Annotated in this window: 107 protein-coding genes (1 of these 107 running past the window's edge); 64 read left to right on the top strand and 43 right to left on the bottom strand. The window is 64.4% G+C overall.

Features of this window, described 5'->3' with window-relative positions:
• The first annotated feature begins 74 nt into the window (after positions 1-74).
• Positions 75-1,535, top strand: a complete 1,461-nt coding sequence (locus H535_RS0112760) for an amidase (protein WP_051299173.1) — start codon at positions 75-77, stop codon at positions 1,533-1,535.
• A 69-nt stretch (positions 1,536-1,604) separates the two neighbouring features.
• On the opposite strand, the gene tsaA is transcribed toward H535_RS0112760, so the two are convergent.
• The 9 genes from tsaA to H535_RS0112715 form a co-directional block, all read right to left on the bottom strand.
• Entirely contained in the window at positions 1,605-2,081 is a 477-nt protein-coding gene (tsaA, locus tag H535_RS0112755) for a tRNA (N6-threonylcarbamoyladenosine(37)-N6)-methyltransferase TrmO (RefSeq protein WP_026819857.1), read from the bottom strand.
• 67 nt (positions 2,082-2,148) lie between these two features.
• Positions 2,149-3,417 (bottom strand): alpha-hydroxy acid oxidase, encoded by a 1,269-nt coding sequence (locus tag H535_RS25250; RefSeq protein WP_051299170.1) that lies wholly within the window; start codon positions 3,415-3,417, stop codon positions 2,149-2,151.
• Positions 3,418-3,451: 34 nt separating this feature from the next.
• The gene (locus tag H535_RS0112745) at positions 3,452-4,861 is read right to left on the bottom strand and encodes an Nramp family divalent metal transporter (protein WP_026819856.1); all 1,410 of its coding nucleotides are present in this window, start codon (positions 4,859-4,861) and stop codon (positions 3,452-3,454) included.
• 105 nt (positions 4,862-4,966) lie between these two features.
• The gene (locus tag H535_RS25245; RefSeq protein ID WP_051299169.1) at positions 4,967-5,962 is read right to left on the bottom strand and encodes a 2-hydroxyacid dehydrogenase; all 996 of its coding nucleotides are present in this window, start codon (positions 5,960-5,962) and stop codon (positions 4,967-4,969) included.
• An 88-nt stretch (positions 5,963-6,050) separates the two neighbouring features.
• Entirely contained in the window at positions 6,051-6,830 is a 780-nt protein-coding gene (locus tag H535_RS0112735; protein ID WP_051299202.1) for an SDR family NAD(P)-dependent oxidoreductase, read from the bottom strand.
• Between the two features lie 21 nt (positions 6,831-6,851).
• Positions 6,852-7,319, bottom strand: a complete 468-nt coding sequence (locus tag H535_RS0112730) for a ribose-5-phosphate isomerase (RefSeq protein ID WP_026819854.1) — start codon at positions 7,317-7,319, stop codon at positions 6,852-6,854.
• A complete protein-coding gene (locus H535_RS25240; protein ID WP_051299167.1) occupies positions 7,316-9,049 on the bottom strand; it encodes a dihydroxyacetone kinase family protein in 1,734 nt (577 codons plus the stop codon). Before H535_RS25240 ends, H535_RS0112730 begins: the two co-directional genes overlap by 4 nt.
• 30 nt (positions 9,050-9,079) lie before the next feature.
• The gene (locus H535_RS0112720) at positions 9,080-10,075 is read right to left on the bottom strand and encodes a sugar phosphate isomerase/epimerase family protein (protein WP_026819853.1); all 996 of its coding nucleotides are present in this window, start codon (positions 10,073-10,075) and stop codon (positions 9,080-9,082) included.
• Positions 10,076-10,552: 477 nt separating this feature from the next.
• The gene (locus tag H535_RS0112715; RefSeq protein WP_026819852.1) at positions 10,553-11,239 is read right to left on the bottom strand and encodes a GntR family transcriptional regulator; all 687 of its coding nucleotides are present in this window, start codon (positions 11,237-11,239) and stop codon (positions 10,553-10,555) included.
• A 68-nt stretch (positions 11,240-11,307) separates the two neighbouring features.
• Between H535_RS0112715 and H535_RS0112710 the strand changes: the two genes are divergently transcribed.
• The 9 genes from H535_RS0112710 (at position 11,308) to H535_RS25220 (ending at position 22,466) form a co-directional block, all read left to right on the top strand.
• Positions 11,308-12,333: an LLM class flavin-dependent oxidoreductase gene (locus tag H535_RS0112710; protein ID WP_026819851.1), complete on the top strand. Its 1,026-nt coding sequence runs from the start codon at positions 11,308-11,310 to the stop codon at positions 12,331-12,333.
• 102 nt (positions 12,334-12,435) lie between these two features.
• Positions 12,436-13,038: a type IV toxin-antitoxin system AbiEi family antitoxin domain-containing protein gene (locus H535_RS0112705; RefSeq protein WP_081416653.1), complete on the top strand. Its 603-nt coding sequence runs from the start codon at positions 12,436-12,438 to the stop codon at positions 13,036-13,038.
• Positions 13,039-13,362: 324 nt separating this feature from the next.
• The gene (locus H535_RS25235) at positions 13,363-13,998 is read left to right on the top strand and encodes a DedA family protein (RefSeq protein ID WP_051299163.1); all 636 of its coding nucleotides are present in this window, start codon (positions 13,363-13,365) and stop codon (positions 13,996-13,998) included.
• Positions 13,999-14,245: 247 nt separating this feature from the next.
• A complete protein-coding gene (locus H535_RS25230) occupies positions 14,246-15,652 on the top strand; it encodes an Nramp family divalent metal transporter (protein ID WP_245580293.1) in 1,407 nt (468 codons plus the stop codon).
• A gap of 101 nt (positions 15,653-15,753) precedes the next feature.
• The gene (locus H535_RS0112690; protein ID WP_026819849.1) at positions 15,754-16,791 is read left to right on the top strand and encodes an L-idonate 5-dehydrogenase; all 1,038 of its coding nucleotides are present in this window, start codon (positions 15,754-15,756) and stop codon (positions 16,789-16,791) included.
• Positions 16,792-16,989: 198 nt separating this feature from the next.
• Positions 16,990-18,102 carry a multiple monosaccharide ABC transporter substrate-binding protein gene (chvE, locus tag H535_RS0112685; RefSeq protein WP_026819848.1) on the top strand — a complete coding sequence of 371 codons (1,113 nt, stop codon included), beginning with the start codon at positions 16,990-16,992 and terminating at the stop codon, positions 18,100-18,102.
• A gap of 133 nt (positions 18,103-18,235) precedes the next feature.
• Positions 18,236-19,765, top strand: coding sequence for a multiple monosaccharide ABC transporter ATP-binding protein (mmsA, locus tag H535_RS0112680; protein ID WP_026819847.1), 1,530 nt, complete (start codon positions 18,236-18,238; stop codon positions 19,763-19,765).
• A gap of 5 nt (positions 19,766-19,770) precedes the next feature.
• On the top strand, positions 19,771-21,090 hold the full coding sequence (mmsB, locus tag H535_RS25225; RefSeq protein ID WP_081416652.1) for a multiple monosaccharide ABC transporter permease: 1,320 nt from the start codon (positions 19,771-19,773) through the stop codon (positions 21,088-21,090).
• A gap of 107 nt (positions 21,091-21,197) precedes the next feature.
• Positions 21,198-22,466: a multidrug effflux MFS transporter gene (locus H535_RS25220; protein WP_051299157.1), complete on the top strand. Its 1,269-nt coding sequence runs from the start codon at positions 21,198-21,200 to the stop codon at positions 22,464-22,466.
• A 59-nt stretch (positions 22,467-22,525) separates the two neighbouring features.
• Here the strand turns inward: H535_RS25220 and H535_RS0112665 are convergent, their stop codons facing one another.
• From H535_RS0112665 to H535_RS0112640, 6 genes are all read right to left on the bottom strand, one after another.
• The gene (locus tag H535_RS0112665; RefSeq protein WP_026819846.1) at positions 22,526-23,713 is read right to left on the bottom strand and encodes a N(5)-(carboxyethyl)ornithine synthase; all 1,188 of its coding nucleotides are present in this window, start codon (positions 23,711-23,713) and stop codon (positions 22,526-22,528) included.
• Positions 23,714-23,843: 130 nt separating this feature from the next.
• On the bottom strand, positions 23,844-25,364 hold the full coding sequence (gene araA, locus H535_RS0112660; protein ID WP_026819845.1) for an L-arabinose isomerase: 1,521 nt from the start codon (positions 25,362-25,364) through the stop codon (positions 23,844-23,846).
• 95 nt (positions 25,365-25,459) lie between these two features.
• Complete coding sequence (locus tag H535_RS0112655; protein ID WP_026819844.1) at positions 25,460-26,140, bottom strand: L-ribulose-5-phosphate 4-epimerase; 681 nt, start codon at positions 26,138-26,140, stop codon at positions 25,460-25,462.
• Entirely contained in the window at positions 26,137-27,882 is a 1,746-nt protein-coding gene (araB, locus tag H535_RS25215; protein ID WP_081416651.1) for a ribulokinase, read from the bottom strand. Before araB ends, H535_RS0112655 begins: the two co-directional genes overlap by 4 nt.
• A 154-nt stretch (positions 27,883-28,036) precedes the next feature.
• Positions 28,037-29,035 (bottom strand): LacI family DNA-binding transcriptional regulator, encoded by a 999-nt coding sequence (locus tag H535_RS0112645; protein WP_035769427.1) that lies wholly within the window; start codon positions 29,033-29,035, stop codon positions 28,037-28,039.
• A 43-nt stretch (positions 29,036-29,078) separates the two neighbouring features.
• Positions 29,079-30,083 (bottom strand): aldo/keto reductase family protein, encoded by a 1,005-nt coding sequence (locus H535_RS0112640; RefSeq protein WP_026819842.1) that lies wholly within the window; start codon positions 30,081-30,083, stop codon positions 29,079-29,081.
• Between the two features lie 158 nt (positions 30,084-30,241).
• Between H535_RS0112640 and H535_RS0112635 the strand changes: the two genes are divergently transcribed.
• The gene (locus H535_RS0112635; RefSeq protein ID WP_026819841.1) at positions 30,242-31,483 is read left to right on the top strand and encodes a D-arabinono-1,4-lactone oxidase; all 1,242 of its coding nucleotides are present in this window, start codon (positions 30,242-30,244) and stop codon (positions 31,481-31,483) included.
• Between the two features lie 39 nt (positions 31,484-31,522).
• On the opposite strand, the gene H535_RS29030 is transcribed toward H535_RS0112635, so the two are convergent.
• Positions 31,523-32,548: a LacI family DNA-binding transcriptional regulator gene (locus H535_RS29030; protein ID WP_026819840.1), complete on the bottom strand. Its 1,026-nt coding sequence runs from the start codon at positions 32,546-32,548 to the stop codon at positions 31,523-31,525.
• A gap of 132 nt (positions 32,549-32,680) precedes the next feature.
• Between H535_RS29030 and arfA the strand changes: the two genes are divergently transcribed.
• The 4 genes from arfA (at position 32,681) to H535_RS0112610 (ending at position 37,092) form a co-directional block, all read left to right on the top strand.
• On the top strand, positions 32,681-34,219 hold the full coding sequence (arfA, locus tag H535_RS0112625) for an arabinosylfuranosidase ArfA (RefSeq protein WP_026819839.1): 1,539 nt from the start codon (positions 32,681-32,683) through the stop codon (positions 34,217-34,219).
• 93 nt (positions 34,220-34,312) lie between these two features.
• Positions 34,313-34,549 carry a type II toxin-antitoxin system BrnA family antitoxin gene (brnA, locus tag H535_RS0112620; protein WP_026819838.1) on the top strand — a complete coding sequence of 79 codons (237 nt, stop codon included), beginning with the start codon at positions 34,313-34,315 and terminating at the stop codon, positions 34,547-34,549.
• A gap of 141 nt (positions 34,550-34,690) precedes the next feature.
• Entirely contained in the window at positions 34,691-36,187 is a 1,497-nt protein-coding gene (locus tag H535_RS0112615; RefSeq protein ID WP_245580291.1) for a four-carbon acid sugar kinase family protein, read from the top strand.
• 53 nt (positions 36,188-36,240) lie between these two features.
• On the top strand, positions 36,241-37,092 hold the full coding sequence (locus H535_RS0112610; protein ID WP_051299198.1) for an NAD(P)-dependent oxidoreductase: 852 nt from the start codon (positions 36,241-36,243) through the stop codon (positions 37,090-37,092).
• A 24-nt stretch (positions 37,093-37,116) separates the two neighbouring features.
• Here H535_RS0112610 and H535_RS0112605 read toward each other — a convergent pair whose 3' ends face one another.
• Positions 37,117-38,130: an asparaginase gene (locus tag H535_RS0112605; RefSeq protein ID WP_035769425.1), complete on the bottom strand. Its 1,014-nt coding sequence runs from the start codon at positions 38,128-38,130 to the stop codon at positions 37,117-37,119.
• The gene (locus H535_RS0112600; protein ID WP_026819834.1) at positions 38,108-38,863 is read right to left on the bottom strand and encodes a GntR family transcriptional regulator; all 756 of its coding nucleotides are present in this window, start codon (positions 38,861-38,863) and stop codon (positions 38,108-38,110) included. The genes H535_RS0112605 and H535_RS0112600 overlap by 23 nt, the downstream gene beginning before the upstream one ends.
• A gap of 157 nt (positions 38,864-39,020) precedes the next feature.
• Between H535_RS0112600 and H535_RS0112595 the strand changes: the two genes are divergently transcribed.
• The 7 genes from H535_RS0112595 to H535_RS0112565 all read left to right on the top strand — a co-directional run bounded on the left by H535_RS0112595 (position 39,021) and on the right by H535_RS0112565 (position 46,516).
• A complete protein-coding gene (locus tag H535_RS0112595) occupies positions 39,021-40,238 on the top strand; it encodes a CaiB/BaiF CoA transferase family protein (protein WP_026819833.1) in 1,218 nt (405 codons plus the stop codon).
• On the top strand, positions 40,235-40,999 hold the full coding sequence (locus tag H535_RS0112590; RefSeq protein ID WP_026819832.1) for an enoyl-CoA hydratase/isomerase family protein: 765 nt from the start codon (positions 40,235-40,237) through the stop codon (positions 40,997-40,999). Before H535_RS0112595 ends, H535_RS0112590 begins: the two co-directional genes overlap by 4 nt.
• Positions 41,000-41,134: 135 nt before the next feature.
• The gene (locus H535_RS0112585; protein ID WP_026819831.1) at positions 41,135-42,142 is read left to right on the top strand and encodes a 4-hydroxythreonine-4-phosphate dehydrogenase PdxA; all 1,008 of its coding nucleotides are present in this window, start codon (positions 41,135-41,137) and stop codon (positions 42,140-42,142) included.
• Between the two features lie 72 nt (positions 42,143-42,214).
• Complete coding sequence (locus tag H535_RS0112580) at positions 42,215-43,198, top strand: tripartite tricarboxylate transporter substrate binding protein (RefSeq protein ID WP_026819830.1); 984 nt, start codon at positions 42,215-42,217, stop codon at positions 43,196-43,198.
• Complete coding sequence (locus H535_RS25210) at positions 43,188-43,796, top strand: tripartite tricarboxylate transporter TctB family protein (protein WP_035769422.1); 609 nt, start codon at positions 43,188-43,190, stop codon at positions 43,794-43,796. The genes H535_RS0112580 and H535_RS25210 overlap by 11 nt, the downstream gene beginning before the upstream one ends.
• 12 nt (positions 43,797-43,808) lie before the next feature.
• Positions 43,809-45,320 carry a tripartite tricarboxylate transporter permease gene (locus tag H535_RS0112570; protein ID WP_026819829.1) on the top strand — a complete coding sequence of 504 codons (1,512 nt, stop codon included), beginning with the start codon at positions 43,809-43,811 and terminating at the stop codon, positions 45,318-45,320.
• Positions 45,321-45,394: 74 nt separating this feature from the next.
• On the top strand, positions 45,395-46,516 hold the full coding sequence (locus tag H535_RS0112565) for an alcohol dehydrogenase catalytic domain-containing protein (protein ID WP_026819828.1): 1,122 nt from the start codon (positions 45,395-45,397) through the stop codon (positions 46,514-46,516).
• Between the two features lie 75 nt (positions 46,517-46,591).
• On the opposite strand, the gene H535_RS0112560 is transcribed toward H535_RS0112565, so the two are convergent.
• Complete coding sequence (locus H535_RS0112560) at positions 46,592-47,317, bottom strand: GntR family transcriptional regulator (protein WP_026819827.1); 726 nt, start codon at positions 47,315-47,317, stop codon at positions 46,592-46,594.
• A gap of 113 nt (positions 47,318-47,430) precedes the next feature.
• Entirely contained in the window at positions 47,431-48,663 is a 1,233-nt protein-coding gene (locus H535_RS0112555; protein ID WP_026819826.1) for an ROK family transcriptional regulator, read from the bottom strand.
• Between the two features lie 104 nt (positions 48,664-48,767).
• On the opposite strand from H535_RS0112555, the gene xylA reads away from it, so the two are divergent.
• The 5 genes from xylA (at position 48,768) to H535_RS0112530 (ending at position 51,460) form a co-directional block, all read left to right on the top strand.
• Entirely contained in the window at positions 48,768-49,955 is a 1,188-nt protein-coding gene (gene xylA / locus H535_RS0112550) for a xylose isomerase (protein WP_026819825.1), read from the top strand.
• A gap of 79 nt (positions 49,956-50,034) precedes the next feature.
• The gene (locus H535_RS0112545) at positions 50,035-50,280 is read left to right on the top strand and encodes a hypothetical protein (protein ID WP_026819824.1); all 246 of its coding nucleotides are present in this window, start codon (positions 50,035-50,037) and stop codon (positions 50,278-50,280) included.
• Positions 50,281-50,520: 240 nt separating this feature from the next.
• The gene (locus tag H535_RS0112540) at positions 50,521-50,769 is read left to right on the top strand and encodes a hypothetical protein (protein ID WP_155838677.1); all 249 of its coding nucleotides are present in this window, start codon (positions 50,521-50,523) and stop codon (positions 50,767-50,769) included.
• Entirely contained in the window at positions 50,748-51,119 is a 372-nt protein-coding gene (locus H535_RS25205; protein ID WP_081416647.1) for a type II toxin-antitoxin system PemK/MazF family toxin, read from the top strand. The genes H535_RS0112540 and H535_RS25205 overlap by 22 nt, the downstream gene beginning before the upstream one ends.
• Positions 51,120-51,178: 59 nt before the next feature.
• On the top strand, positions 51,179-51,460 hold the full coding sequence (locus H535_RS0112530) for a hypothetical protein (RefSeq protein ID WP_155838676.1): 282 nt from the start codon (positions 51,179-51,181) through the stop codon (positions 51,458-51,460).
• Between the two features lie 28 nt (positions 51,461-51,488).
• Here H535_RS0112530 and H535_RS25200 read toward each other — a convergent pair whose 3' ends face one another.
• The 5 genes from H535_RS25200 to H535_RS0112505 are packed head-to-tail and all read right to left on the bottom strand — an operon-like array spanning position 51,489 to position 58,184.
• Entirely contained in the window at positions 51,489-52,496 is a 1,008-nt protein-coding gene (locus H535_RS25200; RefSeq protein WP_051299156.1) for a prenyltransferase/squalene oxidase repeat-containing protein, read from the bottom strand.
• Between the two features lie 11 nt (positions 52,497-52,507).
• The gene (locus tag H535_RS0112520) at positions 52,508-55,006 is read right to left on the bottom strand and encodes a beta-xylosidase/alpha-l-arabinosidase (RefSeq protein ID WP_026819820.1); all 2,499 of its coding nucleotides are present in this window, start codon (positions 55,004-55,006) and stop codon (positions 52,508-52,510) included.
• Between the two features lie 31 nt (positions 55,007-55,037).
• Positions 55,038-55,886 (bottom strand): carbohydrate ABC transporter permease, encoded by an 849-nt coding sequence (locus H535_RS0112515; protein WP_051299194.1) that lies wholly within the window; start codon positions 55,884-55,886, stop codon positions 55,038-55,040.
• A 57-nt stretch (positions 55,887-55,943) separates the two neighbouring features.
• Positions 55,944-56,843, bottom strand: coding sequence for a carbohydrate ABC transporter permease (locus tag H535_RS0112510; RefSeq protein WP_026819818.1), 900 nt, complete (start codon positions 56,841-56,843; stop codon positions 55,944-55,946).
• A complete protein-coding gene (locus tag H535_RS0112505; RefSeq protein ID WP_026819817.1) occupies positions 56,844-58,184 on the bottom strand; it encodes an ABC transporter substrate-binding protein in 1,341 nt (446 codons plus the stop codon). It abuts the gene before it with no gap.
• A gap of 243 nt (positions 58,185-58,427) precedes the next feature.
• Here H535_RS0112505 and H535_RS0112500 point away from each other — a divergent pair, with 243 nt between their 5' ends.
• From H535_RS0112500 to H535_RS27795, 5 genes are all read left to right on the top strand, one after another.
• Positions 58,428-59,477: a LacI family DNA-binding transcriptional regulator gene (locus H535_RS0112500; protein ID WP_026819816.1), complete on the top strand. Its 1,050-nt coding sequence runs from the start codon at positions 58,428-58,430 to the stop codon at positions 59,475-59,477.
• Positions 59,478-59,600: 123 nt separating this feature from the next.
• A complete protein-coding gene (locus tag H535_RS0112495; protein ID WP_026819815.1) occupies positions 59,601-60,767 on the top strand; it encodes an endo-1,4-beta-xylanase in 1,167 nt (388 codons plus the stop codon).
• Between the two features lie 68 nt (positions 60,768-60,835).
• Positions 60,836-62,647: a glutaminase A gene (gene glsA, locus H535_RS0112490; RefSeq protein WP_026819814.1), complete on the top strand. Its 1,812-nt coding sequence runs from the start codon at positions 60,836-60,838 to the stop codon at positions 62,645-62,647.
• Between the two features lie 71 nt (positions 62,648-62,718).
• Positions 62,719-64,032, top strand: a complete 1,314-nt coding sequence (locus H535_RS0112485) for an MFS transporter (RefSeq protein ID WP_026819813.1) — start codon at positions 62,719-62,721, stop codon at positions 64,030-64,032.
• 4 nt (positions 64,033-64,036) lie between these two features.
• Positions 64,037-64,909, top strand: a complete 873-nt coding sequence (locus H535_RS27795; protein WP_051299154.1) for a hypothetical protein — start codon at positions 64,037-64,039, stop codon at positions 64,907-64,909.
• A gap of 94 nt (positions 64,910-65,003) precedes the next feature.
• On the opposite strand, the gene H535_RS0112475 is transcribed toward H535_RS27795, so the two are convergent.
• Positions 65,004-66,500 carry a GntP family permease gene (locus H535_RS0112475; RefSeq protein WP_051299152.1) on the bottom strand — a complete coding sequence of 499 codons (1,497 nt, stop codon included), beginning with the start codon at positions 66,498-66,500 and terminating at the stop codon, positions 65,004-65,006.
• Between the two features lie 334 nt (positions 66,501-66,834).
• Here H535_RS0112475 and H535_RS0112470 point away from each other — a divergent pair, with 334 nt between their 5' ends.
• Entirely contained in the window at positions 66,835-67,737 is a 903-nt protein-coding gene (locus tag H535_RS0112470; RefSeq protein ID WP_026819811.1) for a LysR family transcriptional regulator, read from the top strand.
• Between the two features lie 117 nt (positions 67,738-67,854).
• Positions 67,855-68,952 (top strand): tartrate dehydrogenase, encoded by a 1,098-nt coding sequence (locus tag H535_RS0112465; protein ID WP_026819810.1) that lies wholly within the window; start codon positions 67,855-67,857, stop codon positions 68,950-68,952.
• A gap of 85 nt (positions 68,953-69,037) precedes the next feature.
• On the opposite strand, the gene H535_RS0112460 is transcribed toward H535_RS0112465, so the two are convergent.
• Complete coding sequence (locus H535_RS0112460; RefSeq protein ID WP_342667732.1) at positions 69,038-69,427, bottom strand: hypothetical protein; 390 nt, start codon at positions 69,425-69,427, stop codon at positions 69,038-69,040.
• Positions 69,428-69,541: 114 nt separating this feature from the next.
• Here H535_RS0112460 and H535_RS0112455 point away from each other — a divergent pair, with 114 nt between their 5' ends.
• Positions 69,542-70,087 carry a hypothetical protein gene (locus tag H535_RS0112455; RefSeq protein WP_026819808.1) on the top strand — a complete coding sequence of 182 codons (546 nt, stop codon included), beginning with the start codon at positions 69,542-69,544 and terminating at the stop codon, positions 70,085-70,087.
• Positions 70,088-70,135: 48 nt separating this feature from the next.
• Here the strand turns inward: H535_RS0112455 and H535_RS25190 are convergent, their stop codons facing one another.
• On the bottom strand, positions 70,136-71,389 hold the full coding sequence (locus tag H535_RS25190) for an FAD-dependent oxidoreductase (RefSeq protein WP_051299150.1): 1,254 nt from the start codon (positions 71,387-71,389) through the stop codon (positions 70,136-70,138).
• Positions 71,390-71,520: 131 nt separating this feature from the next.
• On the opposite strand from H535_RS25190, the gene H535_RS0112445 reads away from it, so the two are divergent.
• The 4 genes from H535_RS0112445 (at position 71,521) to H535_RS0112425 (ending at position 74,430) form a co-directional block, all read left to right on the top strand.
• Complete coding sequence (locus H535_RS0112445) at positions 71,521-72,159, top strand: TetR/AcrR family transcriptional regulator (protein WP_035769415.1); 639 nt, start codon at positions 71,521-71,523, stop codon at positions 72,157-72,159.
• A gap of 174 nt (positions 72,160-72,333) precedes the next feature.
• Complete coding sequence (locus H535_RS25185; RefSeq protein WP_051299149.1) at positions 72,334-72,822, top strand: PGPGW domain-containing protein; 489 nt, start codon at positions 72,334-72,336, stop codon at positions 72,820-72,822.
• 58 nt (positions 72,823-72,880) lie between these two features.
• On the top strand, positions 72,881-74,056 hold the full coding sequence (locus H535_RS0112430; RefSeq protein ID WP_026819806.1) for an MFS transporter: 1,176 nt from the start codon (positions 72,881-72,883) through the stop codon (positions 74,054-74,056).
• Between the two features lie 89 nt (positions 74,057-74,145).
• Positions 74,146-74,430: a hypothetical protein gene (locus H535_RS0112425; protein WP_155838675.1), complete on the top strand. Its 285-nt coding sequence runs from the start codon at positions 74,146-74,148 to the stop codon at positions 74,428-74,430.
• A 102-nt stretch (positions 74,431-74,532) separates the two neighbouring features.
• Here H535_RS0112425 and H535_RS0112420 read toward each other — a convergent pair whose 3' ends face one another.
• The 4 genes from H535_RS0112420 to idi all read right to left on the bottom strand — a co-directional run bounded on the left by H535_RS0112420 (position 74,533) and on the right by idi (position 78,745).
• Positions 74,533-75,627, bottom strand: a complete 1,095-nt coding sequence (locus H535_RS0112420) for a hypothetical protein (protein WP_081416645.1) — start codon at positions 75,625-75,627, stop codon at positions 74,533-74,535.
• 143 nt (positions 75,628-75,770) lie between these two features.
• Positions 75,771-77,255, bottom strand: coding sequence for an SDR family oxidoreductase (locus tag H535_RS0112415; protein WP_026819803.1), 1,485 nt, complete (start codon positions 77,253-77,255; stop codon positions 75,771-75,773).
• 3 nt (positions 77,256-77,258) lie between these two features.
• Complete coding sequence (locus H535_RS0112410; RefSeq protein WP_051299147.1) at positions 77,259-78,119, bottom strand: TspO/MBR family protein; 861 nt, start codon at positions 78,117-78,119, stop codon at positions 77,259-77,261.
• A 47-nt stretch (positions 78,120-78,166) separates the two neighbouring features.
• On the bottom strand, positions 78,167-78,745 hold the full coding sequence (gene idi / locus H535_RS25180) for an isopentenyl-diphosphate Delta-isomerase (RefSeq protein ID WP_035769414.1): 579 nt from the start codon (positions 78,743-78,745) through the stop codon (positions 78,167-78,169).
• A gap of 53 nt (positions 78,746-78,798) precedes the next feature.
• On the opposite strand from idi, the gene H535_RS0112400 reads away from it, so the two are divergent.
• Genes H535_RS0112400 through H535_RS0112375 form a run of 6 tightly spaced genes read left to right on the top strand, consistent with a single transcriptional unit; the run spans position 78,799 to position 83,955 of the window.
• Entirely contained in the window at positions 78,799-79,866 is a 1,068-nt protein-coding gene (locus tag H535_RS0112400; protein WP_051299145.1) for a polyprenyl synthetase family protein, read from the top strand.
• The gene (locus tag H535_RS25175) at positions 79,866-80,771 is read left to right on the top strand and encodes a phytoene/squalene synthase family protein (protein ID WP_051299143.1); all 906 of its coding nucleotides are present in this window, start codon (positions 79,866-79,868) and stop codon (positions 80,769-80,771) included. Before H535_RS0112400 ends, H535_RS25175 begins: the two co-directional genes overlap by 1 nt.
• On the top strand, positions 80,768-82,411 hold the full coding sequence (gene crtI / locus H535_RS0112390) for a phytoene desaturase family protein (RefSeq protein ID WP_026819800.1): 1,644 nt from the start codon (positions 80,768-80,770) through the stop codon (positions 82,409-82,411). Before H535_RS25175 ends, crtI begins: the two co-directional genes overlap by 4 nt.
• Positions 82,408-82,767, top strand: coding sequence for a lycopene cyclase domain-containing protein (locus H535_RS0112385; RefSeq protein WP_026819799.1), 360 nt, complete (start codon positions 82,408-82,410; stop codon positions 82,765-82,767). Before crtI ends, H535_RS0112385 begins: the two co-directional genes overlap by 4 nt.
• On the top strand, positions 82,764-83,087 hold the full coding sequence (locus H535_RS0112380) for a lycopene cyclase domain-containing protein (protein ID WP_026819798.1): 324 nt from the start codon (positions 82,764-82,766) through the stop codon (positions 83,085-83,087). The genes H535_RS0112385 and H535_RS0112380 overlap by 4 nt, the downstream gene beginning before the upstream one ends.
• On the top strand, positions 83,080-83,955 hold the full coding sequence (locus H535_RS0112375; protein WP_026819797.1) for a prenyltransferase: 876 nt from the start codon (positions 83,080-83,082) through the stop codon (positions 83,953-83,955). Before H535_RS0112380 ends, H535_RS0112375 begins: the two co-directional genes overlap by 8 nt.
• A 22-nt stretch (positions 83,956-83,977) precedes the next feature.
• On the opposite strand, the gene H535_RS25170 is transcribed toward H535_RS0112375, so the two are convergent.
• Positions 83,978-84,706, bottom strand: coding sequence for a glycosyltransferase family 2 protein (locus H535_RS25170; protein ID WP_211236586.1), 729 nt, complete (start codon positions 84,704-84,706; stop codon positions 83,978-83,980).
• Positions 84,707-84,738: 32 nt separating this feature from the next.
• Between H535_RS25170 and H535_RS25165 the strand changes: the two genes are divergently transcribed.
• A complete protein-coding gene (locus H535_RS25165) occupies positions 84,739-85,347 on the top strand; it encodes a DUF2238 domain-containing protein (protein WP_051299141.1) in 609 nt (202 codons plus the stop codon).
• 405 nt (positions 85,348-85,752) lie between these two features.
• On the opposite strand, the gene H535_RS0112355 is transcribed toward H535_RS25165, so the two are convergent.
• Complete coding sequence (locus H535_RS0112355) at positions 85,753-86,430, bottom strand: nucleotidyl transferase AbiEii/AbiGii toxin family protein (RefSeq protein ID WP_026819795.1); 678 nt, start codon at positions 86,428-86,430, stop codon at positions 85,753-85,755.
• 55 nt (positions 86,431-86,485) lie between these two features.
• A complete protein-coding gene (locus tag H535_RS0112350) occupies positions 86,486-87,304 on the bottom strand; it encodes an endonuclease/exonuclease/phosphatase family protein (RefSeq protein ID WP_026819794.1) in 819 nt (272 codons plus the stop codon).
• A gap of 81 nt (positions 87,305-87,385) precedes the next feature.
• Here H535_RS0112350 and H535_RS0112345 point away from each other — a divergent pair, with 81 nt between their 5' ends.
• Positions 87,386-88,807 carry a cryptochrome/photolyase family protein gene (locus tag H535_RS0112345; protein ID WP_081416663.1) on the top strand — a complete coding sequence of 474 codons (1,422 nt, stop codon included), beginning with the start codon at positions 87,386-87,388 and terminating at the stop codon, positions 88,805-88,807.
• On the opposite strand, the gene H535_RS25160 is transcribed toward H535_RS0112345, so the two are convergent.
• Positions 88,804-91,038 carry an MMPL family transporter gene (locus H535_RS25160; protein WP_245580290.1) on the bottom strand — a complete coding sequence of 745 codons (2,235 nt, stop codon included), beginning with the start codon at positions 91,036-91,038 and terminating at the stop codon, positions 88,804-88,806. The two genes, H535_RS0112345 and H535_RS25160, sit on opposite strands and share 4 nt — an antisense overlap.
• 130 nt (positions 91,039-91,168) lie before the next feature.
• Between H535_RS25160 and H535_RS0112335 the strand changes: the two genes are divergently transcribed.
• Together H535_RS0112335 and H535_RS0112330 are read left to right on the top strand one after the other, a co-directional pair.
• Complete coding sequence (locus H535_RS0112335) at positions 91,169-91,654, top strand: MarR family winged helix-turn-helix transcriptional regulator (RefSeq protein ID WP_035769413.1); 486 nt, start codon at positions 91,169-91,171, stop codon at positions 91,652-91,654.
• 423 nt (positions 91,655-92,077) lie between these two features.
• The gene (locus tag H535_RS0112330) at positions 92,078-92,926 is read left to right on the top strand and encodes a Rossmann-fold NAD(P)-binding domain-containing protein (RefSeq protein WP_026819791.1); all 849 of its coding nucleotides are present in this window, start codon (positions 92,078-92,080) and stop codon (positions 92,924-92,926) included.
• A gap of 23 nt (positions 92,927-92,949) precedes the next feature.
• Here H535_RS0112330 and H535_RS0112325 read toward each other — a convergent pair whose 3' ends face one another.
• Positions 92,950-94,476 carry a TIGR01777 family oxidoreductase gene (locus tag H535_RS0112325; protein ID WP_026819790.1) on the bottom strand — a complete coding sequence of 509 codons (1,527 nt, stop codon included), beginning with the start codon at positions 94,474-94,476 and terminating at the stop codon, positions 92,950-92,952.
• 368 nt (positions 94,477-94,844) lie between these two features.
• Between H535_RS0112325 and H535_RS0112320 the strand changes: the two genes are divergently transcribed.
• The 3 genes from H535_RS0112320 (at position 94,845) to H535_RS0112310 (ending at position 96,811) form a co-directional block, all read left to right on the top strand.
• On the top strand, positions 94,845-95,621 hold the full coding sequence (locus H535_RS0112320) for a hypothetical protein (protein ID WP_245580289.1): 777 nt from the start codon (positions 94,845-94,847) through the stop codon (positions 95,619-95,621).
• A 196-nt stretch (positions 95,622-95,817) separates the two neighbouring features.
• The gene (locus H535_RS25155) at positions 95,818-96,279 is read left to right on the top strand and encodes a sortase domain-containing protein (RefSeq protein WP_035769412.1); all 462 of its coding nucleotides are present in this window, start codon (positions 95,818-95,820) and stop codon (positions 96,277-96,279) included.
• A gap of 127 nt (positions 96,280-96,406) precedes the next feature.
• Positions 96,407-96,811 carry a hypothetical protein gene (locus H535_RS0112310; protein ID WP_026819788.1) on the top strand — a complete coding sequence of 135 codons (405 nt, stop codon included), beginning with the start codon at positions 96,407-96,409 and terminating at the stop codon, positions 96,809-96,811.
• A 170-nt stretch (positions 96,812-96,981) separates the two neighbouring features.
• Here H535_RS0112310 and H535_RS0112305 read toward each other — a convergent pair whose 3' ends face one another.
• Positions 96,982-97,641 (bottom strand): response regulator, encoded by a 660-nt coding sequence (locus H535_RS0112305; protein WP_026819787.1) that lies wholly within the window; start codon positions 97,639-97,641, stop codon positions 96,982-96,984.
• Positions 97,641-99,533 (bottom strand): sensor histidine kinase, encoded by a 1,893-nt coding sequence (locus tag H535_RS25150; RefSeq protein WP_245580288.1) that lies wholly within the window; start codon positions 99,531-99,533, stop codon positions 97,641-97,643. The genes H535_RS0112305 and H535_RS25150 overlap by 1 nt, the downstream gene beginning before the upstream one ends.
• A gap of 222 nt (positions 99,534-99,755) precedes the next feature.
• Here H535_RS25150 and H535_RS0112295 point away from each other — a divergent pair, with 222 nt between their 5' ends.
• From H535_RS0112295 to H535_RS0112285, 3 genes are read left to right on the top strand one after another with little or no spacing between them, the layout of a single operon-like run.
• Positions 99,756-100,784, top strand: coding sequence for a Bug family tripartite tricarboxylate transporter substrate binding protein (locus H535_RS0112295; RefSeq protein ID WP_081416644.1), 1,029 nt, complete (start codon positions 99,756-99,758; stop codon positions 100,782-100,784).
• Entirely contained in the window at positions 100,781-101,290 is a 510-nt protein-coding gene (locus H535_RS25145) for a tripartite tricarboxylate transporter TctB family protein (protein ID WP_051299137.1), read from the top strand. Before H535_RS0112295 ends, H535_RS25145 begins: the two co-directional genes overlap by 4 nt.
• Before the next feature lie 3 nt (positions 101,291-101,293).
• Complete coding sequence (locus H535_RS0112285) at positions 101,294-102,808, top strand: tripartite tricarboxylate transporter permease (protein WP_026819785.1); 1,515 nt, start codon at positions 101,294-101,296, stop codon at positions 102,806-102,808.
• A gap of 111 nt (positions 102,809-102,919) precedes the next feature.
• Here H535_RS0112285 and H535_RS0112280 read toward each other — a convergent pair whose 3' ends face one another.
• Both H535_RS0112280 and H535_RS0112275 read right to left on the bottom strand, forming a co-directional pair.
• Positions 102,920-103,108 (bottom strand): dihydrofolate reductase family protein, encoded by a 189-nt coding sequence (locus H535_RS0112280; RefSeq protein WP_026819784.1) that lies wholly within the window; start codon positions 103,106-103,108, stop codon positions 102,920-102,922.
• Between the two features lie 62 nt (positions 103,109-103,170).
• Positions 103,171-103,389 carry a PLD nuclease N-terminal domain-containing protein gene (locus H535_RS0112275; protein WP_026819783.1) on the bottom strand — a complete coding sequence of 73 codons (219 nt, stop codon included), beginning with the start codon at positions 103,387-103,389 and terminating at the stop codon, positions 103,171-103,173.
• A 210-nt stretch (positions 103,390-103,599) separates the two neighbouring features.
• On the opposite strand from H535_RS0112275, the gene H535_RS0112270 reads away from it, so the two are divergent.
• From H535_RS0112270 to H535_RS25140, 4 genes are all read left to right on the top strand, one after another.
• The gene (locus tag H535_RS0112270; RefSeq protein ID WP_035769411.1) at positions 103,600-104,700 is read left to right on the top strand and encodes an NAD(P)/FAD-dependent oxidoreductase; all 1,101 of its coding nucleotides are present in this window, start codon (positions 103,600-103,602) and stop codon (positions 104,698-104,700) included.
• A gap of 257 nt (positions 104,701-104,957) precedes the next feature.
• Complete coding sequence (locus H535_RS0112265) at positions 104,958-105,539, top strand: sugar O-acetyltransferase (RefSeq protein ID WP_026819781.1); 582 nt, start codon at positions 104,958-104,960, stop codon at positions 105,537-105,539.
• Between the two features lie 222 nt (positions 105,540-105,761).
• The gene (locus H535_RS0112260; RefSeq protein ID WP_026819780.1) at positions 105,762-108,119 is read left to right on the top strand and encodes an FdhF/YdeP family oxidoreductase; all 2,358 of its coding nucleotides are present in this window, start codon (positions 105,762-105,764) and stop codon (positions 108,117-108,119) included.
• Between the two features lie 44 nt (positions 108,120-108,163).
• Positions 108,164-109,576 (top strand): MFS transporter, encoded by a 1,413-nt coding sequence (locus H535_RS25140; protein WP_081416643.1) that lies wholly within the window; start codon positions 108,164-108,166, stop codon positions 109,574-109,576.
• 363 nt (positions 109,577-109,939) lie between these two features.
• Here H535_RS25140 and H535_RS0112250 read toward each other — a convergent pair whose 3' ends face one another.
• Complete coding sequence (locus tag H535_RS0112250) at positions 109,940-110,257, bottom strand: DUF6457 domain-containing protein (protein ID WP_026819779.1); 318 nt, start codon at positions 110,255-110,257, stop codon at positions 109,940-109,942.
• 287 nt (positions 110,258-110,544) lie between these two features.
• Between H535_RS0112250 and H535_RS25135 the strand changes: the two genes are divergently transcribed.
• The gene (locus H535_RS25135) at positions 110,545-111,168 is read left to right on the top strand and encodes a class I SAM-dependent methyltransferase (protein WP_051299134.1); all 624 of its coding nucleotides are present in this window, start codon (positions 110,545-110,547) and stop codon (positions 111,166-111,168) included.
• Here the strand turns inward: H535_RS25135 and H535_RS0112240 are convergent.
• The gene (locus tag H535_RS0112240) at positions 111,165-111,926 is read right to left on the bottom strand and encodes a GntR family transcriptional regulator (protein ID WP_026819778.1); all 762 of its coding nucleotides are present in this window, start codon (positions 111,924-111,926) and stop codon (positions 111,165-111,167) included. The genes H535_RS25135 and H535_RS0112240 overlap by 4 nt on opposite strands.
• Positions 111,927-111,982: 56 nt before the next feature.
• Here H535_RS0112240 and H535_RS25130 point away from each other — a divergent pair, with 56 nt between their 5' ends.
• From H535_RS25130 to H535_RS0112220, 4 genes are all read left to right on the top strand, one after another.
• The gene (locus tag H535_RS25130; protein ID WP_035769408.1) at positions 111,983-112,765 is read left to right on the top strand and encodes a DsbA family protein; all 783 of its coding nucleotides are present in this window, start codon (positions 111,983-111,985) and stop codon (positions 112,763-112,765) included.
• The gene (locus H535_RS25125; protein WP_035769406.1) at positions 112,765-113,643 is read left to right on the top strand and encodes a cytochrome c biogenesis CcdA family protein; all 879 of its coding nucleotides are present in this window, start codon (positions 112,765-112,767) and stop codon (positions 113,641-113,643) included. Before H535_RS25130 ends, H535_RS25125 begins: the two co-directional genes overlap by 1 nt.
• The gene (locus H535_RS0112225) at positions 113,630-114,163 is read left to right on the top strand and encodes a hypothetical protein (protein ID WP_155838673.1); all 534 of its coding nucleotides are present in this window, start codon (positions 113,630-113,632) and stop codon (positions 114,161-114,163) included. The genes H535_RS25125 and H535_RS0112225 overlap by 14 nt, the downstream gene beginning before the upstream one ends.
• A gap of 162 nt (positions 114,164-114,325) precedes the next feature.
• Positions 114,326-114,652, top strand: the start of a protein-coding gene (locus tag H535_RS0112220; protein ID WP_245580286.1) for a hypothetical protein. Its footprint extends 669 nt past the window's final position; the window shows 327 of its 996 coding nt (coding positions 1-327); the start codon lies at positions 114,326-114,328; its stop codon lies off the right edge, out of view.

The following is a 114,652-nucleotide window of genomic DNA, read 5'->3' as shown; positions in this document are numbered from 1 at the left end:
TCCTATAGGGTTTAGATCAACATACTCCCTGCCGATAATCTATGTCACATCCGCCTGCCGAAAGGATGGCCAGTATGACGACGACGGATAGCACGAGTTCGGATGCCGGTGCGGGCGTCCTGGACCTGTCAGCCACTGCGCTGGCATCAGCGATCCGCTCCAAGGAGATCTCGGCCCGGGAGGCTTTAGACGCCCAGCTGCGGCGGATCGAGCAGGTAAACCCTGCGATTAATGCCATTGTCACCGTCGACGACGACGCCGCCGTGGCAGCCGCCACGGCCGCGGACGAACTCACTATGTCCGCACACGGCCCACTGCCGCGGCTGCACGGCGTGCCGATGACGCACAAGGACACCCACAACACCCGTGGCCTGCGCACCACGCACGGTTCAAAGGTCTTCGCCAATCACGTCCCGGATGCCGACGACCTGGTCATCGGGCGGTTGAAGACCGCCGGCGTCGTCACCACCGGAAAGTCCAATGTGCCCGAATTCGCGGCCGGCTCCCACACCTTCAATGAAGTGTTCGGCACGACGACGAATCCCTACGCCCCGCACTTGAGCGCCGGTGGCAGCAGCGGCGGAGTCGCCGCGGCCATCGCCTCGCGCATCCAGCCGGCAGGTGACGGATCCGATATGGGCGGGTCGCTGAGGCTGCCCGCCTCATTCTGCAACGTTGCCGGACTTCGGCCCTCAGCCGACGTCGTCCCCTCCCCCGGGTCGCCGGACCTGTTCAGCTGGATTGGACGGACCGGCGCGATGGCCCGCGACGTCGAAGACATCGCCTTGATGATGTCCGCCATCTCCGGCAGCCATCCGCGGCACCCCACGCCATCGCCGGTGGCGCCGCACAGGTTCGCTGAGCCGCTGGAACGGGACTTGACCGGCATGAGGATCGCGTGGTCGCCCGACCTTGGGCTGGGGATACCGGTTGAAGCCGAGGTGAAGCGCGTACTGGAAGAGCAGCTGGCGGTCTTCGAATCCCTCGGTGCCCGGATCGAGGAGGCCGCGCCGGACCTCCGCGAGGCGGACCTGGTGTTCCGCAATACCCGCGCCTTCAACTTCGCCCTGTCCCTGGGTGACCTGGTCGCTGAACACGGTGAGGTGATCAAGCCGGAAATCCGCTGGAACGTGGAGCAGGGGTGGGAGTTGTCGAGCGCTGACCTGATCGAGACCGCGCTGGCCAGGACACGGCTGGAGCACCGGATGCAGGAATTCTTCGACCGCTACGACGTCATCGCGTCGCCCTGCGCCCAGGTGCTCCCCTTTGATGCCGCCGAGCGCTATCCCGGATCCATTAACGGCGTGGAACTGGACAATTACCTGGGCTGGATGCGCTCGGCCTGCCTGATATCCGCCACCGGCGTTCCGGCGTTATCCGTGCCGGCCGGCTTCAGCGAATCCGGGCTGCCGGTTGGCCTGCAGCTGGCCATGAGTCACGGGCAGGATGTCGAGTTGTTGCAGGTGGGACACGGGTTCGAGCAGGCGACGGGCTTCGCACGGCAGGCTCCCGTGCTTTCGGCGGCGGGAGGCTGAGAGCCGGGGCCTGGGTACAGGGCCTGCCGGGCGACCGGAAACCAGCACGGGCTTGGTTCGGGTGAGTGCTCAGTCTGAACCGGTGTAGTAGTCGGCCATGAGCCGGCGGCTCCACTCGGGCTCCCTGGTCGGTTGCGGAAGCAGCACGGTCATGATGGGTTTAATATCCAGCACCGGCGTCCCGTCGACTGCGTCCAGGCCGCGAACGCGGAGCCAGGTATCACCGAGCTCGACGATCTCGCAGGCGCTGACGCCGACGGGATTGGGCCGATTCGGCCCGCGGGCCGCGAAAACGCCGATGAGCGGCATGTCATCCCGGCCCCGCGCCCGGGACCGCTGCGCGTAGGAGGACCGCCGGGTCACTTGGTCGAACCAGAACAAGATCTCGACGTGGGAGAATCCCTCGAGGCCCTCCAGGGACTGGCTGCCCATGTCGTCGTTGAGGTCGATGCGGGCTACGACGTCTCCCCAGCCGGTGGTGTTACTGGCGTCCGCCCGCGGTGAAGAAACGGAACCAATCGGTTCGAGATGCATGTGCGTATCCATCCGGAGTACCTCTGGCTAGCGTGTGGTCGCTGCGATAGAGCGCGGCGCGAACCGCTTTGATCGATTCCTATCGTACCTGCAGGTCCCGCGATCCCTCCGGCCGTGACCATTCGGGCGGGAAGTTCACAAAGCTGCGGTCGATATTCTCCACGTTGTCCAGCCCGAGCAGAATGAGGCTCTCCCGCAATTCACTGCGGTAAATGTCGATCACCCGTTGCACTCCGCGCCCCCCGGCCGCGGCGGCGCCCCAGACCCAGCTGCGCCCGAGCGCCACGGCGTCGGCCCCGAGGGCCTTGGCCTTGAGCACGTCGCCGCCGCTGCGCACGCCGCCGTCGAAAATGATGCTGAGCCGGTCCCCGAGCGCATCGACGATCCGGGGCAGCACGCTGATGGAACTGGGCAGGCCGTCCAGCTGCCGGCCGCCATGGTTGCTGACCACCACGCCGTCCGCGCCGGCGCCGGCCGCACTGTGGGCATCGGACAGGCTCATCACGCCCTTGACGAACAAGGGGCCGGTCCAAATACTGCGCAGCCATGCGATATCGTCCCAGGTGGCGGACAGATTCACCAGCTCAGTGTTGATGTACTCCTGGTGCGACATCGCGCTGGAGCCTTCGGCGATGCCTTCCAGGTTGCGGAAGCCGATCGCGGGACCGCGCATCAGGCTGGCGAACCATTTGGGATGCCGGGCGACACCCATCGCGTTACGCAGCGTCACCTTGGGCGGGATCGACATCCCGTTGCGGTGGTCGCGGGCGCGCTTGCCGTTGACGGGCACATCGACGGTGACCACCAGGGCCGTGCATCCGGCCGCGGCGGCCCGCTCCACCAGCGTCCGCACGGTGTCCCGGCTGCGCCACATGTACAGCTGGAACCACAACGGCCCGGTGGCTTCGGCCGCGATCTCCTCGATGGACCAGCTCGAGGCGGTGCTGATGGTGTAGGTCAGCCCGGCCTGGCCCGCCGCGCGGACGGCGGACAGCTCACCATCCCCGCCGAAAATCCGCACCGACCCGGCCGGCCCCAGCATAAGCGGCAGCGGCAGTTCCTCTCCCGCGACGGTGGTCTTCAGCTGTTGCTCGGAGACGTCGACGAGGGACTGCGGCACGAACGTCACCTTGGCCAGGTCCCCGGTGTTGGCCCGCAGCGTATTCTCCGCGTCCGCTCCCCCGTCGGCGAAGTCGAACGCCATCTTCGGGATCCGCCGCTTGGCCAGTTGCCGGATGTCGCCAATGGTCGGGGCGTTGGCGAGGGCGTCGGTGGAGATGCCGCCGGCGACGAGCATCTTCGCCAGTTCGGTCACGGCGTTGGCGCGGACCGGGAGTTTGGATGTCATACAACGCTTTCTTGTTGATTCATGGTGATCAGCCTCAGCCGATGGAAACTCCGAACACGTTCAGCAGCGTGTAGATGCCCAGCAGCCCGATGGCGATGCTGCTGATCAGCAGTGCGGTGTTGAACCACTTGCCGCCATACAGCCGCGGGTCGACTTCCGTCTTCCGCAAGTACCAAACGGTGATGACGACGGCGACCAGGAAGATACCTGTCACCACGCCACCGATTTGGACCATCAGCACCGGAACCTGCAGCAGCAGGAAGGCCGCGCCCCAGATAATCGGCATCGCGACGGTGAAGAAGCGGATCCACTTCAGCCGCTTGGCCGGCTCCGTGTGCCAGTCGAAGACGCCCATGGTGGCCAGGATGTTGGAGTACATCCGCGACCAGCTGGGAATGGCGGCCCACATGGTCGAGCCGAGCACTGCGACGGCGCCGATCAGGAAGCCGATGTTGGCCCACTCGCCGAGGGTGTCGGTGTACATTCTGGACAGCGTGGTGATCATCTCGTTGCCCTGGGGGTTCAGCCCCTGCGGATGCAGCACGGACGCCCCCATGATGAAGAAGGCCAGGGTGCCGAAGGTGTAGATGATCCAGGAGATGATGGCGTCCTTGTACATCACGCGGATCCAGCCCTTGGCGCGGCGTTCCCACGCTTCGCTGCCGTCGTTGGGGCCGACCCAGCGCGCGTACCCTTTTTCCACGCACCAGTAGGTGTAGTAGGTGATTTCGTCGGCGCCGACGCCGGTGATTCCGAACATCGCGACCGCCGCGCCGACAGCCCCGGCAGGAATCATAAACGTCAGGCCGCCCAGGACGTCGTCGGGGCCGTAGGCGAACGGCGTCAGCGGCAGCCCCAGCGCGATGACGATGGTGATGAAAACGAAGATGACGACGAGGGCGAAGGCTCCACGTTCGATCAGCCGGTAGCTGTTCTTATACAGCAGCACAATGCTCAACACGACCAAAAAGACCGTCCAGATCGTCATCGAGGTCATGCTCAGGGGTCCGCCGCCCAGGGGCAGCAGGATGCTGCACGCGACGGCGACACCGCCCACGATACCGCCGAACTGCAGGAACTTGGACAGCGCCAGCACAATCCAGAGGATGTTGACCCAGCTCATCCGCCCGACCTTCGGCGGGACCTTATTGAAGCCGGTCAGGGCCGGATTTCCGGTGACAATGGTCCAGCGCGCCAGTTCAACCTGAACGGCAACCTTCACCAGGGTCGAGACGATCACCATCCAGAGGATGACGAAACCCGCTTCGGCGCCCAGCGCGGTGGTGGCGATGAGTTCGCCCGAGCCAACGATGGAGGCGCTCAGGATCAGCCCGGGGCCCAGATACCGCAGGCTGGCCTTCCACCCAACCGGTGGCTCCTTAATGCCGTCGGCAGTGAGCGTATAAGGGTCCTGCGCTTCTACTGAATCAGCCGATGACGCCATTGTAGATCCTCGATCCAATACGATTACTGAGGTTGTCAGCTAGTATTGCGGCGATTCAGCAGTCCGTCAAGGGTTTTTGTGATGCCTCGCACGCTGTTTCAGCGGCTAGGCGAGCACCTCGGGATTCACCGGATGGACGGGACGCTGCCCGCGGCTCACGGCGATGATGTCATTGATGGCCGAGGTCGCCACGGCGTCGGTGAATGAATCGGTCCAGCACAGACCGTGCGGGGCCAGCACGACGTTGTCCATACCCATCAACGGGCTCGACGACGGCAGCGGCTCGGTCGCGAAAACATCCAGCGCCGCTCCGGCCAGGTGTCCGCTCTGCAGGTGGCCGGTCAGCGCTTGTTCGTCCACCACGCTCCCGCGGGCCACGTTGATGAAGAACGAACCCGGTTTCATCGCGGACAACTCCTCCGCACCGATGAGGTGGCGGGTCTGAGCATTGGCGGCAACGGTGACGATGACGAAGTCGCTCTCGGCGAGCACCTCCGCCAGTGGTTTCTGGTCCACCCCGAGTGCGGCGGCCAGCTCCGGTTTCGGGGACCGGTTGTAGGCAATGGTTTTCAGTCCCAGGCCCTTCAGGTCCCGGGCGATGGACTCGCCAATACCGCCGAGGCCGACCAGGCCAATCGTTGCACCATCGAGCCCGGCGCCGCGCCAATGCTGCTTTTCGGCCCACCGGCCGGTGCGGACCAGTTTGTCCTTGATCACCAGGTTGTGGGCGAGGGCGAAGAGCATGGCAATTGTCGCATGGGCCATCGGCTTGCGGACCGCTTCGGGAGCGTTGGTGACGACGACGCCGGCGTCGGTGCATGCCGGGACGTCGACAGCGTCGTAGCCGGCGCCGAAACGCGCGACGTGGCGGAAGTCCGTCAGCCCGGCGAGGGAATCGGCGCTGACCTTGTAGTGGCCCAGCGCGAACAGCGCATTGAACCCCTCAAGCTCGGCGGCCGAAACCGTATCCGATCCGCTCTTGGGCAGCACCTCCCAGCTCAGCCCTGCCTGCTCGAGCCGCTGGAGCCCGATGTCGCCGTAAATCGTCGAACCGTCCATGTGGGCGTTTTCACCGGTGATGGCGACTCGGTAGTCGGACATAACAACCTCTCACTCTTCGCTGGCGGTGTGCGTCGGCGGCGCGGTGCTGGTGCACGTCAACGCGCTTTTGGTTCGAGACAGCGCGCTCTTAGTGCATGTAGAGCCCGCCGTCGACATTGAGGGTTTGTCCGGTGATGAAACCGGCGTCTTCACCGATCAGGAAGTGGATGGCTGCGGCAATGTCGCGCGGCGTACCCACCCGGTTGAGCACCCCGTCGGCTGCCATGGCCTCTTTACGTTCGTCGGTGAGCCTGCCGCCCATGATGTCGGTGTCGATCGGCCCGGGAGAGATGGCGTTGACCGTCACGTCGTATCCGCCCAGCTCGCGGGCCACGGACCGGGTCAGCCCGATCACGCCGGCCTTCGCCACGGAGTACGGGGTCTTGCTGTATGTTCCGCCGCCGCGCTGGGCCGAGACCGAGGAGATGTTGACGATGCGGCCGATCCGGTGCTTCACCAGCGACTCCGAGACCCGCCGGGTCATGTAATGCACACCGTTGAGGTTGATATTCAGCACCCGGTCCCATTCATCCGGTTCCAGCTCCAGGTACGGAACCGGCGAGCTGACTCCGGCCAGGTTGACCAGTGCCACAATCTGCGGCAGCTGCTCCTCCAGCTCGTCGACGGCGGCGCGGACGGCAGTCTCGTCGGAGACATTCGCGCCCACTCCGGCAGCCTGCACGTTGAACTTATCGGCGACCTCTTTCGCGACTGCCTTGCAGCCGTCGTCGTCCAGGTCGAGGACGCCAATGTTCCACCCGCGCTCGGCCAGGTAGTCGACAGTGCCGCGCCCGATCCCCCGCGGCGAGACGGCGCCGGTGACGATTGCCGTCTTATCCGCAGGGAAGGTCGCGATTCCGGCCGGCATGTCAGTTCCCTCGGTCACGGTTCAGCCTTCTTCCTGCTCGTAGGAGCTGATGGCCGCGACCTTCGCCGCGGAGCCGGAGTTTTCGTCGAAGCGGTGGCTCAGCCATTCCTTGGTGAGCTTCTTCGCCAGCTCCAGCCCGATCACCCGCTGGCCGAAGGTCAGCACCTGGGCGTTGTTGCTGAGCACTGACCGCTCCACCGAGTAGCTGTCGTGGGCGGTGACGGCGCGGATGCCCGGAACCTTGTTCGCCGAGATGGCCACGCCCATACCGGTGCCGCAGATCAGCAGCGCCCGGTCCGCTTCACCTGCGGCGACCTTCCGCGCACCTTCCACGGCAACGTGCGGGTATGCGGTGGAATCGTCTGCGCCCACGCCGACGTCGATCACCGACTCCACGCGGTCGTCCGCTTCCAGCAGCTCCTTCAGGGCCGTCTTGAACTCAACACCGGCCTCGTCATTGCCAACGACAATGCGCCATTTTCCACTCATGCCTGCGCTCCTTTTCCATTCAAATCCTGATAAGCCGTCGCGACCGCGGACGCGATCTTGCCGAACGAGACCGCCCCGGGGTCCGGGTGCCCGATGCTCTTTTCGGCCAGCGGGCGGGCCCGGCCTTTCTTAGGCCGCATCTCTGCGGTGGCCTGCGCGGCTTCGTTGGCCTGGCCGGCCGCGGCGGACAACGTCTGCCCCAGCGAAGCTCCCGACTGCTGGTGTTCGGTGAACACTGCCGTGTACGGCACCAGCGCATCGACCATGGTCTTATCGCCCGGTTCGGCCTGGCCCAACCCCATGATCGCCTCGCTGAACGCCGTCACGGCGGCCAGACCGTCGTCGTCGTTGTAGCTGTCCCGGTTACCCAGCGACTGCCCGACGGCGATGATCGCCGAGCCCCACAGGGCGCCGGAGGTGCCGCCAGCCTTCTCGGCCCAGGCTTCGCCCGCCTCTATGAGTAAACGGTCAACGCCGGCAGAAGATTCCGCGCAGGCGGCTGCGACGTCGGCAGCAGCATCAACGCCGCGGCGCATCCCAATGCCGTGGTCGCCGTCGCCGGCGATCGCGTCCAGCTTTCCGAGTTCTTCTTCATGCTCGACGACGACGGCGCGCACCGCCTCCAGCATGGCCGCGGCGCCGGCGCTGAGCCGCGCTGCCGCGGTGGTGGGCGGTTCGACGTCGGCCGTTGCGGCCTCGGCCAGTTGCTCCACATCGCGATGCGGGCGGACCTCAAGATGGCCCTTGCGATAGGCGGGAGTGTCCGCCGGAGCGGCCCAATGATGTTCGAGTTCATCGTCGAGCCAGAGCAACGTCAGCGACAGTCCGGACATGTCGAGGCTGGTGACCAGCTCGCCGCATTCGGGCTCCACGGTCTCCAGGCCGGCCTCGGCAAGTTTCGCCTCGATCTTGCCGTAAAGCAGGAACAGCTCCTCATACTTGACCGTTCCCAGCCCGTTGACGATCGGCACCACCCGGTTGCCGGCGTCGTCGGGCTTGTCCTGAAGCAGCCGACTGACCAGCAACTCCGCCAGTTCCGAGGCCGAGGGCATGGCGTGGTCGGAAATGCCGGGTTCGCCGTGGATACCCAGTCCCAGGGACATATGCCGCTCGGGGACGTGGAACAGCGGCTCGGATGCGCCGGGCAGGGTGCAGCCGTCGAAGGCGACGCCCAGCGAGCGCGTGCGGTAGTTGGTCTTGACCGCCAGCCGCTCCACCTCGTCCAGGTTGAGTCCTTCGTCGGCCGCGGATCCGGCGATCTTGAAGACCGTGAGGTCGCCGGCGATGCCGCGGCGCGAGGACAATTCCTCAATCGGGGCGCTGGCGATATCGTCCGTGACCACGACCGTGCGGGTTTCGATGCCTTCGGCATTGAGCCGCAGCTGGGCCTGGCCGAAGTGCAGCACGTCGCCGGCGTAGTTGCCGTAGCTGAGCAGCACGCCGCCGCCGGCATTGGCAGCCTTGGCCACCCGGTAGACCTGGCTGGCCGACGGCGAGGCGAACATGTTGCCGCAGACCGAACCGGCCGCGAGCCCCTGGCCCACCAGGCCGGCGAAGGCGGGATAGTGGCCCGACCCGCCACCGATGACCAGGGCGGCCTGGCCGTCCTTCATCTCGGTCGAGCGCACCACGCCGCCGTCGACGGGTGCTACATATTGACGGTTGGCGGCGGCGAACCCGGCCAGTGCTTCGTTGGCAAAGTTGCTGGGGTCATCGAATATCCGTGTCATGGCTCCTCATCGAATCCGGTCTGAACGTTGTCAGCCGGCGGCGCGCGCCGGCTGCTGCCGCCCCTGTGCCACCAGCGGTTGGCCCAGCTTGTAGTCGGCCGTCCTGGGAAGGATCCTGTTGCGCAGGTAGTCCTGGTTCGACGCCGAAACGCTGAGTCCATCTCCACCATAGTGTTCGGTGCAGATAATTCCCTGGAAACCGTAAGACAGCGCTGTCTTAAACGCTTCACGGTAGCTGATCAGCCCGGTTTCCAGCGGCGCCGGCACCGCCACATAGTAGCCGCGGGCCACATCCTCGTCACGGGAGTAGTTCTTCACGTGCCAGTAGTTGGCATAGGGCACCGTCTTGGCGATCATCTCCTGCACGGATTCGATCGGGCGGTGCAGCCTGATCAGGTTGCCCATATCCGGGTTCAGCCCGACATTGGGCAGGTCGATGTCCTGGACCAGCTGCACGGCCGAATCGCCGGTGCCCAGGTAGGTGTCTTCGTACAATTCCAGCGACATCAGCAGTCCGAGCTCCGCGGCATGCTTGCCGAGCTCCTGGAGCCGGGAGACCGCCTTGTTCCAGGTGTCCTTGTCATTGACCGGGTCCTTGTGGCCCTCCACCGTCCAGAACCACAGCTGCTTCTGTTGCTCTTCGGTCAACGCCTGGTGCAGGCCGAAGGAGACCACTTCGCAGCCGAGGTGCGCCGCGGCCTCCAGCGTGCGATGGCTGTAGTCGAGGTTGTTTTCCCAGTTCTGCTCGTCGATCACGCTGCGGCGAATCGCGGAAACCGCCGGGGCGCCGATGCCGACGTTATCGGCGGCGAGCTTCAGCTCATCCAGCCGCCGGCTGGAGAGGTCGCCCGGGTGGATCCAGGAGTCGAACAGGTCGACGTTGGAGAAACCGGCTTCCTTGACCTCGCTGAACACGCCTTCCCAGACTGACGGATCGGCATCCTCGTTCCGGACGCCGTCGGCGCCCTTGTTGGGAAACTGCAGCAGCGCCGCGGTGATCGGCCAGTTGTCGGCTGTATATGGCATATTGTGAGCTCCGTCCCGATGGCATCGTGTTTCCTATAGGATTCACGACGGGACTCGCAAATGTCAATCGTGCTGCACGGACACAACCAGCACGGACATAGCCGGTACCTCGTCGTTACCGCCCGAGGTCGTTACTTCCCGCCGAGCCCCGAGGCCGATACTTCCCGCACTGCCCCGAGGTCGATACTTCCCGCACTGCCCCGAGGTCGATACTTCCCGCACTGCCCCGAGGTCGATACTTCCCGCCCTGCCCGAGATCGATACTTCCCGCCGAGGTAGGGGGTTAGCCGTGAGGTAGCCCATTGCAACGGGCTACTTCGAGGCCAAGGCGCTATCTCGCGCGGAGCTGCCGACATCTCCCGAGGAACTGCCGATATCGCCGGACCAACATCTCGAGAGGAACTGCCGACGTCGGCGGGCCAACATTTAGTGGTTCGCACCTCTACCCGGCCCCGGCGCTCCCGAGGCACCGGCACCCTACCCGGTTCCCGCGCTGTCCTCGATGGAACGCTGCTTGACCCCGTTGAGGTGGTCCTCCATCGCCTGCCGGGCAGCGGCCGGGTCCTCCGCCGCGATTGCGTCGCGGATTTTCTGGTGTTCGGCAATCGCGTTTTCGGCGTCGGTGACACCGAGGCCGGCGAAGAAACGGAACCGCTGCACTTGTCCGCCCAGGGTGTTGAACGCATTAAGAATGAAGGGATTGTCCGCGTGTTCGGCGATCAGCCGATGGAAGTCCTCGTCCGCCTTCCAGTAGTCCCGGAACTCCGCATAGGACGACCCCGTGGGCGAGGACCGCAATGCCTCAATGGTCTGCTCCAGTTGCTTCTTGAATTCGGGCGTGGAATGACCGCATGCCTTCTCGGCGTTTACCGGCTCGATGACCAGCCGCGCCTCCATCAGCTGCTCCAGCTCATGGGCCGTGAACAGCGGCGCCACCTTATACCCGCGCAGTGCGACCCGCTCCACCATTCCCGTATGTTCCAACCGGGCCAGCGCCTCCCGCACCGGCGTCGGCGACACATCCAGTTCGCGGGCGATGCCGTCGATGCTGATGCTGGCACCGGCCTCGAAGCGGCCATCGATGAGCGAAGCCATCAGCTCTTCGTAGACGTGGTCAGCCAGGACTTGCCGGTTCAGCACGCGGCGGGGTTGCGGTTCCGTCATACGTAAATCCTATAGGGAGACCGGGAAAGGCAAGGAATGAGGTCCGGCGCCGGATGGTTACCGCGGACATGAAGCGCATCGGTTTCCTCTCCTTCGGCCACTGGTCCCCCATCGATGGGTCACAGGCCCGCACCGCCCGCGACTCCCTGTTGCAAAGCGTTGAACTCGCCGAAGCGACCGAAGAGCTCGGCCTCGACGGGGCGTTCTTCCGGGTCCACCATTTCGCCCGCCAGCAGGCGTCCCCGTTCCCGCTACTCTCGGCCGTCGCCGCGCGCACCAACCGGATCGAGATGGGCACCGGCGTCGTCGATATGCGCTACGAAAACCCGCTATACATGGCAGAGGAAGCGGCCCAGACAGACCTCATCAGCGGCGGACGGCTGCAGCTGGGCATCAGCCGCGGGTCGCCCGAACCCGCCCTCAATGGCGCCGCCAACTTCGGCTACCGGCCCGACGACGGCGAAGATGCCGCGGATATGGCCCGCCGCCACACCAAGGTGTTCCGCCACGCCATCAGCGGTGCCGGCGTCGCAGAACCCGATCCCCGCCAAGCCTCCGGCCTGCTGCCCGTCCAGCCGCACTCCCCCGGACTCAGCGAACGTATCTGGTGGGGCGCCGGCACCCGCAAGACCGCCGTCTGGGCCGCGGAACACGGTATGAACCTGATGAGCTCCACGCTGCTTACCGAAGACACCGGCGTCCCCTTCCACGAACTGCAGGCCGAACAGATCCACATGTTCCGCGACGCCTGGGCTGGCGCCGGCCATGACTTCACGCCCCGCGTCTCGGTCAGCCGAAGCGTGCTGCCCATTGTCGACGACGAGGACCACCAATACTTTGGCCTCAGCGCGCTGCGCGAGAACCGCGACCAGGTCGGCGTGCTCGACGGCGCCATGTCCCGGTCCGGCAAGAGCTACATTGGCGAACCAGATCAACTTGCCGAAGACCTTGCCGCCGACACCGCGGTCGCCTCCGCCGACACCCTGATGCTCACGGTGCCCAACCTGCTCGGGGTGGACTACAACGCGAAACTGCTGGGCAACGTGGCCAAGCACGTCGCTCCGGCAATCGGGTGGGAGCCGGCGTCGAGGTGACAACCGCACCGAAACTCTGAAACGACTGCGATGCAGAGGAAGCATCCGGGCGATGTGGGACATTTCCACGACAAATATAGTTACCCGTCGTAGAATAGCACCATGAAGCCTAACGGCCAGACGTTGGATCGGCTCCCACACGATTCGGTTTTCAGCATCAGCGACGCTGTGAACCAGGGTGTCTCAAAATCCAACCTCTACCGTCTTCGGGATGCCGGAGTGATCGATCAGGTCGCGCCTGGACTTTATGTGTACGGCGACGGCATCGAAGCCGACCTCGACCTGATCGAGGCCGCGCATAAGGCTCCGCTCGGCACTATCTGTCTCAACAGCGCCTTGGCCCGCCACGGACTCATTGATGAAATCCCGTCCGCTATTGACTTGGCACTGCCACGGAGCAAGACTCCACCGAGGCTCGCGTCCCCCGTCACCTGGCACCTCTTCGACAAGGCGACCTTCAACGTCGGTCGTTCAGAACTTTCCATCGAGGGCGGGGAGGGCTTGGAAATTGGGATCTACTCCCCCGAACGGTCGATTGTGGATGCTTTTCGGCTGAGAGCCAGTGCAGGCTACGAGACAGGCTTGGAGGCGTTGCGAAATTGGCTGAAGCGCCGAGGATCCCACCCCGCAATGCTCATGGACATGGCGGCCACCCTGCCCCGGGCGAAGGGACCGCTGCAACGAGCATTGGAGATTCTGCTTTGACGGCAGAGAAGACCTACCACCATCTGCAGAACCTCGCACGGCGTCGCCGACGTCCGACAGACGAAATACTCACCTGGTACGGATTGGAACGATTCCTGGCGCGGTTAGCGATGACGACCTACGCCGAGGACTTTTGCCTCAAGGGCGGGGTCTTACTGTCCGCTCACTCGCTGCGCCGCCCGACTCGGGACACGGCTGCTCCCCCATAGTTCTCGCTTCGACGCGTTGATGCCATGCTACCGGTGGGGCGGGAGGTACTGGCTGCCTGGCGCTACAGCAAGACCGTTCAGCGCATCCGACTTGTTTGTCGGGGAGGATGGACGCATGAACGAACTCGGCGAGCTACTGCGCAGTCTGGACTACTGGTGGATCTATCCGGCCGGGGCGCTCTTCGTGACCGTGTCAGCGATGATTCCGCCGGTGCCGAGTACCACGCTGTTCGTCGCGCTGGGGTCCCTCTCAGCACAGACAGATCACCTCAACCCTTACCTGCTGGCTGCTGCCATGTTGGCCGGGGCCGTGGCCGGCGACGCCGCGACTTTCTTTGTGGCGCGACGGTTTAATCTGACGGAGCGGAAGTTCTTTTCCGGCCGCCGGTGGCAGTCAGGCTTCCAGGCCGCGCGGACCCGATTGGGGCGCAAGGGGCTACCGCTGGTGCTGACCTCCCGGTTTGTTCCGTTGGGACGACTGACACTTAACGTGGCCGCGGCCATGGTCCCCCAGCCTCTCCGCCGCTTCATGGCACATTCTGTTCTCGCCGGGGTGCTGTGGTCCGCCTATTCGGTGGGAGTCGGCACTGTGTCCGGCGCCCTGCCGCAACTGTCCACCGAATTCGCCGTGCTGCTGGCCATCGCAGTGTCCCTTGCGCTGGGGACTGCCATCAACCACGCGGTGTCATGGTGGGAAGGTCGACAATTGCCGGAGTTCGTCCGGACGCGGGGCTCCACCATCAAACGATAGCGAGACCCGCCCTCCGAGACCCTGCCTCTGAAATGTTCCCCCGAGACCCGCCCTCGGAACCCTGCCATCGAGACCCTGCCTCCGGCGATAGTGCAACTTGTGGCAATACTTTCTCCCGGGCACCCGAAGCAAATATCCTATTGGATGGTGTGCGCTGGAACACTGGGAGCAGAGATCGGCACGGAACGCGGTGCGGGTCCCGCCCTTCGGTCAGCACAAGCCGCCCCACGCCTATAGAGGAGCAGAATTGTCAGCTAGTACGTCCGAACCGGCCCTCGGAGCCGGGGACCTGGACGATCCGTATGCCCTGAATCCCAACGACGTCCAGGATCCGCCCAAGAGCTGGCTGGGCAAGCTCCGCTTCCTCGGCCCCGGCATGATCACCTCGGCCGCCGTCGTCGGCTCCGGTGAACTGCTCACGGCAACCACCTTGGGCGCCGAAGTCGGATTCATCCTGCTGTGGCTGGTGCTGGTCTCCACCTTCATCAAGGTGTGGGTGCAAATCGAGTTGGGGCGCTGGTCCATCTCCACCGGCAAAGTCGCGGTGACGGGCTACGACGAGGTTCCACCGAAAATTGGCAAACGCGGCTGGATGGCCTGGCTCGTGCTGCTGATGTTCGTCCAGTTCCTCACCAGCCAGGCCGGGGTCATTACCGCCTCGGCATTCGCCTTCTCCTCGCTTATGCCGATCGGCGGCGACCCCTACTCTTTCGTCTCGATCGGCAGTTGGGTCGCCATTCTGGTGGCCATCGCCATCGCGATCCACCTGACCAACAAGTACACAGTGGTGGAGCGGATTTCCACGGCCTTGGTGGTGCTCATCGCCGTGTTCGCTATCGTCATGGTGTTCGCGATTCAGGGTACGGAGTTCTCCTGGACCGCCGGCCAGTTGATGGAGGGAATGCGCTTCCAGATCGCCGTTGGTTCCTTCGGCGTGGCACTGTCCATGTTCGGCCTGACGGGCGTCGGGGCCGGCGAAATCACCGCCTACACCTACTGGTGTGTCGAAAAGGGGTACGCAGCCTGGTCCGGCCATAACGACGGTTCCGAAGCGTGGGTGAAGCGTGCCCGCGGCTGGATCTCCGTGATGAAACTGGACGCCTGGGTCGCTTGGTTCGTCTACACGATTTCCACCGCGGCGTTCTACATCCTCGGTGCCGCTGTGCTGCACCCGCAGGGCATCGTGCCGGCGGGCGACGAGGTAATGGCCACCATTTCGAGCATCTTCTCCACCGAGGTGGGACGCTGGGGAGCCGTTGTCTTCCTGATCGGCGCCGGCCTCGCACTGTTCAAGACGATCATCGCCAACGTGCCGAGCCTGGGTCGCCAGGTGGGGAACACGCTCGCCGTGTTCGGTGCCTACGACTGGAGCAACCAACGGCAACGCGATCGCTGGATGCGCTCCATTATGATCATACTGCCGCTGGTGTGGGGCCTGTTCGGCACCATCGTGTCGTCGCCGCTGGCTTTGGTGGTCCTGGCCGGCATTCTCAACGCTGTGTATCTGATGGGCGTTGCAGCCGCGACCGTCTATCTCTCCCACCGGCAGACGGATCCGCTGGTCAAGGACGGTAAGTTCTTCGCCGTTATGCTGGTGCTGTCCGCCATCGCGGTGTTCTTTGTCGGCGTCATGGGCCTGGTCAATATGCTTTAAGCCTGACGACGACGGCGGGAACAGCCGACAACGGCAGACGACGGCGGGAACAGCCGACAACGGCGGACGATGGCGGCAAGAAGGGATCGAGGGAGCACACCATGAAGGCAGTCATCGTCCATGGCAAGGACGACCTGAGGGTCGAGGAAACGCCGGACCCGCATCCCGGACCTCACGAGGTCCTCGTGGAGCTGGCCTGGGGAGGGATCTGCGGCTCGGACATTGCCTACTGGAAACATGGAACCTCAGGCACCGCCGCCCTGTCCGACCCGCTGGTGCTGGGCCACGAAGTCTCCGGACGCATTGCGTCAATCGGCACGGATGCAGCCGAGGCAGTGGCCGCCGTGGGGGCCGACGTCGGAACGCCGGTGACGCTGCATCCGGCGACTTTGGTCGGTGACCATGCACCGGAGCTTGCTGCCCGGAGCAACCTCTGGCCTCAGGTCCGGTATTTTGGTTCAGCGGCCTTCCACCCTCACGAACAGGGCGCCTTCAGCCGGTACCGCGCGGTGCGCCCGGACCAACTGCGCATTGTGCCGGACGGGGTGACCCTGAAGGAGTCGGCACTTGCCGAGCCGTTCGGGGTGGCATTGCACGCCGTCGCCCGGGCCGGCGAACTGGCCGGCCGGACGGTGCTGATCAACGGGTGCGGGCCGATCGGGGCATTGACCGTTGCCGCTGCCTTGGCCGCCGGGGCAGGGCGTGTGGTTGCCGCGGATCTGTCCGACGACGCACTGGACATCGCGCGCCGCATGGGAGCCGACGCGACGGTGAACCCCGGCCGGGGCGATACCCTCCCGGTCGACGTCGATGCAGCCATCGAGGCATCCGGGGCACCCCGCGCGCTGGGCGGGGTCATCGCCGCCGTGAAGCGTGGCGGGGTGCTGGTCCAAGTCGGCAACCTTCCGGCCGGCGAGATATCCGCGGCTATCGGCAACATCGTGACCCGCGAAATCGACTACCGCGGCTCCTACCGGTTCGTCGACGAAATCAGCACGGCGCTGGAACTGATGGCCGGCGGAGTCGACGTCTCGCCGCTGATGACCCACGAAGTGGCCATCGGAGAAGCGGTCCGCGGGTTCGAGCTCGCGGCCGACCGGGCCACCGGTTCCTCAAAGGTGATGATCCAGCTCAGCTGAGACCGGGGCCGAAACCTCGGCCAAGTCCCCGCGAACCTGGCCACTCGTTGACACATTCACGGGCGTTGTGAGTAAACTAACACGATCGATGTGAACGCTCACATTCCAGGTCGCAGACTGGACAATTCGGCGTGCCAGACGCATTTCCACACCAGGGATGCTGTGATCTGCGCCGGGCGCCCCATGAAAGGAATAGCAGTGAAGAAAAACAAATTCTTCGTCTCAGTGGCTGCCGCGAGTGTGCTGGCGCTGACTCTGACAGCGTGCGGCGGCAGCCGCGGAGCAGGGGGCAACGAGGAGGACCAGTCCTCCAAGGGTGCCTTGATCGGCGTAGCGATGCCGACGCAGCAGTCGGAACGGTGGATCGCCGACGGTAAGAACGTCAGGAAGGAGCTGAAGGAACTCGGCTACAAAGTCGACCTGCAGTACGCCAATGACGACATCCCCACCCAGGTTTCCCAGATCGAGAACATGATCACCGACGGCGCCGAAGCGCTCATCATCGCCTCGATTGACGGTACAACCCTGACGAGCGTGCTGGAGACAGCCGAGGCCCAGGACATTCCGGTCATCTCCTACGACCGGTTGATTCTGGGCTCGGACACTGTTGACTACTACACCACGTTCGACAACTATCAGGTCGGTGTCCAGCAAGCGACCTCCCTGCTGACCGGTCTCGGAATCCTTGACGAGAACGGGAAGAAAACCGGCAAGAAGGGCCCCTTCAATGTGGAGCTGTTCGCCGGCAGCCCCGACGACAACAACGCGAAGTTCTTCTGGAACGGAGCAATGGACACTCTGCAGCCGTATCTGGACAGCGGCGTGCTGAAGGTTCCCAGTGGCCAGACAAACTTCCAGCAGGCTGCCATCCTGCGCTGGCTGCCGGCCACGGCCCAGGCCAGGATGGAAGACCTTCTGACCATTGGCAATGCGAAGCTGGATGGCATTCTGTCGCCGTACGATGGCCTGTCCATCGGCATTATCTCCGCACTGAAGTCGGCCGGATATACCAATAAAACTCTGCCGATCGTGACCGGACAGGATGCCGAGGTCGGCTCCGTGAAGTCCATTATCGAAGGCGAACAGTATTCGACGATCTTCAAGGACGTCAGGAAACTGGGCAAGCGCGCGGTCCTCATGGTCGATGACATCCTCAACGGCAAGAAGCCGGAGGTCAACGACACCGAGACATATGACAACGGCACCAAGGTTGTCCCGTCGTACCTGCTGGAGTCCGAGATTGTCACCAAAGAGAACTACAAGAAGGTCCTGGTGGACAGCGGCTACTACGAGGCCAAAGAGCTGAAGTAATGGCGCCGGCCGGTTATCGCCGCTGAAGAAGCTCGGCGGCGGTGGCCGGCCACTTCCTTGTTATACCCGCCAGAGCGCGGTGGACGGGCGGATATCCGCGCCGGAACCACTGCTTGCGAGAATTGGAAACTGCATGCCTGAACACATCCTGCAGATGCGCCAAATACAAAAGACCTTCCCGGGAGTCAAGGCCCTGGATAACGTCAGCCTCGACGTCGACCACGGGCAGGTGCATGCCATCTGCGGCGAAAACGGAGCGGGGAAGTCCACCCTGATGAAAGTCCTCTCCGGCGTATATCCCTATGGAACCTACGACGGCGACATCGTCTATGAGGATCGCCCCGTCGAGTTCAAGGACATCCGGGACAGCGAGAAGAGCGGCATCGTCATCATTCATCAGGAGCTCGCGCTGAGCCCCTACCTGTCCGTGGCGGAGAATATCTTCCTGGGCAATGAGAAGTCCCGGCGCGGCCTGATCGACTGGGATGCCACCAACAGCGAGGCCGCGGCACTGCTGACCCGGGTGGGGCTGGACCTGAGTCCGCACACCAAAGCAGGCAACATCGGCGTCGGCCAGCAGCAACTCGTCGAAATAGCCAAGGCGCTGTCCAAAGAAGTCCGGCTGCTGATCCTCGATGAGCCGACGGCGGCACTCAACGATGAGGACTCCGAGCATCTGCTGCAGCTGGTCGGCGGGCTGCGCGACGAGGGAATCACCTGCATCCTCATCAGCCACAAACTGAACGAGATCCGCGCCATCGCCGACGTCGTCACGATTATCCGCGACGGCAAAACCATTGAAACGCTGCGGCTCGACGGCGGTGATGTCAGCGAGGACCGCATCATCAAGGGCATGGTCGGGCGGGACCTGGAGAATCGTTATCCGGCTCGGGAGCCCGACATCGGCGACGAAGTCCTGAGGGTGGAGGACTGGACCGTGCACCACCCGACCGAACACTCCCGGGTGGTCATCGACGGGGCGAATGTGTCCGTGCGCGCTGGTGAGATCGTGGGCATTGCCGGACTGATGGGCGCCGGCCGGACCGAACTGGCCATGAGCATTTTCGGCCACAGCTACGGGACCAATATCTCCGGCACTGTCTACAAGCGCGGCAAGCCGATCAGCACCAAGACGGTCAGCGAGGCCATCTCCCACGGCATCGCCTACGCCACTGAGGACCGGAAGAAATACGGCCTCAATCTGATCGAGGACATCAAGCGCAATGTCTCCGCGGCGGCGTTGGACAAGCTGGCGGACAACGGATGGGTCGACGGCGACAAGGAAGTAGTCGTGGCCGAAGAGTACCGCCAGTCGATGAACATCAAGGCCTCATCGGTGGCGACAGTGACCGGCAAGCTCTCCGGCGGCAACCAGCAGAAGGTCGTGCTGTCGAAGTGGATGTTCTCCGACCCGGACGTCCTCATCCTCGACGAGCCCACCCGCGGTATCGATGTTGGCGCGAAGTACGAGATCTACACCATCATTCACCGGCTCGCCGCCCAGGGGAAAGCCGTCATCATGATTTCCTCCGAACTGCCGGAAATCCTCGGTATCTGCGACCGCATCTACACGCTGGCCGAAGGCACCATCACGGGCGAAGTCACCATCGACGACGCGAACCCCGAAATTCTGATGCAACACATGACCAAGGACAAGGACTAGTTCGAATGGTAACGACTATCAAGGACTCCGCCGGTTTCCTGATGAGCCGGCTGCGCCAAATTGGAATATTTGTCGCGCTGCTGGTCATCGTCGGGTTCTTCCAGATCCTGACTGCAGGCGCACTGCTGCAACCGGAGAACGTATCGAACATCATCGTGCAGAACAGCTACATTCTGCTGCTGGCCATCGGCATGGTGATGGTGATCATTGCCGGTCACATCGACCTGTCCGTCGGCTCCGTTGCCGCCTTCGTCGGTGCGATGTCCGGAGTGATGATCCAAAGCTGGGACTTCCCCTGGTGGCTGGCCCTGGTTGCCTCCCTGCTGGTCGGCGCCCTCGTCGGAGCGTGGCAGGGATTCTGGATTGCCTACGTGGGAATTCCCGCCTTCATCGTCACGCTGGCCGGCATGCTGATCTTCCGTGGCCTGACGCAGATCACCCTGGGAAATCAGCGCATCACCGGCTTCCCGGAACCGTACCGTGCCTTGGGCGGCGGATTCCTGTTCCCGGGGCTGTTCCCGCCGGAGACGAACATCTTCGACTGGACCACGATTGGGCTCGGCCTGCTGGCAACCGCAGCACTGGCCGTGCAGCAGTTCAAGGCCCGCGCTTCACGCCGCAGGATGGGCCTCGACGACGAGCCGTCAGCGTGGTTCACCACCAAGCTCGCCTTCGGCATCATCATGATTCTTGGCATGACCTACCTGTTGGGCAGCTCGCGCGGCGGCACCCCTATTGTGCTGGTGGTGCTGGCTGTGCTGATTGTTGCCTACAGCCTGGTGATGACCCGCAGTGTCTTCGGGCGGCACGTTTACGCCCGCGGCGGCAATCTGCACGCCGCCGAACTATCCGGCGTCAAGGTCAAGAAGGTCGACTTCTTCCTGTTCGTCAACATGGGCGTGCTGGCGGCGTTGGCGGGCCTGGTATTCACCGGGCGCCTCAATTCGGCCGGCCCGGGTGCCGGCAACTTGTTCGAACTGGACGCTATTGCCGCTGCCTTCATTGGCGGTGCGGCCGTGACCGGCGGCGTCGGCACCGTCGTCGGCGCCATCACCGGCGGTCTGATCATGGGCGTGCTGAACAACGGCATGTCGCTGATGGGCGTTGGAACCGACTACCAGCAGTTCATTAAGGGCATGGTGCTGCTGCTTGCGGTGGCCTTCGACGTGTTCAACAAGCGTCGCGTCACCGGCTCGCCGCGGTTCCGCCCTGTCGTCCGGCCGGGCAAGGACAACAACGACATACCGCCGCCGCCTTCAGCCGAGCCGCTCCCGGATGAGGACGAGGCCTTGGCCACAGCCGAACCGCGGCGCAGCCAGCACTAGCGGGTGCCGCCCCTGCCCGCGTGCCGGTTTCCTTGAAGAGCTCAAACCTTGGGCGGGCGTTTACCGGCCCAACGACATCGTCGGCTACCTTCGCTAGGGTTGAATGAGTGACTGATGTCCCAGGCAACCAAACCAGACACGTACCGAACTTCAAATATGTGCTGATGCTCGGTGCGCTGTCCGCGCTGCCTGCGTTGTCGACGGACATGTATCTGCCGTCCCTGCCGGATGTGGCCACAGACCTCCAAGCAAGCCAGGCCGCAGTGCAGTTCACGCTGTCGGCGATGCTGATCGGCGGTGGCGTGGGACAGCTGGTCATCGGCCCGCTGTCCGACCGGTTCGGACGCCGGCTGCCGCTGATAGTTGGCATCACGTTGCACATCGTGATCTCCATGGCGTGCTCGATCGCGCCGGATATCGCCACGCTGATCGGCCTGCGGGTGCTGCAGGGATTCTTCAACGCGGCTGCCGCCGTCGTCGCAATTGCCGTGATCCGCGACCGGTTTATCGGTTCGGAAGCGGCGCGGTTGATGTCGCGGCTGGTGCTGGTCATTGGTGTCGCACCGTTGTTCGCGCCATCCATTGGGCAGGTCATCGCCGGGCAATGGCATTGGCGTGCCGTGTTCTACGCACTGGCGCTAATTGGGGCTGCCCTCGTGGTGATCGTGTGGAAGTGGATGCCGGAGACCCTGCCGGTCGAGAGCCGGCGCGGTGCGCGGCCACGCCAGATCGCGGGCTCATACTGGTCGCTGCTGCGCGACCGGGAATTCATGGCGCTGGCGGTGCTGCCCGGGCTGGGGATGGGCGTCATCATGAGCTACGTGGTGGGATCGCCGTTCGTATTCCAGAATCAATACGGGCTCAGCGGGTCCCAGTTCGCACTGGTTTTCGCGCTCAATGGCGTGGTGCTGGTGCTTTCGGCGCAGCTCAACGCGAGCCTGGTGCGCCACATTGCCCCGGCGAGGATCCTGCGGGCGTCGGTGCTGATACAACTCGGCTTCGGCGTGCTCCTGCTGCTGACCGTGCTCACCGGTGCGGGCGGACTATTCGGGGTGCTGATCGGGCTCTGGCTGGTCTTCGCAACCCAGGGGCTGGTTCCGCCAAACGCCACCGTGCTGTCGCTGAACAACTACGGGCATATGGCGGGCACCGCCTCGGCGGTCATGGGAGCACTCAAATTCGGCATCGCCGGCCTGATCAGCCCGTTGGTCGGCTTCCTCGGCGGCGGCGCGCTGGCCATGGTCGGCGTGATGCTGGGCATCGTGGTGGTGATGTTCCTGGTGCTGCTCGCCGGCACACCGGTCTACCGGAAGGCCGGCTGGATGAAGCTCGAATTCCAGACACGGGAAGAGGCGCTGACGGACCGCAGGCAGTAGGGCGGCTCGTCGCAAGCTCTCGGCGCCCGAAGAATCCCGCCGTTACCATCTGGAACGCATCACAGGGGCGAATCAACCACCTCAGCGGGTACCTGCGCGCCAGCTGCATATGGATACTTGGGCGCGCGTTCCTGGAATTCGAGGATCGCCGGGTTTACAACTTCTCCGTCACGGATCTCGATGGCTCGGCGGACGCTGTCGTTCTCGTCCCAGGCGGAAGGACCCTCCATCACGGTGCGCAGAAACGGCAGCACCGCTTCGCTGACTTCCCACGTGGCCGAATCCCACAGATAGGAGGGGGTGTGGTCGACCGCGTAGTAGCGGATATGATGCCCCACTTCGAACATTGGCTCGGCGAACGACGTCGGACGCGCCCACTCGAAACCCATGCCTTCGTCGCAGGAGACATCCACGATTAAACTCCCGGGCTGGAAGGCGTCCAGGTCCTCGTTCCGCAGGTACGTCAGCGGCGCATTGGGATCCTGCAGCGTGCAGTTGACGACGATATCGGCTTCGGCGAGGAACGGCGCCAGCGGCACCCGGCCACGGTCGCTGATCACCGTGCTGAGGTACGGGGACGATTCGTCGTGGTCGAATTGGACGATGCGAACAGAATGAATCGGTGAACCGACGGCGGCGACGCTGCGGTTGGTGAGCACCTGTACGTCGTGGACCCCATGAGCGTTGAGGGCGGTAATGGCGCCACGGGCGGTGGCGCCAAAACCGAGGACGACGGCGCGCATCCGGCGGCCATAGTCACCGGTCTGCCCGCACAGCTCGAGGGCATGCAGCACCGAGCAGTAGCCGGCCAGCTCGTTGTTTTTGTGGAAGACATGGAGCCCAAAGTCGCCTGCCGACGTCCAGTGGTTCATGGCTTCGAAGGCGATCAGCGTCAGCCGCCGGTCGATGGCCAGCTGTGTGACCTCGCGGTCCTGAACACAGTGCGGCCACCCCCACAAGATCTGACCATCGGAGAACTCTGCAAGATCAGCGGGCTGCGGCTTCGGCAACAGAATGACGTCGGAGCGGGAGAGAACCTCCTCGCGGGAGGCGATCCGACCAACCAGCGGCTCCAGCTGGGCGTCGGAGAAACCGAAGCGTTCACCGTAGCCACGTTCAAGGATCATTCGTTCACGCAGATCCTTGTCGATTCGTTCGAAGTGCCTCGGATGGATCGGCAGCCGCCGCTCGTCCCGTTTCCGCGATGTCGACATCACGCCAAGGTTCATCAGGTCAGTACTGGTCATCGTTGCTCCCTTATGTGATGCCGCGATGGCATCACCGCTCTTGACGATACGGCAAACGGGCCAACACCACCTCGTTCAGCTGCAGGTCACCAGTCGAAATCCGTGAAGGCGTGGTCGATTTCGGTGCCGCTCACAGTCCGCCCGCGAGCTTGTAGTACGCCTGGTTCCAGCGGATCTCGTTCTTGAACCCGCGCAGCGAAGTGTCTTCGTCGATCAACAGCAGTTCGGTCTGTGCCATCTCGGCAAAATCCTCGAAGACCTCCACGCCCACGCCGGTCGTCAGCACGGTGTGGTGGGCAGCTCCCGCCGTCAGCCACGCGGCGGCGGAAGTGGCGAAGTCGGGCTTGGGCTCCCACACGGCGCGGGCGACCGGGAGCTTGGGCAGCGGCTCATCCAGCGGGACGACGTCGACGGCGTTGGCCACCAGCCGGAACCGGTCCCGCATGTCGGACAGGGCGACGACGACGCCGGCGCCCGGGTCGGCGTCGAACACCAGCCGGACGGGGTCCTCGCGTCCGCCGATGCCCAGCGGGTGGATTTCGAGCTTCGGCGTGGAGGTGGTCAGCGAGGGGCAGACCTCCAGCATGTGGGCGCCGAGGATCTTCTCCTGCCCCGGCACCAGATGGTAGGTGTAGTCCTCCATCAGCGACGCGCCGCCGTCGAGCCCGGCTCCCATCACCTTGGCCGCCCGGACCAGGATCGCCGTCTTCCAGTCGCCCTCGGGGCCGAAGCCGTAACCGTCGGCCATCAGCCGCTGCACCGCGAGCCCGGGCAGCTGGCGGAGCGCGCCCAGGTCTTCAAACGTGGTGGTGAAGGCGGCCGACCCGGACGCTTCCAGGAAGCTCCGCAGGCCGAGCTCAATCCGGGCCCCGTAGCGCAGCGAGTCATGCCGGCTGCCGCCGGTCCGCAGCTCAGGCGCGACGTCATACAGGTCCTCATACTCGGCAACCAACGCGTCGACGTCGGACTCTGCCGCCCCGTGCACCGCTTCGGCAAGATCGTTGACACCCCAGGTGTTGACCGAGACGCCGAAGCGCAGTTCCGCCTCGGTCTTGTCGCCTTCGGTCACCGCGACGTTGCGCATGTTGTCGCCGAAACGGGTCAGTTTCAGCGAGCGCACGGCAGCCCGGCCCGCGGCGGCCCGCTGCCACGTACCGATGCGGCGGAGCACCTCCGGATTGGACACGTGGCCCACCACCGTCTTGCGCGGCACGGACAGCCGTGACTGGATGTACCCGAATTCCCGGTCACCGTGGGCGGCCTGGTTCAGGTTCATGAAGTCGAAGTCGATGTCGGCCCAGGGCAGTTCCACGTTGACCTGGGTGTGCAGGTGCAGCAGTGGCTTGCGCAGCGCGTCCAGCCCGGCGATCCACATTTTCGCCGGCGAGAAGGTGTGCATCCATGCCGAAACGCCGATCACGTTGTCGTCCGCATTGGCCTCAAGCGCGGTCCGGCGGATGGCGTCTGCCTCGGTCAGCACCGGTTTCCATACCACCCGCACCGGCAGCTCCGCGGCGGCGTCCAATTCCTTGGCGATCTGCCGGGACTGCTCGGCGACCTGGCGCAGCACGTCCTCGCCGTACAGGCTTTGGCTGCCGGTCAGGAACCAGACTTCGTAGGGTTCGAGCGATGTCGACGATGCGTTGGACAAGGGGGCTCCTTCGGGCGAGGCGGGCTGGCTGCGTGGGGGCTGGGGCTGCGGGCTCGGGCGTGAGGCCCGCGGCGTGGGCGACGACGGCGGCGGCGTTACTGGCCGTAGGCGTTCTGGTAACGGGCGTGGAGCGAGGCGATCTGCTCCGGGTCGATGGGCAGCGGATCACCCAATTGGCGGGAGACGTGCACTGTCCGGGCGACTTCCTCGCACATCACGGCCGCCTTCACCGCGGCCTTGGCGTCCTTTCCGATGGTGAACGGGCCGTGATTGCGCATCAACACCGCCGGCGAGTCCGATCCGCGCAGCGTCTCCACGATGCCCTGGCCGATGGAATCATCACCGATCAGCGCGAACGGGCCCACGGGGATCTCGCCCCCGAACTCGTCGGCCATCATGGTCAGCACGCAGGGCACCGGCTCCCCCCGTGCGGCCCAGGCGGTGGCGTACATGGAATGGGTATGGACGACACCGCCGACGTCGGGCATGTGCCGGTAGACATGGGCGTGCGCGGCGGTGTCCGACGACGGTGACAACGGCGGGTTGCCCCAGTCGCCGTCGGCCGGCGTCCCGTAGAGGTCGGTGACCACCACCGAGTCCGGGACCAACTCGTCGTAGGAGACGCCGGAGGGTTTGATCACCATCAGCTCCTCCCCCGGCACCCGGGCCGAGACATTGCCCGCGGTCCACACCACCAGTTCGTACCTTGTCAGTTCCGCGTGCAGGGCGCAGACTTCCTTGCGCAGGTTGCTGATGGTTTCGGCCAGCCCGCTCATGCCTCGCTCCGTTCAGCCGGCGAGGCGTCGATGGCGGCGCGCTGGATGGCCTTGAGTCGGTGCATCACGTCATTGCTTCCGCGGCCGAAGTAGTCGTGCAGGGCGGTGTACTCGGCGAACAGCTCGTCGTAGGCCGCCTGGTTGTCCGGGATCGGGTCGTAGACGTCGGCCGGTTCGCTCCCCATTGACTCGGAGGCGGCGTGCACGTCGTCGTACGCTCCGGCTGCCACCGCCGCGTGGATCGCCGACCCCAGCGCCGGCCCCTGTTCCGAGCCGACCGTGGAGAGCCGCAGGCCGGTGACATCGGCGTAGATCTGCATCAGCAGCCGGTTCTTCAGCAGCCCGCCGGCGACCACGAGCTCGCGCACGGGCACCGAGGATGAGTTGAAGGCCTCCACGATGGTGCGCGTACCGAACGCCGTCGCCTCGAGCAGGGCCCGGTAGGTGTCCTCGGGCCGGGTGGCCAGGGTGTGGCCGACGACGACGCCGGAGAGTTCGTGGTCGACCAGCACCGAACGGTTTCCGCTGTGCCAGTCCAGCGCGACCAGCCCGTGTTCGCCGACCCGCTGCCCGGCTGCCAGCTCCGTGAGATACTCGTGGATGCCGAGGTCCTGGGACGCGGCGGCCTCGTAGTACGCCGGCGGAACGCAGTTGTCCACGAACCAGCCGAAGATATCCCCCACCCCGCTCTGCCCGGCCTCGTAGCCCCAGCGGCCGGCGAGGATCCCGCCGTCGACCACGCCGCACATGCCCGGCACTTCGGCCAGTTCGTCGCCGTTCATCACGTGGCAGGTGGAGGTTCCCATAATGGCCACCATGTGACCCGTCTGGACGGCGCGCGCGGCCGGCGCGGTGACGTGCGCGTCGACATTGCCGACCGCGACCGCGATCCCTTCCGGCAGCCCGGTCCATGCCGCGGCCTCGGCACTCAGGTCCCCGGCCGCGGCTCCCAGCTGGCCGATCCGATGCTCCAGCTTGGCGGTGACGAAGTTCTTGAATTCGGGATTCAACGCCGCCAGGAACTCCTCATCCGGATACTGCCCGTCCTGGTAAATCCCCTTGTACCCGGCGGTACAGGCGTTGCGGACATACTCGCCGGTGAGCTGCCAGACAATCCAGTCCGCGGCCTCCACCCAGTGGTCCATCGCGGCGTAGGTCTCCGGGTCTTCCTCCAGCAGTTGCAGGCCCTTGGCGAACTCCCACTCGGAGGAGATCAGCCCTCCGTAGCGCGGAAGCCAGAACTCGTCGCCTTCGGCGGCCAGCTGGTTGATCCGGTCCGCCTGCGGTTGCGCCGCGTGATGGCGCCACAGCTTCACGTAGGCGTGCGGGCGGTTGGCGAACTGCTTCAGTTCGTTCAGCGGAGTGCCATCGGCCGTGGTGGGAACCATGGTGCAGGCGGTGAAGTCCGTGCCGATGCCGATCACGTCCCGCGGGTTGATGCCGGCGTCCTGCACCGCCGCCGGAACCGCATGGCGCAGTGCGCCGCGGTAGTCGTCGGGCACCTGCAGCGCCCAGTCCGCCGGGAGCCGGTCCGAACCGCCCGGCAGCCGGTCGGTGATCACCGCGTGCGGATACTCGTACACCCCGCTGCCCAGTTCGGCGCCGTCTGAAACACGGACGACGACGGCCCGGCCGGACAAGGTGCCGAAGTCCACGCCGATGGTGTACTTCGGCTCGGCGCTGCCGCCTGTAGCCTCAGCCGAGGTGGCCGCGGTGCCATCTGGCGAACCCGGTGTTTGCATCTGGAACCTCCGCAGCAGCCGTGGAAACACACCACGACGGCCGAAGTCGACGGGAAGAAGTTGATCTGCACCCAATTGTTAGCGCTCACACACCAGAGTGTCAAGAGCCACATCCGCAAGGGGTCCAGACCAAAGAGCTGATCAACAGCAGTCGCTACCCGGCGGGCGGCGCCGTCGTGGAGCGCACCACCAGCTCTGGTTCGACGACGCCGGCACGGACGCCGGCGCCTTCGAAGGCCTCAAGCAGTGCGTTAATGCAACGGCGGCCCAGCTCCTCGAAGTGCTGGGTGACCGTGGTCAGGGGTGGGATCAGGTACGGCGCATCCGGCTGGTCGTCGTACCCGACAATGCTCACGTCCCCCGGGACGCTGATGCCCGCCTCGTAGAAGGCGCGCAACACCCCCAGCGCCATCTGGTCGTTGGCCACGAACAGCGCCGTGCAGTCCAGCTCGCCGGCCGGCCGGCGTCCGGCCAGCCGGAGTCCGGCACGGTACCCGGATTCGGCGCTCCAGTCACCCTCCATCAGCACCGATTCACCCAGCCCGGCAGCGGCGAGCGCATCACGCCAAGCCTCGATACGGGACGTGGCGTCGATCCAATCCGCGGGTCCGGAAAGGTGGCCGATCCTCCGGTGTCCGAGCTCCAGCAGATGCTCCACCGCCAGCCGGCCACCCTGGTGTTGGTCGACGGCCACGCCCTTGAACCACTCATCCCCGCTGGCGCCCACTGCCACCAGGGGGACGTCGACGCTGAGGCCGCGGAGCACGTCCAGGGTGCCCGGATGCGGAACCACCACCACGACGCCGTCGACGCCCTGGTCCATGAAGCGGCCCAGGGCGTCGTTAATGGTTGCGGCCGACACCTCCGTGCGCAACGCCGCAATGCTGACGAAATACCCGGCCTCGCGGGCCGCCTGCTCCACGCCCAGCAGCGTGTTCGCCGGCCCGTACTGCGTCAGCTCACTGGCTAACACGCCAATGGTCTGCGACTGCCGCGTCACCAGGCTGCGTGCCGCGGTATTGCGCCGGTAGCCGAGGTCGGCGATAGCCTTCTCCACCTGCTCCTTGGTGGCAGGGCTGACGTTCGGATGCGCGTTGAGCACCCTGGAGACGGTCTGGTGCGAAACGCCGGCGGCCTTGGCCACGTCGGCCATGTTCGGCGGCCGTCCCCTGGAGTGGTCCACTGCAGAAACTGGCTTAGGTCAGCCGGGTTTCCGGCGACTTTGTCAGTGCGGGATCGCGCTCGGCCAGCGACCCGACGGCGTCGTCAATCGTGCCCATCATGTCGGCATCGAGCGTGACCCCGGCGGCCTTCACGTTGGATTCGACCTGCTCGGGCCGCGAGGCGCCGATGATCGCCGAGGCCACGTTCTTGTTCTGCAGCACCCAGGCGATCGCCAGCTGCGCCATGCTCAGTCCGGCCTCGTCGGCCACCGGCTGCAGCTTCTGCACGCCATTGAGCACCTCGTCCTGCATCCAGCGCTCGATCATCTTCGCGCCGCCCTTGTCGTCCGTGGCGCGGCTGCCGGCCGGTGGCTGCTCGCCCGGCTTGTACTTGCCGGTCAGCGCACCCTGGGCGATCGGGGACCAGACAATCTGGGACACCCCCAGCTCCTCGGACGCGGGAACCACCTGGTCCTCGATGACCCGCCACAGCATCGAATACTGCGGCTGGTTGGAAATCAGCTGAAAGCCGAGGTCCTTCGCCATCGCGTGGCCCGCCCGGATCTGCTCCGCGTTCCATTCGCTGACGCCGATGTACAGCGCCTTGCCTTGGCGGACGACGTCGGCAAACGCCTGCATGGTCTCTTCCAGCGGCGTCTCGTAGTCATACCGGTGGGCCTGGTAGAGGTCCACGTAGTCGGTCTGCAGCCGCTGCAGCGACGCGTTCATCGACTCCATGATGTGCTTGCGGGACAGCCCGGAGTCATTGTGCCCCTTCGGGCCGGTCGGGTTGTAGACCTTGGTCAGGATTTCCAGCGACTGGCGCCGTTCACCCTTGAGGGCTTCGCCCAGCACGGTTTCGGCAGCCGTGTTCGCATAGACGTCCGCGGTGTCGAACGTGCTGATCCCCGCATCCAGTGCCGCACGCACGCAGGCGGTGGCGACGTCGTTTTCCACCTGCGACCCATGGGTGAGCCAATTGCCGTAGGTGATTTCCGATATTTTCAGACCGCTATTTCCCAAGTACCTGAATTCCATATTCGCGAGCCTACCGCAAGGCCGGACCCGCCCAGGCGGGTCTCCACCGAAGTTAAGCCACCGTCTGTGGTCGCTAACATACACTCGTCACGGGCGGTGAGGGTTATAAGCTTTCCCGCAGCAAGGCAATCGAAATCCAGCAAGGCCAGGACGGTAATGTGAAGAATTGGGCGGGAAACCTGAACTACTCGGCCGCGGCCGTGGAACGCCCGTCGTCGATGGACGAGCTGGCCGATGTGGTGGCGGCCGCCAGGAGCCTCAAGCCGCTGGGCTCGATGCACTGCTTCAACGACATCGCCGACACCGGCGGCACACACGTCGTGCTGGACAACCTGGGCGGCGTTCCGCACATCGACAGCGCCTCCCGGCGGGTGAGGGTTCCGGGCCACCTCACCTACGGCGCCTTGGCCCAGCACCTCCAGCAGCACGGTTGGGCGCTGCACAACATGGCCTCACTGCCCCACATCTGTCTCGCCGGCGCCCTGCAGACCGGAACCCATGGCTCGGGCGCAACCAACGGCTCCTTGTCCTCTGCAGTCACGGCGATCGAGCTGATGCGCGCCAGCGGAAATACGGACCGGCTGGAGGCGGCCGACGGCGGTGATTTCCTGGGCAGCGTCGTGGGACTTGGTGCGCTGGGCATCGTGACAAGTGTTGAATTGGCCATCGAGCCGAGCTACGAGGTCAGCCAGCGGGTATTCGAGCAGCTGCCCTGGAACGCGGCCCTCGAACATTTCGACGAGATCGCCTCCAGCGCGTACAGCGTCAGCCTCTTCACCGACTACAAGAGCTTCGGCCAGGTGTGGCAAAAGTCGCGCATCGAAGACGACGACGGCGGCGCGGTCATTACGTTCCACGGCGCCGCTGCGGCCACCACCGCACGGCATCCCTTGCCGGAAATGTCTGGAGACAACTGCACCGCGCAGTTCGGCGTCCCCGGTCCGTGGCTGGAGCGACTGCCGCACTTCCGCCCGGAATTCACTCCCAGCAAGGGCGACGAGTTGCAGACCGAATACATCCTCCCGCGCGAATATGCCGCCGCCGCGTTGGAAACCCTGCGGAACTTCGCCGACCGCCTGGCTCCGCTGCTCTACGCCTCCGAGGTGCGCACTATCGCCTCTGACGGATTCTGGCTCAGCCCGGCGTTTAATCGCGACAGCGTGGCATTCCACTTCACCTTCAAACCCCGCCAGGACGACATCGAAGCACTGCTGCCGGACCTTGAAGCTGCCCTCAGCCCGTTCGGCGCCCGCCCGCATTGGGGCAAGCTCTTCGCCGCCGGCGCCAGTGATGTGGCGCCGCTGTACCCGCGTTTCAAGGACTTCCGGAACCTGGCGCACGCACACGATCCCGAGGGAAAATTCCGCAACGGGTTCCTGGACAGGATGCTGGGGAGCTGAGGCGGCGGGGCGGGCCGGGGCTACCCGACCCGCGCTGCCTCACCCTTCGGCAGTGTTCGAAGAGCCGCGACGAATCAGTGCGTAGGGCGTGGCCAGCGTGGCCGTCTCTCCGTCCGGCGATTCCAACCTCCGGTGCAACAGCTTGAAGGAGCGTTCGGCCATCGCCTGCCGGTCGATAGCCATGGTACTCAGCGACGGGACGCAGAACTCGCTTTCTTCAATATTGTCGATACCGATGACTGCCACGTCGCCGGGGACATTGAAATTCTTCTCCCGCAGGGCCGTCAGCGCACCGAGCGCGATGGCGTCATTGCCGCAGAAGATCGCGTCGAATTCCACACCTGAGGCAATCAACTGCTCCGCGGCGGTCTTGCCGGTCAAGCGTCCCCACGGATGAACCACTCGGATCAGCTCCGGGTCCCGGGCGATTCCCGCGGCCTCGAGTGCCCGCAGATACCCGTCCCGGCGATTGCGGGACACATGCGTCGTGTTGGTGCCCACCCAGCCCAGCATCGCGATCCGCCGCCGACCGCCCTCAATCAGGTGCGTGACGGCGTCGAAGGCCACTCCCACACTGTCGATATCGACCCGGTCCGCGATGTCCCCGCCTTCGTGTTCACCCAGCAACACCAGCGGAATCTGGTCCTTCCGGTTCCTGAGATCCTCGTCATGCACCGAGAGCGGGCTGAAGATCAACCCGTCCACCATTCGTGCACCGCGGCCGGACAGGATGGCGACTTCCTCGTCGCGGTCACCTCCGGTCTGTTCGATCAGCAACCGCATGTCATATTTCCGGGCCTCGGCGACCAGCCGCTGGGCCAGGTCGGCGAAGTAGGGGTTGCCCAGGTCCGGGACAGCCAGGCCCACCAGCCCCGTCCGGCCCGTGCGCAGGGTCCTGCCGCTGGCATCGGGCCGGTAGCCCAGCTCGTCGATGGCCTGCTGGACGTGCTGCCGCATCGACGGGCGTACATGCTGGAACCCATTGACCACATTGGACACGGTCTTGATAGACACTCCGGCGTGGGCCGCGACGTCGGAAAGGCGGACATGCTTCGACACGGCCACTGCGAGTCCGCCCTCCCTTGGAAGTATTTTTCTATTCAAAGTGTGCCAGACCCCTTGACGGACCGCCGACCTCACGGAATAGTTTGCAACGTTGTAAACCAGAAGGGGTCGCATCAAACGGAAGGAAACCCATTGCCCAGCGCATCAATAACCTTGGATCCGGCATTTCGAACCGGCGAGGTGCCCCGCCGCCTGTTCGGCTCCTTCGTCGAGCACATGGGCCGCTCCATTTATGAGGGCATCTATGAGCCCAGCCATCCGAAAGCCGACGACGACGGCCTCCGCCGGGACGTCGTCGAGCTCGTCCGCGAACTCGGCCCCACTGTGGTCCGGTACCCCGGCGGCAACTTCGTCTCCAACTACCGGTGGGAGGACGGCGTCGGGCCGCAGGCCGAACGCCCCCGGCGCCTGGACCTGGCGTGGCGTTCCATTGAGTCCAACCAGTTTGGCCTCTCGGAGTTCATGCGCTGGGCGAAGCTGGCCGACGTCGAACCGATGATGGCGGTCAACCTGGGCACCCGCGGTGTGCAGGAGGCGCTGGACCTGCTCGAATACAGCAACCACCCCGGCGGAACGGCGCTGTCGGATCTGCGCATCAAACACGGCGATGCGGACCCATACGACGTGAAGCTGTGGTGCCTGGGCAATGAGCTCGACGGCCCGTGGCAGGTCGGACACAAGTCGGCCCTCGAATACGGCCGGCTGGCGGCAGAAACCGGGCGGGCGATGAAACTGGTGGACCCATCCATCGAGCTGGTCGCCTGCGGATCGTCCAACTCCTCCATGCCGACGTTCGGGTCCTGGGAGCAGACGGTGCTGCGCGAGGCCTACGATTACGTCGACTACATTTCCCTGCACGCCTACTATGAAGAGCGCGACGGCGACGTGGAGTCCTTCCTTGCCTCGGCACTGGACATGGACCACTTCATCGAGTCCGTCGTTTCCACCGCGGATGCCATCGGCGCCGAGCTGGGCAACCGGAAACGCATCAATCTATCCTTTGACGAATGGAACGTCTGGTACCAGTCCAAGTTCCACGCCAGCGATATCGCCGTCGGCCGCAGTGAATGGGTCGAGCATCCGCGCGTGATCGAGGATGAATACAACGTCACCGACGCCGTCGTCGTCGGAACGCTGTTGAACTCGCTGCTGCGGCACGGCGACCGGGTGACCGTGGCGTGCCAGGCACAGCTGGTGAACGTCATCGCGCCCATCCGCTCCGAACCCGGCTCGGACTCCTGGCGGCAGACGATCTTTCACCCGTTCGCCCAAATGGCCGGCCGCGCGACGGGATCGGTACTGCAGCTGGCGGTCAGCAGCGATTCCTATGAGTCGGAGAAGTTCGGCACCGCGCCGTTGCTGGATGCCTCGGCCACTTGGGACGCCGAAAGCCGGCGGCTAACGCTCTTCGCGGCGAACCGAGGGCTGGACGATGCGCTGGACTTGGCCGTCGACCTCCGTTCGCTGGACCCGGCCGGAACGGACGGACGAATCGAGGACGCGCTGACCCTGGCCGTCGCCGATGACGGCAGCCGGTTCACGGCCAACGACCAGCAGCGTCCGGACAGCGTGGGGATGATTCCCCTGTCGAATGTTGTGGTGGATAGTGGCACGTTGAAAGCGGAACTTCCGCCGCTGTCGTGGAGCGTCATCGCGCTCGACTTCCAATAGGTGCGCGGCATTACTCGGCAGTTGTAACCTATCGGCAAGACAGGGTCAGACTCATCTCGGTGCGCCGGTCCCGGAGGGAGGAAGTGGCGATCTATGAAAGCTGAAGAATTCGATAGCCGATTCGACAAGGGCGGGGACGTAACATCGGCCCTCGACCTGGGCTCGGCGCGACGTCCAGGACATGAGCAACGTCGCGTTAATGTCGACTTTCCTGCTTGGATGATCGACTCGCTGGACCGGGAGGCAAAGCGGTTAGGCGTCACCCGCCAGTCCATCATCAAGGTTTGGATTGCCGAACGTCTGGAACATCAGCGGGGCAACGTGGCGTGACAGGAACCCGAAATCGTCCAGCCGCCTGCGTGAGGACCGCCACGTAAGACGCAGTCAACGATGAATCTTCCGCTGGCAAGATGGGCGGACCGGTCCCAACCGATAGGCTCGGACCGAGCCCTGCGACCAGAAGGAGTATCTGTGGAAGACCTTGAAAAGCTGTTGGCCGGTTACCCATCGGAGGTTACCGTCGATGCCGCGGAGGTTGCCGCAGGAGCGCAAAAGGCGGCCGGCTACGGCGCAGGCGATGCAGACGCCGCCCCGTCCCGGGTGTTCATCGTGCTCGACGACGACCCGACAGGCACGCAGTCCGTCTCGGGCCTGCCGGTGCTCACCGCTTGGCAGGAAGACGATTTCAAGTGGGCGCTGGAAACCGGCAGTCCGGCGGTCTATGTGCTGACCAACAGCCGCAGCCTGGGCGAAGACGATGCCGCCGAACGCAACCGCGAGGTGGTCGCCAACGCGCTGGCCGCCGCTGCCGGATCAGACCTTCGCCTCTCCTTCGTCTCGCGCAGCGATTCGACCATGCGCGGCCACTTCCCGCTGGAAACGGACGTGCTCACCGAGGCAATGACCTCGGCCGGACAGCCGGCGCCGGACGGGGTGGTGATGGTTCCGGCCTTCCCCGACGCCGGGCGGATCACTATTGGATCAGTGCATTACACCAACAAGGACGGCGCCCTCACCCCGGTTGCGGAAACGGAGTTCGCGAAGGACGCGACGTTCGGCTACCAGAGCTCCAACCTGAAGAACTATGTGGACGAAAAGTCGGCCGGCCGCTTCCCGGCTTCGGACGTCATCGCGCTGACCCTGGACATCATCCGGGCAGGAGCTGGACCAATCGCCCGGCAGCTGGCCGGGGCTCACAACGGCATCCCGGTGGTCGCCGACGCCGTGACCGAGGACGACCTGCGGCTGCTGACCCTCGGCGTACAGGAAGCAGAGTCGGCCGGGAAGAAATTCCTTTACCGCGTCGGTCCACCTTTCCCCAGAGCCGCGATCGGGCAAGAGCCGCACGCTCCACTGACCGCCGGGGAAGCCTTCGGAGACAACGACGAAACCCGTGCCCGCCCCGGCGGGCTGATTGTCGTCGGGTCGCACGTCGGAATGACCACCCGGCAACTCGATGAACTTCAGGCCACCCGTCCGATCGTCCACACCGCAGAGCTCGACGTCGCCGCCATTATCGACGAAGAACAGCGCGCGCCCCACGTGTACGCCGTCGTTTCCGCGGTCGCCGAGGGACTGAAACGCGGCGACGTCATCATTCATACCAGCCGGAAGCTCGTCACCGCCGATACCGGCGACGCGTCCCTGGACATCTCCCGCCGCGTCTCCGCCGCCGTCGTCGACGTGGTCCGGCGGGTACTGGCCGCTCAGCCGCCGCGGTTCGTCATCGCCAAGGGCGGCATCACTTCCTCCGACGTCGCTTCCAAGGGGCTGCAAATCCGCCGGGCGATGGTCAGCGGGCCGATGCTGCCGGGCATTGTCCCGCTGTGGAAAGCGGTGGATGGACCGGCACAGGGCATCCCCTATGTCGTCTTTCCCGGCAATGTGGGCGGCGACCGTTCACTGGTCGACGTCGTGGCCACCCTGTCCAGCACCAGCGATGAGTCCAGCACCAGAGCAGACCAGTAAGGAACACCGTGTCAGCCGAACATTACACCGCAGCAGTCCTGGGGCTGGGCGCCATGGGACTGCCAATGGCCACCCGCCTGGCCACCGGCCTGACCGTCAATGGCTTCGACGTCGCGGCGCCGCGGCTGGAACTGGCTGCCAATGCGGGAATCACCACGTTCGATTCCGGTGCCGCAGCCGCCGACAACGCCGACGCCGTCGTGCTCGCCGTGCGCAACGGTGACCAGCTCAACGACGTGCTCTTCGGCGAGGCGGGGATCTCGGCAGCGCTGAAGCCCGGCGCCGTCGTCGTGCTGACCAGCACCGTGGGCGTTGCCGCCGTGACGGATGTGGCGGCGCGGCTGAGGCAGCAGGACGTGGAACTGGTCGACGCCCCGCTGTCCGGAGGGCCGGTCCGCGCCGGCGAGGGCGACCTGCTGATCGTCGTCGGCGCCACCGACGCCGGGCAGCGGCAAGCCCGGCCGGTGCTTGACCTGCTCGCCTCCACGCTGACCGTCGTCGGCGATAAGCCCGGCGACGGGCAGGCGCTGAAGACCGTCAACCAGCTGCTGTGCGGCGTGCATATCGCCGCAGCAGCCGAGGCGCTCGCGCTGGCGCAATCCATGGGCCTGGACCAGCAGAAGACGCTGGAAGCGCTGCAGGCCGGCGCGGCCGGCTCGTTCATGCTGGGCAACCGCGGCCCGCGGATGCTGGAAGCCTACGACGACGACGGCGCCGAAGTGCTCAGCCGGCTGGATATCTTCGTCAAGGACATGGGGATCGTGAACAAGGCGGCCCGGGACACCGGGCTGCCCACTCCCCTGGCTTCCGCGGCCGAACAGTTGTACCTGCTGGGCCAATCTGCCGGCCTGGGCGCGGCCGACGATTCTGCGGTGATCAAGGTTGTCGCGCCGGAGCAGCCCTGATGCTTTAGTGCATAGGGCGTGCCGTCAGCGGGGTGCGGCCCGCTGTTCGAAGGCGCGGCGCACCGAATCCCGGCTCCCGGAGGTGGAAATGGCCAGGGCCAGCAGTATGCGGGCCTTCAGACCATCGAGGTCCCCGGCGGGCGTCAATCCGGCACCAAGCAATTGTTGTTCCGAACCGGGATAGCCGTAGGTCCGGGTCAGCACAGTGCCTGCCCCCGTACGGGATGCCAGCACCACCGGCACCTGCTGTGCGGCGGCCAGCAGCGGCTCCACCCACCGGGCGGAGACGTGGCCGCCACCCATCCCCTCGATCACAATCCCGTCGTATGATCCGGCGGCGGCCTTCAGCAGGACGGTGTCGTCGGCAAGGCCCGGTCGCAGCAGCGCCACCCGGGCGATTTCGGTTCCGGCAGGCACGTCGAATGCATCGGTCCGGCGGGTAGTTGAGTGGAAGAGCACCCACCCCTCCTGCACACGCCCCACCGGTCCAGCCCCGGGCGAAACGAACGCCGCAACACTGGCGGTATGCGCCTTGTGAACGGTGCGGGCGGCATGGATCTCGTCATTCATCACCACCAGGCATCCGCGCCCGGCTGCTGCCGGATCCACCGCAGTGGCCACCGCAGCAAGCAGGTTCGCCGGACCATCGGCGCCGACCGAGTCCGCTGTCCGCATCGCCCCGGTGACGACCAGCGGCTCCGGCCGGTCCCACAACAGATCCAGCAGGAAGGCGGTCTCTTCCATAGTGTCCGTCCCCTGAGTGACGACGGCGCCCTTCGCGCCCGCCGTGCATGCGCTGTCCAGCTCCGCCTTCAGATCCAGCAGGTGCCGAAATTCCAGCGAGGCACTTGGAACACCGGCAACCGAAACGGCGTCGACCCGGGCGATGTCCTGCAGCGCGGGGACGCTGTCCACCAGATCCGAGGCAGAGACCGCTGGCGCCGCTCCCCGTCCGGGTCCCGCCGTCGTCATCGCCACCGTCCCGCCCAGCGAGCGGACGCTGACCACGGGAAGTTCAGGCGGGACGATTTCGATCAATCCTTTGCCGCAGCTTTTCCAGCCACCTGTCCGATGCCTCGCTGGCGCCGTCCAACTGATCGACGGCGGCAAGCAGGAAGGTTTGATGCCCGTGCGCGTCGAGCTCCTCGAGCACCTGGGCGCGGGTTCCCGTCTCGATGAGTTCGAGGATCCGGCGGTGGCGTTCGACGTTCCCATCAAGATCCTCGATGTCACGGCGGGCCTTGGTATTCATCGCCATACACACCTGCAGCTGCAACGCCATGGAGCGGTAGGAATCCTCCAGGCGGCGGTGCTGGGCCAGGCCGATCACCGCTATGTGGAAGTCGAAGCCGGCCCGGCTCATCGCCACCTCGTTGCCGGTCGGGACGATGCGCTCCATTTCCTCGATAGCCCGGTGGCACCGCTGCAGCCGGTCGGCCGGTGGATCCGGAAGCGCCAGCATCATCGCCATCCGCTCCAGTTCATTGCGGAGCGTCACGATCTCGTACACGTCATGCTGGGTCAGCGGGGCCACAATTGCTCCCCGGCGCGGAATCTGGACCACCAGCCCGGCGTTTTCCAGCTCCTTCAGCGCTTCGCGCACCGGTGGTCGGGAAATGCCCAGCTGCTGGCACAATTTCTCCTCCACCAGACGCTCCCCTGGCAAATAGGTCCCGGACAAGACACCGTCGATCAACTGCTCTTTGGCCAACGCTGCCAGGCTCGGAGGCGCAACGATCCTGCCCGAAGCCTGGGTCACTGCCGGATCCATCACTGTTCCTCCTTGAATTGTGCGGCGCGCTATGGCGCCGATTTTACCCGTGCTGCTCTTGAAAGCATCCAGAACACAGTCTACGGTATACAGTATTCTGTTGCAGAGCTCACATACGGATGCGTCCGCGGCGTGGGCATACACAAGGAGGTAGTCGATGAGCGGGACGGCCGCACCGTTAGCCGGCATCACGGTACTGGAAGCCGGAGTCTTCATGGCTGGACCATTTGCCACTATGCAACTGGCCGATTTGGGCGCCAGGGTGATCAAGGTGGAGAACCCCGACGGCGGCGAACAGACACGGGCGACCGGACCAATGATCGATGGTGAAAGCTCGCCCTTCGCCCGGCTGAACCGGAACAAGGAATCCGTCACCCTCAACCTGAAATCCGCCGAGGGAAAGGCGGCTTTCGAACGACTCGCAACGGACGCCGACGTCGTCGTCGAGAATCTGCGGCCGGGCGCCATGCGCCGCCTTGGCCTCTCCTACGAAGAGCTCAGCGCGAATAATCCCGGCCTGATCTATGCGTCCGCCTCCGGATGGGGCCAGGACGGCCCGCTGTCCCACTTGCCCGGGTTGGACATCATGGCACAGGCCCGCAGCGGCCTGATGAGCATTACAGGGTATCCGGACATGCCACCGGCCAAGACCGGAGTACCCATCTGCGATCTGACGACTGCGCTTTATGTTTCGCTGGCGGTCACCTCCGCCCTGCATGAACGCAACACCTCCGGGCAGGGCCAATACATCGACGTGTCCTTGATGGAATCCGGGGTGTCCTTTGCCGTGTGGGAAGCCGGCGCCTACTTTGCCGAAGGCACCGTCGGCCAGCGCCACGGCTCGGCACACCAGAACCAGGCCCCATACCAGGCGGTGGCCAGCAACGACGGATACGTCACCGTCGGCGCCAACACCCCGCGCAATTGGGCGGCGTTCTGCAACGCCCTGAGCCTGGACGAACTGCTCGATGACCCGCGCTACGCCGGCACCTACGACCGGCTGCAGAACCGGATCCCGCTCATTGAAACAATCGAACGACGGACGGCGGAACTAACCACTGACGAAATCGTCGAGGCGCTCAATGACGCCGGCGTCCCGGTTGCGCCGATTTCCGACTTTGGCCAGGTCTTCACCGACGAACATCTGCACGCCCGGGAGTTTTTCTGGGACGGCGACCACCCCACCATGGGTACGGTGCGCCAACTCGGCTCTCCGATGCGGTTCTCCCGCACCCCCGCGGTCCGCCGCTCGGCCGGTCCGGTGCTGGGCTCCAGCAACCGGGACATCTTTGCTTCCCTCGGATACGAAGGTGCCGAGCTGGATGCGCTGGCCGGCACGGCGAACAATCCCGGGAAGGTGGAAGCGACGTCATGACCGAAGATTTGTTGGTCGAAGAGACCGGAAGCATCCTCACCGTCACATTCAACCGGCCCGAGCAGCGCAATGCGATGACCTGGGAAATGTATCGAGGGCTGCAGGAAGCCTGTGAACGGGTGGATACGGATGACAGCATCCGGGTGATGGTGCTTCGCGGCGCCGGTGGTGACGCCTTCGTCGCCGGAACGGACATCGCGCAATTTACCGGGTTCGACGGGGCCCGGGGCGTGCAGTACGAGGATCAGATCAGCGCGGTGCTCTCACGGCTGGGCGCCGTGAACGTTCCAGTTGTCGCCGCCATCGAAGGCTATTGCATTGGCGGCGGCCTCGGGCTGGCGTCGGTGGCAGATGTGCGGATCTGCAGCCCGGCCGCGAAATTCGGGGTGCCCATCGCCCGCACCCTCGGCAACTGCCTGTCAATCAGCACCCTGTCGGTACTGGCCGGGCTGCTGGGCCGGTCGCGCACCGCAGACCTGCTGCTGACCGCACGAATGATGCCGGCCCAAGAAGCGCTCGGTTGCGGCTTTGTCACTGCCGTCGCCGACGACATGGACGGCGAATTGGCCGCTCTCACCGACCGCCTGGCCAACCACGCCCCGCTGACCATGTGGGCCGTTAAGGAAGGACTGCGCAGGCTCCATCAAGGCAGCGGCATTGAAGACGAGGACATCGTCAAGACCGTCTACGGCAGCGAGGACTTCGCGACCGCGGTGCGCGCCTTCCTGGACAAAGAGAGACCGTCCTGGTCCGGACGGTAAGACATATTCGGGCCAGCCCAACCCCGCCCCTTGTCCACTTTCGAGCCACCCCCACCCCTTGTCCGTGGCATGTGATCTGTGGCACGCTTTTATCCAATAGCATCTTTTGTATACGACATACCAAAAGGAGATACATTGTCCCCGACTGAGTACCCGGTCCGGCCCCGGCTGGCCCTGACGATGGGCGACCCGTCCGGCATCGGCCCGGAACTGGCCGTGAAGATCCTGTCAGATCCGGCCAACCTCGCCCGCGCCGACGTCTATGTGCTGGCCACCGAGGATGAGATTCAGGCCGCTGCGCATGAGGCCGGCGTCTCCGTCGCCTGCGCACCGCGCCCGGGCACCACGGCGGTCACGGCGGTCGGAAGCAGGTTCGGCGACCGGACCTTCATCCGCGGCAGGATCAGCGCCGAAGCCGGCGAACGGGTGATGGCCGACCTGACCGACGCCCTGGCCATGTTCGAACGCGGGGAAGCAGACGCCATCATGTTCACTCCATTGAACAAGTCCGCGCTGCATTTGGCGGGGATGCATGAAGAGGATGAACTCCGCTGGTTCGCCAAGTCGTTGGGCTTTGAGGGAACGACGTCGGAATTGAACTTCGTGCCGTCACTGGCCACATCCCGGGTCACCTCGCACATCGGAGTCAAAGAGGTTGCCGAAAACATCAATGCCCGTTCCGTGGCCGAAGCGATCCGGCTGCTCGACCATGTGGTGCGTGGTTCAGGGGTGGAGCATCCGCGGCTGGCCGTATGCGCGCTCAATCCCCACGCAGGCGAGAACGGCCAATTCGGCCACGAGGAAATCGACCACATTGCACCCGGCATCGCCCTCACCCGGACCGAGGAAATCGATGCCAGCGGTCCTTACCCCTGTGACACAGTCTTCATTCGTGCCCGCGACGGTGAATTCGACGGGGTCGTCACGATGTATCACGACCAGGGCCAGATTGCCATGAAACTCATGGGCTTTGACCAAGGAGTCACCGTCCAGGGCGGCCTGCCGGTCCCCATCGCCACCCCGGCCCACGGCACCGCCTACGAAATTGTCGGCCAGGGGATCGCCAAAACCGGACCCAGCCAACGTGCCTTTGAGATCGCGGTCGACCTCGCGGCTCAAAACATGCAGCGCAGTTCCACCTAACCCGGACCACGCGGTTACCTGGAGCACGACCACAGTGGATGCACTCGCCACTATTTCAAAGAGGATATAACAATGAACCGACGCACCAAGTTCCTATTACCGGCAGCCACCGCGGCGGCCGCCCTCACATTGACCGCTTGCGGAGGCACATCCAGTGGCAGCAAAGACGGAGCCTTCACGGCACCGAACGATGTCCGGATGATCGTTCCCTTCGCTGCCGGCGGCGGGTCCGACATTGCCGGACGCGCCATTTCCAAAGGCCTCGAAAAAGTCACCAAATCGACTGTCACTGTCGAAAACATCACCGGCGGGGACGGCGCCGTCGGATATTCCGAGTTGCTGGCCAGCAAAGGCGACCCCGGTGTGCTGCTGGCCAGCGAAACCGCGCTGATGACCCTGCCGATTGTCCAGGACGTGGCCTTCGACTACGAAGACTTCACGCCCATTATGAAACTCGGCTCGGACTACAACGTGGTGATGGTGGACGCTGACTCGCCGCACAAAACGTGCCCGGACGTCATCGAGGCCGCCAAGCAAGGCGAGGTGACCACCGGAATTTCGGGGGCAACCGGCCCTGAGTTCGTCGCCTGGAGCCTGATCGAGGAACAGTCCAACGTCAAATTCGAGTCCGTCGTCTTCGAATCCGGCGCCGAAATCGCCACGGCCCTGCTGGGAGGTCACATCGACGTGGCGATGACGAATCCGGGCGAGGCACTGGGATACTTCGAATCCGGCGACCTCAAGCCGCTGTGCGTGCTCGCACCCGAACGATACGACTACAAGCCGCTCGCCGACGTCCCGACCGGCGTTGAACAGGGTGTCGATGTGACGTTCGCCCAGTGGCGCGGATTCATCGCACCCGGGGGCATTTCCGCCGAGGCCAAGCAGCACTGGATCGACGCTGCCAAGGAATACGCCAAGACCGACGCCTACACCAAGTACATCGAGAGCAATCTGCTACAGCCCGATGTCGCCTACGGCGACGAGTTCAAGGCATTCCTTGACGACTACAACAAGGACCTCAAGCGGATCCTCGATAAGAAAAATGACAAGTAAGAGCGAAGCCCCCGCACGGACAAGGCCGCCGACTTCCGACGTCGTTGGCACAGCGATCCTGGCTGCCGTGGGCGCCTTCGCCCTGGTGATGGGATTCGGCTACGGCTTCCTGGAGGAAGGAGGCAAAGTCGGGCCCGGCTTCCTCCCGGTGGTCACCGGTGGGTTCATTCTCGTGGCCTCCCTGGCGGAGATCACGAGGATGTACCTGACCCACGGACAGCGCGGCGGTTCGCTGATGGACTTCACCGAAGATATCGAGGAAGAGGCCAACGCCGCCATCGGCCAAACGGCAGACCCGGAAACGGAAGGCAGCAGCGAATCGACCCAGCAGCGCGACACCTTTGGACGCACCGCTTCCCCACGCAACCGGGCCATCGTGAAGGTCTTCGGCATCCTGCTTGCCGCCCTGCTGGTGATGCCCTGGCTCGGCCTGCTGCTGTCATTGACCGCGATGGTGCTGACCGTTGTGCTGTGGGTGGAACGCAAGCCCTTGCTGCCGTCCGTGCTAATGGCTGCCGGCGCTTTGGCCGGCGCGTACCTCATTTTCGTCCAAGCCCTTGGTGTGCCCCTGCCCCAAGGCGCACTGGGCCTGATTTAGTAAGGAGCCCTCGTGCTCGAAAACCTCCAGATCGGGATCGAAACCGCGATCACGCCCCACAATCTGCTGTGGTGTTTCGCCGGTGTCCTGCTGGGCACCATCATCGGGATGCTTCCGGGACTTGGTTCAGCCACCGGCGTGGCGATCCTGCTGCCGCTGACCCTCGGGATGGAACCGGTCACGGCCCTGATCATGCTGGCCGGAATTTACTACGGCAGCCAGTATGGTGCCTCCATCAGTTCCATCCTGATCTCAACTCCCGGTGATTCCTCCAGCGTGGTGCTCACCCTCGATGGCTACCAAATGGCCAGAAACGGCAGGGCCGGGGCCGCACTGGCGATCTCCGCCATATCGTCCTTCGTTGCCGCGGTCGTTTCGTTGATCGGATTGATGGCGCTGGCAGCCCCGGTGGCTGACTTCGCATTGCGTTTCGGCCCGCCGGAGAATCTCGCCATTATCCTGCTGGGCCTGGCGACCATCGTGTCCTTCGCCGGCGAGAACATGCTGCGGGGCATCATCATGGCAGCAGCCGGCTTGCTCATCTCGATGGTCGGAGTGGCCTCGGGCTTTGCCACGGCACGCTTCACCTTCGGCAGCGTCAACCTGCTCAGCGGCCTCGGCTTCATCGCCATCCTGATCGGGGTATTCGCCATCGGCGAGGTGTTGCACCAGATCCATCGCGGCGGCGAAAAACCCATCAAGGCGACCTTCCGTGACCTGTTGATCACCAAGTCGGAACTGCGCCGGTCGGTTGCGCCCGCGCTGCGTGGCACCGGCCTGGGCTTCGGGCTCGGGACGCTGCCCGGCGCCGGAGCGACGCTGGCCTCGTTCATGTCCTACGGCGTTGAACGCTCATTCGGAAAGTTCAAGAAGCAGGTTGGAAAGGGTGCGGTCGAAGGCGTCGCTGCGCCGGAAGCGTCCAACAATGCCGCCGCCAACGCAAGCTTCATTCCCACGCTGGCGTTGGGCATTCCGGGCAGCGGCACCACAGCTATCCTGCTGGGTGCGTTCGTCATCTTCGGTATCCAGCCAGGTCCCTTGTTGTTCGAACAGCAGCCCGAATTGGTGTGGGGCCTGCTAGTGTCCTTCTTCGTCGGCAACCTGATCCTGCTGGTGCTCAACCTGCCGCTCGCCCCGGTGTTCGCACAGATTCTGCGGGTGCCGTACAGCTACCTCTACCCCATCATCCTGCTGATGAGCCTGGTCGGAGCATTCGCCATCGGGAACACCAGCTTTGCCCTCTGGGTGGTGTTCGGAGCGGGCATCCTGGGATACTTCATGAAACGGTTCGATTTCCCCGCCGCACCCATGGTGCTCGGCCTGGTCCTCGGTCCGCTGCTGGAGAAGTACCTGGTGCAGACCTCGGCGTTGGGACAGGGCAACCTGCTCATCCTCTTCCATGGGCCGATCTCCGCGACATTCACCATTGCCGCCATTGTGGCATTCGTCGGTCCCCCGGTCGCCGGACTCATTCGCCGTCGCGTCCGTGCCGGCAAAGAGATCCGGGAAACGGCCAAGGTGTGATCAGCGCGGACGCAACCTGCGATAAGTTCGTCATTCGGCAACGATTCCACCGCCACAATCACGAAGGGAACGATGTGAAGATCACCGGAGCCGTCCTCGACGAAATCGGCCGGGAACGCCCCTATGCTGATTCGAAGCCACTGTCCATCAGCGAACTGGAGCTCGATGCCCCGGGCTCCGGTGAGGTGCTGATCAGAATCGAGGCGGCGGGACTGTGCCATTCCGATTTGTCGGTGGTCGACGGCAGCCGTGTCCGCCCCGTGCCCATGCTGCTCGGGCACGAAGCCTCCGGCGTCGTCGTGGATACCGGCCACGGCGTGACAGATCTCGAGCCCGGACAGCGGGTGGTGACAGTCTTCCTGCCCCGCTGCGGCGAGTGCGCAAATTGCGCCACTGATGGCAAACTCCCCTGCACCCCGGGCACGACCAGCAATAACGACGGCGTGCTGCTCGGTGACAGCACCCGGTTGTCCCGTCATGGGGAGACAGTGGCCCATCACATGGGCGTCTCCGCGTTTGCCACTCATGCGGTGGTCAACCGCCGCTCTGTGGTTCCGGTGGACAACGACATTCCACCAGCTGCCGCCGCCGTGCTGGGCTGTGCAGTGCTGACCGGCGGCGGTGCTGTATTGAACTCCGGCAAGCCGGCCAAGGGCCAGGACGTGATGATTGTCGGCCTCGGCGGAGTCGGCATGGCGGCGCTGTTGACTGCTGTGTCCCTGGCGGCAGCGAGCGAGGCACCCGGGCGGATCATCGGCGTCGATGCTAATCCCGATAAGCTCGAGCGGGCACGCGAGCTGGGTGCCACTTCCGTCTATTCGCCAGCGGAGGCAGCAGAGCTGGGAATCAAGGCACCGGTGGTGATTGAAGCTGCCGGGCATCCGAAGGCGTTCGAGACGGCGGTGGCCGCGACTGCCGTTGGCGGAACGACGGTTACCGTGGGCTTGCCTTCTCCTGACGCCCGCTCCTCGATAGCCCCGCTGGGTATTACCGCTGAAGCCCGGACGATCATTGGCTCCTACCTCGGCTCAGCCGTGCCCGAACATGACATTCCGGTCTACGCGAAGATGTGGCGGGAAGGCCGGCTGCCGGTTGAGGAACTGGCGTCGGCGACCATTCGCCTGGAGGACATCAACCAGGCGCTGGATGACCTCGCCGATGGCAATGCGGTTCGGCAGATTATCGTGTTCGACTAGCGCTGGCGCGCGTTCGGGCGGTGCCTGGCAGACGATGCCCTGCGCGGACAGGATTCAGGCGCCACCGGAGGGGATTCAGATGTCGTCTCGACCAGCCGCCGCGTCGGCCAGCGCCCTCGTCTGCGTGTTGGCCAGGTGCGTGCGCATTGCCCCGACCGCCCGGTCGCGGTCGCCGGCTTCGATGGCGGCCAGCACCTGGCCATGTTCGGTCAGCGCGATGTCGGCGTCGAACACCCCGCGTCCGGCCGATTGCACCATGCGGTGCAAGTGCGCGCCCAGTCCCTCCAGCATGCCGTGCAGGAACTGGTTCCCGCTGGCTTCGACGAGCACCAGATGGAACGCCCAGTCCGCATTGAAGTACTCGCGCATTGCCCGGGCCGAGGGAACTGCGCTGTCGCCGGCCGTCACCTCCGCGGCCGCCTCGCGGTGGTTTCGGTGCGCTGCCCGCAGCCTCTCAAGCAGCGCAGACGGGTGTTGCGCCGCCTGGGAGACAGCGGCCAGTTCGATGATGGCCCGCGCGTCGATCAGATCGGCCATCTGCTCCGGTGAAAGCCGCGGAGCGACCGTGTACCCTTTCAAGGCCGCGCGGGCAACCAGCCCTGTGTGTTCGAGGTAGGCAAGCGCCTCGCGCATCGGCGTCGGGGAAATACCCAACTCCTTGGCTAACCCGTCAATGCTGATCGTTGCGCCGGGCTTCAGCTCCTCCTCGAGAATCATGTCGAGCAGCGCCTCGCACACGTCGTCCCGCAGCACCTGACGTTTGAGTTTTGCGGATCCACTGGCCGCGTTGGCGGGGCTCATGAGCAGAGTCTACCCACGAGTAACTCCTGTCACAATATTTGCTATAGGATCCTCGGCCTGTTCCGGAACGGTCGGTACGACTCAACACGCCCGGTCCGGTGCGCCGGTGCGACTCAGTGCTGCTTCAGCAGCAGGTGGGGGTGCTCAATCACCGTGCGGATACGACTGCCAGCGGCCCCCATCAGGGCCGCCTGCCGCCCAAGTCCGGACACGACGACGTCGTCGGCCGCCAGCACAGCCGGCGCGTGCTCCTCCACACTGGCGTGGAATGCCGGCGTTATCCAACGCTCGAGGGTTGCGAAGTTGCCCCCCAGCACAGCGGCGTCGATATCCAGCAGCCGGAAGGTCGACGACGCCGCCACCCCCAGGTAATGCCCGGCGCGCCGAACGGCGGCAAGCGCCTGCTCGTCGCCGTCCTCCAACGCTTCGAGCAACGCTGCCATCCGTTCGGCATCGTTGCCTCCCTCGATTCCGGCCCGGACGAACACGGCGTCCTGGCCCGCATATCGTTCCAGGCACCCGGAGCCGCCGCAGGAGCACTCGGGACCCTCGGGGTCGACGACGATATGGCCGATTTCCCCGGCGTTGCCGCCCGGGCCGGCAAACAGGCCGGAGTCGATGATAATGCCGCCGCCAATGCCGACCTCTCCGGAGATGAACAGGTAATTGCCCATGCCGCGACCGTGGCCATACCAGAGTTCGGCCAGGGCAGCACTGTTGGCCTCATTGAAGACCGCGGTGCCAAGGATTCCCTCGGGGACCAGAGACGCAGCCCATTCGGCGATATCGACGTTCCGCCACCCGATATTGGGAGCGTTGAGCACTCTGCCTGAGGCCGTATCGACCAGACCTGGAACCGCCAGTCCCCCGGCGTGGACCGTCAGCCCGGCGGCTTCGGCCTGCTGCAGCGCCTGGCCGGCCAGCTCCGTCAGCCTGCCCAACACCTCCTCAGGGTCCTTGCCGGCGTTGTGCTGCTCGACGACCTGATGGAATTGAAGGTCGCCGGCCAGGTTCAGCACGCCGGCGGCCATGTAGTCGACATTGATTTCCAGGCCCAGCGCCGCGGCCGCCGTATTCAGCGCGACCCCCAGTCCCGGCCGGCCACGCTCGGCCGCCCGGTTCAATCCCACTTCCATCACCAGCCCGGCGGAGACCAGATCGGCGACCAGGCTGGATACAGACGCCTTGGTCAATCCGGTGTCGGCGGCCAGCCGCGCCCGCGTCGTCTGGCCGGAGAGCCCGAGTTGATGCAGGATCAAGGACAGGTTCCGCCGTCGTACGTCCCCCACCCGTCCGGGTGAGGTCGGCGCCGTCGCACGCCTCGATGCCTCTACGCCTGTGCTCACCGTTCTCCTTCCAATCCTTGCAAAACCTATTGACCCGCCGCCTCAACAACCATATAGTTCATGTTGAAAACTAATTCTGCGCAATACTACGTGAGGTGTTTCCAATGACTGTACAGCCGACCCGTGACGACAGGTTCTCCTTTGGACTGTGGACCGTGGGCTGGACCGGGCAGGACCCGTTCGGCCCGCCATCGCGCAAACCGGTCGATCCGGTGGAAGCGGTGCAGCGCCTCAGCGACATGGGCGCCTACGGAATCACCTTCCACGACGACGACCTGATCCCATTCGACGCAGATGCCAACGAGCGCGAAGCCATCCTGAAGAAATTCAAGGGTGCCTTGGATGAAACCGGGCTCCAGGTCCCGATGGTGACGACCAACCTCTTCTCCCACCCGGTCTTCAAGGACGGCGGCTTCACCTCCAACGACCGCAACGTTCGCCGTTTTGCCCTGCGGAAGGTGCTGCGCAACGTTGACCTGGCCGCAGAAATGGGTGCCAAAACATTCGTCATGTGGGGAGGGCGCGAAGGCAGTGAATATGACGGGTCCAAGGACCTGTCGGCGGCATTCGACCGGATGAAGGAAGGCATTGACACGGTCGCGGCCTACATTAAGGAGAAGAAGTACGATCTCCGGATCGCCATCGAGCCCAAGCCGAACGAACCGCGCGGGGACATCCTGCTGCCGACCGTTGGCAGCGCCCTGGCCCTGATCAACGAACTCGAACACGGCGACATCGTGGGCGTGAACCCGGAAACCGGCCACGAGCAGATGGCCGGACTCAACTTCACCCACAGCATCGCCCAGGCCCTCTGGTCCGGCAAGCTGTTCCACATCGACCTGAACGGCCAGCGTTCCATCAAATACGACCAGGACCTCGTCTTTGGACACGGCGACCTCACCAGCGCCTTCTTCACCGTAGACCTGCTCGAGAATGGCTTCCCCGGCGGCGGTCCCCGCTACGACGGACCCCGGCATTTCGACTACAAGCCCTCCCGCACCGACGGCTACGACGGCGTGTGGAACTCGGCCAAGGCCAACATGTCCACATACCTGATGCTCAAAGAACGGGCCCGCGCCTTCCGTGAGGATCCGGAAGTCCAGAGCGCTATGGCCGATTCCGGCATCCTCAACCTCTCCGAACCGACCTTTAGCGCCGGCGAGACAACCGAGGACCTGCTCCGCGACGAAACGACCTTCGAAAAGTTCGACGCCGACGCAACGGCCGAGCGTTCTTTCGCCTTCGTGCAGCTCAACCAGCTGGCCCTGGAGCACCTGATGAACGCACGCTGAACCGCATCAGATCATCACCAGCGCGTGAACCGCCGGCGTCCCGCATTGGGGTGCCGGCGGTTCTCGTTCGTATACTTGCGTGCTGCTGAGTATCGATGCCTGCGAATCTGCTTGCATTGGCGGCAGCGATCCCCGCACCCTCAACCCCAACCAGGATGCTGCCGGCATCGTCCGCAAGGCACGAGAGGACACCAAGTACCGGAATGGGGCGGGTCAAACGGCAGATATTGTCCACGCCTCGCGGATCCGGGAGAAAGTGACCAATCAGCACGCCAATCGCCTGCAGATTGACGAACTAAGGCAGACTCGCGGCGCTCACCCCTGATTGGGACGTGACGGACAGCCGATTGTGTCTGCAGAGCGCGGGTGTGGTCGGCCTCGAGTCTGTCCGGTCCAGGGTACATTCCAGCGAGTGGACGACGTCTGCACTGGACCGAGTCAGCCGGAACTCGACGGATATCCGAAATCTCTAGTGCGCTCCAGTCGAAGTCCGAACACCCCAGCCCGTGGCCGAATCCGAACCGGGCCGATGGGGCGGTGTTGAACACTTGGCTCGGCCCGCTTCATGTTACGAGTTAGAGACGAAACCCGCGAGCAGGTGTTGCGCATCGGACGGGACGAGTTTGACGGTGCGTCAGCTGATGAGACGGTCCGGCGGCTCATCGATGAACATTGGCAAACTACCGCTATCGCGGCAGTGCACCGTTACCGCGAAGCAAACCCGGAGGGGTGGTCTGATTACCTTGCTGAGGCCGAGGAATGGTCGAGTGCCGACGCCCCGGTCAGCGATGAGTGGACGGAGACCGGCGGTTGAACCCGCCAGCACCTCGTCCACCAATCGAGCCTGGGCAGGTGTGGTTCGTCGACTTCGATCCGGCACAAGGCCGAGAGCAAGCTAAGGACCGGCCGGCATTGGTAGTCTCATCACGCTTCCACCTTGACGTCACCCTGGGCCAACTGGCCAGCGTGCTGCCCTTGACCACTGTCGAACGTCGTGGCTGGAAGCACCGAATTCAGGTGGCCTCAGGTAGCGGATGGGTCATCACCGAACAAATTCGAACCGTCTCCGTCCATCGGTTTCGTCGGCATGCCCCGGAGATCGCCCTGTCTGTGAACGAGTTGACCGAGGTGCGACAGATGCTCGCCCGGATGCTAACCGTGTAGCGGTGCGGGGTTACTCTAACTGGACGCGGGCACTGTCATCGAGCGAAATTTATGGCTGAATGGACATGACACAATTTCCAGGACTGAAAACTCAGCCGATGGCACAAAGCGGCAAAGCTGAGCCGCCGCGGGAGGCAGGAATGACTACACGCTCCAGGATCGTTACGGCATTGGTGACACTGGCTATTGGCATAGCCTGCGGCGCGGCTGCATATTTCGCCATGCTAAGCGGGATGCACAGTGACCCGTTTTGGAAGTTTTCACCGTTCCTGCTCGGCGCGTTTGTAGCCAGTCTCTTATTCCTGCTCATAGAACGTATGGCTTCTACGAATAAGCAGTAGAGCGGCGAAGACGGAGCGGCAGACCGAGTCATTCGGTCTGCCGCTTCTTCTTATGGTCGGCCTTCGGATGCTGGCCCCACCACTCAAGAGCGCGGGAGCCGTAGAAGGTGAGCCACTTGGACGACTCGCTCACCGGTGCATCGACTTCGAACCACGTCAGACCCGGATGGCGGCGTTCCTGCAGCCACGTCCCGTCCGGTTCGCGTGCACTACGGATCGCCTCGATGGCCTCCGCCAGCCGGGGGTCGGGACCGACATCATCATGGATTGCCGCGGACCGGAAGTAATCCAGCGCGTTGAGCACGCTGTAGTACCAGCGGAACGGGTAGGCGAACCGTGTCGCCCATGGGCCCACCAGTTGTCCCGTTGAGAGGGTGTAGAGCAGCCGACGCTCCAGCAGGTATTCTTCGCCAGCTTTGCGTGCCTCGCGGAGCCCGTCGGAGCTTCCGGTCCCCTGTTCGTAGTACAGCAGCCCCTTGAGTGAATTCAGCGTCGAGTGGAAGGAGGACCGGGTCGAGCCTTCCTCCCACTCACAGTTCCAGCCGCCGTCGTCCAGGCGGTGCTCGATAAACCACTGCCCGAGGTCGGAAACGTCCACTCCCAGCCAGGCGCCATTGGCGAGGGTGAAGGCGTTGATGCAGCAGTCGACTTCGCCGCCCCAGTACGGCAGGTCGTCATACTCCCATCGGCTGTTGGCGGCGAGCAATTCCGCCGTGCCGGGCAGCTCCGCAGCGTCGAGGCCCCACTCCCGCAGCGAATTCAATGACCAGGTCGTTGCGACCCAGGGTTGACCGTCAGCATCCCCGGTGGTTCCTGCCGTGTCGAAACCCTGGCCGGGGAAGTACGCTCCGCGGGCCCATTGCCCATCAGGGTCCTGCAGGCCGAGCAGCCGCGCGCCAAAGCCCTCCGTGGCGACCCGGGCCTTGGTCGCGGCCCATTGCCGCTCCGGGGCGCGGGCAAGGTCCCGCTCAACCTGCCAGCGCAGCGCCGGATCGGAGTCGAGCAACCAGTCCAGCAGTGCCGGTTCCAGTCCCATGGTCCATAAGTCTAGGACACATCTGCTCCAATGCGAATGGTCGAATCAGCCTCGAGGGCGCGGGTGTGATCGACCACCCGGGTGTCCCCGGTCAGCGTGCATTCCAGTGAGTGGACGACGTCGGCACTGGAGCGCCCCAGCCGGAACTCGACGACGCCGGGTTCCACGATGCGCTGGTAGTCCCTGCCGGTGAAGGCGGCCAGGTCCGCGGGCACTTCGAACTCCACCTGCGCGGACTCCCCCGCCGCCAGCTCCACCCTCTGGTACCCGATGAGCCGGTTCACGGGCCGGACCACGCTGGCCACCGGATCGTGCAGGTACAGCTGGACGACGTCGGCCCCGTCCCGGGCGCCGTGGTTGGTCACCGTGATCCGGACGTTCGTCGCGCCGTCGGTGGCCACGGTGGGATCAGCAATCGTCGGTGCGCTCCAGCCGAAGTCCGAATAGCCCAGCCCGTGACCGAATCCGAACCGGGCCGATGGGTCGGTGTTGGACACCTGGCTCGGCCCGGCCAGCGGGGCGGCCAGGTAGGTTGCCGGCTGGCCGCCGCTTTGTCCCGGAATACTTACCGGCAACCGGCCCGAGGGATTGATCCGGCCGCTGAGCACGCCTGCGAGCGCACCGGCGCCTTCCTCTCCGGGGAAGAAGGTCTGCACGATGGCGGCCGAGCGTTCGGGGGCGTCGTGCAGGTAATATGTCCGGCCGGCCACCAGCGCAGTGACCACCGGCGTGCCGGCGTCGAGCACTGCATCGAGCAGCGCCCACTGGTGTCCCGGCAGTTCCAGCGATTCGGCGTCGCATCCCTCTCCTGAGGTGCCGCGGCCGAACAGCCCCGGCCGGTCACCCAGCACGGCAATGACCAGGTCCGCCCGCTCCGCGGCGGCGGTGGCGTCGGAAATCCCCTCCGTGCTGCCGCCATCGACTGAAACTCCAGGCACGAATTCGATGTCGGCGTCGGGGTATTCGTCCCGAAGGGCGTCCAGCACGGTCGGGATTTCGATCCCGAGCCCGGCGTCCGGATAGGCGGGCCCCACGTGCCCGGGAAAGGAGTAGCAGCCCAGCAGATTGAGGGCGTCGTCGGCATTGGGCCCGACGACGGCGATGCGGGTCTGTGCCGCCGGCGCCGCTGCCGGTGCGTGCGCCGACGCCGATGACGGGGCTGCCGGTGCCGCCGGCACGGCGGGCAGGATGCCGTTGTTGGCCACCAGCACGACGGCCTGTTCGGCCAGTTGGCCGGCGATGCGCCGGTCGGACTCCGGGTCCAGGTCGATCGTGCCGGCGATGCGTTCGACGCCGTCGTCTGCGGCGTCGTGGGCATGGTCGGCGCCCTCGGTGCTGTTGGGCTCGCCGTCGTCGTTTGTGTTCCCGACGGTCCATCCGTCAGGTTCCGGGGTCCAGTCGGGGTCGAGCAGACCGAGTTGAAGCTTCTGGTGCAGCACCCGCCGCAGCGCCCGATCCACATACGCCTCGTCCAGCCGGCCCTCTTCAATCTCGGCGATCAGCGGCTCGGCGAACGCCTTCATGGTGGGCAGTTCGACGTCGAGCCCGGCCCGCAGTGCCTGGGAGGCGGCCTCGCCCCACGTGCCGGCGACCCCGTGCAGTGTTTTCAGGAACGAAACGCCGAAGTAGTCGGCCACGACGGTCCCGTCAAAGTCCCACGTCTGGCGCAACAGTCCGGTCAGCAGGCCTTCGTCCGCCACTGATGGCACGCCGTCGATGTCGGTATACGAATGCATCACCGACCGCACGCCGCTGTCCCGCACCGCCATTTCGAACGGCGGAACCATGACGTCGTTGAACTCCCGCGGCCCCATGGACACCGGGGCGAGATTCCGTCCGGCCTTGGAGGCGGAATAGCCGATAAAGTGTTTCAGCGTTGCCACAATTCCGTTGGCTTCCAGGCCGCGCACGTAGGCGGTGGCGATGGTGCCCACCAGCAGCGGGTCTTCGCCGATCGTCTCTTCGACCCGTCCCCAGCGCAGGTCCCGGGCCACGTCCAGCACCGGGGCCAGCCCCTGGTGCACACCGACACTCTTCATCCCGGCGGCGATCCGCGACGACATCTCCTCCACAAGCTCCGGGTTAAAGGTGGCGCCCCACGACAACGGCACCGGATACGCGGTCGCGCCCCATGCGGTGAACCCGGCCAGGCATTCCTCATGCGCCACGGCGGGAATGCCAAACCGGTTTCCGGCGGCAATCCGCTGTTGCAGCCGTGCCAGCGAGGCGGCCCCCTCGGCCGGGTCGACCGGCGCGGAACCGAAATGCCGGGTGAGCTGTCCGACGCCGTGGGGCACGAGGGCCTCGATATCGACATGTCCGGACAGGTCGCTCATATGCGGGGCGACGTCTCCACCTTCGGTGGGCGGCGCCAGCCACAGTCCATACAACTGCGCGACTTTCTCGTGCAGTGTCATTTGGGTGACAAGCGATTCCACGCGCTGTCCGGCCGGCAGGGACGGGTCGAGCCAGATATGGTCGACGTCGGTCGCCTTGGCATCAGTGGTCATAGATTTACCCTCTAATTGGTTGAAGTGGTTCTTATTTGCTGAATCCGGCGGCCAGTCCGCCCACCAGCTGGCGGCGTGCCACGACATAAAGCACCACCAGAGGCAAGGTTGCGAGCACGACGGCGGCAAGCACGGCTGGAATGTTCGACCCGAACTGCCCCTGGTAAGCCCACAGGGACAGCGGAAGCACCCGCAGCTCCGGGCTCTGTGTCAGCACCAGCGGGAACAGGAAACCGTTCCATACCTGCAGGGCGTTGTAGATGCCCACGGTGACTACCGCCGGCCGGGTCATCGGCAGCGCGAGCCGCCACATCATCGTCCAGTCCGAACACCCGTCCAGCCGCATTGACTCGAACAACTCGTTGGGCACATTCCGCATGGAACTGGACAGGATCAGCACCGAAATCGGGATGGCGAAGGCGATCGAGGGCAGGATCAAGGCCAGCAGCGTGTCGTAGAGATGCATTTTGCCGACCATGTAATAGATCGGAATGATCGTCGCGTGCAGGGGAATGGCCAGCCCGAGCAGGAACAATCGGTTGGCCATGCCCAGGAACTTGGTCTTGCCCCGCACAATCGCGTAGGTGGCCATGAAGGACACGAGCAGTGCGGGCAGCACGCTGCCGACAGTCACGATGAGGCTATTGGCGAAATAGCGCAGGAAGTCGTTCTGGAGCACCAGCGCGTAGTTCTCCAGTGTCGGGTCAGGCACCCAGAGTGGATTGGTCCTGAAGAAGCCGGCGCGGGGCTTGAAGCTGGTGATGATGACGTAGTAAATCGGAAGGATGATCACCGCCAGCCACAGCCACGCTCCCAGGCTGCCGGGCAGATTGGGCAGCCGGCGGCCGCCAATGGTCCGCGCCGGCTTCGGCGTTGGCATATCCGGCTCCCGCGTTTGGTGGTGGCGCCTTGACTTCGTCGGACTTGTCACAGCCATTTACAGTCCTTCCAATTGGCTGGCCGAACGGTCCTTGCCGCCGAGCCGCTGCAGGGTCAGTGCCAGGCCGAGTCCGATGACCACCAGAATCACGCCCAGCGCGGCGGCGGCACCCATATCGTTGGCTTGAAAGCCCGTCAGGTACATGTGCAGTGGAAGGATCCGGGTGCTGTATCCGGGACCGCCGCCGGTGAGCACGAACACCAGGTCGAAGTAGGCCAGCGAACCGACGACCATCAGCGTGGAGGAGGTGATGATGGTGTATTTCAGTTGCGGCACCGTGATGTGGAAGAACTGCTTGATCCTCCCCGCACCATCGATCTCGGCCGCCTCATACAGCGACGCCGGGATCTGCCGCACGCCGCCTTGGTAAATCAGCGTGTGGAACGGGACGAACTGCCAGGCGATGACGAAGATGACCACGAAGAGGGCCAACTCGGGATTGCCCAGCCAATTCTGCGCCAACGCCGGAATGTTCAAGCCGGCAGCCAGCCCGAAGTTCGGGTCGAGCAATGCCTTATAGGCAATGGCCACCGCTGCGGAAGAGAGCAGCAACGGGACGAAATAGAGCACGGCCAGCAGGGCCCTGTACTTCTGGTTCCCGGCGATGAAGACTCCGAGCAGCAGGCTGATGGGCGTCTGCACCACGAACGAATAGATGATCACCTTGGCGGTAACCACCAATGCATTGATCGTCACGGACGAGGTCAGAACTTCCGTCCAGCTGCTCAGTCCGGCCCAGGTGATGGCGCCGAGCCCGTTCCAATTGGAGAAACTCAGCACCACCACCCCGCCGAGCGGAATGATCGCGAAGACCAGGAAGAACAGCAGGGCAGGAGCTGCCATCCACCCCGAAGGGCCCGCGGTGCGGGTCCTTCGGGAACTGGTGTGTGTACTCATCTACTGATCGGCTCCGGATTTGATCGTTGCGTTCATCCGCTTGACGAACTGATCCGGGGTGATCTTGCCCAGGAAAATCAGGTCCAGATTGGTCAGCATCTTGTCCGCTTGTCCCGGTGCCAGTGCCTGGTCCCATGACAGTTGGAAGCTGGGAGCATCCTTGGCCATTTCGTAGACGAAGGTCAGGAAGTCGCTGTCCGGCGACTCCTTCAACTCATCTTCGACGCCGGTGACCGGCGGAACGGCGCCGGTATCGACGATGCCCTTGATGTATTCATCGTCGAACAGCGTGTTCTTGATGTATTCCTTGGCCGTCTTCTGCTGTGCCTTGGTGGCGTCGGAGTTGATGGACCAGAAGTTGGAGGGATTGCCGACGATGCTGTCGGGGTCCCCTTCGCCGCCGGCGACTGCCGGGAATTCCATCCAGCCCAGCTTGCCGCTTTCGACAAACTTCGGAGCGGCCGTCTTCATGTCCGTGTAGACCCATGATCCCTGCAGCAGCATGGCCGCCTTGCCGGTGTAGAGCGGGGCGACGTCGGCACCGCTGTCGGCGGCGATTGACGAGAACCCGTCGATGAAGCCGCCGGCATCGACCAGCTTCTGGATCTTGGTCAGTGCTTCGTGCACAGCCGGATCAGACCAGGCGTCGGGCTCGTTGGAGACGATCTTGTCAAAGACCTCGCTCCCGCCGATCCGGGTCACCAAGTACTCGAGCCACATCAAGTTGGTCCATTTGGACTGCCCGCCAAGTGAGATCGGGGCGATTCCGGCCTCCCGGAATTTCGGAACCAGGGCCATCAGGTCGGACCAGGTCTGAGGCGGCTCGACGCCGACCTGCTTGAACAGTTCCTTGTTGTAGTAGAGAACCTTTGGCTGGATGCTGTTGTTCGGCACGGCGTAGTTCTTGCCGTCAACCACCCCGTTTTCCAGCACGGAGGGCAGGAAGCGGTTCTTGACCTCAGGGTTGTTGTTCAGGAACCCGGTCAGGTCCATGACCTTGTCGGTCTCCACATAGGATTCGAGCGTTCCGCCGCCCCAGCCGAAGATGAAGCTGGGTGCTTCACCGGCGCCGAGGGCAGTGCGGATCTTATTCTTGTAGGCGTCGTTGGCAAAGAAGTTGATACTAAGAGGCTGGTCCGAGTTGTTTTCGTTCCAGCGATCGACCGATGCCTGATAGACCGGCTGCGGTCCGCCGGTCAGCGACCACATCGTGGTCGTTTCTCCACCGCCGCCACCGCCTCCGGTGTCGCTTGGGCCGCTCGAACCACAGGCAGCCAAGCTGATGGACAATGTCCCCGCGGCGATGGCCATCGCCATCGCCCGCATCTTTGGTGTCTTCATGTCATATCCGTTCCATGTCGTCTGACATTCGCTCCACTTACGCCCCGGTGCCCCGAAAGGACTGAATCGCAACGAAATATTTCGTGCCGAGTGAAGCAGATCACTGACAACCTAATCGCCCTCAACCATGCCGGTCAAGGGGATGAACCGAAAAAGTTCAAAACCTTTACGAAATTGTTTCGCGCTGTGTGGTCGTATGGGACGATAGACTCATCCGAAATCTTTCGAAAGCGAGAAGGTGCCATGACAGCCGAGCCCTCAGCACCGCCGAAGCCGACGCTGGACAACATCGCCCGGCTCGCAGGAGTATCCGCTCCGACCGTGTCCAAGGTTCTTAACGGCCGCAGCGATGTTGCCGAGGACACGCGGGAACGAGTCCTGACGGTGTCCAAGGAACTGAATTACCGCTCCCCCAGCCAGCGGCGCGCCGTACCCGGCAACCTCACCGTCGAACTGGTCCTTGATTCCGTCACTTCCGCCTACTGCACCGAGATCCTCAACGGCGTGCTGAAGTACGCCTCCGAGGCCGGCGTCGACGTCGTCGTCAGCAGCACCGGCGCCGACATGCCTGCCAAGGTCAGCCCCGAAGAACACGCCCAACGCATGATCGACCACGGCCGCAGCGGCATGGTGGTTGTCACTTCGGCCTTTCGGGAAGCACAGCTTCGGGCCTTCCAGCGCCGCAACCTTCCCGTGGTCGTCATCGACCCGATGAACCCGCCCGGCTCGAAGGTGATCAGCGTGGGGGCGACCAACTGGGCCGGCGGAAAATCGGCCACCCAGCACCTGGTGGACCTGGGCCACCGCCGCATCGCCTACGTGGGCGGCGTCGAGAAATCGGAGTGCAACCAGGCCCGCCTCCACGGTTACATGTCGACCTTGTTGACCGAGGGGATCGAGATGAACCCGGACTACGTGGCGCACGGCCAGTTCAAGCCGGAGCACGGCACCGCCACCGCCCGGCAGTTGTTCGACCTCGAGCAGCTGCCAAGCGCCATTTTCGCCGCCAGCGACGCGATCGCCATCGGCATTCTGGGCGAGGCCCGCCGCCAGGGACTGCATGTACCCACCGACCTGAGCCTGGTCGGATTCGACGACACCTACCTCGCCGAACAAGCGGTGCCAAAACTGACGTCAGTGTCCCAGCCCCTGCAGGAAATGGGGGCCTCGGCGCTGCGGTCACTGTTGAGGCGAATCAACGGCGACTCGGTGGGCTCCCGCCGCGTGGAACTGGCGACGTCCTTGCATGTGCGCGAATCCACCGCGCCGCTCGAGCCGGTCAAAACTATTTAGTTCACGCCCTATACAAACGCGGTTACTTGGTGAATGCTGGGACAAGTGCTGTCGCAGCATTCACTCAAACTGGTCATGGGGCAGCGCTGCTCGGAGAGAATCACGTTCGAAGGAGAACTGAGAATGAAAGCATCTCGTCTTGCCGCCGCTGCCATGCTGGCCACGGCCATTACGCTGCCGGCTGCCCTCCCCTCTGCAGCTTCGCCAAGTGACAGACCCGAGCCGCCGGGACTGGCCAAGCAGGACACCCTGCGATGGTCGACGCCGAAGGATTTCCGGATCGGGACCGCCGTCGCGGGCGGCGGGCACCATACCTCCCAGCCATATCCCGCTCCCTTCTTCAACGATCAGCAGTACCGGGAGGTGCTGGGCAGCGAATTCAGCTCGGTTTCTGCCGAGAACCAAATGAAATGGGAGTTCATCCATCCAGAGCGGAACCGGTACCGGTTCGCCGAAATGGATGCCATCGTCGAATTCGCCCAAAAGCATGGCCAGGTGGTGCGCGGTCACACCTTGCTGTGGCACTCGCAGAATCCGGAATGGCTGGAAGAGGGCGACTTCAGCGACCAGGAGCTGCGGACCATCTTGAAGGATCACATCATGACAGTGGTCGGCCGCTACGCCGGTCAGATCCAGCAGTGGGACGTCGCCAACGAGATTTTCGACAGCGAAGGCAACCTGCGCACCGAGGAAAACATCTGGATCCGGGAACTCGGCCCGGGTATCGTCGCCGACGCCTTCCGCTGGGCGCACCAGGCCGACCCCGAGGCAAAGCTGTTCTTCAACGACTACGGCGTCGAGGCCAACAACGCCAAGAGCGACGCCTACTACGAACTCATCAAGGACTACCTCGCCAAGGGCGTTCCGGTCCACGGGTTTGCGGTGCAGGGCCACCTGAGCATCCGTTACGGCTTCCCTGCGGGGATGGAAGCGAACCTGCAGCGTTTCGACGACCTCGGACTGGAAACCGCCGTCACCGAAATCGACGTGCGGATGGATCTGCCCAATGGGGCCGAACCAACTGCCGCGCAGCTGGAAAAGCAGGCCAGCTACTACCAGCGGGCGCTGGACGCTTGCCTCGGCGTCGAAGACTGTAATTCCTTCACCATCTGGGGATTCGTGGACAAGTACTCGTGGGTGCCGGTCTTCTTTGAGGGGCAAGGCGCCGCGACGGTGATGTGGAATGACTACACCCGCAAGCCGGCCTATTATGCGCTGCAGGAGTCCCTGGTGAAGGCCACCCCCGGCGGCGAACATCGCTGGGAGCACCACCCTGCCTATCGGCACTAACGGGCGACAGGACGACGCCGGGCGCCACCTGGATCACTTCGGGGCGCATTCCATCTAGTGTGGCTTCCATGGAATCGCCCATCCAGAGCTACCTCGAGAAGATCCACGCCGAAATACAGCAGCTGCGTGACGGTAAGCCCTCCAGCGCCATTCCGGCCCTGGCACACGTCGATCCGGACAACTATGGGATCTGCCTCGCCACGGTCGATGGCTACGTCTACGAAGTGGGCGACACCCGCGAGGAGTTCACCATCCAGTCGATCTCCAAGCCGTTCACCTATGGGCTGGCCCTGGCCGACCGCGGGATGGAGGCGGTCGACCGGAAGATCGACGTCGAGCCCTCCGGCGATGCGTTCAACGAGATCTCCCTGGGTGAAGGCACCGGCCGGCCGTCCAACCCGATGATCAATGCCGGCGCGATCACTGCCACATCGCTGGTGAAGAGCTCCGGTCCCAACTCGCGATTCAAGCGGATCCTCAACATCCATTCGTCTTTCGCCGGCCGCGACCTCACGGTGGATGAGCGCGTCTACAAGTCCGAGTACAACCACGGGTACCGCAACCGCGCGCTGTCGTACCTGCTGCGATCGTTCAACATCATCGAGAAAGATCCGGATCCGGTGGTGGAGGATTACTTCCGCCAGTGCTCGGTCAACGTCAACTGCCAGGACTTGTCCATGATGGCCGCGTCCCTGGCCAACGGCGGACGGAATCCGGTCACGGGCGACCAGGTGCTCGATATTTCCGAGGTCGAACGTGTCCTCTCGGTGATGACCACCTGCGGCATGTACGACGACGCCGGCGCCTGGGTTGCCAACGTCGGCATGCCCGCCAAGAGCGGCGTCGGCGGCGGGACGCTCGCCGTGCTGCCGGGCCAGGTCGGGCTGGCGGTCTACTCGCCGCCGCTGGATGAACATGGCTCAAGTGTCCGCGGCATCGCCACCTGCCAACGGGTCTCGCGGGACATGGAACTGCACTTCGTGCGGGCCGGGCGTACCGGCCGGTCGGTGATCCGGGCCCGCTACGACATCAACCGCGTTCCTTCCGGGATCCGCCGCACCGATGAGGCCGCGGCCGTCCTGGAGGAACACGGGCACCGGGCGGCGGTGATCGAGCTGCATGGCGACCTGCTCTTTGCCGGCACAGAATCCATGGTGCGCGAGATCAGCAACCTGGCTGACGACGTCGAACTTGTGGTGCTGGACCTGCGGCGGGTGGATGAGACTTCGGATGTGTCGCTGCGGATGCTCAGTGAGGTCCGCCAAACGCTCTCGGATGCCGGCAACCAGCTGGCACTGATCGATGGAGAGGGGACGCTGGCCGAGACGTTCCACAATCTGGACCGTGAAGTGCCAACGTTTGTCACCCGCAGCACAGCCGTCGAATGGGCGGAGAACGAATTGATCGGCCGCTATGGTGAGGAACTCTCGCTGCCCTCGATCGTGCCGGTGGCTGACAGCCCGGCGCTGGAACCGCTGGACGGCGCCGATATTGAGCAGCTTGAGTCGCTGTTGGAGGCCAGGGAGTACGACGCCGGCGACGTCATCCGCCGCGTCGGGCAGCGTTTCGGCGGCGTGCATTTCATCGTTTCGGGCAAGGTCACCAGCACCATCCCGGCCCCCGAAGGCAGGGTCAAACTCAGTACCCTGGGCGCCGGCATGACCTTCGGCGAGCTCGCGCTCGGAACCAATGACAAGCAGGAGACAACGGTCAAGGCCGTCGGGCCGGTGAGGCTGAAGGTGCTCAGCGGCGAGGCGATCGAACAGCTGGAGTCGGAGCATCCACGGCTGGCCGTGGCCCTGTGGAAGGCGCTGACCCGGGATGCCTATACCCGGGTGGACCAGTACATGCGGGAGACGGCGGTGAGAATCCGCGACTGATCGGCACCGAACGGCGCATTCGACGCCTAGAGTTGTGACGGAGAACACGTCCACCCTCAGAAGGCAGCGTCATGGCAACCGAGGCCGAACCCGAATACCAGATCACCAAGCGCCAACTGCGACGGGTGGCATTCTCGTCGCTGATCGGCACGGCGATGGAGTGGTACGACTACTTCCTCTACGGGCTGTTCGCGGCACTGGTCTTCAACGAGTTGTTCTTCCCGTCCTTCGACCCGGTGGCCGGCACCATGCTGGCCTTCCTCAGCTTCGGCGTCGGCTTCATCGCCCGGCCGATCGGCGCCGTGCTCTTCGGCCATCTCGGCGACAGGATCGGCCGGAAGAAGACGCTGATTATCACCATCCTGGTCATCGGCATGTCCACCGGGCTCATCGGCCTGCTCCCCACGTACGCGGTCATCGGCGCGGCCGCACCGATACTGCTGGCCACACTGCGTTTCATCCAAGGCCTGTCCCTGGGAGGTGAGTGGGGCGGCGCCGTGCTGATGGCCGTTGAGCACGCGCCGGTGAAGCAGCGCTCGTTCTACGGCGCGATGCCGCAGTACGGCTCCCCGGTCGGCACGGTGACCTCCTCCGGCGTCATCGCCCTGGTCACGCTGCTGCCCGATGACCAGTTCATGGCGTGGGGGTGGCGGCTGCCGTTCCTCGTCTCGTTCATCCTGCTGGGCATCGCCCTGTACCTGCGGTTGCGGGTGGAAGAGACCCCTGTCTTCCGGCAGGCCAGCAAGACCGATACCGCCAAGCGGATCCCGCTGGTCGAGCTTTTCCGGCACTCCGGCACTCGCGTGCTGATCGTCATCGTGATGTCGCTGTTCGCATCCGGTGGCTTCTTCCTGATGACCGTCTACGCCGTGAATTACGGCGAGAACGTGCTCAACATCGCGGCCTCAACGCTGCTGCTGGCCACGATGATCGGAGCCGTTTTGGAGGCCGCCGGCATCTACATAGGCGGCAACCTCGCCGACCGCTTCCATCCGTGGAAAGTCGTGGCCTGGAGCGGAGTCGCCTCGTTCGCGCTCACCTTCGTTGTAGTCTGGTTGCTCGCCTCCGGCGATCCGGTCCTCGCCGTCTGCGGAATCGCCCTGGGCATCGGGATGCTGGGCGTGCCGTATGGGCCGCTGGGCACCCTGCTGTCCCAGCTCTTCGGCACCCGCTACCGGTACTCCGGCGTGGCCGTCTCCTACAACATCTCCGGGATGGTCGGCGGCTTCGTCCCCTCGATCGCGTTGGCCCTCGCCGCCTCCCTGAACGGTTCCGTGTGGGCCCTGGGAGTCCTGTTGGGAATCATTATGCTGATGGCCGCCGTCGGCGCTTTCTTCGCAGGGGCCGCGTTGAACCGCCGTCCGGAACTGGCAGCCGGCGAGTAACCGCATGGACCTGCAAACAACCGCGGACGAACTCTATTCCCTGCTGCCCGGCGACTTCACGGCCACCCGGAATGCGCGGGCCACGGAAGCGAACCGGGCCGGGGACAAGGAATTGGGCAAGCAGATCCGCGCCCTGCCGAAACCGTCGATGGCGGCGTGGCTGGTGAACATGCTGGTCCGCCGGCGTTTGGAGGAGATCGGCAACGTCCTGGAGTTGGGCGCATCGCTGCGGCAGGCTCAGGAGGATCTTGACCAGCAACAACTGCGCGAACTCGGCGGGCAACGGCATGAGCTGCTGGCTGCGCTGGTGGAGCAGGCCCGGTCGCTGGCCGACGAGCTGGACCAGAAGGTCAGCGACCCGGTGGCGGACGACGTCGAACAGACCCTGCATGCCGCAATGGCCGACGCCGATGCGGCCGCCGCCGTCTCCAGCGGCACGCTCACCCGTTCCTTGTCATCGACGGGGTTTGAGCCGGTGGATCTGGAAAACGCCGTCGCCGTGCCGGAGCCCATGGGCACGGAAAGAGCCGCAGAGGTTGCTCCCCGGGGCAATCAAGGCGGCCAGGCCAAGGAGTCGAAAGCACCCGATAAAGACGCCGAATCCGACCTTGAACAGGCGGAACAACGGGTGCTGGACGCCGAGTCGCGGCAGCAGGAAGTCGAAGAACAGCTCGAAGAGGCCGACCAGCGCCAGGAGAAACTGGCCGCAGAAATCGACGAGTTAAAGACCCGGCTGCACAGGCTCGAGCGGGAGCGCAAGGACGTCGACGCGGAGGTGGACCGCCTCGAGCGCGACCAGGATGAAGCTCTTCACGGCGCCAAGGATGCCCGCCGGGACGCCGGCCGCGCACGACGCCGGACCAGGCATCGGAAATGATGGTCCATCGCGTCGAGGTTCTGCTTAGCGCCGAAACCCCCTTCGGGTGGAAACCTTGCTCCACCAGAAGGGGCCCCCGGTCCAGAACACGGCGCTAGATGAACAGGCTCAGAACCAGCACCCAGACGAGCCCCATCACGGAGGCGATAGAGACGGCTACGGTATCCGTCTTGAAAGCGCCTCGGGTACTGAGACCAAACAGTGTTTTCATCAGCCAGAAGGTATTGCTGGTGACATGGATAATGAACATGCCGCCGGAGGCAGCTGCCAAGGCGATGAGAACCGGATTGGCATCGAGCGAATCGGCGAAGGGCGCAAGTATTCCTGCGGCTGTGATTGCGGCTGTGGTCACGGACCCGATGGCGATATGTAGAATCGCCGCGATAATCCAGACCAGGATCAAGGGGGCAAAGCTCCCCGGCTCAAAGTATTGGGTGAGGATATCGCCTATACCGATGGTCTCGACCGCAGCGGCGAGACAACCTCCGACGCCGGTGATCAGCAGAATCTGGCCGCTTTCCTGAAAGCCACGAGACAGAGCCTGACCTGTTGCGACGTGCCCGGCGTGGAAGCGGCAAACAATCCAGGCACCAATCAGGGCAACAAGCAAGGCAACTGTGGGATTGCTAAACAAAGTCAGAACAGGTGATTCGACCCCCGCAACGTCAGCGATTGCGCCGCCGGATATAAGGAGAAGCGCCACTATCAACGGAGCGAACGCCACGATCAGTCCAGGCTGCCGTGCTTCATCCAAGGTGATCGCGGTGCCACCACCTTCAGGCGCCTCGGTGGCTGTAGCGGTCATATGCGCGCTGCCCGCGAACTCTCCCCTGTCTCCTGCACCTGCTTCGGAGGAGGCCTCGATTTCGACAGAGCGTTCCACTGGATCCAGCTGATCTGCACGTTGCTCGGCCGCCTGCACTTTAGCGACGGCTGCAGACTCATCCAGCTCTGGTTTCCAAAAGCCCATCCGGAACAGCACGTTCATGATGAAGATGGAGGAAACGATTGTAAGAACGGCCGTCGGCACCCCAAATATCAGCATGATGCCTACTGGAACATCCAGAATTCCCGACAGCGCCAACGCCACCACGCCCGGTATCGTCATGGTCAGGGCGACTTCAAGACCGATCATGACCGCCGCGGCCATTCGAGCGAGCCCGTCCTTACCAATTTTTGAGGAAGTTGCTTTGGCGAGCGGCGCGGTCATGACTAGACAAACGTCGATAAACAGCGACGCCAGGACAGTGCCGATCGTGACGCCGAAGGCGTACGGCATAGCACGTGGGCCAAATTTCCTCAGGAGCAAGGCTCCGAGCTTTTGAATAGCACCCATATATGACAGGAGCGTGCCGGTTAGAACGCCGAACCCAATAACGAGGCCAATTTCAAGCATTAGGTCGCCGAAACCGGTGATGACGGCTTCAATAGCCGCTTCGGGCCCAAGCCCATTGACCAGCACAAGTGCCAGCGACCCTACGACGAGGGCTATGACGGGATCGACCTTCAATCTAAGAATCAGGAAGACGATTCCAAGGATCGTTAAAACGGCTGACGCTATGACACCAAAGTCACTCAGATCCCATCCCATCAGGCACCGCCTGAGAGGTGGATACCCGCGTCGATGTGCAACCGGGTACGTCGGTGGCCAGTGCGGGTGGCTTGCTGGGTTTGCATACTCCTGGTCCTTTCGTTGTCGGGTTCAACCAACAATGCATTGGTGATTTGCATCATGTCCAAGGCTTGTTATCTACTACTCGCATAGGCAAAATCAATGGGTCTGTTCGGACGCAGCAGGAGGAAGACACTGTGCTGTGGCCCTGTTTGCCCCGGGGCAGGCCCGACTTCGAGGTCCCACGGTGACTAAAGCAGCCGTGCTGTTGGCGCCTCAAACTATGTCTGATTCGTAAGACGGGATAGCAATCGTGGATATACGGCAGCTGAAATATTTCCTAGCAGTGGTCGATCATGGCGGATTCACCCGTGCTGCGGAACATCTGCTCGTTGCACAGCCCTCGCTGTCGCAAACCATCAAGGGACTTGAGCGCGACCTCAAGATCCCCCTGTTCCACCGCATTGGCCGTCAAGTGGTCCTCAGTGAAGCTGGCCAAAAGCTCGTGGGGCCGGCTCGTGTTCTCATTCGCGACCTCGACACGGCGAGGACAGCCGTTGATGAGCTACGCGGAGTTCGCAGTGGACGGTTGGACGTGGTCGCAATGCCGTCGCCTGGAATCGAACCATTGACGTCAATGATTGCCACGTACGCGAAAACGCACCCCTCAGTGACCGTCAACGTTGAAGCGGCGTTCACGACCGATGAGGTGACTGAAGCTGTGCGTTCCGGAAGTACCGAAATTGGGATCTTGGGTTCCGACCGCCCTTTCCGGTCCGCCGAAGTTGATGTAATGCACCTCGAGGAACAGCCCTTGGTATTGGTCGTCAATCCGATGGCGGACACCTTCCGTGCCGGTGAGTCTGTTCGGCGGGAAGACCTTGAGGAACACCGCGTCGTGGTCTCTCAGCGGGGTTCGCTGATGCGATGGCTGATTGACGACACGCTGGCAAATGGTGTGCAGGTCGAGATCGCCGCGGAGGTCGCGCACCGAACCTCAGTGCTTCCGCTGGTACTTGCTGGAGTCGGCCATGCGGTTCTGCCGTCGTCGTGGTCCCCGCTGGCCCGGCAAATGGGGCTGCGCGTAGCGCGCATCGAGCCAGTGACCGTGCTGCATATAGCACTTCTCAGCCGGCCCACCCACCTCACGCCGGCGGCCCGCGCTTTTCTGGAAGCGTCTGCCGGAAGTACAGCAGCATGGACTCGGCCTTCATAGGCAATACCTATGTTCCGAATATGATTCCGGTCTTGGACCTTATGGATGGATAGACGCTCTACTGGAACAAGACACCGCAATCCGATGCGGGCACCGGGTAGAAAGGAGAGCGCCACAATGGGTGAGCACCAGGTTTTCAGAATCGCTTCAATTCCCGCCGATGGCGTGGGCAAGGAAGTCATCGCAGCAGGCCGCCGGGTTATGGACGTGGTGGCCGAACAGTCCGCAGGCAAGTTCTCCTTCGACTGGACAGAGTTTCCATGGGGTTCGCAGTATTACACCGAGCATGGCGTCATGATGGCCCCCGATGGCTTGGAGGCCTTGAAGTCGTTCGACGCCATCTATTTCGGTGCGGTCGGATGGGAGAACGTTCCCGATCACATCAGCCTTTGGGGCCTGCGCCTGAATATCACCCAGAACTTCGATCAGTGGGCAAATATCCGGCCGGTGAAGTTCCTGCCGGGCGTGGAGTCTCCACTGCGTAAAGCAGACCAGACGGAGCTCGACTGGGTTGTGGTCCGCGAGAACAGCGAAGGCGAGTACGCGGGCCTCGGCGGACGAAACCTCTCCGGCCGCGGTCCAGGCAACGAAGTTGCCATCCAATCCTCGCTCTTCACCGAAAAAGGCTGCGAACGTATCATCCGTTTCGCCTTTGACCTTGCGCGCACCCGGACCGTGAAGAAGGTTTCCAGCGTCACCAAGTCCAACGCCCAGCAGTACGGCATGGTGTTGTGGGATGAAGTCTTCGCCAGGGTGGCCTCGGACTACCCTGACGTACAAACGGAAAGCGTGCTTGTCGATGCTATGAGCGCCAAGTTCGTACTCCACCCCGACGATCTCTCGGTAGTTGTGGCCTCCAACCTCAACGCAGACATCCTCTCGGACCTCGGATCCGCAATGGCAGGCAGCCTCGGCTTGGCCGCCAGTGCGAATCTCAACCCGGACCACCATTTCCCCTCGATGTTCGAACCAGTTCACGGTTCCGCCCCAGACATCGCTGGTAAAGGAATCAGCAATCCCACCGGAGCCATCGCCAGTGCCGCTCTGATGCTCGATCACTTTGGCCTGCACAACGAGGCACGACGAGTCGAGTCGGCAATTGAGTCGGCGACCGCCTCCGGCCACCTCACGCGCGACGTCGGCGGCACAGCCAGCACCGAGCAGGTTACCGAAGCGGTCGTCAGGGTTTTGAGTAACTCACTTGCCGCCGTCTAAGCCCCCAGTTGAAACCTTCACCGTTGATTGTCGCCCTGGCGGACAGCGGTGAACTGGCCGGAACGCGCAACCGGCCAGGGAACGGTTATTTGCCTGTCTTGGCGTCGCAGCTCTGTTGCAGCGCTTCCACGGACTCGGCGGGCACGTTGTCACCGGCCTGGGCGATCTCTTCCATCGGGGCGATGATCTCGTTGGAAACACCTGCAGATTCCGCGGCCGATACCAGGCCGCCCAGGAACTGCTGATCTTCGGCGCTGACTGTGCCGTCCTGCAGCGGCTCGCAGATGCGCTGGACCACCTCGCCCACAGCGGCCGTGGCCAAGTCGGAGGCGGCGTCGTTCACGGCGTCTTCGGCGGCACTGGAGGCATCGGAGACCGCGTCATTGGCGGCGTCGGTGGCAGCTTCCTCAACCTGGCTGCATCCGGTGACAACCAGAGCGAGCGGGAGCACAATCAAGGCTGCATAGCGTTTCATCACATCATTAAGACTACAACCAAGTCGTGCATCCACCCGACATTGGTCAGTATACTTAGCAGTGACGCTGCACAGCCACAGCTGCATTCGCTCGAAGGATCGAAAGGGGACGTCATGACCGAGGAAAAGCCCGAAGACGATCTGACAATTGTCGGAGACAATGAACCGTCGATTCCGGATGAGAATATTGACGCCGTCCCGCCGGAAATGGTCGAGAGCGAGGAAGATACCCCCGAAAGCGAAGAGGTACAGCCGGACAGCTACCCCGCTGCCGCGGAGAATGACCCTTCCCATTGGCAGCAGGATCCGCTGATCGACCAAGGCGAACAAGAAGACGTCACCAGCGACGAAGCTGCCGGAAGTGTTACCGCCACCGCCGATGGCGTGACCGAGTTCGGAGCCACCAGCGACACTGCGCTCAACGATGCGGGCGACGCGGACGGGATGTCCGACCAGTCACTGCGGGATGAGACGGCCGAGGAGCGGTACCGCACCGGCGACGATCAGGTGCCGCCCGCGGAACCGACGATTGGCGAAGCGTCCGGCGACGTCGATTTCGGCGACACGATGGACGATGACGAGGCTGACGCCAGCGATGACCCGGCGCATTCGGGCGGCCGCTCACTGGGCAGCCACGACGCTGAAGACCCCGGACAGTAGAGGGGCAGGGCAGGCCCACTCAGGCAGGTCAGGTCGTGTCAGGAGAGGTCAGGACCGGACTGCGTCGGACTGCGCCGCCTTTAGCGCCGCCCTGGCAACGGCATCCGGATCCGGTTCGTCGACCAGCAGCCGCTGGATCGACTTCACGGCCATTTCCACGCTCATCACCCGCACGATGAAATCGCGGACGATGGCGAGGAGTTTGCTCTGGCGGAACATGAGTGATGCCAGCTGCCGCGAATTGTTCTGCGCGGCCTCAACGCGGGGCCGCTGTGCCTGCTCGTAAGCCTGCAACAAGGTGGGCACGTTATGACGGTCGGCGTGGCCGAGGATGCGGGCCAGCACCCATGCCGATTCGATCGCCATTCCGGCGCCAATACCGGCCGTGGGAAGGAATCCGGCGGCGGCATCGCCGAGCAGCACGGTCCGGCCGAACGCCCACCGTTCCGCGCGGCAGTCCTTCAACGGCCAGTAGAAGGGATCCGGCTCGTCCGCAACAGCGCTGAGCACACGGTCGGCCCTCGCGCTCATAGACGGCAACTTATTCCGCACCCGGGCCACAAAATCCGCCGGCCCGGCGGCGGTGTCCTCCCTGGCGCCTCCCAGGAAGACGCCGAGCTGCCCCTTCACCGGGTACACGCCCAGAAAGAAGCCCGCGCCCCAGAGCTCATCACCCAGATCGGTGTCATGGTCCTGATCGGCCCACACCACCCATCCTCCCCAGCCGGTGTCGACCGCCCCCACCTTGCCGGCAGGCAGCAGCAGGTCGCGGGTGGAGGAGCCAATGCCTTCGGCGACAATGACGACGTCGAACTCCAACGTAGCCATTGCCCCGCCTTCATTGAGCGTCACTTCGACGGCGGCATCCGTTTCCCTGATACCTGCAACGGTCGTCCCGAATGCGGCATGGCATCCCGTGGCAGTGAGCGTCTCGACGAGTTCGCCTCGGCTAATGCCACGGTAATCGCCGTACCGGCCGAGGATGCCCGCCATTGGATCTTCGCGCAGCTCCCGCCCGGCATGTGAGTAGACGCGGTATCGCGCCAGCGGCTCACTATTCTCCCGATAATGCCCGCGCACGCGGAGCTCATCCAGCGCGCGGTCCACCATGGGCATCAACGCCAGCATATAGCCGCCAATCCCCTCATTACCGTGCCGTTCGATGAGGACCGGATGCACGCCCTGACCGCGGAGCAATTGGGCCACAGTGAGTCCGGCCATGCCGGCCCCGGTCACCAGCACCCGCAAGCCGCTCTTTCCGGCCTGTTCGTATTGTTCGCTGACGGAGGTGGAGTTCAACATGACCGTTTCCCCTTATTCTGATTGACTCCGAAAGTCTGATTGACTCCGAATTGGACCAGGCGGTCCAACGAATAATTCAGACAATAGCACTCATTGGACCACCTGGTCCAGAGATTGGTAGGCTGGCTTCCATGCCAGCTGGAGATTTCGAACGCATGCCGCCCGAACGACGTCGTCGACTGGTCCGGACCGCAGCGGCAGAGTTTGCCGCGGCCGGCTACGCACATGCCTCGCTGAACCGGATTATCCGTGAATGCCGCCTCAGCAAGAGCTCCTTTTACCATGTCATCTCATCCAAGACCGAGCTGTTCGACCTGGTGGTGCGCGACTTGGTCGCGTCGGTGCTGGAGGATGTCCGCATCCCGGCGCCGGAGGAATTCTCCAATGCGGACTTTTGGAGCCATGTCGACCGGTTGATGGATACCCTGGCCGATGCGTCGGCCAGGAACGAGGCGTTTGCGGCCCTTGGCGGCATCTTCTACTTGTCAGACACCGCGGGCCAAATGCCCGACGCCGTCAGCGAGGCCCTTGCAACGATCGGAACCTGGTTGCAACAGGTGCTGCTGACCGGACGGTCCCGCGGGGCCGTGAGGGACGACCTGCCCTTCGAGCTGCAAAGCCGCCTGGTCTTCGCGGTGCTGCGGACCTTGGACCAGTGGGTCGCCGGAAGGGCATCGACGATGCCGGTGGCCGAATCGGCGTGCTATATCCGCGCCGCCGCCGGAACGATACGCCGCATGCTCGACCCGGCCCTGGATACTCCAGCATGAACAGTTCCGTCATGGAGCGGGCCGTCATGAAGCGGACCGTCATGGAGGACGCCGTCATGACGCCGGCAGCCGGATCATGGAGCCGGCCGGATTCTTCCCGGTCGTGCCCGCAACCGACCTCCCCCTAGACTTAACCCATGCTGATTACGCCCAAAGGGAGCCATGGCTAGAGGCATGCGCAAATCGCACCCCGCTGGATGGTTGCGCCGGATCGGCCTTGAAACCCTCGGGTGGACGCTCGTCGTGCTCGGGCTGGCCGCCCTGGTGCTGCCCGGCCCGGGCCTGCTGACCGTGGTGGCCGGTCTGGCAGTGCTGTCCCAGCAATACGTCTGGGCGGAGCGGAAACTGCACCCCATTAAGGTCATTGCGTACAGAGCCGCACACGAGGGGGTCCAGACGTGGCCGAGGATCGCCATCGGGTTCCTGGGGGTTGTCTGGATTACCGGCCTGGGTATCTTCTGGGGCCTGCATCCGCCGGTGCCCGACTGGTGGCCGCTCAGCGACACTTGGTGGCTGCCCGGCGGCTGGGGCACGGGCAGTACCATGATCGGCTCCGGGATCATCGCGTTCGCGCTGATCATTTACAGCATCCGCAGATTCCGCGGCAAACAGGACCCCGACCCGGCCGCCCCAAAGGTCGCCGACCCCACTGAACGGCGGTAACCCGCCGGCGACAGTAACGGTTTAGCCCCTGGCAGGTGTCACGGGTTAGATTACGAACATGAAGAATTGGCCGTGGATCCTGCTGTTCCACGCGCTGTTTCTTCAACTCGCGGCCTACATCGTTCGGCCGGCAGCGGCCTACCGGGCGCTGGAATTGGGCGTCGACCCTGCCTATCTGGGCCTCATTGCCGCAAGTTTCGCCGTCGTCCCCCTCTTTGTCGCGGTGTTGGTGGGACGGGCCACCGACGCCGGCAAGGATCCGGCGGTGCTCGGCATTGGGGCGCTGCTCATGGTCGCCGCCGGGGCCGGGCTGATCCTGTGGTCCTCCTCGCTCTGGTTGCTGCTGCTGTGGAACGTGGTGCTGGGGCTCGGCCACCTGATGAGCGTGATCGGCCAGCAGAGCAGGATCGCCCGGGGCAATGCCAGGAAGCTGGACACGCAATTCGGCCTGTATACCTTCGCCGGGTCCGCCGGACAGGCCATCGGTCCGTTGTTGATCGTCCTCTTCGGCGGCGGCCAGGTGGTTCCCAACACCACGGCCTTGTTCACCGCCTACACGGTCTCCTGCGCGCTGATGATGTCCCTGACCGTCTTCCTGGTCCGGCGGCGGCCCGGGGTCGGACCGAAGTCCACTCCCCCGCCCAAGAAACTCAAGAGCGCCTTCGTGGAGACCACCCCGCAGACCCGCCGGCAGCTGTTCGGTGCCATGGCGGTGTCCATGATGGTGCTGGCAGCCGTCGACCTGATCGCCGTCTACCTGCCGGCGCTCGGCGTCGAACGCGGGATCCCGGCCGCCGCCATCGGAATACTGCTGACCGTGCGCGCGCTGGCCACCATGGCCTCGCGGCTCTACTTGGGACGGCTGGTGGCCCGCGTTGACCGGTCCGAACTGATCGCCGCATCAACGGCTTTGTCCGCGCTGGCCTTGGGCGCCTTGGCCGCGCCGCTGCCGGTGGTCGCGATGGGTGCGGTGCTGGTGGTCGCCGGGATCGCGCTGGGCATCGGGCAGCCGCTGACGATGACCGTCATATCGCTGGCCGCCCCGTCGGGCACGAGTGGAACCTGGCTGGCATTACGGCTCAGTGCCAACCGCTTTGGGCAGTCCGGCATCCCGGCAGCCGTAGGTTTCGTCGCTGCGGCTGCGGGTGTTGCAGGGGTTTTCGGCACGACGGCGGGAGCCTTGGCAGTCGTGTCCGTCGCATCCTGGCTGGGGCTGCGGCGGGGGCGGACCTGACTGCACCTGGCGGGCGAGCTGCCTAATTTCCTCCGCCTGCCCCATGGGCGCCACATGCATCGTATGCTGTGGGAAGGTATAGCTCGTCTATGACAGCTTCTCCTGACCATGTACGGCACATTAAGGCGGGTGCAGTTTTGAACGAGAAGGACATCAGACAGGTCCACGTGGCGGCCGCGGATCTCGAGTCAATCGAATTCGAACGCGATCATGCGGCCATGGATCTGGAGGAGGCCGTGTCGACGGCGGTTGAGCACGGCGAGCCGGTGGACGACGTGGCCAAGGCAGCGAATCTGCCGCCGGAAGACGTGATTCAGTCCCCCCTGGCTGACGATCAAGGCGAAGAACTAACGGATGATTCCCGGCCTGGCTAACTACTGACCCGGCGCACAGGGCACTTCCCGTTGCCATCCTCCTGGTACCACAATTTCCGCAGGGAGCTCCAAAGTTCCCTGGACAGGTGATCGGTGTTGTACTTAGTCGTCCTGCCGTGCCTCGTACCGCTCGATCTCCCGGCGGCCATAGGTGGCCTGTCTGATAGCGCTGTCATCTTCGAAACTGGAGCCGAGGGCTCCGGCAATCGTGCCCATCGACGTCGAAAGCCAGGCCAGCGAAATGTAGCTGAACAGACCCACAGTTTGGCCGAGAGTGGTTTCGAAGTAGCTGGGCGGAATGATGGCCAGGCCCGCCAACAGCGACAGGGCAAACAGCAGTATGTAAAAGAAGGCGACCCCCACTCCGACCGACAGTATCGTGGCGGTGTTGTACATACGGGCGTCACGCTTCCACGCCGCGTTCTTCGGCGTTTCCCACATGTGGTTGTAGACGATCAACCAGATAATCATGGCGGTGATGGCGATTAGCGTTATCCAAGATTGCCGCATCGGGGTGAGCGAGTTCGCCATGGACCAAATGCTTGAGTAGAAGATGCCGAAGGCGGAGGTGGCTGCGGCTGCGGCAAAGGCGCTGGAGAGGCTGGGGACCAGGCGCCAGGGGCGGTTGATCCGGATCATTCCCAGCAGCATGCGAATCGTGCCTGCAGTTCCCCGCAGCCGTAACGACGACGTTTTTCCCGCCTCCGGATCGGTGCTGGTGTCACGTCTGGGCGAAGTGGTTCCGGCCCCGAGCTTCTTCAGCGGCCGCTTACTGTCGGCTTCGCTGCGTTCCGGTTGCAGATCGTCGGACAGCAACACGCGGGCCACACGGACTATGGCGGTCCGGACATGGTGGCGAAGCCGGACCGGTCCGAGGGTGGGCAGAGCCACCATGCCTGCTTCGTAATCGAGGTTTGCCTCACTGATGACCAGCTCGTTGTCGATGCGCCGGCTCAATTCGGTGATACAAATCAGCAAATCCCAGTCATTTTCGCGCTTGAGCCGGTCGCTGTGCTTCCAGATCAGCAGGCGTCCTTTGTCGTCCAACGGCAGGGCTTCAGAGTGAAGATCGATTGTCCATTGAACTTGGTCGCTTACTCTCTCTTTCAGAACAGCTGGCAGTCCATCGGCGATCTCCTCGGCGATATCGGTCGGCAGACCGGGATCGGTCACCAGACCCAGGGTGATCTTGTGCAAGTGGCTTATGGCCTCCTATTTCCATGGTCAGTCGGTAGCGCCCGGGCCGCATGCAGCTTCCCGAGGGCCCGCTTATTGTCGAACGCGCCCAATTGCTATTGCAACTGTGAGGGAAGCGCCGACCTCGATGCAGCAACCCGAGGCTATGCGGCACTCTCCGCGTGCCACTCGGCGGTGTGGACGATATTGCGGGCCATTGAAGCGAATATCGGGCCGTGGAAAGGCAGCACCGACAGCCAGTACAACCGACCCGGGAGCCCACGAGGAAAGAAAATGGCACGTTGGGTGTACTGGCTGCCGCCGTCGGCTTCATCGACACCAAGTTCCAGCCACGCCTTGCCGGGGAGCCGCATTTCGGCCCGCAACCGCAGCCGCTCACCACGGACAACTTCCTCAACCCGCCAGAAATCCAGCGACTCTCCCGTCCTCAGCCGGTCCGGGTCGCGCCGGCCACGGCGCAGACCCACGCCTCCGGCCAGCTTGTCCAACCAGCCGCGGGCGGCCCAGGCGACCGGCCAAGAGTACCAGCCGTTGCGGCCGCCAATCCCCTCGACCACGTCCCACAGCTGGGCAGCACTGGCAGTGCAATGGCGTTGCCGATGGTCGAGAAAGACGGTGTGTCCGGCCCACTGCGGATCGGTGGGCAACGGATCCGACGCAGGAGTTCCCTGGCTGGCGGCGGCCCAGCGGGTTTCGACCTGCCCCTCACGCATTTTGCCCAGGGCCAGATTTACCGCCTCGTGGTAGCTGCTCAGCCCGTCGGACGGACGCTCGATGTAGCGGTCGATGTCGCTTTCTTTCGTCACAGCGTCATACTGCAGCGACTCGATCAATGGCATAGCCATTTTCCTCGGAATCGGAGTGACCAGATTGACCCAATGGCCGGCTAAACGCGGCGTCAGCACCGGCAGTGCGAGCACTTTGCGGGAGGGCAGCCCCGAGATCAAAGCATACTGATTCATCATCGCCGCATAGGTCAGCACGTCTTTAGAACCGATATCGAAGGCCCTGTTTACACCCGGGGGCAATGACAAAGCGCCGACCAGATAGTGCAGCACATCCCGCACGGAGATCGGCTCAATCCTGTTCTTCACCCACCGTGGGGCCGGCATCACCGGCAACACATCGCTCAGGTGCCGGATCATCTCAAACGAGGCCGACCCGGAACCGATCACCACCCCGGCTTGGAAAACCACCGTGGGCACTGTGGAGTCCAGCAGTACGTCTCCCACAGCTTTACGGGAACGCAGATGTTCCGAGAGCTGGCCGGAGGCAGGATGCAATCCTCCCAGGTAAACGATCTGCCGTACCGAACTCTGCTCTGCAGCGCGGGCAACGGTCCGGGCAGTCTCTGCCTCACGCTGCTCAAACCCGCTGCCGGAACCCATGGCGTGGACCAGATAGTAGAGCGTGGACACAGACTGGCAGGCAGCAGCCGTACTGTCTTGATCGGTCAGGTCTCCCTGGACAATTTCCACGTCTTGAGCCCACGGCACGTCCCGAAGCTTTTCCGGAGAACGCACCAGCACCCTTACCCGGTGCCCGGCATCCAGCAGACGGGGCACCAACCGGCCACCGATATAGCCGGTCGCGCCGGTGACCAGAACGACATCGTCATCTTTTTCCATCGTTCAACCTGCACTTTCGCTGTTGGTGGTCATGCGTTCCCGTCTTGTGGCGCTGGACAGGCGGACGACGACGGTGGCGCCCAGTACTACACCTGCCGCAACACCTGCAGCCACGGCCGTCGTCGTCGATTCGAGTTCTCCGGTGACCCGCGCCGCGGCCATCCAGCCCAGCCCCCAGACGATGGCGGCTGCCACCGCCCACCGGCCCCGGCCGGCTGCCGCCAGTCCCCCGCCGACAACTGCCACGACGGCGAGCACACTCGAGGCCCATACCCCGGCCGGAATCCCGAACCCGGTGAATCCGGCGGCGGAGAGCGCCGCTGCGATGTTGGCGCATACCGCCACGCAGACCCAGCCGAGGTACAAACCGAGCGTGCCGTCGACAACGAGCCGGTCCATCCACCCGTCAGCAGGACGCCGCACATACCGTGTGAAAACCATCGCCAGCACCCCCAGCAGAACGGCGATCACCAGCACGCTGAAATTGAGCCAACCGGCTTGGATGGAGAGAATCCATCCCGCATTCAGCAGCATGGACGCGGCAACCAGCCATCCCAGCGAGCGATGCCGCGCCCTGCGGCGCTGCGCCGGCAGCCACTGCCAGACGGCGTACGCCACCAGCCCGGCGTAGATCACCGTCCAAATATTGAACGCCGGGCTTGCCGGGGCAAGCAAGGTCGCGCTGGAACTCAACGCTCCGCCGGCCGCCTGCGCTATGGGCGTTCCGCCGAATACGCCAACGCCAATCATCGAACCTATGATGCAGACCAGCAGGCTGACGGAAACGACAAGTTGGCGCACCCTGTCCATGGGTTTGCCACTGGCCGTGACCGATCCACCTGCGGGTGCTGCGTATGCGTTCATTCTTCTCCATGATCTGTATACCCGGTGCACGGGTTGTGCTGCTTGCGCTAACGGGTTCCAATCCATCCATTCCCAGACGGGGAGCCGATGACTTCCTTGAGCTGCTCCAGTTGCCACACTGACCATGGACTGAACGCCCAGGGAGCATCCTCCGTGGCGCGGATAAAGCCCACCGGGTCGACCCATCGCCATTCGGCAACTTCGTCTGTGTTGGCCACCGGTTCGTTGGTCGTCTGCGCCGTATATACAGTGCACAACTCGTTCTCCACCACTCCGGATGCGTCGATGGCCCGATAACGGAAATCCGGCAATACCAGCTCCAACTGCTGCACGCTGATGCCCAACTCTTCGAAGGCACGTCGGTGCACGGCGTCGGCGGCTGCTTCTTCCGGAAGGGGATGGCCGCAAAAGGAATTCGTCCATACTCCAGGCCAGGTCTTCTTGCCGAGTGCCCGGCGGGTGACCAGTAACCTGCCGTCCTCATCGAACACGTAGCACGAGACGGCCAGGTGTAACGAGGTTTGGTCCGTATGCACCGAAGACTTCGCGGCTGTTCCAATGGGATTTCCGTCGTCGTCGGCCAATACCACCAGTTCATGGGTTGTCTCTGGAACACCGGTCTTCATAATTGACAGTCTACAGATATCTCCATAGTCGAGGTATCTGTAGAATAATCCTCATGACTCTCGGTGTTTCCGCCCCTAACGCCGCTGCGTTGGACCGCGTGGAAAGCGTACTGACCGAGTTCTTCGCTTCGGCTGAACAACGCGCCGGCCGGATGGGCCCTGCCTACCAGCGCCTGTGGCATGCCCTCGAAGACAGCACCCGCGGCGGCAAACGCCTGCGTCCGCGGTTGGTGATGACAGCCTTCGATGGACTGGCCGGAACCAATATCACCGGCGCAGCCACCATCGCGGCCGCATTCGAGATGCTGCACACGGCCCTGATCATTCACGACGACGTGATCGACCATGACGTCGAGCGACGCGGGGCGGCCAATATTGCCGGCACCTACCGTAATCAGGCGTTGAGTGCGGGTTTCACCCAGGCGGATTCCCTGCACCGCGGAAGCTCAGCCGCCATCATCGCGGGCGACCTGGCACTAACCAGCACATTCCGGCTCGCCAACAGTGCTGCTATGCCTTCCTGGGTGCGGGACAGGATTTTCGAGGTGCTCGATGAGGCCGTATTCGCTTCCGCTGGAGGAGAAGTCCTGGACGTCGATTTCACCACCCCCGGAGCCGCCCCTTCTCCGCTGGAGGTGATGAATATGTCGCGGTGGAAGACCGCGGTCTATTCCTTCGAGGCTCCACTCATGGCCGGCGGCCTGCTTGCGGAGGCCGACGACGACGTCGTGCAATGCCTTGGCACCGTCGGACGACTGGCGGGGACTGCCTATCAGCTCGTCGACGATGTGCTGGGGGTGTTCGGTGATGGGGTCGTGACCGGCAAGTCCACTATTGGCGACCTTGTGGAAGGGAAATACACTTTGCTGATGTCCTACGCCTCAAATACTAAGGAATGGGAACAGATCTCTGCTCTGCTGGGACGGCGGACTTTGTCGGCCGATCAGGCGGATCAAGTCCGCCACCTGCTCGATACCTGCGGCTCCCGCGAGTACGTCGAAGCCCAAGCGGAAGAGTGCGCCAAGTCCGCCCGTGACGTTCTCGCCAGTGCAACGCTGCCGGAACCGCTCGCGCTGGACCTGTCCGCCATCGTCGATCAGAGTGTGGGACGGAGCAGCTGATGAACACTGGCACAACGCCTCAGGCACGACTGTATGCCCGCGTCGCCGATTCCACCGCCCGAATGGTGATGAACCGCTACTCGACGTCATTCACCCTGGCCTGCCGGCTACTGGCCAGGCCCGTGCGCCGCGATGTGCAGAACATCTACGCGCTGGTCAGGATCGCGGACGAAATTGTCGACGGCGCCGGCTCAGGTTCCGGAGCGGAAGCAGCCAGGGTGCGGGCTTGTTTGGATGAGTTTGAACGTGACACTGAAGCAGCCATGATTAGTGGCTACAGCGCTAATCTGGTCATCCACGCATTCGCGCTTACTGCCCGGCGGGTCGGCATCACCACCGAATTGACCCGGCCATTTTTCGCCTCCATGCGGATCGACCTGACCCGGGAGGCCCACTCCGGGCAGAGCCTGGACGAGTATATCTATGGTTCGGCCGAGGTGGTCGGGCTGATGTGCCTGCAGGCATTCTTGCTGGGTCACTCCGTCAGCATTGACGACCGGAGACTGTTGACGGAGGGCGCCCGCCGTTTGGGCGCTGCCTTCCAAAAGGTCAATTTCCTGCGCGATTTGGCTCAGGACGGGGAGGCGCTCGGGCGTCAATATATTCCGGGCCTGAGCCTTGAACGGCTCAACGAGGCGGCGAAAGAAGAAGTCCTTGCCGACATCGCTGCGGACCTGGCCGTGGCCGGATCCACCATCGGGATGCTGCCGTCCAGCAGCCGCAACGCCGTCGCCGTGGCTCACGCGCTGTTCGCGGAATTGGCCGCACGTCTCGAACGGGCACCGGTCGCGGAGCTGGCGGAGAGACGAATCCGCGTGCCCAACCATACGAAGGCCAGGCTTGCAGCGGTCACCTGTTACCGGCAAACGGGGTTGCTGCGGCGTGCCGAACGGCAACCGGCATGAGCGCTCCAAGCGCCGGACCGCGTCAGCACGCGGTAATCATCGGAGCAGGAGTGGCGGGGCTGGCGAGTGCAGCATTGCTCTCCCGCTCCGGATATGACGTCACGGTGGTGGAGAAAAACTCCAACGACGGCGGCAGGGCAGGTTGTTGGGAATCCGACGGCTTCCGCTTCGATACCGGACCGTCCTGGTACCTGATGCCGGAAGTCTTCGACCATTTTTTCCGGCTAATGGGCACCTCAGCCGAAGCGCAGTTGGATCTGAGCGTCCTCGATCCGGCGTACCGCGTCTATTTCGAGAACCACGCTCAGCCGGTGGACCTCTATCACGGCAGAGCATCGAATAGGGAAGTTTTCGAGTCCCTGGAGACAGGCGCAGGGAACAGACTGGCTGCGTACTTGGATTCGGCAGCTGAGACGTACCGATTGGCGATGAAGTACTTCCTGTACAACACCTTCTCCTCGTTCCGCGCCCTGGCCACGGCGGAAGTCGCGAAGAACTTGCCACGCCTCGCGCGCCTGCTGCTGCAGCCGCTGGACAAGTTCGCCGCCCGCTATGTGAAGGATGACCGGCTGCAGAAGATCCTGGGTTACCCTGCGGTCTTCCTCGGCTCCGCACCCTCGATGGCGCCCAGCATGTATCACCTGATGAGCCATTTCGACCTGGACGATGCCGTGCTTTATCCGCGAGGCGGTTTCGTCCGCTTCGTTGAGGCGCTGAAGAAACTGGCTGCGGAAAACGGCGCCAGGTTCATTTACGACACCGAGGTCAGCGCCATTCTAACCAACCCGGGCCGAGGGTCGGGCCAGGGCGCGCGAGGCAGCACGGCCACCGGCGTACGCTACCGCGACGGCGGGGGCAGGACCGCGGAACTGGATGCCGACATCGTGGTCTCCGCGGCCGATCTGCACCACACCGAGACCGCCCTGCTGCCACGACGGCTGCAAAGCTACCCCGCCCGCTACTGGAACAATCGGGTGGCCGGGCCCGGTGCCTTGCTCATTATGCTCGGCGTGCGTGGCCAGTTGCCCGGGCTGCTGCACCATAACCTGCTGTTCTCAGCGGATTGGAAAGCGAACTTCGAGGCGATCTTCGGCAAGACGCCCACAGTCCCCGAGCCGCCGTCGGTCTATGTTTGTAAACCGAGCGCCACCGACGCGGACGCGGCGCCACCCGGGCACGAAAACGTGTTTGTCCTCGTTCCGCTGCCCGCTGATCCTGCTCTGGGATCAGGGGGCGTCGATGGTGGCGGCGATGAACGTTTGGAAAATATTGCCGACGCGGTGATCGACCAGCTTGGCGCCTGGTCCGGCGTCGACGATCTGCCGCAACGCATCACGGTGCGCAGGACGGTCGGTCCGGCCGACTTCGCCCACGACTTCAACTCCTGGAAGGGAACCGCCTTGGGGCCGGCGCACATCCTGAAGCAGAGCGCCTTCCTTCGTGGACGGAATCAAAGCCGCAAGGTGGACAACTTGTACTATTGCGGAGGATCAACGGTTCCCGGCGTCGGGCTGCCAATGTGCCTGATCAGCGCGGAGAATCTGCTGAAACGGCTGAACGGTGATACCACCGGCACGCCACTGCCGGAACCCCTGGAACGGGCACCGGAACCTGGACGAAAGGCGGACCTGCCCGGATGAGCGTGGCGTACCTGGCGGTTTTGCTGTTCTCGCTGGCCGGAATGGTGATCCTGGACTACCGCCTGTCGTTGTTCTTCCGGGCTGACCCCGTCCGGGCGTCGGTGGTGACGCTGACGGGGCTGGTGTTCTTCACCGCCTGGGACCTGATGGGCATCTCGCTGGGAATCTTCTCGCGCGGCGACACCCAGTACATGACTGGGCTGCTGGTCGCCCCCGAATTGCCGGTGGAGGAACTGTTTTTCCTCGGCTTCCTGAGCTACCTGACGATGAACGTGTACCAGTTGATGGACCGGCGGCTGCGCACCGGAACGTTCCTCCCAGCTGATGCATCCACAGAGGGAAATGCCGTTTCATGACCTACTGGCTGCTCAACTTATGTTTCCTGCTGGTCGCGGCAGCAGTTGCCCTCATCGCTGCCTTACGCACGACGCCGGGTGGCCGCCGTCGTCGTTATGCTGCCGTTGCGCTGACAGCGGCGGTGCTGTGCGTGCTGACGGCCGTCTTCGACAACCTGATGATTGCCGCCGGACTGTTTGAATACCATGGCTCCCAAACTTCCGGATTAACAATAGGAGCGGCACCGGTGGAGGACTTCGCCTACGTTATTGCCGCAGCGCTGCTGTTGCCGGCGCTGTGGCAACTGCTTCCGGGTGGAAAGCGGGACCGGCATGGGTAAGGCGGCCAGCGTGCTGCGCAACCTGTTCATCGCCTCGCGGCCGGTGTCCTGGGTCAATACGGCGTTCCCGTTCGGTGCCGCGTACCTGCTGGCCACGGGGGACATCGACCTGCGGTTCATCCTGGGCACGCTGTACTTCCTGATTCCATACAACCTTGCAATGTACGGAATCAACGACGTGTTCGACTATGAAAGCGATGTCCTCAATCCGAGGAAGGGCGGGACGGAAGGGGCTGTGCTGGCCAGGCCGATGCACCGCACCACGCTGGCCGCCGTCTTCGTGACCAACGTTCCGTTCCTGCTCTACCTGATCCTTGCCGGGACGGTGGTTTCGTCCCTGGTGCTTGCCGCGAGCATCTTCGCAGTGGTTGCCTACAGCGCTCCCGGGCTGAGGTTCAAAGAGCGGCCGTTCGTGGACTCGCTGACCTCGAGCTTCCACTTTGTCAGCCCCGCGCTGTTCGGACTGGCTCTTGCTGAAGCCAGTTTCACACCTGTCCTGTGGTCCATCCTGGCCGCGTTCTTCCTCTGGGGAACGGCCAGTCACGCCTTCGGCTCCGTGCAGGACATCATTTCGGACCGCAGCGGCAACGTGGGTTCGGTGGGAACCGTACTCGGCGCGGCGACAACTGTCCGGTTGTCCTTTGGAGCTTACACGTTGGCCGGTTTGTTGATGCTTCCCGCTGGTTTTCCCGGTGCGCTCGGTGCGGTGCTGGCCCTGCCGTATATGGCCAATGTATGGCCCTTCCATTCGTTGCCGGATTCAGGTTCTGCCGCTGCGCACACCGGGTGGCAACGGTTTCTCTGGCTGAACTATGTGACCGGTTTCCTCGTCACCATGCTGCTGATTTTCTATGCCAGCCAACGGTAATCCGGACGCCGGCAGGATGGGATCAGGATTGCTGGGACCGGCGCCGCCAGCGGTTCCACGGCAGGTTGGCGCGGCCGTGCGACCCCAATGTATGAAAAGCCCGGCGGAAACGCAGGCGCACATTCCTGCTGTCCGCCACTGCACGCGGCGATATCCCCACCTGCAACGAACGGCAGAAGCGGATGCGGAACCGCAAGCCGACATGCATGCTCAAACATATATCGTCGTGCATCAACTGGTCGTGACGGTGGACCTCGTCCCGCACTGCTTCCCAACAGCTGCGGCGCATGGCGAAGTTGGAGCCGAACAAGGGCACACTGGCCAGCGAAAAGCCTACCGCCAGGAAGTAGCCATACATATACAGCACATTCAGCGCCCCGCCTCTCCATGGGCCAACGCCATAGAACTGTCCCGGACCGGTCAACCCCGCCAGGGCGGGGTCGTCGTCGAAAACCGCGGTGATCTGCTCGATCCAGTTGGCAGGCAGAACAGAGTCGGTGTCGCACCGGGCAATAATGCCCCCGTCCGCCCGGTCGTATCCAGCAGCGGCAGCGGCCGGAATTCCCGGTGCCGGCTCATGTACCACCACAGCACCAAACCCGGTGGCAACGCGGACAGTGTTGTCCCGGCTGCCATTGTCCACCACAATGATTTCTGCAGGGGCCACGGTCTGCTCCATCAGCGAGCGCAGGCACACCTGCAGTGCCGCCGCATCATCGAGACAGGGAATCACCACGGAGACCGGCAGCATGTGCCTCACTTTACGCCGGATACGGTAGCGCGATGATCGATTCGATGATCCGCCGGCCCGCATCGACGACGGAGTATGCGGCCGACGTCGTCCGGGTCCTGGTGGCGGGAAGCATACTCGCCGCGTTGCTCTTCTTCAGTCCTGTCGACGTGGCTCTGTTCGCCCTGGTGCTGCTTGGCTGCCTGATCGCGCGGGCTTTGGCCTTGGCTGCCGCCGTCGACCTGGCGACTGCACTGATGCTGTTGGTCGCAGCATGGAGCAGTGTCCTCGGTATTTATGCGCGCATCGGCTGGTGGGACTTCGTCATGCACGCCGCTGCCTCCGGGGCGCTGGCCGGCATGTGCTATCAGCTCGTCGCGCGCGGCGCCGCATTTGCGGCCCCTCCCCCAACGGCTGCAGGTACGCGAAACCCCGCGGCACCATACAAAGCGGCCACGGTGTTCCTGGTGCTCGCCTGCGGCGCCGCCTTGAGTATCTTCTGGGAATTCGGAGAGTGGTGGGGGCACAGCTACATCGACCCGGCGATCAACGTGGGGTATCGGGACACCATCAGTGACTTGGCCGCAGGGGTCTCAGGGTCCCTGGTGACCGGCGTGCTTATCGCTTTGTCCCGAAACGCTCCGCGACCGCCCGTGCCCTGATCATAATGACGGCGGACGGCACGACTTTGCCCGTCAGATAAGTGGACAGCCTGGACGTGGAAGTACCAAGGTATGCGGCGAATTCCGCACGGGTTAAGCCACTTGTTTGCAGGGCTTGACCAAGCTGTTGGACCACTTGGTGCCGTTCACAGCGTTCCTGCCGCTCACTGGCCTGTCTCAACATCCTTTCAAACAAGGACGCCATGCCTTCGTGTTCCATCATTGTCACGGCCTCGGCCAGTTCGCCAGCCACTTTGCCGCGCGGATCATTGGCCACAGCCCGTGCAACCTTTCGCCAATGCTCCACATTGCCGCGCTCGAGGGCGGTGAGTATGCCTTCGACGCCCCACCTCTCGACGGGATCCTCGACAGAAACGTCCAGATTCCGAAAGACAAGAGACATAGCTACCCGTCCTGCTGGATTATAAGAAGCGCAAGTTTCCGGCACACTTCAACAGTGGTGACCCAGTCGCGCCACTTATTTTTCAACCCTTTGTAATCCTCCAGCTGTGTGGTGGTGCGGGAATCTTTTGATTGCGGGTTGGACAGTTGACGGATTAGCTGGGAAGTGACGGCGGTGCCGTCCCGGTTTTGGTCTGCGTAGTAGATATCCATGGCCGAAAGGACCGACGCGGCATGCTCCAGGCCGGCTTTCTCAGCCAGTGCCGCCACGTCGAGATAATCCCTGGTCTGATTCCGGCGCGCGATGAGGAAAGCTTTGATTCTCAAAGTCTCGTCCGGCGTTGGAACTCTGACGGATTTTCCAGAGGGCAGGACCACCTGATCCACTTCCAAAGGATGCAGGCGAATCAGCTGCCGCAGTCCCGTCTCAATGCCGCCCAACTCCTCCGGGATGATTTTTCCGTAGGTCGTTCTGTTGGTGGCCCAGCTGTTCTCACTTTCCAGAGCTTCGAGGACCACATCAAAGTGCTCCTGCAGATTGGTCAGCACGTGGTCGCTCTCGAATGAGAGCCGGTGCCCGGCAAACATCGCTGCGGCGCCGTCGCCCACGAGCACAGCATCGGGCACAAGTTGTTGCAGTCTGGCTGCGGATTCAAGAACGTCCGCGAGCACATCGTCCACGATTCGGCCTCCCTGGACGCACCCTGTTCAATTATCATATCTGATAACTGACAGCCTACTCCAACTCCGCCATCAGCTGCACGGGCGCGTGGTCGGAGGGCCACCCGCCGTCGTACTTGCCCGTGTTGACCACTGCCTGCCGAACTGTGATTGAGGGGGTTGTCAGGATCCAGTCGATCCGGCGTCCGTTGTTCTTCGGCGGCCGGTAGCCGGGAAAGGTCCCCCATGGTTCAGTCAGCTGCTGCCCGGCCGCGTCCCATGAGTCCCGCAGGACCCCCTCGCCGGTGAACACCCGGTGCACGCTTGAACGATGGCCTGCGTTGAAGTCTCCCGTCACGAACGCTGGGACATCCTTGGGCAGCATGTCAACGATCGCTTCCGCTGAGCGCATCCTGGATCTGGCCGAAAGATGGTCCAAATGCGTATTGAACACCATGAAGCGGCGGCCGGTGAATCTGTCGCGGAACAGCGCGCTGACCAGAATGCGCGGGATCAAGTTGCCCCAGCCGGTGGATCCGCTGATATCCGGCGTGTCCGACAGCGCCTGCTGCCGCCAATCGAGCAACTCGAGCCGGGCCTCGTCAAAGCAGATGGCGCAATGCTCGCCCACCCGGCCGTTCCTCCTGCCGGTTCCAATCCGCCGGTAGCCGTTGTCCAGCGCGGATTCGACCGTCGCCAAGTGCATGGGCAAGGCCTCCTGGAGCCCAAGTACGGTGGGACGTTCGAGCCTTAGCAGGCCGCTCACCGCCGGTTCGCGCAGCTTCCACCGGTCCGGATGGTTCCGCCGCAGGTGGGGCGTCGGGTGCCGCACATTGAGGGTCATCACGTGCAGCTGGGGCACGTGCGCAGGTCCGAGCAGCGGCTCGCCAGTCACGGCGTGTCCTTGGGTCTCACTGCGCGATCCCGTCTGTCCCACCCACCACGCACGGGACGCGTGGACCTGTAGATTATGCCCATGAGTACAACGGTAGTGTGGCTGCGCGATGACCTGCGGCTGGCGGACAATCCGGCACTGCATGAGGCGGCACAGCGCGGCGGCCAAACAGCGGTGCTGTACGTGCTCGACGAGTCCCCCGGCGTCCGTCCCCTGGGTGGAGCGGCACGGTGGTGGCTGCACTATTCACTGCGCTCTTTGGACGAACAGTTGCGGAAGGTGGGCGGCAGGCTGATCCTGCGCCGGGGCAAGGCGGCCGACGTCGTCAAGCAACTGATTGCCGACGTCGGCGCCGAAGCAGTGTTGTGGAACCGGCGCTACGGACGGCCGGAACGGGATATCGATGCCGGGCTGAAGGAGTGGGCCCGGGACAACGGTGTCGACGCGCAGAGCTTCCAGGCGAACTTGCTGTTCGAGCCGTGGCAGGTGCAGACGGGCCAAGGGGAGAATTACAAGGTCTTCACCCCTTTTTGGCGTGCGTGCCTGGCACAACCGGAACCGCGGGAGCCGTTGCCTGCGCCGTCATCGATAAAAGCGGCCAAAATCCGCCGCACCAACCGAAACCCGGCCTCCGAGGAACTCGACGACTGGGCCTTACTGCCGACCGCACCGGACTGGGCCGGTGGCCTGCGCGACGAGTGGACACCGGGTGAGCCAGGTGCGGGGCGCCGGCTTTCCGAATTCTTCGACGAGCGGGTCGACGACTACAGCGGCGGCCGCGAACGGCCAGGCCAGGAATCCACCAGCAGGCTGTCGCCCCATCTGCGGTTTGGCGAAATCAGCCCGTTTCAGATCTGGCATGCCGCCAAGGCAGACCGCGGCGCCGGGGTCGACCATGAGATCCAGACGTTCGGCTCTGAGATCGGATGGCGCGAATTCTGCTGGCAACTGCTGTACCACAACCCGGATCTGGCCACGGAGAACTATCGTCGCGAGTACGACGCGTTCGCTTGGGAACCTGACACTGCCAACGAGGTCCGCGCCTGGCGGCAGGGCCGCACGGGATACCCCATGGTCGATGCTGGAATGCGGCAACTCTGGGAAACCGGTTGGATGCATAACCGGGTGCGGATGATTACCGCATCCTTCCTGATCAAGAACCTGCTGGTCGATTGGCGCATCGGAGAACAGTGGTTCTGGGACACCCTGGTCGACGCCGACGCCGCCAACAATCCCGCCAATTGGCAGTGGGTGGCCGGATCCGGTGCCGATGCGGCACCGTATTTCCGGATCTTCAATCCGGTCACCCAGAGCACCAAGTTCGATCCATCCGGCGCCTACCTGCGCCGTTTCCTGCCCGAACTGGCTGAATTGGACGACAAGGCGATCCACCGGCCTTGGAAGCACCCCGGAGACGCGCCGGACTATCCCGAGTCCATCGTCGACCTGCAGGAAACCCGGCAGCGCGCGTTGGACGCGTATGCGGAGGTCAAGAACCGCTAGCGCGAAGCCCTCTGAGATGCAGCTTTCCCGAGTGAACGGTCCGGTTCAAGAGGCAGGCGTGCGGGTTCCTTCGACAGCCTGCCCGGCCACCAAATCCGCGGACCTATGTCGTAGGACAGCGCCGGCACCAGCAGGGACCGGACAACCACCGTATCGAGCAGTACGCCGAACGACACGATGAAGGCGATCTGCACCAGGAACAGGATCGGGATCACTCCGAGGGCAGCGAAGGTCGCGGCCAGCACAATACCTGCGGATGTGATCACGCCGCCGGTCTTCACCAGCCCCTTCAAGATTCCGGGACGGGTGCCCAATTCGACGGACTCCTCCCTTACCCGGGTCATCAGGAAGATGTTGTAGTCCACTCCGAGCGCCACCAGGAAGACGAATCCAAACAGCGGCACGGAGGCATCCGCTCCGGGGAAGTCGAACACATGGTTGAACACCAGCGCCGAAACTCCCAAAGCGGACAAATAGGACAGCACCACGCTGGCGATCAACAGCACGGGTGCCAGCACTGAACGCAGCAGCACCATCAGGATGGCCAGGATGACTATCAGCACCAGCGGGATGATGGTCCGCAGGTCCGATTGCGCCGCAACATTGGTATCGAGGGCCACGGCCGTGGTTCCCCCCACCAGCACCTCCGGGTTCGCCTCAGGAGCAATTTGCCTCAGCTCGCGGATCACATCTTCGGCCGCTTCCGACTGCGCCGGCTTATCCGTGATGGCATTGATCATCACCCGCCCGTCCCTGACCACGGGGGCAGACTGCGCCTCGGCACCGGACGGTGGGCCGGAGGGTGCGTTCGGCGATGCGCTGGAAGGCTGGCCGGAAGGCTGGCCCGACGGCGGACCGGAGGGTGCGTTTTGCGGGCTCGATCCCGTGAAGAAGGAAGCCTGCGTCACGCCGGGCGTCTGTTTAACCTCGGCCAGCACCTCTTGCCGGTCGTCAGCGCCGGCGATGATGATGACGGGGCTGCCACTGCCGGCGTCGAAATGTTCTGCCTGCACTTGCTGGCCTTTGACCGCGTCCGATTCAGCCAGAATGAAGTCGGACTGCGGCACACCGGCTGCCTGCAGCTGGGTGACTCCTGCCGCTGCGGCTATCAGTAACACCAACGAACTGATCCACGTGACTCTCGGGCGGCGGGCAACGAGACCACCCACCCGCTTCCAGAGGCCGCGGGCGCCTTCCAGCCCGGCCGCCGTTCCCGAAGCCGATTCTGCGGCGGGTGCAGTTCCTGCCCGGGGGCGGAACGGCCAGAAAGCCAGCCGCCCGGTCGCAAGCAGCACAGCGGGCAGGAACGTAAGCGCCGCAAGCAGGGAGAATACGATGCCGGTCGCAGCGATCGGACCAAGACTTTGATTCGACTTCAGTTGGGAGAACAACAGGCACAGCAACGCGATGATCACTGTCGCCCCGGACGCCACGATCGGCGCGGACGAACCGCGCAGCGCCTTGACCATGGCTGTCCATCTGGATTGATACTGCAGCAGTGATTCGCGGTAGCGCGCCACCAGCAGCAAGGAATAGTCCGTGGCAGCACCAATCACCAGGATGGAAAGTATCCCCTGGCTTTGCCCGCTCAGCGAGATCACTCCCTCGCGCGCCAGCAGGTAGATCACCAGGATGGAAGCGCAGAGTGCAAAGACGGAAGTGGCCAGCACCAGAAATGGCAACAACACCGCACGGTAAACCACCAGCAGAATGATGAAGACAGCTGCCAGTGCCACGCCCAGCAGGATGCCGTCGATGCCGCCAAAAGCGTTGGCCAGATCCGCTGTCAGCCCGGCCGGACCGGTAACGTACGACGTCGTCCCGTCCGGGGCGTTGGCGGCGACCACCTCGGTGAGAGCGGCGACAGTTTCCTGAAGTTGCTCGGAATCGGCAATGGGAACAATGTACTGGACCGCCACACCGTCTTCGGAGGGGATAGGCCCGGCAACGATGTCGCTCTGCACCCCATCGACGCCGGAGATGTCATCGGCGAGCTCCGCATACTGCGGCAATTCCTGCGGGCTGATAGGGTCTTCGGATTCGAGTACAACGATTGCCGGTATCGAATCCGATTCCCGGAATTCGCTTTGCCATTCCGAGACCTGGGTCGCTTCGGCATTGGCTGGAAGGAACGCCGCCTGGTCATTGGTGGACACCGACGAGAGCTTGCCGAACGTCGGACCGCCGACGGCTGCTGCAACCAGCCATATGATGATAAGGACGGCGGGCAACGATACACGGAGCCACCGGGGAGCGACGCTGCCGCCGCTACGATGCTTCGCGGCCTTCACCGGACGACCGGCCGGAAGGTATGATCCAAAAGTGTCTCCATCATGGAGATACTAGCAACGAGGTGAATGCATGACCAACAACGAGCGCGACGACGCCGGGATCCCGGATAACGCCCGGCCGCTATTGCTGTTGCTGCAGCAATTCACCGTGGAGAGCAACCGGTTTGTCGACCAGCTTAGCGGCAAACACCACCTGCACCGCACCGATTTGAATGCGCTGGCAGCAATCATTGCCTTCGTGCAGCGGGGCGAAGATGCAACACCCGGACGGCTGGGCGAAAGCCTCAATCTAAGCTCACCCGCGACGACGGCACTGCTCGACCGGCTCAACCGTGCCGGCCACATCAACCGTGAGCGCAGTGAGCAGGACCGCCGCCAAGTGCACTTGTCCATCACCGACCTTGCAGCCAGGACAGGTAAGGAAATGTTCGCCCCGCTTTCCCGACACATCGGCGAGGTCATAGTCGGCTACTCCGAAGAAGAACGAGCGCTCATCGAACGCTTCGTGGGTGAGGCTATTGGGGCCACGATTGCCGCCCGGGACGACGATGCCTAGCTGAGTGCTCCCCCGGGCAAAGCTCCTCCAGCATGAGAAGACAGCCTGCGGCGGTGCAAAGTGCTGGTGGCGCGACCGAAACCCCGAGCCAGCTAGTTGGCCACGCCCCGCGCTCCGCGCAACTCTCCCGCCGAAAAGCTATGCGCGCGTGTTTGCCGGTTGGTTCCGGGAGACCATAGCGGCGAGGTTGTCCAGTGAAGATTCGAGATCTTCCTGCGGAATGGCCGGACCGTTCCTCTTTGTGGTCTCAGCACACCGAGGGCCCGATGTATCCCGGAACGCGGCAGCGAGACTGTCGACAACATCCGGCCGAGTGGCGTGCCATAGCATCAGTAAGCGAAGATAACAGGCAGGAACTCCTGCATTCAGGGGCGAGATAAGCACCGAACGATCCGCAGCCACTGCCAACGAGGAGGTGAAGTCGTGAGTGTGCTCATTGCCGGATGCGGCGACCTCGGTACCGAGATCGGCCTGCGCTTCGCCGATGCCGGCTACCAGGTAGCCGGCATCCGTCGCTCACCCGAGGTACTGCCGGACCCCATCACCGGCCTTCGCTGCGACCTGGCAACCCAACGTCCGCCGGTGCCGACCGAAACGAAGATCGTGGTGATGGCCACCTCGCCCGACGCGCGAACCGAAGACGCGTATCGTGCGGCCTACCTTCGATCACTCGAGCATCTGCTCGACGGGCTGGACGCGGCTGACACCACAGTGGAGCGAATGATCCTGGTCTCGTCGACGGCCGTGCATGACACTAACGACGGCGGCTGGATCACCGAAGACTCGGCCACCGAGGCATCCACCGCCACAGCCGCAGTTCTGGCCGAGACCGAGAGGCTGCTGCACGCACGGTTGCCTCAAGCGACCATCCTGCGGTTGGCCGGCCTCTACGGGCCGGGACGAACCCGGCTCATCGATCGGGTCCGCACCGGCACGGCGCAGCTTCCGTCGACCAAGCGGTACACCAACCGCATCCACCGCGACGATGCCGCCGCGGCCATCGTGCACCTGGCAACAGCTGTATCTGATCCGGCCTCCGTCTACCTGGGCGCCGACGACGAGCCCTGCCCGCGAGCCGACGTCATGCGTTTTCTGGCCGATGAAATCGGCGCCACACTGCTGCCGGCAGCCGACAGTGGTGACCTCAACGCCCCGTCAGGCAAGCGGGTGAGCAACCGGCGCTTAACAGGCACCGGCTTCGCTCTCCGGTATCCGACGTACCGGCACGGCTACCGCGCGATTCTGTCGACCGATGGCGTCCGGCATCCCTGACCGGGACACCCGTTAGTGGTCAACTAATCTTGTGGGCTGCGTCCGAGAACGTGGCGCAGGGCAGGCTCGAGGCTGCGGTGGCGGAATTCGTAGCCAGCCGCCTCGATTTTCGCCGACGAGACCCGCTGGTCCGCGGCCGCCAGCTCGCGGGCGCCCTCGGGCCCAAGCAGCAACTTCGGGCCCACACCCGGAACCGGAACGGCTGAGGGCCGGTTCAACACCCGGCCCAGCGTGTTCGCGTATTCCCTGGCGGTGACCGGCACCGGGGCGACGGCGTTGACTGATCCCGACACCCGCGCATCGAGCACGGAATGAGCGTAAATCCCGGCCAGGTCGTCGAGGCTGATCCAGCTGTGCCACTGGCCGGCTCCGAGCGGGCCTCCCACCCCGGCCACATACAGCGGCAGGAATCGCTGCAGCATCATCCCGCCCGGGCACTGGCTGATCCCCGTGCGCACTTTGACCACCCGCACACCGGCCCGTTCGGCCGGCGCGCAGGCGGCTTCCCAGTCTCGGCAGAGCCGGGCCATGAAGTCATCCCCGGCCGGCGCGTCCTCGCTCAGCGGCTCGGCCCTCGACTGCGGCCCGGATAACGGTCCTGCCGCATGCGGGTCGGCGCCGTAGTAGCCGATGGCGGAGGCGTTCACGAGCGTGCGTTCGCGTCCGTCTGCCGAGAGCGCCGCAAGAGCATCGACGAGCAGGGCCGTTCCCGTCACGCGGCTGGCATACATGCGCTTCTTATTGGTCTCGGTGAACCGGCCCAACGGCGAGCCGGAGACGTTGACGACGGTGTCACAGGCCGCCAGCTGTGATGGATCCAGCCACCCGGAGGCAGGATCCCATTCGACCTCATCGTCGGACCGTGCAGGCCGTCGCACGAGTCGGATCACATGGTGTCCACCGCCGGCCAACAGCGCACACACTTGCGTGCCGACGGCGCCCGAAGCACCGGCGACGGCGACGGTGAGCGCCGGACCGGGATGGGCGGCGTGAAAGTGCAGGTCGCCGAGCAGCTGCCGTTCGCGGTAGCGGAAGATCCTGTCCATCTCGTCGGCGAACCTGTCCCGTATCCACCCGCTCAGCCGCCGTCCCACTCCGGACTCGCGTAGCCGCGAGACCAACGGCAGCTCATAATCGACCCTGTCGGTCATGACGGTGCCGGTCTCGCCGGACCTCAGTTCATGGTCGTCGAAGATGTGGACGTGCTTCCATCGACGCAGGGGTCCAACGGCCATGACGTCGGTGAAAGACCGGCCCGGATCGTGGTCGACATGCCGGGCCGTCCAAGGCAGTTCGGGGCGGACGACGCCTGGCCTGCCCACCGCCGACGCGATGGTTCCTGCGACCCCCGACAGGCCAAGCCCCAGCTTCCCGGGCGCGCCGACACTGATCTGCGCCGTCGACCCTGCCTCGATCCCGGCGTCGGGCTCGCGACGCACGCTGCCCGAGAACGGCGGGCTGAGCCGTTGCAGCGCCCCCGGACGCGCAAACCAGGCAAAGACATCCGCCCGCGGATGCGGGAGGCTCGTGCGGTACTCGAAGACAGCCATGGACTCATCATGACAGGAACCATTCACCGGCACAGTAGACGCTGGCCGTTCCGACGACACCCCAGGCTTGTTCCATAAGCCGGACAATGCAGATTGAATTGTTGTGATCCGGCCTTGCCCACCCGAACATCAGTGGTTTCGGCGGGCTCAACAACCTCACGGACTATCCGGCAGGTATCACAGGCGAATAACAATCAGTGGGCTTGGTGTTCCGCTGGCGCCCTGCCTGTGGCAGGGTCGTGACCGGTGATACTCAAAGTGACGGAAGTTTTTGGTTTTCTGACCCATCCGTGACGGGGTTCACGACGAAGCACTGGTAGCGTGCCCAGGATTTGGGTTCGTACGTATCCCTCATGAGGAGATCGACGATGAAACTGATGAAGAAGACAATGCTGCTGGCACCGGCTGTTGCGCTGGGCCTGACCGCCATGGGAGCGGCCCCGGCGATGGCCGATCATGCCGAGGGCTCCTACTCGACCATGTTGAATCAGGTCAACAGCAGCGGCGCCTCCGGTGAAGCCTGGGTCACTGTCGAAGGCAGCCAGGCCACGGTGACCATTGAGACGTCCGGGCTGGCCGAAACGTTCAAGGATGCCGCTTACCCGCACGTGCAGCACATCCACATCGGCGCGCAGGGCACCTGCCCGACGATGGCCGATGACGCCAACGGTGACGGTGTGATCAGCACGGTCGAGGGCAAGCCGGCCTACGGCGCGATCGGCACCACCCTGTCGGTCGGAAGCGCGGCCAAGGACGCTTCGACGGCCACGGACGTCACCGTTGCCCCCTCGGGCAGCTCCTACACCTATAAGGAGACGTTCGAGCTGAACGAGAAGACCCAGGATGCGCTGGCCAACGGCACCGCGGTGGCCGTGGTCCATGGTCTGAACCCGGCCAACCAGCCCGCCGCGGCCACGGAAACCATGAGTGGCCTGCCCGGCGCCGCGAAGCTGCCGTTGGCTGCCACGGCTCCGGCACTGTGTGGTCCGCTGCAGATGATGCCCGCTGGCGGCGCTGACACCGGTGTCACTCCGACCGAGCAGGGCGGTGCCAATGAGATGGGGATGTACGCCCTCGGTGGCGGTCTGATCGCCGCAGCCGGCGCGGGCTACGCCATCCGCCGCTCCAAGGTCGCCGCCCGGTAAGGCACGGCCCCGGCAACAGATCCACAGTGATCGAGCCTAAGAGCGACCGTCGCCTCCGCTTCCAAGCGGGGGCGACGGTCCTCTTATGCCTGCTGGCCGGCTGCGGACCCACCGATCAAGGAAACGGCAACCATCCCGATGGCCGCCCGAGCCCGGCTTCAACCGCCAAGGCACCGGCCAACCGACAGGCACGGCGATGGACGCCTCCCGACCGGTCAGCCTCACCATCGGGGCACTGGACCGCACCTCTAAGATCATCGAAACCGGCCTGCGTGACGATCGGACGCTTGAGGTTCCACCCGAGCACGAGGGAGCCCCGGCCAGCTGGTTCACCGGCTCCCCCACCCCAGGCCAGAGGGGCCCGGCGGTGTTGCTCGGACACGTCAACTCCACCGCCGATGACAGCGGCGTCTTCTACAACCTCGACGCCCTCGAACAGGGCGATCAGATCAGCGTCACCCGCACAGATGGCACCCGGGCCATTTTCGAGGTATACAAGAGCGAGCTCTACCCGAAAAACGACTTTCCCACGAAGGCCGTCTACTCCCCCACACCAGGGGCCGAATTGCGGCTGATCACCTGCGACGGATTCACCGCATCCTCCGGAGACTTCGTGAAGAATCTGGTCATCTACGCCAAGCTGGTCGACACCGCATAACTCTGTCTCGCAGTCCCGCCCACTTGCCCGGTGAAGAATTTTCGGTTCATACCAATCCGGTAACAGGATCGCACCGAACCCCTGATGTCCTTCAAACACCGATAGGAAAATCATGGAGGCAATAACAATGCGGAACTTTTTCACGAAGTCTCTGGCAGTCAGCGCGGTCACAGGTGTGGCATTGGTCGGCGGAGCCGGAATGGCCAGCGCCGATTCCGGTGACAGTGTCGAGTCGACCATGAACGAGACCACGAACCAGGTCAACGACAACCGCATCGCTGACAGCGGCAACGTCTCGCTGGACAACATCCTCAACGATGCAGTCGACGTCGGTGATGTCGCCAGCGGCAACAACGTGCTCAGCGGCATCGGCACGTCCGTGACCGACAATCTGGACGGCATCCTCAGTGGCAATGACACTGAGGTGAACGCCAACCCCGATGTGGACTCCACCGTCGACGCCGACAGCTCGTCACAGAGCAGCACTGACCGCGGCGAGAACAACGAGTCCCTGCTGGGCGGACTGCTCTAAGCACCCGCAAGAAGACAGCAGCCCGGCAGGACTGCACATGTGGCACCCGCTCCCCCTCCTCTGGGGCGGGTGCCACTTTTTATGCGGCCCCAGGCGGTTCTCAGACCAGCCGCTCATGCCAACGTGAAGCCGGTCAAGCCAGCGGGCCTCGCCGTGGCAGTACGCGTAGCCTATTGCGCCAGCGTGTAACGGTGCTCGGGGCGGCCGGTGTTGCCGTACCGCAGCTGGATGTCCACTGCGCCGTCGTCCACCAGCGCCGACAGGTAACGTTGCGCCGTCGCCCGGGAGACGCCGATGTGCCGGGCCACGGCCATCGTTGAATACTGCTCGCCGGGTTGCAGCGCCTCCAGCACCGCAGTCTCCGTGGCCGATCGCGCCCGGCTGGTGCCCCCTGGCTGCGAAGGGTTGAGCGTCCGCACTGCCCGCTCGATGGTGTCCTGATCCACGGTTTGCTGGCCCGGCAGCATCCGCCGATACCGCGCGTATGCCCGCAACCGCTGGGTCAGATCCTCGGCGGTGAATGGCTTGATCAGGTACCCAATCGCGCCGCGGCGCAACGCCTGCCGTACCGATGCCGCTTCGGCCGCAGCGCTGAGGATCAGCACGTCGGTGTCCAGGGTCGGAAGCAGGTCCAGGCCGAAGGCGTCGGGCAGGTAGACATCCAACAGCACCAGATCCGGGTGCTGGGTGTTGGCCGCCCGCAACGCTTGTTCGGCGCTGCCCACAGGGTTCAGCGGCTTGAATCCCGGGACGGAGTCCACATACGTCGCATGCAGCTTCGCCACGTGGAAATCGTCGTCGACGATCAGTACGTGTATTTCCTCACTCATCATGTCCTCTCGCCCGCCAACCCGGCACGTGCGGCGTCATCAGGCTTCCCCCGTTCCGTTGCGCGCCGTTGATCCGCCGGTTCCCGCCGTTCGACCGTCTCCGGCAGCCGGGCGCAGAACACCGCACCCGGACCGCCGACCTGTCCGCCGTCGGCCAACCACACGTCTCCGGCGCGGTCCCGGGCGATCTGCCGGCACATCGACAGTCCCAGCCCCTGGCCATGTGCGTCGAGCGGCGTGGCCGACGCCGTCGAATATCCGTCGGCGAAAATCAGTTCCGGATCCGTTGCCCCGTCGCCTGAGTCCGCGACCACCAGATGCAGCGTACCCGGCGGGCGGCCGTTGGCACCGGGATCCCGGTCCTGTTCATCGCCGTCTCCGCCCGAACCCGGCCCCGTCCCACCTCCGCCCGGAGCCTCGTCCGACCCGACGCCCGGCGCCGGGTCCGGTTCATCCAGCAAATCGACCTCCACCCAACGGTCCGGGTTGCTGCCGTGCACCGCCGCTTGAACAGCGTTATCGATCAGGTTCCCGATCACCGTTGTCACGTCGTGCGGATCGCTGACCCGTCCGCGCACCAGCGTCTCCTCGCCGATCCGCAAGTGCACGCCGCGCTCCCCTGCTTCAACGCTCTTGGCCCCGATGAACGCCTGCAGGTATGGGTCACCGAGTTGTTCGGCCTGCTCCACCGGGAACTTCAGCGGTCCGGTGGCGAGCAGCGAACCGACGTATTCCTTAGCCTCGCGGTTGTTGCCAATGCCGAGCAGACCCGCGACAGTGTGCAGCCGGTTGGCGAACTCATGGCGCTGGGCCCGCAGCGCCGTCGTCATCGAACTGACCGCCTGCAGTTGCCGGGTCAACGACTGCATCTGGGTCCGGTCGCGGAGCATAATCACGGTGCCCAGATCCTGCTCCGCACCGCCGCGGCGTCCGCCGGTGCGCACCGCGCGCGAGGTGAGGATCAGCACCCGGGAACCGATCACTTCTTCGGTCGACGGCGACTCGGCGTTGGCGCCATCGGCCAACCGGGATAACGACGGGGGCAGGCCGGCTTCGGCCAGTGGCTGCCCGACGACGTCGTCGCCGTCCCGCAGCCCCAGCAGCCGTCGTGCCTCGGCATTGACCACGGTGATGATGCCCTGGGCGGAGATGCCGACCACCCCTTCATCGACGCCGCGCAGCACTGCTTCCTGGTCCTGCGCCAGCGCTGCGATTTCCTCGGGCTCCAGCCCCAGAGTCAGCCGGCGCAGCCTGCGCACCAGCAGCCAGGACGCCACCAGCCCCAGACCCAGCGCCCCGACGCCGGTGATGGCGACCGGCAGGATGTCAGCGGCGACGTTCTCCAGCACATCCGACATGGCAAAGCCGACGCTGACCTCGCCCACCACGATCTGCTGCGAGCCCGGCGCGTAGATCGGGACCTTCGCCCGGGCGGACAGCCCCAGGGTGCCGATTTCCTGATTGGTGACTTCCTCGCCTGCGAGCGGTTTGGACGGATCGGTACTCACCCTGTGCCCCAGCCGTTCGGGGTTCGGGTGGGTCAGCCGGATGCCCTGATCGTCGGTAATCACCACGAACAAGGCCCCGGTGCGGGTGCGCACATCCCTGGCCAGCGGCACCAGCGGATCATTCAGCAGCTGGGAGGTGGGCAGTGCCGCGGCATCGGCGGCCGTGAGCCGGGCAGCCTCAGCCCGGACCTGGTCGGTGGTGGCCAGCGTACGGGCAACGGATAGCGCCCGCTCTTCAGCCTCCAGCCCGAGGCGCTGATACGTCAGCCAGCCATGGACCCCTGCCGTCACCAGCACCACCAGGACGACGACGGCCAGCTGCAGCAGCAGGATTTGTCCGGCGAAATTCAGCCGTCGCTTGCGTATGGCCGATGCAAGACTCACGCACCCTCCGTCCTGGGTTGAATGTCGATTCCGATGGCGGCTGCCGGCGCTTGAGCACAATGCGCAAAAGCCACTTAATAATCACTATGCGTTGAAAGTGGGATAAACCACCAGCAGTGATCCGGGCCACTATATCGTCTATAGCGCAGCTCACAGCAGCGGGGATTACGCCGACTGTGAGCTGAACACTATACGCACCTTAATGAGGAGGATGTGCCAAGAATGAAATCCCCCGGAATCCTTTCCAGGAAACGTCGGGCAGTCCGCTGGGCCGCGCCGTTGGCTGCAGGGCTGCTGGTGCTGACCGGCTGCGGCGGCAGCGGCTCCGGTGGCGGCGGCGAAGCTGCCGCCGACTACCCCACTGAAACCGTTGAGATCATGGCACCGGCCGATCCCGGCGGCGGTTATGACATGACCGCCCGTTCCATCGCCCGGTCGTTGACCAAAGGCGGCGTCATCGAGTCTGAAGCCAAGGTCTACAACGTCCCCGGCGCTTCCGGCACGACCGGCCTGACGCAGTTCGTCAGCGAGAACGCCGGCAACCCGCACCAGCTGATGGTGGTCGGCAAGATCCTCGTCGGCGCGATCCAGCAGACCGACTCGCAAGTCACGCTGGAGAATACGACGCCGATCGCCCGACTGGCTGCCGAGTATGACGCGATTGCGGTTCCGACCGATTCCAAGTACAAGACGCTCGAAGACCTGATGAAGGACTTCAAGAAGAACCCCGGCAGCGTCGCCTGGGGCGGCGGATCCGTCGGCGGCGTGGACCAGATCCTGGTCGCAAAGCTGGCCGAGGCCGTCGGCGTCAAGCCCGGCAAGATCAACTACATCCCCTACTCCGGCGGCGGGGAACTCACCCCGGCCATCCTTTCCGGCGACGTGGATGCGGCTGCGTCCGGCCTGGCGGAATTCGCCGACCAGGTTGCCGCGGGCAAGATGCGGCTGCTGGCCGTCTCCAGTGAAAAGCCGCTCGATGGAGTGGATGCGCCAACCATCAAGGAAGCAGGCTACGACGTCTCCATTGCAAACTGGCGCGGCATTGTGGCACCGCCGGAAATCTCCGATGCCCAGCGCGACGCCATCGTGGCCAAGATCGAAAAGATGCATGGCACCAAGGAATGGAAGCAGACCCTCGAGTCCAACAACTGGGAGGACTACCTGATGACCGGGGAGAAATTCGCCGACTACATCAAGGCCGAGGATAAGGACATCACCGGGACCTTGAAGGACCTGGGGATCATCGAGTGACAACCGAAGTAGAGATCGACGCCGGGCGGCCCGCACGGGGCACGCTTGGCACCAGGATCGCCGCCGTCGTCATCCTTATGGTGGCGGCGGTGGTCCTGGCCGATGCCATCCGTATTGCCACCGAAGGCGGCTTCGGCCCGTCACAGCCGGGATTCTTTCCGCTGATTGTCGGGGTCGGACTTGTCGTGTTCGGCATCGCCTTCCTGCTGCGCACCACCGCGATGCCGGACCTGCCGCTGCGCGCGCAGGCGCAGGAAGAACATGCCGGAACGCGCTGGCGGACATTGTGGACGGCAATCATCGGGCTGGTGGCTTACGCCTACCTGATGGATCCGCTGGGCTACATCATCGCCACTACGGTGTTCTTCGCCGCGATGAGCCGGGTTGCCGGCAGTCGCAAGTGGCTGCGCGACGTCGTCGTGGCCGTGCTGTTCGCGACCGCGGTCTACTTCGGTTTCACTGAACTTCTCGGCGTGCGCCTGCCCGCCGGATTACTGGGGATTTAACCTATGGATGTATTCGTCGATCTGGCCAATGGCTTTGCCAACGCCTTTTCGCTGCAGTATCTGCTGTACGCCGCCGTCGGCGTCACCATCGGCACCTTCGTCGGGGTTATGCCCGGTATCGGGCCTGCCTTGGCGCTGGCGCTGCTGCTGCCGCTGACCTACGGGTTCGACCCGACCGGCGCGCTGATCATCTTCGCCGGGATTTATTACGGCTCGCTCTACGGAGGGGCGATCACCTCGATCCTGCTGAACACGCCCGGGGAAGCGGGGTCAGTGGCGACGGCGATCGACGGCCATCCGATGGCGAAGAACGGACGGGCCGGACCCGCTTTGGCCACGGCTGTCATGGGTTCCTTCTTCGCCGGGATCATCTCCACGCTGGGGCTCACGTTCCTGGCGCCGCTGGTGGCGAACCTGGCCACGTCCTTCCAGGCCACGGACTACTTCGCGCTGATGGTGCTCGCGTTTGTGTCAGTCACCGCACTGGTCGGGTCCTCGTTGATCCGCGGCATGATCAGCCTCTTCCTGGGGCTGTTCGTCGGCCTGATCGGGCTGGACTTCCTCACCGGCCAGCAGCGTTTCACCTTTGGTTCGCCGCAATTGCTGGGCGGGGTCGACGTGATCATCATCGTCATCGGCCTCTTCGCCATTGGCGAGGCCCTCTATGGACTGGCCAAGCTGCAGTTGACCAAGGAGGAAACGGTCGAATTCTCCGGCCGGATCTGGTTGAACAAGGCCGAGCGCAAGCGCGTGTGGAAGCCGTGGATCCGCGGCGGACTGCTCGGATTCACCTTCGGGTCCATGCCCACCGGCGGCTCCGAAGTGCCGACCTTCCTCTCCTACAATCTGGAGAAGCGGCTTTCGAAGCACAAGCATGAGTTCGGCAAGGGCGCCATCGAAGGTATCGCCGGGCCCGAAGCTGCCAATAACGCTTCCTTCTCCGGCGTGCTGGTGCCGCTGCTGACTCTGGGGATCCCGACGTCGGCCACGGCAGCCATCATCCTGCACGCCTTCCAGATCTACAACATCCAGCCCGGTCCGCAGCTGTTCGAAACCTCGCCGGACCTGGTGTGGACGTTGGTCGCGTCGCTGTTCATCGGCAACGTGATGCTGCTGGTGATTAATCTGCCGCTGGTCAAGGTGTGGATCAAGATCCTCGCGATTCCGAAGACCCTGCTCTACACCGGAATCCTGGTGTTCGGCATCCTCGGGGTGTATTCCATCTCCGGGTCGCTGGTCGAGGTGCTGATCGTCTGCATCATCGGCGTCGCCGGGTTCTTCATGCGGGTCTACGACTTCCCCGTGGCCCCGGCCATCCTCGGTTCGATCCTCGGCCCGATGATGGAAACCCAGCTGCGCCGCGCGCTGTCCATCAGCCAGGGCGACTTCTCGGTGTTCTTCACCCGGCCGCTGACCGTGGGGATCCTGATCGTCGCGGTGCTGATCCTGGTGCTGCCGTCCGTGCTGCCGAAGCTGATGCGGAAACGGGCCGACGTCGACCGGGTCGGGGCGGAGTAACCTCGGGCCGGTTCCACCCGCACCAGAATCGCCGGTTCCCTGAATCCTCGCCGGTCCGCTAAACAAACGATGCCCTTGCCTAAGGACACGCCGGTTGCAACCGGCTGATCCTTAGGTAAGGGCCGATTCTGTGAGCGACGGTTCTCGAGGGCTGCTCAGCGCGCGGTTGTCCGGGTGCTCGGGCGCGTCGGCCACGTACGGCCAATACGAGCTGAAGCCTTCAAAGGAGTCGCGGCCCAGCAGTACGACGTCGGCCGCCTCGATCCGCTCCCGGTTGTAAGCGTCGAACGCCGGATCCATGTTGAGGACCAGCGGATTGCCGTCGGCGGCGTAGAAGCCGTCGACGGACGAGCCCGCCGCCCCTACCGCTTCCGGCCAAAGATGAAGTAGCAGATCGGCCCGGCGATGTTCACCAACGAAGCCACCGCCCAGGCGAGCTTGCTTCCCCTGATCCTGCTCTGCGGCCGCCGGGCGATATCGATCAGCGCGGCGGCCAGAAGTATCAGCTGCATGGCGACGGCTCCGGACACGCCGCGCCGTTGTTCTTCGGACAAATCCGTCCAGGACTTGCGTTTGGCCATCAAAGTTCCTTCCAGAAACCAGCGTACGGTCGCGCCGCCGGTGGGATGCTTCAAGCGTAGCCAGAGAACTTTGCCAAAGCCATGGGTACCCGCAATCGCCCACCCGCCGCGGAACCCGCTTGCACCCCCGTCGGCCAGCTTCCTACCATGAAGCATGCTTACCATCCACCATCCCGACTGTCGGTTTGCCGTCCTGCCAGGGGCCTGCAGATGAGCCACGGGAGTCCCGACGTCGCCGTCGTCGGCGCCGGGATCGTCGGATTGTCGACGGCGTTCGCCCTCAAGCAGCGCGGCGCACAGGTCACGTTGTTCGACCCCGCTCCCCCGGGCAGCGGCCAATCCGCCGGTCAGTCCCGGCTCTTCCGGCACGCCCACAACGACCCCCGGCTGGTCGACTTCGTCCGGCACAGCCGTGCACTCTGGCGGCAATGGGAATCAGATTGGGGCGTTGAGCTGATCTCCGACGGCGGGTCGGTCGCCATCGGTCCGGCCATCGATCGGAAACGGAAGACACTCGACCCTTTCAACGACATCCCGGTGCGCACCCTGGACCCACCGGAGCTTCGTCAGAGGCTGCCGATCCTGGCGCCCTGTGAGCAACCGGCAATGCTCGACGTCGACGGCGGAGCCATCCGTGCGCTCTCAGCCATCGGTGCGCTGGCAGATCGGCTGCAGGACGAACTCGTCGCCGATCATGTGCTGTCCGTCCGACCGGTTTCCGACGGACAGGCTGAGGTGCGCACCGGCACTCGATGCGACGACTTCGAGCACGTCGTGGTGTGCGCCGGCCGCGGCACTGCGACCCTCGCCCGTGGTGCCGGAATGGCGATCCCGGTGGAGGTCGCCGCGCACGTGAGGCTCACCTTCCCCGTCCGCGGCGACGCCCCCGAGCGGCTGCCCACGTTCCAGGACGGCAGCGGCGCCTTCGGTGAAACCGGCGTCTACGCCTCGCCGTACCCCGGCAACCGGTTCTATTCGGTGGGTCTCAGTGGCACGGCCCAGGTGTCCGACGACGGCAGCCTCGCCGACCCGGCAGAACTCGCGGCAGTAGCGGACCGGACCACCGAGTACGTGGAACGGGCCCTGCCCGGACTCGAGCCGCGTCCGGTGGACTACGTGCACTGCTGGGCGACCACGCTTCCGTGGGGTGAGGACGGTGTCGGCGTCTGGTCCGCCAACGGGGTGAGCGCCGTCGTCGGACATAACCTGTTCAAACAGGCGCCGGCGCTCGGCGAAGCACTGGCTCAAGCGGCCGCGGGCGACGGGCTGCCCGAACAGCTCCGGCCGGAAGCGCGCCTCGGCCACGACTGAGGGCTCCCAAGGCGCTATTCTTCCTGGCGCGAAACTTCCGATTCTCGATCCGACGGGCACGACAACGGGTCTCCGGTGTGGCCGTGGGCGGCGAAGCGTTCGGCCAGGGAGTAACTTTGCGGCTTCCAGGTACTAAGCGGCCGAAATCGAAGTCTTCTACTCCCCAGACGCACACGCCGGTCCGGCCAGGCACGCCCCGCACGGCCCCGGTTCCCGCCCCGTGCCATCCCCGGTTCCCGCCCCGTACGCTGGAAACCATGGCAGAGATCAACCACGACGACCCCCGCACCATGCGCGAGCGGATGCTCGCCGGCGACCCTTACATCGCAGACGACCCCGAACTGGCCGAAGCCAGCATGCGCGCCGAGGACCTGACAGCGGCCTACAACGCCACTACCTCACGCCAGGGACCGCTGCGGCGCCAACTGCTGGAGGAGCTGCTCGGTTCCATCGGCGAGGACACGGAGATCCGCCCGCCGCTGCACGTCGACTACGGCACGCAGCTGAGCATCGGCGCGCGATCCTTCGCCAACTGGGGTCTGATGGCCGCCGACGTCGTGAGCATCCGCATTGGCGACGACGTGCAGATCGGTCCCAACGTCCAGCTGCTGACCCCCACGCATCCCATCGAAGCAGAGCCACGGCGCAACAAGTGGGAAGCGGGCGAGCCGATCACCATCGGGGACAATGTCTGGCTCGGCGGCGGCGTCATCATCTGTCCCGGCGTCTCCATCGGCGAAAACACCGTCGTCGGCGCCGGTTCCGTGGTGCCGAAAGACCTGCCAGCCAACGTGGTCGCGGTCGGCAACCCGGCCAGGATCATCAGGGACTTACCGTAACGACGACGGGCCGGGCGGTGCCTGCTCAGGGTACGGGCCACCGGACGGGGACGACGACGGCGGGACGCCTGCCGTCGTCTTCGAGTCGCAGGCGGGGCACTGCCCCTGAAAAGCCGGGCATCCATTGCGGCGCCGTCCCTTTACTGCTAGGCCTTAAGGAAGCACCTCGTTCCATACGAGCATGCCATCAACATTGGCGCTGATGAGCAAAGGGGAAGCACAATGACCCGCAATGAAACCCAGCCGGACGAAGCGGTACTCGAAACTGACGAGAAAGACGTCGAAGTCAACCCGCCGAAGGGCTGGGCCGCCGGAATTCCGGGGATCTACCAAGCCATGCAACCGGCCGTGAAGCACATGGGGCCGGTCATCAGCGCCAAGACGCTGCTGTCCATGAACCAGCGGGACGGTTTCGACTGTATGAGCTGCGCCTGGCCGGATCCCGACCACCGCAAGACGTTCGAGTTCTGCGAGAACGGGGCCAAGGCCGTCACCTGGGAGGCGACTCCCGTCGTCGTCGGCTCCAATTTCTGGTCCGAGCATTCCGTCACCGACCTGCTCGAGCGTTCCGAGTACTGGCTGGGGATGCAAGGGCGGCTGACCGAGCCCGTATACAAGCCGGCCGGCGAAGACCATTACAAGCCGGTGACCTGGGCCGAGGCGTTCTCCATCATCGGCAGGAAACTGAACAGCCTGGACTCCCCGGACGAAGCCGCCTTCTACACCAGCGGGCGCACCTCCAATGAGGCCGCCTTCGCCTACCAGTTGTTCGTGCGCGGATACGGCACCAACAACCTGCCGGACTGCTCCAACATGTGCCACGAATCCTCCGGCTGGGCGATGGGACAGACGATCGGCGTCGGCAAGGCCACCGTGACCTACAAGGACTACGAGCAGGCCGACCTGATCATCATCATGGGCCAGAATCCGGGAACCAACCATCCCAGGATGCTGACCGCCCTGGAAGTGGCGAAGGAGAACGGCGCGGAAATCGCGGCGGTGAATCCGATGCCGGAAGCAGGCCTGAAGCGGTACAAGAACCCGCAGAAGGTCAGCGGCATCGTGGGCAGCGGCACGGAGATGGCGGACCAGTACCTGCAGGTGCGGCTCAGCGGGGACATGGCGCTGATGCAGGCGGTGACCAAGCGGGTGCTCGACGCCGAGGCGAAGAACCCGGGGACGGTGCTGGACCACGACTTCCTCGAACGGCACTGCCAGGGTCTCGAAGAACTCAAGGCGCACCTGGACAATCTGGACGAGGCCACCGTATTGGAGGCCACCGGGCTGCGCAGCGAGGAAATCGACGAGCTCGCGGAGCGGTACATGCGCGCCAAGAAGGTGATCGTGACCTGGGCGATGGGACTGACGCAGCAGAAGAAGGGCGTCGCCACCATCAAGGAGATCATCAACCTGCTGCTGCTGCGCGGCAACATCGGCAAACCCGGCGCCGGGGCCTCCCCGATCCGCGGCCACAGCAATGTGCAGGGCGACCGCACCATGGGCATTTGGGAGCAGATGCCGCCGAAGTTCCTCGACGCCCTGCAGACCGAATTCGGCTTCGACCCGCCCCGGGAACACGGCGCGGACTCGGTCCAGACGATTGAGGCGATGCGCGCCGGCGACATCAGGTTCTTCATGGCGGTCGGCGGCAACCTCGTCGCGGCGATCTCGGATAGCGCCGCGGCCGAGGATGCGATGCAGTCCGCGGAGATGACCGTGCAGGTGTCCACCAAGCTCAACCGGTCACACGCCGTCGTCGGCGCCGAAGCCCTGATCCTGCCCACCAAGGGCCGCACCGAAATCGACCGGCAGGCAAGCGGCGAGCAGTTCGTCTCGGTCGAAGACACGGTCTGCGCGGTGCATCCGTCCTGGGGCAAGGTGGAACCGGTCGCGGCCGGGCTGCTGTCCGAGGTGTCAATCATCAGCCGACTCGCACGGGAGACGCTTGGTGACAAGGTCGACGTCGATTGGTCGGGTTTCGAGCGGAACTACGACGTGATCCGTGACCACATTTCCCGGGTGGTGGACGGGTGCGAGAGCTACAACGAGAAGATCCGCCAGGACGGCGGCTTCGTCCTGCCCCACGGACCGCGTGACACCCGGACCTTCAACACCCCCACCGGCAAGGCCATGATCACGGTCAACGAATTGGAGCACGTGGAGCGTCCTGCCGGGACGCTGATCCTGCAGACCCTGCGCTCGCACGACCAGTTCAACACCACCATCTACGGGCACAACGACCGCTACCGCGGTATCCGCAAGGGCCGGCACGTGGTGTTCGTCAACCCCGAGGACCTGGCCGAGCTGGGCATCGACGACGGACAGCTGGTGGACGTGCACACCGTCTACACCGACGACCAGGAGCGCGTGCTGCGGCAGTTCCGCGTGGTTTCCTATCCGACGGCCCGAGGTTGCGCGGCCGCCTACTATCCTGAGGCCAACGTGCTGGTACCGCTCGGACACGTCGCAGAGGGCAGCAACACCCCGGTCTCCAAGGCGGTCATCATCCGGCTGGAGCCGGCGTCGGAACCTGAGGAAAGCACGACGACGGCAGGCGCCGGGGTGGCCGCCGGCGCCTGATACCCGGTGCGCACGAACACGGCGCATCGACAGAAAGGAAGGCGATGCGCCGCCCCGGTGGACGAGTGCTGAAAACCCACGGCGGGGACGAACGCCGGGAACCGGACTACGACGCCGCCCGGCTGCAGCGCCGCGTGGTCAAGGTGCTGTTCACCGGCCAAATCCTCGGCGGTATCGGCTTGGGCGCGACCCTGTCGCTGGGTGCCTTGCTCGCGGCGGAGATCTCCGGTTCCAACGCCTGGTCCGGCATGGCCGCCACCATGAGCACCCTGGGCGCGGCGCTGAGTGCGGTCCCGCTCGCGCGGCTGGCGCGGGCGAAGGGCCGCCGCATCTCGCTGTCCACCGGCGCCCTGGTTGCGGCCGCCGGCGCGTTGCTGGCGATCACGGCTGCCGCCCTTTCCGTCTTCGCACTGCTGCTGGCGGGCATCCTGATGCTCGGGGTCGGCGCCGCCGTCAATTTCCAGTCCCGCTTCGCCGCCACCGACCTGGCCGACGACCGTTCCCGCGCACGCAGCCTCGCCGTGGTGGTGTGGTCGACGACGATCGGCGCGGTGCTCGGCCCGAATCTTTTTGAACCCGGCGAAGTGGTGGGCGCCTTCCTGGGCCTGCCGCCGCTGACCGGGGCCTTCACCTTTTCGGTGGCCGCGCAGATTGGGGCGGCGCTGATCTTCGTCGTCGGGCTGCGCCCGGATCCGCTGCTCACTGCATTGGAGCGCGACCGCGTCGAATCACAACCCGTCCCATCACCGGCGGCAACCCCGCCGCCGTCCGGAACCGCCGACGACGGCCCAGTCGGCACAGCCGGTCCGGCCGCACCGCCCGCTCCATCCGCACCGGCCGCTCCATCCGCTCCATCCGGTCCATCCAAGCGTTCCGGCGGACTTGCGGTCCTGCGCGCCAACCCGGGTGCCCGCTATGCTGTCGCCGTCGTCGCCCTCAGCCACGCCACCATGGTCTCGGTGATGTCCATGACCCCGGTGCACCTGTATGAGCACGGCGCCACCCTGTCGATCGTCGGATTCACCATCAGCCTGCACATCGCCGGGATGTACGCCCTCTCTCCCATCTTCGGCTGGCTCGCCGACAGATACGGACGCACACCGGTCATCGTCAGCGGCCAGATCGTGCTCCTCGCGGCGCTGGCGGCGGCCTACCTCGGTGCCGGGAACACCGTCCTGGTCGGCGTGAGCCTGATCCTGCTCGGCCTCGGATGGTCCGCGTCGATCGTGTCCGGATCCGCGCTCGTTGCCGAGTCCGTCGCCGTGCCCGAGCGCCCGGCCGTGCAGGGTGTCTCGGACATGTCCATGAATCTGGCCGGGGCACTCGGCGGGGCGCTGGCCGGGCCTACTCTGGTCGCCCTCGGCTACGGCGGACTGGGTCTGGCGGCGATGGTCCTGGTCGCGGTCGTCCTGGTCTGGACCGCCGCGCGGAACCGCTCGGCGGTCCCGGTCTCGTAACGCCACGGCCCGGCCTCGCAACACCGCGGGTTCACATCATGCCGGCGGCCGAATGACCCACAGCCGACCGGGGTCGCTTCCGCTGAACCCCGGTCGCTTCCGCCGCGCCGGGTCGCTCCAGCCACGAGCTACTGCCTTCCTGCTGCGTTTGGGGACTTCACATCCACGGCGCCCCGGATGCAGAATCCCTAAACGCAGCAGAATGACTTCGGGCGGGCCGGGCAGTGCACGACGGGGCGGAAACGCTCCCTGATGGGACATTCAACCTGCGGCGCCGCCGGTCAAATGTCCCAAAGCGGAGCGGATTGGCGCGTTCGGGGTTCGCCGGTGCGGCATCACAGGCCGGACGCACCACCGCCGAGGTTACTGGCCCGTGTCCGGCCAGCCTTGCTTGGCCGGACCGCCCGAATCGCCGTCGTCGCACAACTGCAGGACGACATCGGACGCCTGCTCGACCACACCATCCGGCCCCCTCTTGCCGCTCTGGGCCGCCAAACCCGCAGCGTAGCCAACGGCGAAGGTACTGACCGGCCCGGCCGAGGGCGTGGCCGATCGCGAAGACCGTTCAGCGACTTCCAGCAGCCGTGCGTGGTCGATTTTCAGGTCGAGGATCTGCAGGGCCTGGGTCACCCGCATGCTCCATTCGTTTAGCGCGGGATCTTCATCGTTGCTGTAAGCCATCGAAATCCCTCCATCAGAGTCAGGCAGTTCCCCTCAAGCCTTAGCACCGGCATGGCGAATGCACAATGGCCCGCCGGGAATACATACATGGAATTGACGCATCATTGTCGATATCCTCGACGGGCAACGGTTCCAACTCCGCAATAACCTCTCGGCCTGCGATGCCGCGTTCATCGTCCTGGCCGAAGCCTTCGAATGGCCCCTGGTGATACGGGATGCGAGGCTGGCAGGGGCTGTTGGCCACTCGGCCCAGGTCGAAGTACTTTGATGAGAGGGAGGCGAGACGAATGGACGAACACGGTTGGAATGAACGGTACCGCGGGGCACGTGAGGCCGGGCAGGATGCCGGGCTCTGGGCCACTCAACCGCACCAGCAGCTGCGGGAAATCGCCGGCCGGCTGAGCCTTGGAACGGCCGTGGACCTGGCCACCGGAGACGGCCGGAACGCCATCTGGCTCGCCGACCGCGGATGGGACGTCACCGCCGTCGACTTCTCCGCCGAGGGTCTGGACATTGCCCGCGAACGGGCCGAAGCCAACGGCCTCTCCATCGATTGGCGGCTGGGCGATGCCAATCAATGGGCACCGGGTCGGGAATTCGACCTGGTCACCATCACCTACCTGCACTTGGACGAAGCAGCCAACATCGCGGTGATCCGCCGAGCCTCGCAATGGGTCTCACCCGGCGGCACGCTGCTGGTGATCGGCCACGACAAGGAGAACCTCACGCGCGGCACGGGCGGACCGCCGGACGAGACGTTGCTCTACAGCCCGGAGATGCTGCGTGCGGCCACGCCCCTGAAGGTGGTGGCCGCGGAACGGATCGTGCGGAACACTTCAACGGATCCGGAAGGTCCGCAGGACACGGGTACGACGGCGATCGACACCCTGCTGCATGCCGTGAACGATTAGCCACCATCCTTCAGCCGACCAAACGACGTCGTCACCGCCAGCCGGTCGCCGAGGATGAAACTGCGGCGGAACTCGAGAGGCCGGTCGCCGCGGCAGCCGACGCGCTCGATGAACAACATGGGCGTACCGGCGTCGCGACCCAGCGCGAGCCCCTGTTCTTCGGTCGCCGCGACCGCGCTCAACTGTTCAGTCCCCCCATCGAGGACAATCCCGCAGACCTGGTCCAGCTCTCTGTAGAGGGCTGTGTGCGTGAAGTCCACTTCCAGCAGCGGGCGTACGACGGCGGCAGGCAGCCACACTTCATCGAGCGCCAGTGGCGCGCCGTCGCCATAACGGATCCGGGCGAGGTGGAAGAGTTCAGTGTCCGGCGCCAGCTCCAGCCGGGACGCGGCCCTGACGTCCTGGACGACGTGCTGTTCCAGCACCTGGCTGTGGTGCTCCATACCGGCCTCGCGCAGAGTGGCCAGCAGACTGTAGACCGGCCCGAAGGCGCGGCTCGCGCCCGCCACAACGCGCGGGTTGCGGCCGCGTTCGGCGCTGACATAGCCGCTTTCGCGCAGCGGCCGCAAGGCAGCGCGGATGGTTCCCCGGCTCACCCCGTACTCCTCGGCCAGCGACAGCTCGCCGGGAAATCCGGAGCTGAACTCGCCCTGCTCCATCCGACGGCGCAGGTCCGCATTTACTGACTTCCACAAGGGCCGTCCCGGCTCACGTTCCTTGCTCCGGCCGGCTGGCTTTACTCCGCTTTGTTGACTCACGTACCCTCGATTACAAATGTATAAACATTTTCCTGACCAACTCACCAGGAGCACAAGTGGCCCATAACCATCGACCCGCCCCGGAGAAATCCGCTTCGAGGAAGTTTACCTTCCTGACCATCGGCATCGTCGCGATCCTTGCCTTGCTGACGGCGGGCATTATCGGGTCAAAGATCGGTTCGTCAGGGAGCAATCCGGCCAGCGGCGGCGCCGAAAGCACCCAAGGCGGCCAAGGCGGCCAGGATCCGCAAAGCAGCCAGGGCGGTTCCAGCCAACAGACCGTTGACATGTCCCGGCGCACACCAGGAGACCCCACCGCCATCGGGGACGTGGACGCACCGGTGGTCATGATCGAATACTCCGACTACCGCTGCCCCTTCTGCGCGCTGTTCGCCCGGGATACCCTGCCCAAGCTGGTGGACAAGTACGTGGAAAGCGGCAAGCTGCGCATCGAGTGGCGCGACTTCCCGGTCTTCGGCGATCAGTCGATCAAGGCCGCCGTGGCCGGACGAGCCGCCGCGCAACAGGACAAGTTCTGGGACTTCAACAAGGTGGTGTTCGCTGCCGCTCCCGAACGCGGGCACCCTGACCTGCCGCCGGAGCGTTTGATCGAATTCGCGAAGCAGGCCGGCGTACCCGATATCGACCAATTCAAGGCCGACATGAAGTCGGACAAGCTCAGGCAAAAGGTCGTCACAGATGCGCAGGAAGCCGCGTCGCTGGGCGCCACCGGGACGCCGACCTTCCTGATTAACGGCCGCCCGCTCGTCGGGGCTCAACCGCTGGGCAACTTCAAAAAGGCGATTGAAGATGCCCTGGCCACTGCGGAGGCAAAGTAGTGGATATCGGCTACGCGGGGGCTTTCGCCGGCGGGATCCTCACCTTGTTCAGCCCGTGCTCGGCGCTGCTGCTGCCCGCCTTCTTCGCCTACGCGTTCTCCACCCCGCGCACACTGGTGGTCCGCACCGGCGTCTTTTACGCGGGCCTGGTCTCGACCCTGGTTCCACTCGGGGTATTCGCCGGGGTACTCGGCGGGCTGCTGACGCAGCATCGCTACGTGCTGGTGACGACGGCGGCGGTGCTGGTGATGGCCCTCGGCCTGGTGCAGATCCTGGGGATCCCGATGCCGGCCCTGTTCCGCCGCGGCGCACCATCGGGCACCTCCCGGCTGTCGGTGTATGTGCTTGGCGCCGTGTACGGCGTGGCCGGCGTCTGCACCGGGCCTATTCTGGGCTCGATCCTGACCGTCGCCGCCGTCGGCAGCAGCGCGGTGTATGGCGGAATCCTGCTGGCGCTCTATGCGCTGGGCATGGCACTGCCGCTGTTCATCCTCGCACTGGTATGGGACAAGCTGGGTATTTCCGGCCGGAGCTGGCTGCGGCCCCGCCCGCTGACCATCGGCCGCTGGTCCAACTCCTGGATCATGATCATCTCCGGGTTTCTGGCGATCGGAATCGGCGTGCTGCTGTTGCTCACCAACGGCACCGCGACCCTCGGCGGAGTGCTCAGCGTCGGCGACCAATTCGCGCTCGAAACCGCGATGAGTGAGACCATAGGATCGGTTTCCAACATCGCCTTCATGACCATCGCTGCTGTCTTGCTGGTGCTGGCAGCGCTGCTCTATCGACGTCGGATGCGTGCCCATCGTTCCAGTGGCAACCCCGCCGATAACGTGGGAGTGCAATCGACCGGAGGCAAGACTCGTGAAGACCGCTAGCCAAGTCCCGCGGAAGCCGGCACAGCTCCCCTTGGCGACGGCACTGCGGCGGTGGCCCGCACGGCGCTGGGTTGCCGCTGCCGGCACCGCCGTGCTGACGTACCTGGTCATTGCCATCCCCACCGACCTGATCGACACCCCGCTGTTCATCCGGGAGATCCCGCCCACCTGGTGGTCGGTGCCAGCCCTGATTGCCACCGCGGTGCTGACCGGCCTGCTGGTGGCCACCTACGTGGCGACGACGTCGGGAGCGCACCGTGGTGAGCAAGAGGGTTCGGACTCGGAGCGCGGGGAGAAAGACAAGGGGCGCTTCGGGGCCGCCGGCACCATCATCGCGTTCTTCGCCGTCGGCTGCCCGGTCTGCAACAAGCTGGTGCTGCTGGCGCTTGGCACCACCGGCGCCGTGCAGTACTTCGAACCACTGCAACCACTGCTTGCCGTGCTGTCCATTGGCCTGCTGGCGTGGGCCTTCGTCAAGCGCGCCAAGTCCGAGGACAACTGCCCGATTCCGGCCCGGTAGATTTTCCTCAGCCACTCCCACACGCTATACATCCCGCGACCATTGACGCCCGTCACCTTTCGGAGCTCCGGTGGCGACAATCGGGTGTTGCCTTCGCAGCCTTGCTTGTGATTGTATCTAGATATGTTTTCAATCTAGATACAAGGAGTGACCACAGTGAATGTGAGAGCGTGGCCCGTCGTGGACCAAAAGTGGGTGGAGCGCTACCGAATGTCGATGGTCGGCAAGCATGTTCCGGCGCTTACGCTCGAGGAGCGTGAGCGTGAGTTGCTCGACGCTGTCCGTGAGGCCGAGGTTCCCGCGACCGAGCTCTTTGGCGACGCAGGCGAGCTCGCGGCAGAAGACGCTACCGAGCTCGCGACCGTTGATGAGGCGGTTCGGGCCTCCCTGGGCGGGGGGCTGCGACCAGCGCTCAGGGAGGTCGGGCACACGCTGGTGGGGATCGCCGCCGTCGCGGTGCTGCTCGTGATTATCCGCCATGGCTGGTCC

The organism is Arthrobacter castelli DSM 16402, assembly GCF_000430705.1.
GTDB classification, from domain to species: domain Bacteria; phylum Actinomycetota; class Actinomycetes; order Actinomycetales; family Micrococcaceae; genus Arthrobacter_C; species Arthrobacter_C castelli.
This window is presented reverse-complemented; position numbering and strand designations above follow the sequence as displayed.

What these genes read in the sequence shown, in the direction of transcription:
- H535_RS0112760 (WP_051299173.1), top strand. Translation starts at nt 75, where the DNA reads ATGACGACGACGGATAGCACGAGTTCGGATGCCGGTGCGGGCGTCCTG.
- tsaA (WP_026819857.1), bottom strand. Translation starts at nt 2,081, where the DNA reads ATGGATACGCACATGCATCTCGAACCGATTGGTTCCGTTTCTTCACCG.
- H535_RS25250 (WP_051299170.1), bottom strand. Translation starts at nt 3,417, where the DNA reads ATGACATCCAAACTCCCGGTCCGCGCCAACGCCGTGACCGAACTGGCG.
- H535_RS0112745 (WP_026819856.1), bottom strand. Translation starts at nt 4,861, where the DNA reads ATGGCGTCATCGGCTGATTCAGTAGAAGCGCAGGACCCTTATACGCTC.
- H535_RS25245 (WP_051299169.1), bottom strand. Translation starts at nt 5,962, where the DNA reads ATGTCCGACTACCGAGTCGCCATCACCGGTGAAAACGCCCACATGGAC.
- H535_RS0112735 (WP_051299202.1), bottom strand. Translation starts at nt 6,830, where the DNA reads ATGCCGGCCGGAATCGCGACCTTCCCTGCGGATAAGACGGCAATCGTC.
- H535_RS0112730 (WP_026819854.1), bottom strand. Translation starts at nt 7,319, where the DNA reads ATGAGTGGAAAATGGCGCATTGTCGTTGGCAATGACGAGGCCGGTGTT.
- H535_RS25240 (WP_051299167.1), bottom strand. Translation starts at nt 9,049, where the DNA reads ATGACACGGATATTCGATGACCCCAGCAACTTTGCCAACGAAGCACTG.
- H535_RS0112720 (WP_026819853.1), bottom strand. Translation starts at nt 10,075, where the DNA reads ATGCCATATACAGCCGACAACTGGCCGATCACCGCGGCGCTGCTGCAG.
- H535_RS0112715 (WP_026819852.1), bottom strand. Translation starts at nt 11,239, where the DNA reads ATGACGGAACCGCAACCCCGCCGCGTGCTGAACCGGCAAGTCCTGGCT.
- H535_RS0112710 (WP_026819851.1), top strand. Translation starts at nt 11,308, where the DNA reads ATGAAGCGCATCGGTTTCCTCTCCTTCGGCCACTGGTCCCCCATCGAT.
- H535_RS0112705 (WP_081416653.1), top strand. Translation starts at nt 12,436, where the DNA reads ATGAAGCCTAACGGCCAGACGTTGGATCGGCTCCCACACGATTCGGTT.
- H535_RS25235 (WP_051299163.1), top strand. Translation starts at nt 13,363, where the DNA reads ATGAACGAACTCGGCGAGCTACTGCGCAGTCTGGACTACTGGTGGATC.
- H535_RS0112690 (WP_026819849.1), top strand. Translation starts at nt 15,754, where the DNA reads ATGAAGGCAGTCATCGTCCATGGCAAGGACGACCTGAGGGTCGAGGAA.
- mmsA (WP_026819847.1), top strand. Translation starts at nt 18,236, where the DNA reads ATGCCTGAACACATCCTGCAGATGCGCCAAATACAAAAGACCTTCCCG.
- mmsB (WP_081416652.1), top strand. Translation starts at nt 19,771, where the DNA reads ATGGTAACGACTATCAAGGACTCCGCCGGTTTCCTGATGAGCCGGCTG.
- H535_RS0112665 (WP_026819846.1), bottom strand. Translation starts at nt 23,713, where the DNA reads ATGACCAGTACTGACCTGATGAACCTTGGCGTGATGTCGACATCGCGG.
- H535_RS0112655 (WP_026819844.1), bottom strand. Translation starts at nt 26,140, where the DNA reads ATGAGCGGGCTGGCCGAAACCATCAGCAACCTGCGCAAGGAAGTCTGC.
- araB (WP_081416651.1), bottom strand. Translation starts at nt 27,882, where the DNA reads ATGCAAACACCGGGTTCGCCAGATGGCACCGCGGCCACCTCGGCTGAG.
- H535_RS0112645 (WP_035769427.1), bottom strand. Translation starts at nt 29,035, where the DNA reads ATGGCCGACGTGGCCAAGGCCGCCGGCGTTTCGCACCAGACCGTCTCC.
- H535_RS0112640 (WP_026819842.1), bottom strand. Translation starts at nt 30,083, where the DNA reads ATGGAATTCAGGTACTTGGGAAATAGCGGTCTGAAAATATCGGAAATC.
- brnA (WP_026819838.1), top strand. Translation starts at nt 34,313, where the DNA reads ATGAAAGCTGAAGAATTCGATAGCCGATTCGACAAGGGCGGGGACGTA.
- H535_RS0112610 (WP_051299198.1), top strand. Translation starts at nt 36,241, where the DNA reads ATGGGACTGCCAATGGCCACCCGCCTGGCCACCGGCCTGACCGTCAAT.
- H535_RS0112600 (WP_026819834.1), bottom strand. Translation starts at nt 38,863, where the DNA reads ATGGATCCGGCAGTGACCCAGGCTTCGGGCAGGATCGTTGCGCCTCCG.
- H535_RS0112595 (WP_026819833.1), top strand. Translation starts at nt 39,021, where the DNA reads ATGAGCGGGACGGCCGCACCGTTAGCCGGCATCACGGTACTGGAAGCC.
- H535_RS0112590 (WP_026819832.1), top strand. Translation starts at nt 40,235, where the DNA reads ATGACCGAAGATTTGTTGGTCGAAGAGACCGGAAGCATCCTCACCGTC.
- H535_RS0112580 (WP_026819830.1), top strand. Translation starts at nt 42,215, where the DNA reads ATGAACCGACGCACCAAGTTCCTATTACCGGCAGCCACCGCGGCGGCC.
- H535_RS25210 (WP_035769422.1), top strand. Translation starts at nt 43,188, where the DNA reads ATGACAAGTAAGAGCGAAGCCCCCGCACGGACAAGGCCGCCGACTTCC.
- H535_RS0112560 (WP_026819827.1), bottom strand. Translation starts at nt 47,317, where the DNA reads ATGAGCCCCGCCAACGCGGCCAGTGGATCCGCAAAACTCAAACGTCAG.
- xylA (WP_026819825.1), top strand. Translation starts at nt 48,768, where the DNA reads ATGACTGTACAGCCGACCCGTGACGACAGGTTCTCCTTTGGACTGTGG.
- H535_RS0112540 (WP_155838677.1), top strand. Translation starts at nt 50,521, where the DNA reads ATGTTACGAGTTAGAGACGAAACCCGCGAGCAGGTGTTGCGCATCGGA.
- H535_RS0112530 (WP_155838676.1), top strand. Translation starts at nt 51,179, where the DNA reads ATGGACATGACACAATTTCCAGGACTGAAAACTCAGCCGATGGCACAA.
- H535_RS25200 (WP_051299156.1), bottom strand. Translation starts at nt 52,496, where the DNA reads ATGGGACTGGAACCGGCACTGCTGGACTGGTTGCTCGACTCCGATCCG.
- H535_RS0112520 (WP_026819820.1), bottom strand. Translation starts at nt 55,006, where the DNA reads ATGACCACTGATGCCAAGGCGACCGACGTCGACCATATCTGGCTCGAC.
- H535_RS0112515 (WP_051299194.1), bottom strand. Translation starts at nt 55,886, where the DNA reads ATGCCAACGCCGAAGCCGGCGCGGACCATTGGCGGCCGCCGGCTGCCC.
- H535_RS0112510 (WP_026819818.1), bottom strand. Translation starts at nt 56,843, where the DNA reads ATGAGTACACACACCAGTTCCCGAAGGACCCGCACCGCGGGCCCTTCG.
- H535_RS0112505 (WP_026819817.1), bottom strand. Translation starts at nt 58,184, where the DNA reads ATGAAGACACCAAAGATGCGGGCGATGGCGATGGCCATCGCCGCGGGG.
- H535_RS0112500 (WP_026819816.1), top strand. Translation starts at nt 58,428, where the DNA reads ATGACAGCCGAGCCCTCAGCACCGCCGAAGCCGACGCTGGACAACATC.
- H535_RS0112495 (WP_026819815.1), top strand. Translation starts at nt 59,601, where the DNA reads ATGAAAGCATCTCGTCTTGCCGCCGCTGCCATGCTGGCCACGGCCATT.
- glsA (WP_026819814.1), top strand. Translation starts at nt 60,836, where the DNA reads ATGGAATCGCCCATCCAGAGCTACCTCGAGAAGATCCACGCCGAAATA.
- H535_RS0112485 (WP_026819813.1), top strand. Translation starts at nt 62,719, where the DNA reads ATGGCAACCGAGGCCGAACCCGAATACCAGATCACCAAGCGCCAACTG.
- H535_RS27795 (WP_051299154.1), top strand. Translation starts at nt 64,037, where the DNA reads ATGGACCTGCAAACAACCGCGGACGAACTCTATTCCCTGCTGCCCGGC.
- H535_RS0112475 (WP_051299152.1), bottom strand. Translation starts at nt 66,500, where the DNA reads ATGGGATGGGATCTGAGTGACTTTGGTGTCATAGCGTCAGCCGTTTTA.
- H535_RS0112465 (WP_026819810.1), top strand. Translation starts at nt 67,855, where the DNA reads ATGGGTGAGCACCAGGTTTTCAGAATCGCTTCAATTCCCGCCGATGGC.
- H535_RS0112460 (WP_342667732.1), bottom strand. Translation starts at nt 69,427, where the DNA reads ATGAAACGCTATGCAGCCTTGATTGTGCTCCCGCTCGCTCTGGTTGTC.
- H535_RS0112455 (WP_026819808.1), top strand. Translation starts at nt 69,542, where the DNA reads ATGACCGAGGAAAAGCCCGAAGACGATCTGACAATTGTCGGAGACAAT.
- H535_RS25190 (WP_051299150.1), bottom strand. Translation starts at nt 71,389, where the DNA reads ATGTTGAACTCCACCTCCGTCAGCGAACAATACGAACAGGCCGGAAAG.
- H535_RS0112445 (WP_035769415.1), top strand. Translation starts at nt 71,521, where the DNA reads ATGCCAGCTGGAGATTTCGAACGCATGCCGCCCGAACGACGTCGTCGA.
- H535_RS25185 (WP_051299149.1), top strand. Translation starts at nt 72,334, where the DNA reads ATGCGCAAATCGCACCCCGCTGGATGGTTGCGCCGGATCGGCCTTGAA.
- H535_RS0112430 (WP_026819806.1), top strand. Translation starts at nt 72,881, where the DNA reads ATGAAGAATTGGCCGTGGATCCTGCTGTTCCACGCGCTGTTTCTTCAA.
- H535_RS0112425 (WP_155838675.1), top strand. Translation starts at nt 74,146, where the DNA reads ATGACAGCTTCTCCTGACCATGTACGGCACATTAAGGCGGGTGCAGTT.
- H535_RS0112415 (WP_026819803.1), bottom strand. Translation starts at nt 77,255, where the DNA reads ATGGAAAAAGATGACGATGTCGTTCTGGTCACCGGCGCGACCGGCTAT.
- H535_RS0112410 (WP_051299147.1), bottom strand. Translation starts at nt 78,119, where the DNA reads ATGAACGCATACGCAGCACCCGCAGGTGGATCGGTCACGGCCAGTGGC.
- idi (WP_035769414.1), bottom strand. Translation starts at nt 78,745, where the DNA reads ATGAAGACCGGTGTTCCAGAGACAACCCATGAACTGGTGGTATTGGCC.
- H535_RS0112400 (WP_051299145.1), top strand. Translation starts at nt 78,799, where the DNA reads ATGACTCTCGGTGTTTCCGCCCCTAACGCCGCTGCGTTGGACCGCGTG.
- H535_RS25175 (WP_051299143.1), top strand. Translation starts at nt 79,866, where the DNA reads ATGAACACTGGCACAACGCCTCAGGCACGACTGTATGCCCGCGTCGCC.
- crtI (WP_026819800.1), top strand. Translation starts at nt 80,768, where the DNA reads ATGAGCGCTCCAAGCGCCGGACCGCGTCAGCACGCGGTAATCATCGGA.
- H535_RS0112385 (WP_026819799.1), top strand. Translation starts at nt 82,408, where the DNA reads ATGAGCGTGGCGTACCTGGCGGTTTTGCTGTTCTCGCTGGCCGGAATG.
- H535_RS0112380 (WP_026819798.1), top strand. Translation starts at nt 82,764, where the DNA reads ATGACCTACTGGCTGCTCAACTTATGTTTCCTGCTGGTCGCGGCAGCA.
- H535_RS0112375 (WP_026819797.1), top strand. Translation starts at nt 83,080, where the DNA reads ATGGGTAAGGCGGCCAGCGTGCTGCGCAACCTGTTCATCGCCTCGCGG.
- H535_RS25170 (WP_211236586.1), bottom strand. Translation starts at nt 84,706, where the DNA reads ATGCTGCCGGTCTCCGTGGTGATTCCCTGTCTCGATGATGCGGCGGCA.
- H535_RS25165 (WP_051299141.1), top strand. Translation starts at nt 84,739, where the DNA reads ATGATCGATTCGATGATCCGCCGGCCCGCATCGACGACGGAGTATGCG.
- H535_RS0112345 (WP_081416663.1), top strand. Translation starts at nt 87,386, where the DNA reads ATGAGTACAACGGTAGTGTGGCTGCGCGATGACCTGCGGCTGGCGGAC.
- H535_RS0112335 (WP_035769413.1), top strand. Translation starts at nt 91,169, where the DNA reads ATGACCAACAACGAGCGCGACGACGCCGGGATCCCGGATAACGCCCGG.
- H535_RS0112325 (WP_026819790.1), bottom strand. Translation starts at nt 94,476, where the DNA reads ATGGCTGTCTTCGAGTACCGCACGAGCCTCCCGCATCCGCGGGCGGAT.
- H535_RS0112320 (WP_245580289.1), top strand. Translation starts at nt 94,845, where the DNA reads ATGAAACTGATGAAGAAGACAATGCTGCTGGCACCGGCTGTTGCGCTG.
- H535_RS25155 (WP_035769412.1), top strand. Translation starts at nt 95,818, where the DNA reads ATGGACGCCTCCCGACCGGTCAGCCTCACCATCGGGGCACTGGACCGC.
- H535_RS0112310 (WP_026819788.1), top strand. Translation starts at nt 96,407, where the DNA reads ATGCGGAACTTTTTCACGAAGTCTCTGGCAGTCAGCGCGGTCACAGGT.
- H535_RS0112305 (WP_026819787.1), bottom strand. Translation starts at nt 97,641, where the DNA reads ATGAGTGAGGAAATACACGTACTGATCGTCGACGACGATTTCCACGTG.
- H535_RS0112295 (WP_081416644.1), top strand. Translation starts at nt 99,756, where the DNA reads ATGAAATCCCCCGGAATCCTTTCCAGGAAACGTCGGGCAGTCCGCTGG.
- H535_RS0112285 (WP_026819785.1), top strand. Translation starts at nt 101,294, where the DNA reads ATGGATGTATTCGTCGATCTGGCCAATGGCTTTGCCAACGCCTTTTCG.
- H535_RS0112280 (WP_026819784.1), bottom strand. Translation starts at nt 103,108, where the DNA reads ATGGATCCGGCGTTCGACGCTTACAACCGGGAGCGGATCGAGGCGGCC.
- H535_RS0112275 (WP_026819783.1), bottom strand. Translation starts at nt 103,389, where the DNA reads ATGGCCAAACGCAAGTCCTGGACGGATTTGTCCGAAGAACAACGGCGC.
- H535_RS0112270 (WP_035769411.1), top strand. Translation starts at nt 103,600, where the DNA reads ATGAGCCACGGGAGTCCCGACGTCGCCGTCGTCGGCGCCGGGATCGTC.
- H535_RS0112265 (WP_026819781.1), top strand. Translation starts at nt 104,958, where the DNA reads ATGGCAGAGATCAACCACGACGACCCCCGCACCATGCGCGAGCGGATG.
- H535_RS0112260 (WP_026819780.1), top strand. Translation starts at nt 105,762, where the DNA reads ATGACCCGCAATGAAACCCAGCCGGACGAAGCGGTACTCGAAACTGAC.
- H535_RS25140 (WP_081416643.1), top strand. Translation starts at nt 108,164, where the DNA reads ATGCGCCGCCCCGGTGGACGAGTGCTGAAAACCCACGGCGGGGACGAA.
- H535_RS0112250 (WP_026819779.1), bottom strand. Translation starts at nt 110,257, where the DNA reads ATGGCTTACAGCAACGATGAAGATCCCGCGCTAAACGAATGGAGCATG.
- H535_RS25135 (WP_051299134.1), top strand. Translation starts at nt 110,545, where the DNA reads ATGGACGAACACGGTTGGAATGAACGGTACCGCGGGGCACGTGAGGCC.